Source organism: Mycobacterium saskatchewanense, assembly GCF_010729105.1.
GTDB classification, from domain to species: domain Bacteria; phylum Actinomycetota; class Actinomycetes; order Mycobacteriales; family Mycobacteriaceae; genus Mycobacterium; species Mycobacterium saskatchewanense.
This window is the reverse complement of record NZ_AP022573.1, coordinates 3,250,063-3,362,647: the sequence shown is the minus strand read 5'-3', so window position 1 is coordinate 3,362,647 and position 112,585 is coordinate 3,250,063. Positions and strand designations below refer to the sequence as shown.

The following is a 112,585-nucleotide window of genomic DNA, read 5'->3' as shown; positions in this document are numbered from 1 at the left end:
TTCCGCCACGGGCCAGGCCACGCAGCGCGGGTTCCGAGTGGGGGCCGCCGACGGGGTCGAGGATCACCCTGGCGGAGTCCCCGGTGAGCTCCCGGATCCGTGACTTGAGGTCTTCGCGTTCGTAATCGACGGCCGCCGCCGCGCCGCGTCGGCGGCACAATGCGAGCTTTTCCGGGCTCGACGCCGCCGCCAGCACCCGGGCGCCCATGGCCACCGCCAGGTCGACGGCCGCCAACCCGACCCCACCGGCCGCTCCCAGCACCACCACCCAATCGCCTTGGCGCACATCGGCCACCGATCGCAGCGCGTGGTGGGCGGTGCGATAGGTGACACCGAACGCCGCTGCGGAGGCGAAATCGACGTCGTCGGGCACGGGCGTCACCGCCCCCGCGTCCAGCAGGGCCCGTTCGGCGAACGCGCCGGTCGGCGTGGTCGCGGATACGCGCTGGCCGGGCCGGAACGGTGCGCCGTCACCGACGGCCACCACCTCTCCCGCCAGCTCGCTGCCGGGGATGAAGGGCACCGGGATCTTGATCTGGTATTTTCCCGCGATCAGCAGGACGTCGGGGAAGTTGACCCCGGCGGCGCGCACCCCAACGACCACCTGGCCGGGGCCGGGGGTGGGGTCGGGCAGGTCGTCGAGCACCAGGTCGTCCGGTGTGCCGTAGGACCGGCACACCACGGCGCGCATCAGCCGGTCCCCAGACCACGCAGGCAGAACCGCACCAGATGGTCGATGTCGTCGGGGCGCGGGCGGTCAGCCGAACCCACGTAGCGGCGCATGGTCGCGGCCGTGCAGCTGAACACCGCCTCGACGTCGCGCTCGACATCCGTGCTGCCCAGTGCGGCAACGGGTTCGACGAGAAGCTCGCGCAAGGGCCGCATCATCTCCTGGTCTGCCGCACGCCAAGTCGTGGCGGCCGACATCTGGCCGGCCGCAGCCCGGCTCATGCTGATCAGGTGCGGGTCGGCGATCTGCGCCAGCGCCCCCTCGATCCACCGCGCGACCTTGTCCCGTGGCCTGGACTCCTTGGCCATCTGGTGCTGCAGGTAGGAGGCGACGATGGCGACGCCGCGCTCCATGACGGCCAGGATGAGGTCGTCCTTGCCGGCGAAGTACCGGTAGAACGCCTTGTTGGACGAGCCCGCCTCCGCGACGATGTCGCTGACCCGCGGCGGCTCCGGGGCCACCCGCCCCATCACCCGCACGGCGGCGGCCAGAATGCGTTCCACCTCCTCGGTGGCCTCCCGCTGCCGCTCGTCGAGGGCGCGTTCGACGGCTGCGGCGACGCGGTTACCGCTCAACGAGCTCACCGTATTTGGCGCGCGCGGCCGCGCGCCGGACGTCCAGCGATTCGCTGGGCCACTCGGCGTCCTCGGCGTCGTAGCCCTTGAGCAGCATCCGCGCCAGATTGACCTTGTGCGCCTCGGTCGGCCCGTCGGCCAGGCCGAGCGCGATGCCGCCCAGCAGCACGTTGACCAGCGGCAGCTGGTCGGTGAGCCCGAGCGCGCCGTGCACCTGAATGGCCCGCAGCCCGATCGACTTGAGCACCTGTGACGCCAGGATCTTGCAGGCGGCGATCTCGGCGCGGGCGGCCTGCTCGTCGCCCTGATCGATCAGCCAGGCCGCGTGCAGGACGGTCAGCCGGAACGGTGTCAGCTCGGTATAGGAGTCGGCGACGAACTCCTGCACCAGCTGCTTGTCCGCGAGCGAGCTGCCCTGCGTGAAGCGGCTTTTCGCGCGCCGCGACATCATCTCGACGGCGCGCTGGGCCATTCCGATGGACCGCATCGCGTGGTGCAGCCGGCCCCCGGCCAGCCTGGTCTGCAGGATCATGAAGCCCTGCCCGGGCTCACCGAGCAGCGCCTCGGCGGGCACCCGGACCCCGTCGTAATGCACCAGCGAATGGCCGGGCTCGTGGGGCAGCGCCCCGACGAGGTGATGGTTGGCCTCGATGTTCAGGCCGTCGGTGCCGGCCGGCACGAGGAACGTGGAGGCGCCGCGGTGGACGGGCACATCGGGGTCGGTGATCGCGACGACGATGAAGAAGGAGGCGACGGAGGCGTTGGAGGAGAAGTACTTTCGCCCGGTGATCACCCAGTCGTCACCGTCGCGGACGGCGCGCGTGCGGAACACCCGGGGGTCGGCGCCACCCTGCGGCTCCGTCATCGAGAAGCACGAGAAGATCTCGCCGGACAACAGTCCCGACAGGTAACGGTCCTTCTGCTCCTGGGTGCCGAAGCGGGCGATGATCTCGGCGTTGCCGGTGTCGGGCGCCTGGGTTCCGAACACGATCGGCGCCCACGGGCTGCGGCCGAGAATCTCGTTGATCAGCGTCAGATTGACCGCGCCGAAGCCCTGCCCACCCAGTTCCGGCCCCAGGTGTGGCGCCCACAGGCCGTTGTCGCGCACCCGCTGCTTGAGCGGGTCGATGATCCGGCGGCGTTCGGGGTTCAGCGGCAGGAACTCGCAACCCGGGAAAAGCACCTCGAGGGGTTCGACCTCCTCGCGGACGAACTCGCGGACCCACTGCAGCTTCTTCTCGAACTCCGGTTCGGTGGAAAAGTTCCAGGGCATGCGGGTAGTCCTCTCTGCTAGGGGATTCCACCGTCGGCGCGCAGGATCGAACCGGTGGTGAAGCTCGACGCGTCGGACGCCAAAAACAAAGCGGCGCCGACGATTTCCGCGGGATCGCCGGCCCGCTTCAAGGCGAGGTGGTCGAAGTTGTTGCCGTTCCCCAGATCCCAGGCCTTGCTGACATCGGTGAGGAACGGACCCGCCATCAGGGTATTGACCCGTACGGTCGGGCCGAACGCCTGCGCCAGCCCTTCGGTCATGGCGTTGAGCCCGGCCTTGGCCGCGGCGTACGGGACGATGCCGCCGTTGGGACGGAGCGACCCCGTGGAGCTGACGTTGATGATGGATCCGCCTCCGTCGGCCACCATTCGTTCCCCAACCAGCGCCGACAATCGGAAGGGGCCCTTGAGGTTAAGGTTGACCACCGCGTCGAACAGCTTCTCGGTGACATCGGTCAGCTTGTCGTACAAGGGCGACATGCCCGCGTTGTTGATCAGCGTGTCGACCTTGCCGAACCGGTCGTAGGTCGCCTGCACCAGGCCGTCGAGCTGGTCCCAGCGGCCGACGTGCGCCTGATAGGGCATGGCCGACCGGCCGGTCTGTGCCTCGATTTCGGCGGCGGTGCTCACGCAGTTGTCCATGTCGCGGCTGGCGATCACCACGTCGGCGCCGCAGCGCGCCACGGCGAACGCCATCTCGCGGCCCAGCCCCCGGCTGCCGCCTGTGATCAGCACGACGCGGTCGGTGAGGTCGAAAAGCCGGTCAGCGTAACCCATTTCAGCGCCGCCCGGCCAGTTCGGCCGCCGTGGCGATGAGCTGCAGGATCATAGGCCCGAAGGCGTCGGTGATCTTGGGGTCGACCTTTCCGGTGCGCACCCCCGCAGCGTAGGTCTTCTCCAGCACGATGCCGAGTTTCCAGTTGGCCAGCACCAGGTAGTAGTCGATGTTGTCGGTGGACAGGCCGCTGACGCGCTCGTAGTGCTCCTGCAATTCGCCGCGCCGGGGCATGCCGCGCATGTCCAGGTAAAACCCGTCGGCGCGCGGCTCCTCGCCGTCGTAGCCCAGCAGGCACCAGGCGAGGTCCAGCAGCGGGTCGCCGACCGTCGTCATCTCCCAGTCCACGATCGCGGCCAACCGGGCGGGTGCCCCGTGGGCGAACATCACGTTGGCGAATTGGTAGTCCCCGTGCATGATTCCCGGCGTGTAGCTCGCCGGGCGGTTGTTGCGCAGCCAGTCGGCGGCCTCGTCGAGGCCGGGCAGCTCGCGCACCTGGTAGGCGCTCAGGAACGTCAGCCAGCGATCGACCTGCCGCTCGTGGAAGCCGTCGGGACGGCCGAATCCCTCGAGGCCCTGGCCACGCCAATCGACGCGGCCGAGCTTGGCGGCGCCCTCGACGAGCTCGAACGCCAGTGCCCGACGGGCCGCCAGGTCGGCGTCGAACGGCGGCTGCCACCCCCCGTCCATCGGGCTCCACCCGTCGATGGCCTGCATGACGTAGAACGGCATCCCCAGCACGGCGCCGGAATCGTCGGCGGCGATCAACCCCGCGTGCGGGACGTCGGTGCCGGAGAGCGCCCGCACCAGCCGGATCTCGCGCAGCAGGCCGTCGATGCGGGCGGCGTCGGCCCGCGGCCCGGGCATCCGCAGCACCATGCGTTCGCCGCCCCGCTCGATGAGATACAGGGTGTTTTGGGAACCGCCCGTGAGCTGTTGCACCAGCGGGTATTCGCCGCCGCCGGGCGCGTCGTTGGCGTCCAGCCATCGGGCGAGAACGCCCGGGTCCACCTGAGTATCGCCGGCAGTCGTCATCGTCTGCACACCCCGCTCTCCGAGCAGAGAATAGCATTCTCCGTTCGTCGGGCGAAGGTGGTTCGCCGCATGAAAAGGTGGGCCCATGCAAGTTCTGCTGGTCCGGCATGCGCTGCCGCTGCGCAGCGACCACGGTGAGGGCTCCGATCCGGACCTGTCGGACGAAGGGTTCGCCCAGGTCCGGCGGCTGCCCGAGGCGCTGGCCCGGTTCCCCATCTCGCGGGTGGTCAGCAGCCCGCAGCGGCGGGCCATCCAGACCGCAGAACCGGTTGCGGCGGCCCGCGAGCTTGCCGTCGAGATCGACGACCGATTCGCCGAGTACGACCGCGACCTTCCGCTGTACATCCCCGTCGAGCAGATCCGGCAGGAACGACCGGAGGAATGGGCGCGCCTGGCCCAGGGTCACCTGCCCAGCGCGGTCGACGAGGACGCGTTCCGCGGGCGCGTCCGCGCTGCCGTCGACGACCTCGTTGCCGCCACCGACCCCGACGACACGGTCGCGGTGTTCAGCCACGGCGGGGTGATCAACGTGCTGCTGCACGAGATCCTGGGCACCGCGCGGCTGCTGTCGTTTCCGGTCGACTACGCCTCGGTGACCCGGCTGTTGTTCTCCCGTTCCGGCCAGGCGACCGTGGCGGCCGTCAACACCACCGAACACGTGTGGGACCTGTTGCCGCGAAACCAGCGGTGGTGACGCTCGGCCGCAACCGGCGGTGGTAGACAAGTCCGGTGACGTCTGCTGACCAACTCGAAGGGCTCGACCTCTCCTCCCTGGACCGGTATCTGCGTTCGCTGGGGATCGGCCGCGACGGCGAGTTGCGGGCGGAGTTCATTTCCGGTGGCCGCTCGAACCTGACGTTCCGCGTGTACGACGACGCGACCAGCTGGCTGGTGCGGCGCCCCCCGCTGCACGGGCTGACGCCGTCCGCGCACGACATGTCGCGCGAGTACCGGGTCGTCGCCGCGCTGCGCGACACCCCGGTCCCGGTGGCGCGCGCGATAGCGCTGTGCGAGGACGAGTCGGTGCTGGGCGCCCCGTTCCAGATCGTCGAATTTGTGGCCGGCCAGGTGGTGCGCCGCAGGGCCCAGCTCGAAGCGCTCAGTCGCACTGTTATCGACGGCTGCGTGAACTCGCTGATCCGGGTGCTCGTGGACCTGCACGGGGTCGACCCGAACGCCGTGGGGCTGGCCGACTTCGGCAAGCCGAGCGGCTACCTGGAACGCCAGGTGCGGCGGTGGGGCTCGCAGTGGGACCTGGTGCGGCTCCCGGAGGACCGGCGTGACGCCGATGTCGAGCGGCTGCATTCCGGCCTGCGCGAGGCGATCCCGCAGCAGAGCCGCACGTCGATCGTGCATGGTGACTACCGGATCGACAACACCATCCTGGACGCCGACGATCCCACCAAGGTGCGCGCCGTCGTGGACTGGGAGCTCTCGACGCTGGGCGACCCGCTCAGCGACGCGGCCCTGATGTGCGTATACCGGGACCCGGCTCTCGACCTGATCGTCAACGCGCAGGCGGCGTGGACGTCACCGCTGCTGCCGACCGCCGACGAGCTGGCCGACCGGTATTCGCTGGTCGCCGGGGTGTCGCTGGCGCACTGGGAGTTCTACATGGCGCTGGCCTACTTCAAGCTGGCCATCATCGCCGCCGGCATCGACTTCCGCCGGCGGATGTCGGACCTGGCCCACGGCAAGGGCGACACCTCGGACGAGATGCCCGAGGTGGTCGCGCCGTTGATCTCCCGTGGGCTGGCGGAGCTCGCCAAGCTGCCCGGATGAATGAGCCGCGCCGCCTAGCGTGACGCCGCCGCGTGATGCTTCTTGGCCGCGCGGCGCAGCTGCAGGATCCGGGCGGTGCCGACGGCCACGGTGATCAGGCCGCCGACCACCGCCGCGAGCAGAATGGCCACCCCGAGCGGCAGGGCCCAGTGCCACCCCAAGAACGCAAACGCCGTCGGCGCCGTGTTCTGGGCGATGAAGATCAACAACACGATCAGGACCAGGAAGCCGACGATCAGCGACGTCCACAGCGCACCGGCGCGGGTGAACCCGACGGCCGGTTCCTTGGATTTCGCGGGCTCTGCTGGTTTCGCGCCGGTAGAGGGCGCGTGGGTGGGCTTGGGGGGCGGCGGGCCGGACGAGGCAGGGGTGTGGCTGCTCATGGCTGTCATCTTCGTCGTACGGCGCCCGGAAATGAAACCAAGGCCGCCAGAGGACCGACGGGCCGGCGGGTCTGCCGTTAGTGTCGGCGGTATGAGGTTGCTGCCCCGCGGGTGCACCGCGGCCGTGCGGGCGGTGGCCTGGTTGGCGGCGCTGTGTGTGATGGCGGCGTGCAGCAATTCCGATCCCCTCGGGGCACAGACCCGCAGCCCGAAGTCCATCGTGGTCGGGTCCGGCGACTTTCCGGAATCGGAGATCGTCGCCGAGATCTACGCGGAAGCGCTGCAGGCCAACGGGTTCGATGTCGGACGGCGGATGGGGATCGGCAGCCGAGAAACCTATATCCCCGCGTTGAAGGACCACTCCATCGACCTGGTACCGGAGTACATCGGGAACCTGCTGCTCTACTTCGCACCCGACTCGACGGCGACCATGTTGGATGCCGTGCAGCTGGAACTTTGCCACCGACTGCCCGGTGACCTGTCCATCCTGACGCCTGCGCCGGCCTCCGACACCGACACCGTGACCGTCACGAGCGCGATCGCCGCCGCCTGGCATCTGACCACCATCGCCGACCTGGCGGCGCACTCCCCGGAGGTGAGATTCGGGGCGTCGTCGTCGTTTCAAACCAGGCCCGAAGGGGTGCCCGGCCTGAAACGGAAGTATGGGCTCGACATCAGCCCGGGCAATTTCGTCTCCATCGAGGACGGCGGCGGCGCGGTGACCGTGCGCGCGCTGCTGCAGGGACAGGTGACGGCCGCCGACATCTACAGCACCTCGCCGGCGATTCCGCAGAACCACCTCGTCGTCCTCGCCGACCCCGACCACAACTTCCTGGCGGGCAACATTGTGCCTCTGGTCAATTCGCAGAAGAGGTCCGACCGGCTCAAGGACGTGCTGGACGCGGTGTCGGCGAAACTGACGTTGTCCGCCGTGGCGACGTTGAACTCGCTGGTGGCCGGCAACCACGGCATGGACCCCGCCCAAGCGGCCCGAAGGTGGGTGCGCGACAACGGCTTCAACCACCCGATCGGCGAATGATGGCAGACCGGGACGCCGCAATCGTCTTCGACAACGTCAGCAAGGTGTTCCCCGACGGGACCGCCGCCGTCGACCGGCTGAACCTGGCCGTCCCCAGGGGCAGGTTGACGGTTTTTGTCGGTTCGTCCGGCAGCGGCAAGACCACGGCGCTGCGGATGATCAACCGCATGGTGGAACCGACCTCCGGCACCATCACCGTGGACGGGGCCGACGTGTCGACCGTCAACCCGGTCACGCTGCGGCTCGGGATCGGGTACGTCATCCAGAGCGCCGGGCTGATGCCGCACCAGCGCGTGATCGACAACGTCGCAACGGTTCCGGTGCTCAAGGGGCAGTCCCGCCGAGCGGCCCGTAAGGCCGCCTACGAGGTGCTCGAACGCGTCGGGCTGGACCCCAAACTCGCCACCCGCTACCCCGCGCAACTCTCCGGCGGCGAGCAACAGCGGGTCGGCGTCGCGCGAGCGCTGGCCGCCGATCCGCCAATCTTGCTGATGGACGAGGCGTTTTCCGCGGTCGATCCGGTGGTTCGCAACGAGCTGCAGAACGAAATGCTGCGGCTGCAAAGCGAATTGCACAAAACCATCGTGTTCGTCACGCACGACATCGACGAGGCGCTCAAGCTGGCCGACGGCGTGGCGGTGTTCAAAGGCGGCATGCTGCAGCAATACGACACGCCCGCCGAGTTGCTGTCGCGGCCGGCCAACGATTTCGTCGCGCGGTTCATCGGGCTCGGGCGTGGCTATCGCTGGCTGCAGCTCCTCGACGCGACGGGGCTGCCCCTGCACGACCTGCGGCGGATCCCGGAAAATCGCCCGCCCGACGCCGGACTCACCGACGGTTGGGCGTTGATCGTCGACTCTGCGGGCGCACCGGTGGGGTGGATCGACGCCGAGGGGTTGCGGCGGTGCCGTGGGGGCGGGTCGTTGGCGGACAACATGAGCGCCGTGGGCTCCCTGTTCCCCCCGCGCGGCAACCTCAGCCAGGCGCTGGACGCGGCGCTGTCGTCGCCGTCGGGGGTGGGGGTGGCCGTCGATGACGGCGGCAGCGTGATCGGCGGCGTCCTGCCCGCCGACGTGTTCGCGGCGGCGGACGCCCGGCGGAGGGGCTGACCGTGCACTACCTGCTCACCCACCTCGGACAGGCCTGGGCCCTCACCCGGGTCCACCTGCGGCTGTCGCTGGTGCCGGTGCTGATCGGCCTGGCGATCGCGGTGCCGCTGGGTGTCCTTGTGCAGCGCGCGCCGGCCGCCCGCCGGCTGACGACGATCATCGCCGGTGTCGTGTTCACCATCCCCTCGCTGGCACTGTTCGTGGTGCTGCCCGTAATCATCGGAACAAGGATCCTCGACGAGGCCAACGTCATGGTGGCGCTGAGTGCCTACACCGCGGCGCTGCTGGTGCGCGCGGTGCCCGAGGCGCTGGATGCGGTGCCGGCGCACGTGCGCGATGCGGCCACCGCGGTCGGGTACCCGCCGATCAAGCGTGTTTTGAAAGTCGAGCTGCCGCTGTCCCTCCCGGTGCTGATCGCGGGGTTGCGTGTGGTCGTGGTGACCAACATCGCGATGGTCTCGGTCGGTTCGGTGATCGGCATCGGCGGCCTGGGCACCTGGTTCACCGAGGGATATCAGACCGACAAGAGCGACCAGATCGTCGGCGGGATCATCGCGCTGTTCGTGCTGGCGGTCGTCGTCGACTCGCTCGTCATGCTGGCCGGCCGGGCGGCGACGCCCTGGACGCGCGCCGCCGGCACCAGCCGGCGGCGCCGGGTGACGGCTCCCGTGGTCGGCGGTGCCCGGTGAACTTCGTGGGACAGGCGGTTTCCTACCTGCTGACCGCCGACAACTGGACCGGTCCCGTCGGGCTGGCGGCGCGCATCGTGGAGCACGTCGAGTACACCGCGATCGCGGTCGGCGCGTCGATACTGATCGCCGTCCCGATCGGGCTGATCATCGGGCACACCGGCCGCGGCACGCTGCTGGTGGTGGGTGCGGTCAACTCGCTGCGCTCGCTGCCGACGCTGGGCGTGCTGCTGCTGGGCGTGCTGCTGTTCGGGCTGGGGATGGGGCCGCCCCTGGTGGCGCTGACGCTGCTCGGCGTGCCACCGCTGCTGGCCGGCACCTACGCGGGCGTCGCCGGCGTCGAGCGGACCGTCGTGGACGCGGCCCGCGCGATCGGCATGACGGAGGCCCAGGTGTTGTTGCGTGTCGAGGCGCCGAATGCGCTGCCGCTGATCCTCGGTGGGCTGCGGAACGCGACCCTGCAGGTGGTCGCGACCACGACGGTGGCCGCCTACGCCAGCCTCGGCGGGCTGGGCCGCTATCTGATCGACGGGATCAAGGAGCGGGAGTTCCAGCTGGCGCTGGTCGGTGCGTTGATGGTGGCGGTGTTGGCGCTGGCTCTGGACGGCCTGCTGGCGATTGCGGTGTGGGCGTCGGTGCCGGGGACCGATCGCCTGCGCGGCCGAGCTGATCACACTAACCGACTAACGTGCCGCGGCTCGCGGCCACGTTCTACGGTAGACGGGTGAGTTCAGCCCCCTCCGATCCCCACCGGCGCGTATGGCAAGCGATGTTGACCTGGCGCGCACAGGATGTCTCACGCATGGAGTCGGTGCGAGTCCAGGTGTCCGGCAAGCGGATTCGGGCCAACGGCCGCATCGTCGCCGCGGCCACCGCGGCGAACCCGGCGTTCGGCGCCTACTACGAGCTGCAGACTGACGAGACCGGCGCCACCAAGCGCTTCGGGTTGACCGTCACGCTGGCCGAACGGGAACGTCAGCTCGCCATCGCCCGCGACGAGGAGAACATGTGGCTGGTGACCGACCACCATGGGGAGCGGCGCGCGGGCTATAACGGAGCTCTCGACGTCGACGTGGTGTTCAGCCCCTTCTTCAACGCGCTGCCGATCCGGCGCCTCGGCCTCCACGAGCGGGCCGACTCGGTGACCCTGCCGATGGTCTACGTGAACGTGCCGGAGATGACGGTCACCGCTGCGACGGTGAGCTACACCAGCGAGGGGCGTCTGGACGGCATCAAGCTGCGCTCCCCGGTCGCCGACACCGTCGTGAGCGTCGACGAAGAGGGGTTCATTCTGGACTATCCCGGCTTGGCAGAGCGGATCTGATCACCCCGCCCGCCCGTCCCGCGGCGGCCAGCTCGTCCCGCCATCTCTCAGCGCCTATCACGATGTGGAAGATTTCGCTGCGCGGGAAGCTGTCGTAGCGCGTTCGCGCCGCGTGGCCGGCCTCCACCAGCTCGGCTACCGAGTTGTGGGTCTTCAGCGACTCGCGTGCGCTGCTCAGCAGGTCGATGGCCCGGTCCGCCGCCGCCAGGAGCTCGCGGGAGTTACCCTCGCACATCGCCCGGACCAGGTCGGGGGCCGTTGCCGCCACCCGGGTCCCGTCGCGGAACGACCCGGCGGCCAGCGCGAAGGCCAGCGGCACGTCCGCGGCGATGACGGCCAGTGCCTCGGCGAGGAGGTGCGGAAGGTGCGAGATGGCGGCCGCCGCGGCGTCGTGCTCGTCGGACTTGGCGGGCAACACCATCGCGCCGCAGTCCAGCGCCAGTGTCATCACCATCGACCACACCACCGGGTCGACGTGGTCGTCCACGCTCACGACCCACGGGGTCCTGGTGAACAACCCGACGTGGCCGGCGGCCCACCCCGAGTGCGCGGTGCCCGTCATCGGGTGGCCGCCGACGAAGCGCTCCCGCAGCCCGGCCGCGGCGACCTGGTCGAGCACCGCGCATTTGACGCTGGTGACGTCGGTGAGCGGGCAGCGCGGCGCCAGCTCGCGGATGTGGGCCAGCATGCTCGGCAGCGCCGGCATCGGGACGGCCAGCACGATCAGCGCGCCGGTAGCGGCGGCCCGGGTGAGCGTGGCGGTCAAATCGGTGGTGGCGTCGAAGCCATCGGCGACCGCGCCGTGCGCGCCCTCGACCGAGCGGTTGTAGCCGAACACCTCGCGGCCGGCCGCCCCCGCGGCCCGCATGATCGAGCCGCCGATGAGCCCTAGACCCAGCACGCATACGGGCGTCTTCGAGACGGGGTGTGTAGCGATACCGGCCACAGTCCAAGGTTGGCACAGTTCGGCACGCGGTGGTGCGTGCCCTGCCGGGGCCGGGCGGCGTTCGTCGGGGCTTCGTCTGGTCAGCGGCCTGGCCAGGGACTACCGTAGGCGCCCATGGGAGCACAACGGGCCTCAGCCCAGGGCCTGTCCGCCGACACGCCCGACGGCTTCGGCGTTGCGGTAGTGCGCGAAGAGGGCAAGTGGCGCTGTTCGGCGATGGCTCCCAAGTCGCTTACGAGCCTCCAGGCCGCCGAGACGGAGCTACGCGAACTGCGCAGCGCAGGAGCCGTGTTCGGCCTCCTCGACATCGACGACGAATTCTTCGTGATCCTGCGGCCGGCGCCGTCGGGGACCCGGCTGCTGCTCTCGGACGCCACCGCGGCCCTGGACTACGACATCGCCGCCGAGGTGCTGGACAAGCTGGACGCGGACATCGACCCCGAGGATCTGGAAGACTCCGACCCGTTCGAGGAGGGTGACCTCGGGCTGCTGTCCGACATCGGGCTGCCCGAGGCGGTGCTGGGCGTGATCCTCGACGAGACCGACCTGTACGCCGACGAGCAGCTGGGCCGCATCGCCCGGGAGATGGGCTTTGCGGACGAGCTGTCGGCGGTGATCGACCGCATCGGTCGGTGACCGCAAGCGCGGCGGAGCCGGGCGCAGCGGGTCGCCGCCCTCAGGACCGGTCGGTGACCGCAAGCGCGGCGGAGCCGGGCGCAGCGGGTCGCCGCCCTCAGGACCGGTCGGTGACCGCAAGCGCGGCGGAGCCGGGCGCTGACGAAGACCTGATCCGCTCGGCATTGGCGGTCGCCGCGACGGCGGGTCCGCGCGATGTGCCCGTCGGCGCGGTGGTCATCGGCCCCGACGGAACCGAACTCGCCCGCGCGGTGAACGCCCGTGAGGCGCTGGGCGACCCGACCGCGCACGCCGAGATCCTGGCGATGCGGGCGGCGGCCCGCGCGCTCGGCGACGGCTGGCGCCTGGAGGGCACCACGCTGGCGGTCACTCTCGAACCGTGCACCATGTGCGCGGGTGCGGTGGTGCTGGCGCGCGTCGAACGGCTGGTGTTCGGCGCGTGGGAGCCGAAGACCGGGGCGGTCGGGTCGCTGTGGGACGTCGTGCGTGACCGCCGCCTCAATCACCGACCGCAGGTGCGGGGCGGGGTACTGGCCGACGAGTGCGCCGCGCCCCTGGAGGAGTTCTTCGCCAGGCAGCGATTGGGGTGAGCGGCGGTCGGTTCGGTAAGCTGCCTGGCGGTGGCGTGTCCGAGCGGCCTAAGGAGCACGCCTCGAAAGCGTGTGACGGCTAACACCGTCCGAGGGTTCAAATCCCTCCGCCACCGCCAAACGCCTACGGGCGCGCACCATCCGGTGCCCGGCCCCAAGGGGACGCGTCACCCCGTCACATCGTCCCGGGAGTCCCGGGCGGCGGGGGATTGGGCATGATCCAGTTGCACGGAACCCAGGTGCGAAACGCGATCCAGGCGCATTGCTGCTCGCGCGTCAAACCCGGGGGCGGCGCTGCCGGCGCGACGCCGGGCGGCCCGGGTGGTGGCGGGGGCGGGACGTCGGGGTCGGCGTTGGCCGGCGCGGCGGTCAACACGGCCGCTGCGACGACGCCGAAGGCTACTGATAAAAGACGCATCGTGTTGACTCCTCTCGGAGTGGGCGCTTCCCGCGAGCTGCAAGAACCAGCTCTTTCGTAGTGTGCGCCGCCACCAGCGCCGCTGTATACGGGCTTCGACGAGTTGGCCGGAAGGGCGTCGCGCTAAGCCGGTTAGCGGCTCAGGAGGGGCTGCCGGCCAGCGTCCGCGCGGTTTGCGCCTCGCTGTCCCGGAACGGCCGCCCGTCGGGCTGCAGCAGGTCGTGGAACCACACCTTCGGAACCGACGTATACGGGTGGTCCCACGAGTCCCAGGGGAAGTAGGTCTGCGTCTTCCCGGCGACCAGACCCCAGTTGAAGGCGCCGACGTTATGCCGCTTCGCCACCGGCAGGATCGATTCGACGGTGCTGCCCTGCGGCCGGGCCATGTACTCCGTGCAGATGATCGGCCGCCCCAGCGGCGCGAGCTCGGCGATCCGGGACTCGAAGCCGGCGGGCTCGGCATAGGAGTGGAACGTGATCACGTCGGCGTTGCTGAGCTGGATATCGCTGATCGGGCTGCGGCCGCCCTGCTCGCCCTGGTCGCCGCCGCGCCACACGCCGCTGGTCAGCGGCTGGCTGGGATCGACGGCGCGCGCCCAGCGGAACACCTGCGGCAGCAGCTCCGCCACGCGTTCCAACTTGTCTTTGCGCTCCACCTTGGCGTACACGCGGGCGGGGTTGTCGGGTTCGTTCCACAGGTCCCAGCCCAGGACCCGGTTGTCGTTACGGAATTGGGTCAGGACGCTGGTGACATAGTCGTGCAGGACGCGGGCGTAGTCGGGGTCGCCGAGCCGTTCCGCGCCGGGACTCTGCACCCACCCGGAGTTGTGGACGCCCGGCCGCGGCGCCCGCTGCGGCCCGATCTTGGGCAGCGGGTCCCAACAGGAGTCGAAGAAGACGAACAGTGGCCGGATGCCGTGGCTCGCCGCGATCCCGACGAACTGACCGAGGCGGCTTTGAAACCCGCGCGGGTCCTGCGCCCAGAGCTGGTCGTGCAGGAAGACCCGCACGCTATTGAAGCCGTACGACTTCGCCCACCCGAGCTCGGTATTGATGCGCCGGGGGTCGTAGGTGCCGGGCTGGAACATCTCGAGCTGGTTGATCGCGTTGGACGGGATGTAGTTCGCGCCGACCAGCCAACCCTGGGCCTGGTACCACCGATTCGCCCGGTCGGGCGACCACCGGGTGATCTCCCCGGACGAGCGGGGTGCCGGTTCCGCGCCCCCGCGGGGCGCCTGCACCATGGCCGCGCCCGCTGCCAGCAGCAGCGGCAGCTTCAGCGCGGTTCGACGGTGCACGAACCGACGATAAATTTCCCGCCGCGCTGTCCCCGGCATTTGCGCAGCGCGTCGCCCGAGCTCACAGCTACGGCAAAGATTGTTATCTTCCTGTGACCTGGCGGGATTGGGGGCTTGCCGCCCCGTCCGCATCCGCGCGAGCTCCGCTGCCGCTGCGCCACATGGGTTGAGGGCTAAAGGGTCTCGGCTCGAACTTCCATCCTCTGAATCAAATGCGTTGCGAGGGAACGCTTTCGGCTTATATTGCCGATGTCGGCGTCCATGCGGTGACGACCAGCGGCAGCGAGACGGTTTCGCCGCCGGCGGTCACCTCGACGGCCCACCGGCCATCGGTGGGCAGCGCCGCCTCGATATCGAAGAAGGCGAAACCGGGAAATTCGCCGATGGAGGCTTCCGGCACCTCGAATCGCTCGACGAGCGAATCGTCCAGCGTCGGGGGCTTGAGCTCCACGTCGACACGCCGATCCGAGTCGTTGGAGTCGGCCCGCATAAGGATCACGAGGACGAACCGGACGCGGCGGTCGGGCCCGACGGTGAACCTCGACAGGACGCCGCCGGTCACGTTGAGTTTGTTGTCTACGGTTGCGGCGGCTTCGGCTAAGAAGGCCCCGGTGACTACCACAGACAAAACCTACAACGCGGTTGCCGTCGGCGCAGGTGAACAGCCCGTGAAGGTCGCCGGCGTCCCTTGCGGCCGCAGGAGTCGGGAACGCCGCCGGTGAGCACCCTGATCGCGCGGCCGACGGGTGGATGCACAGTTGCCAAAGTGGCTTCAAAGATCGCCCCGAATGGCGCAATACTAAGTGCGTGTCCGATCGCAACGTCTTGGGCGGCCCGCTCGAACCGTGCGGCAACGAACCACTCACCGGTTACTACCGCGACGGGTGCTGCTCGACGGGACCCGAGGATCTGGGGCGACACACCATCTGTGCGGTGATGACCGCTGAATTCCTCGAGCATCAGCGATCCATCGGCAACGACCTCTTGACGCCGGTCCCCGAGTATCGCTTCCCCGGGTTGCTACCGGGCGACCGCTGGTGCGTCACCGCCGTCAACTGGCTGCGGGCCCACGAGGACGGATGCGCCGCGCCGGTGGTGCTGGCGTCCACGCACGAGCGCACGCTCGAGGTGGTGCCGCTCGAAGCGCTGCTGCAACACAAGGTCGACGTGCCCGACGATCTGGCCAACCTGTAGGCCACGATCACGCGTCGGCGAGGCGGGTCGACGACCGATTGGCGCCGCGTCTACCGTCTCTCTCACACAGATCGACACGTCGAAGAGGGGATCCGGTGGGTTCTGCGCTTGACGACATCCACTTCGACGATCTGACGTCCCCCGAGCTGACCGACATTCAACGTCAGATCCTGGACTACACGGAAAGCAAACAGATCCGGTTGGACCTTGACCGCATGCTCGCGGAGGCCATCGAGCAGGCGGGTGTGGGTGACGACCTCGGCGACACGGACGGGTTCGGCGACCGCCTCGCCGCGCACGTCGCCGCGATCGAGGCCGACGAGGGCCTGACCCAGTTGACCCGCGGCTCGCTGCGCCAGCGGGTGGTACGCCTGCTGCGCAACCGGCTGTCGCTGACCGAAGTACTCAAGCGCTATCCCGAGATCGAATCGATCCCGATCGAGCAGCCCTTCATCGTCGTGGGGATGCCGCGCTCCGGCACGACGCATCTGGTGAACCTGATCGCCGCCGACCCACGCCGGCGCGCCCTGCCGTACTGGGAGAGCCAGGAACCCCTGCCCGCACGGGGTGACGGTCCCGGCATCTCCGGCGTCGATCCGCGTTACGCGCGGGCCAAGTCCGAGCATGACGCACTCATGGCGAGCGCCCCCGTGGTCGCCGCCATGCACGACCGGTTCCCCGAGGCGATCGAGGAGGAGGTCGAGCTCCTGGACCTCGACCTGGCCGCCTACGTCTTGGAATGGCATGCGCGGGTGCCGGGTTGGCGCGACTACTACCTGGCGCTCGACCAGTGCCGGCACTACGCGTACCTGAAGAAGGTGTTGCAGGCGCTGACGTTCCTGCGCGGCCCGCGCACCTGGGTCCTCAAGAGCCCGCAGCACTGCGAGCAACTCGGCCCGCTGATGGCGACCTTTCCCGACGCCACGGTGGCCTTCACCCATCGCGACCCGGTCGCGGTCATCCAGTCGGCGGTCACCATGATGGCCTACTCGGATCGCCTGCGGCGCAGGAGCATCGACGCGCCGTGGCTGGTGGACTACTGGAGCGATCGCGTGTACCGGCTCTTGAGCGCGTGTGTCCGCGACCGCGACCTCGTGCCCGCCGACCGGAGCCTTGACGTCGGCTTTCAGCAGCTCAACGGCAATGAAATGGCAGTGCTGGATACGCTTTACGAGCGCGGGGGCGTGGCGCTGACGCCGAAGGTGCGCGAGCGGTTCGAACGGTACCTGGCCGGGAATCCGCGCGGCAAGCACGGCCGCGTCCGGTACGACCTGCAGCGGCACTTCGGGGTGTCCGCCGAGGAATTGCGCGCCCGTTTCGACTTCTATTTCGACCGGTTCGACGTCCGCCCCGAGGCATGACCGCGAAGGAACATCGGAGATGAGTACCGAAGCGCAGCAGTTCGAACCGATCTATCGCAGCCGGCCGGGCGCCGACGCCATGCGCCCGGCGGCCGCCGAGGCGGCGGAGCCGATAGCCCCTGGGCTGTGGTGCTCGCCGGGCCTGTCGAACTCGTATCTGCTGACCACGGACGACGGGCGGGTCATCGTCAACACCGGGATGGGTTTCGAGGGGCCGGTGCACCGGGCCAACTTCGACGCCGTCGACCCCTCGCCGGTGCGCTACGTGATCTTCACGCAAGGCCACGTGGACCACGTCGGCGGCCTGGACAGCGTGCGCGACCCCGACACCAAGGTTGTGGCGCAGAAGAATTGGACGTCGTGGCGCGACGACAACGAGCGCCTCATCCCGTACCGTGCCGCCCGCAGCGCGTTCGCGTTCGCCGATACGCTTGGCGAGGGCATCCGGGCGATCCAGCGGCGGCTCGGGACGACGCGGCTGCCGGGCCAGAGCGTCCCCGTCGTCGACATCGAATTCGAGGACACCCTTACCCTGGAGCCGGGCGGTCGGCGGCTGGAGCTGGTCTCGGTGCCGGGCGGGGAGACCACGGACTCACTGGTGGTGTGGCTACCCGACGAGCGGATCTGCTTGTGTGGAAACACTTTCGGCCCGGTCTTCGGCCACATTCCCAATCTGGTCACCATTCGCGGTGACCGGTATCGCGACGCGTTGACGGCCGTCGCGGCGGTGGAACGGGTGCGCGACCTGCGACCCGACCTCCTGGTGACGGGCCACTTCGAGCCGATCGCGGGTGCCGAGCGCATCCACGCCGAGCTGACCCGGCTGCGCGACGCGATCAAGTACGTGCACGACGAGACCGTCGCCGGGATGAACGCGGGCACGGACGTCAGGACGCTGATGCGGGAGATCACGCTGCCGGCGGAATGTGAAGTGGGACAGGGCTACGGCAAGGTCGCCTGGGACGTGCGGGCCATCTGGGAGAACTACTCCGGCTGGTTCCACCACACGTCGACCACCGAGCTCTATCCGGTCGGATTCGACTCCGTGGCCGCCGACCTTTTGGACCTGGCCGGCGCCGACGCCCTGCTGACACGGGCGCGGGAACACCTCGCCGCCGGCCGCCCCCTACAGGCGATTCATCTGGCCGAACTGGTTCCCCCGGACCACCCACTCGCCCGCGACGTCCTGCGGCAGGCCCACGAGAAGCTCCTGACCGAGAGCGAGAACTTCTGGGAGACCGCCTGGCTCAAGCACCAGGTGGCGAGGAACTCATGACCGCGCGGGTCAGCTTCGACTTCACCGGCACCACGGCACTGGTCACCGGCGGCACCAGTGGCATCGGGCACACCACGGCGGTGCTGTTCCGGGATGCCGGGGCCGAGGTGGCCGTCACCGGCACCAAACCCGCGGCGTCGGAATACGACTCGGATCTGTCAGGCATGGCGTATCACCAGCTGCAGATCACCGACAAGGGGTCGGTCGACGCACTGGCCGAACGCTTCGAGCGCCTTGACGTGTTGATCAACAACGCGGGCGCGAACTTTCCCGGAGGCATCGACGAATCGAAGCCGGACGGCTTCGAGGCATCGGTCGCGGTCAATCTCACAGGACCCTACCGGCTGACGGTCGGCCTCTATCGCGCGCTGAGGGCGTCCACCGCGCCCGGGGGCGCGAGCGTGGTGAACCTGGCGTCGATGTCGGCGTTGCGCGCCGTCCCACTCGTGCCCGGCTACGGTGCCGCCAAGGCCGGGGTCGTGGACGTCACGCGGAACCTCGCGGTCAAGTGGGCGGGCAAGGGAATCCGCGTGAACGCGGTGGCGCCCGGAACGATCGACACCCCGATGACCGCGCCCATGCACGCGGCGCCCGAACTGGTGGAGTCGGAGCTGGCTCACATCCCACTGCGCCGCCTAGGCTTCGCCGGTGAGATCGCACCGACGATCGCATTCCTGTGCACCGAACAGAGCAGCTACACCAGCGGGGCGCTGTTCGTGGTCGACGGCGCGTCGGACTGCGTCTGAAGGGACGATGACGTTTGAGAGGACGATGACCATGGCACCCGCACTGCGGCCCGAGGACTTCTACCACACCGGCATCGTCGTGCCCGACCTCGACGCGGCGATGGCCCGCCTGAGCGCGCTGGCCGGCTACCGCTGGATCACCCCGACGAGCTACACGCTGCCGTTCCGCACCGCGACCGAAAGCCGGGAACTCACTTCGACATTCGTGTATTCGCTACAGGCCCCGCACGTCGAGCTGATCCAGGAGGTCCCCGGCAGCCCGTGGACGGCGACCCCGGGCAATGCCATCCATCACCTCGGCTACTTCACCGACGACCTGAGCGGCACCGCGCGCTCGCTCGAGGAGCACGGTTTCGCCTTCGAAGCCACCGCCGACGTCTCGCCGCCCGGCCTCGCGCTGTTCGCCTACTACGTCGACAGCTTCGGGACCCGCATCGAAATCGTCGATAGGGCACTATTTCCCGACTTCGACGCCTTCCTCCGGTCGCTGGCGCCGGAGGGCTGACATGCTCCTGACGGTACTGCGCTTCAACTTCGCCTCCCCACACGGTGACGCACGCACCCAGAGCCGGCTACTCTCGGCCGCACTCGAACTGGCGCAGTGGGGCGAGTCGCACGGCATCACCTCGATCAGCGTCGACGAGCACCACGCGACGGGACACGGGTGGAGCTGCAACCCGATCCTGGCCGCGGCCATGTTCCTCGCCCGCACGTCCACGCTGATCGCCAGCGTGGACTGCGCGCTGGGGCCCTTGTGGAATCCGGTGCGGCTCGCCGAGGACATCGCCCTCGTCGACAACATGAGCCACGGTCGGTTGCACACCACCGTGGGGCTTGGCTACCGCACGGTCGAATACGAATCGCTAAGAGCCGATTTCGACCGGCGCGGCGAGCTGATGGACAACCTCCTCGAGCGCATGCTCTCGGTCTGGTCAGGCACCAACGGGGACGCCGGCATCTGCACCGGCACATGGACGCGGCCGCACCCGCCGCTGTACGTCGGTGGTGGCGCGCGCGTCACCGCGCGCCGCGCGGCCCGATTCCGGCTGCCGCTCAGCCTCGCCGACCACCTGCCCGAGGTCGCCGCATACTACCGCGAGCTCTGTGCGCAGGCCGGCCTGACGCCGTTCATCCTCATGCCCGGGCCGGTCAACCACGGCATGGTCTACCTGCACGAAGACCCAGAGCGCGCATGGGCGGAGCTCGGTGAGCACATCCTTTGGGAGGCAGTCACTTACGGCGGGTGGTCGACCGATCAGCGGTCCCTCATGCACCTGCCCGGTGTCCGCACCCTGGATGAGGTCAAAGCCTCGGGACGATACCGGTTCCTCACGCCCGAGGAGCTCATCGCCGAAATTCGGGACGCGGGCGACTACGGCCCGCTCGTCATGCACCCGCTCGTCGGGGGCATGCCCATCGACGAAGCGTGGAAGTCGGTGCAGCTGCTCACCGACAAGGTCCTGCCCGCCCTCGGGTGAGTCGCCGGTCAACGGGTGAGACCGGGCAGTCCAGCCCCGGGCAGCTCGCGCGACGAATGCGTTCGGGGAATAGGGCACCGTGGTCCCGAAGGCCTGGGAAGTCGGACCGGTTACGCATCCGGAGAACGGGTACCTCGCTGGCATCGGAATCAACGACGATATGGGAGGTCCGGTGAAAGCTCAGAAAGCCCAGGCCAAGCAAGCGGTTGCGCTGCTGGGCGGTGCCGCCACGATCAGCCTGGCGGTCGCCTTCGGGGGAAGTGCAGGGGCAACGACGATGGCAGACAACGCGCCCGCGGCGCCGCCCATCTCGTCGAGCCCTGCGCCCCCGCCACCGCCCGCCGTCAACGGGAACACCGGCGGCGGCAACGGCGTGAGCGGCGGTGCGGGAGGACCGGCGGGCGGTGCTGGAGGGGCCGGAGGCGGGGCCGGCGGCGGCGGTGGCGCCGGCGGCGGCGCAGGGGGTGGCGGCGGCTAAGCCCTAGCGCCATCCGCCGAAATTGCGCTGAAGGTCAGGATTTGCCCCGCGGATCGCAACCGCCTCGGCGATCTCGGCGCTGCCAAGCGTTTCAGCGCGGCTTTCGCCGCCAGTGCGGGCTCTTGACCGCTTTCAGGGCCTCGGTTACGCACAGATCGAGTGGGCGCTGGGGAGACGACTGTCGCACCCAGCGCTGAAACGCGAAATCGGCTGCCGCGAAGGCGAGTTGGACAAGGAGAGCGGGGCGGATGTCGTTGTCGGGGTCGGCGCCCATGCGGTCGCCGACGAGCTTGGCCGCGCGCTCTTTGTCGCCGGGCATATGGATCGTGGCCTTTTCGAGCAGGCCGGGCGCCCCGAGCAGCGCCTCCCGCCATTCCGCGATGTCGGCCTGGTCGAACGAACTGATCCGCGACACGATGGCGCTGATCAGCGCGACGTCCGGCGCCTCACGCGCGGGCCGCTGCTCGAGCAGGTTCACGATAGCGGCGCCGCCGTGGCGCACCGGCGCCAGCAACAGGTCCTCCTTGGCGGGCATGTGCCGAAACAGCGTGCGCGGGGAAATCCCTGCGGCGGCGGCGATTTCGTCGGTGGTCACCGCGTCATAACCGCGCTCGACGAACAGGCGGATCGCCGCGCGCCGGATGTCGGCACGGATCTGCGCGCGTTGGCGATCCCGTAGCGACCCTCCGCCGATGGTCACCTGAAACAGCCGATCCCGCCGTCGACGTGGATGGTCTGGCCGGTGATGAAGGTGGCATCGGTGCCGAGCAGGAAGGCGACCAGCGCGCCGACGTCGGAGCGCACATCGCCGATGCGCTTCATCGGAACCCGCTTGACCGCCTTCGTGTAATCGTCGGGGGCGAACTGTTTCCACAGCTTGACCCCGTCCGACTCGGCGAACGGGCAGACGACGTTGACGCGGACGTTGTCCCGTCCCCACTCCAGCGCGGCGACCTTGGACAACCCGCGGATGCCCTCCTTCGCGGCGGCATAGCCGCCCCACCTCGGTTCACCACCGGTGCCCGTCCCCGAGCCCAGGTTCACGATCGACCCGCCGCCCGCCTCGACCATCAACGGGTGCACCGCCTGCATCAGCAGAAAGGTCGCCCGTGGACCGACGTCGTGGCCGAGCGCCCAGTCCTCGAGGGTGATGTCCACAAATCGCTTCGGCTCGTTGGTGGCTATCGCGTTGTTGACCAGGCCGTGCACGGAGCCGAACGCCTCGACGGCGGCGGCCGCGATGCGCGGCGCGCTGTCCGGGTCACGCAGGTCGGCCACCAGCTCCTCGGCTCGGCCCAGCTGCCGCAACTCTGCGGTGGTCGCGCGCAGCTTGTCGCCCTGGATGTCGACCAGCAGCACCGACGCGCCGCGCTCGAGCAGCGCCACGGCGACGCCCTTGCCGACGCCCTGCGCCGCGCCGGTCACGATCGCGACGTGGCCGCGCATCGATTCGGGATGGGCGTAGGTCATCGCGCCGACGCGCCCGCAGCGAGCTTCGGCGCGGGGCGGCCCGCGAAGAGGGGCAGGTCCAGGTACGTCTTGATGCCGGGGTCGGCCGCGCAGACGTCCGGGATGGCGTTGACGCAGTGGTTGGCGGTGGCCACCACGCCCGGATTCTTCACCAGCCCCTCGGCGATCGTCTCGGGTTGTAACCCCTTGAAGGTGAGGCTCACGGTGGGCTCACCGGTGATCTCCACCTCGAAGCGTTCGCCGCGGCCGCCGAAATCCCAGGCCGGGTCCAGGTTCTCCTCGCCCATCAGCCAGTTGACCGCCGCCGTGATCACCGGTTCGCCGTCCACGAGCGCCTGCCACCGGAACCGCCGCGCGGCCACGGCTCCCGTGGTGATCGGGAACGGGGCGTAGTCGATGTCGGCGGTCGCCACCGCGACGTCCTGGATGGTCCTGACGTTCGGATCGATGCGAAAGCCCATGTGGTCGGCGATCATTCGCACCGATTGTTTGAACCCCGCCTCCAGCAGACTCGCCATGGGGCCCTGCATGGCCTCCTCGGGCGTGCCGCCGAAACCCATGATGTGGCGGACCACGTCCGGGGCGTTGTAGGTGCGGATGTCGGAGAACTCCTCGGCGCGGATGTGGGTGACTGCCGACGAGAGCCCGGACAGCATGAGCGGGAACCGCTCGGTGATCCCGCCCGGGTGGATCCCCGAACCGTGCAAGGTCACCCCGGCCTCGGCCGCGGCATCGGCGACGGCCCGGTGCCGCGGGTTGCCCGGGTCCGGGTAGACCCAGCCGACCGGGGTCACGACGTTCTTGCCGGACCGCAGGATGGCGACCACCTCGTCGTCATTGGGGATCAGCGGGCTGTACACCACGCAGTCGGCCTCCGTGGCGAGCACGTCGTCGAGGCTGTTGGTCGCGGTGACGCCCAGCTCACCGAGGCCGAGGAACTCGCCGACGTCCCGGCCGTCCTTCTCGGCGGAATGTACCCAACAGCCGACGAGTTCGAGTTGCGGGTGATTGAGGACGCATTCGATGGCGGCCCGGCCCACACCTCCCGTCGCCCACTGGATGACACGGAGCTTGGTCGGGCTACTCATCGATGAACCTCCGAAAGGAAACGGTGCGCATGGCGCCTCGCACGGCACAGTATGACCACATGGCAGTGACCGTCAACAAACGAGATGCGCGCCGAAACGGCACACGGTCGGGCCCGTTGACTGGATAATTCGAGAGCCACAGAACCGCAGACCCGTGGGAGGGACCGTGCACCGGACGCTCGTCGCCGCGATGGCGTTGGCATTCGCCTGCTGGCCCGCGCTGCCGCGGGCGGCGGCCGACAACCCCGTCTGCACGCCGACGGAGTGTTCCTTCCTGTCCCCGTCGCACAACATCAGCTGTGAAGTGAACTTCAAGCGCAATGAGATTCCCGACGAGACCTACTGCCAGACCAACTCCCCGCCTCAGTCGGTGACGATGACCACCAGCGGTTCGTTCAAGACCTGCACGGGCGACTCCTGCCTGGGCAACGCCGCTCAAGGCACCCCCACGCTCGCCTATGGCCAGAACGCCGGAGTCGGCCCGTTCAACTGTCGCTCGGAGACCGACGGGGTGACCTGCACCGTGACGTCGGGCCGCGGCTTCACCCTGTCGACCGCGGGCATAACATCCGTCGGATGACGGACACCCGCATGAGCGCCTCGTTGGGACCCACCCCCGAGCAGTTCGCGGCGTTGGCGGGCCGGCCGGCGGACGCACCAGTCGTCATGGTCAACCTGCTGAAGTTCACGTCGCCGGGCGGCGTGGAGTCCTATCAGCGTTACGGCCGCGAAGTGGCGCCGCACCTCGAACGCGTAGGCGCCACCGTGCGCTACCTCGGCACCGCGCCGGCGTTCGTCATCGGCGACGGGGAAAGGCCTTGGTGGGACGCCATTCTCATCGTCGAGTACCCGACTCCGCAGGCGTTCATCGACATGGTGACGACCCCCGAATACGCCGCGGTGCACGAACATCGCGCAGCCGGGCTCGACCGCGGCGACCTCATCGCGACGTCCGCCTGGTCCCTCGGGGACTGACCACTCCCCCCTGAAGGGCCTGGAAGGGCCTGAAGGGCCGTCAGCGCTGGGGCCTTTGGCCACTAGGAAGCGCCCGGTCGGGGCGGTTAGCGTCGTGCGGAGTAACCCAACATCGAGAGTCTTGAGTCATGCGTGAATTCAGCGTGCCGGCGGGCTTCACCGTCGGCGAGCACGACAGCATCGTCAGCAGCGTGTACTCCCACGAGCGCGACGACCCCAACCACGTGATCTTCCGACGGCTGGTCGACGGCGTCTGGACGGATGTGACGTGCGCCCAGGCCGCCGAGCAGATCCGGCAGACCGCGCTCGGGCTCATCGCCGAGGGGGTGAGCGCCGGCGACCGGGTGGCCATCTTGTCGGGCACCCGCTACGAGTGGGTGATCCTGGACTACGCGATCCTGTCGGTGGGCGCGGTCACCGTGCCGATCTACGACACGTCCTCCGCCGAGCAGGTGCGCTGGGTGCTGGAGGACTCCGGCGCCGTGCTGGTGATCGCCGAGACCCACGCGCACGCCCAGCTGGTCAAGGAACTCACCAACGAGTTGCCGAATCTGCGCAGCATCCTGCACCTCGAGTCCGGGGGCCCCGTCGCACTCGACCAGCTGGCCGAGGCCGGAAAGTCGGTCGACACCGGTCAACTCGACGAGCGCCTGGCCGCGCTGCGAGCGGCCGACGCCGCCACGCTGATTTACACGTCGGGCACGACCGGGCGCCCGAAGGGCTGCCAGCTGACGCACTCGAACCTGCTCTTCGAGACTCGGGGTGCCGCGGAGTGCTTCCCGACGCTGTTGCGCGAGGGCGAGCGGCTCCTGGTCTTCCTGCCGCTGGCCCACGTGCTGGCGCGCTCGCTGTCGATGTCCGCGTTCGCCAACAAGGTCACCACCGGTTACACCAGCGACATCAAGAACCTGGTGCCCACCCTCGCCGTCTTCAAGCCCACGGTGGTGGTGTCGGTGCCCCGCGTCTTCGAAAAGGTTTACAACACAGCCGAGTTGAGCGCTCGTGACGGCGGCCGGGGCTGGCTCTTCAACCTGGCCGCCCGCACCGCGACCGAGTGGAGCGCCGCCCAGGACACCGGGGGCGCCGGGCGGCTGTTGCAGGCGGGACACGCCGCGTTCGACCGACTGGTGTACGGGCGGCTGCGCGCCGCGCTGGGCGGCGAATGCCGCGCGGCCGTCTCGGGCGGCGCCCCGTTGGGAAAGCGGTTGTGCCACTTCTACCGCGGTATCGGGCTGACGGTCTACGAGGGCTACGGCCTGACCGAGACCAGCTCCGCGATCACGGTGAACAGGCTAGGTGACGAGCGGGTCGGCACGGTCGGAAAGCTGTTGCCCGGCAACAGCTTGGCGATCGCCAACGACGGCGAGGTGCTGGTCCGCGGCGGCGTGGTGTTCGCCGGCTATTGGCACAACGAGAAGGCCACCGACGAGGCGATCGTCAACGGGTGGTTCCACACCGGCGACCTCGGTTCGGTGGACGACGACGGTTTCCTGTCGATCGTCGGCCGCAAGAAGGAGATCATCGTCACCGCCGGCGGCAAGAACGTCGCCCCGGCCGTCCTCGAGGACCAGCTGCGGGCCCACCCGCTGATCAGCCAGGCGATGGTGGTCGGGGACAACAGGCCGTTCGTCGCCGCGCTGATCGCGATCGATCCGGAAGGCTTCGACGTGTGGAAGCAGCACCACGGCAAAGCGCCCACCGCCTCGGTCGCGGACCTGGCCGACGATCCCGACCTGGTGGGCGAGATCGATCAGGCCGTGAAGGCGGCCAACCAGACGGTGTCGAACGCCGAATCGATCCGCAGGTTCCACATCCTGCCCGTCGATTTCACCGTGCTCACCGGCGAGCTGACCCCGACCCTCAAAGTCAAGCGCAACGTGGTGGCCGCCCGGTTCGCCAACGAGGTCGACGCGCTCTACGCCAAGCGGTGACACGAAAGGAGAACCGTGATGACCGTGTTGATGACGGGGTTTCCCGGCTTTCTCGGCACCGCCCTGTTGCCGAGGATCCTCAAGCGCACGGACGACTCGGCAATCTGTCTGGTACAGCCCAAGTTCGCCACGCAGGCGGAGCGTCGCGCCAGCGAGCTGAGCTCGGCGGATCCCTTCCTGGAGGGCAGGATCCGGCTGGTCGAGGGTGACATCACCCAGCCCGGGCTGGGGCTGGCCGCCGACGTCCTCGCCGGGGTCACCGAGGCGTGGCACCTTGCCGCCGCGTACGACCTCACCGTGGCCCGGGACATCGCCGTCCGGGTCAACGTCGACGGCACCCGCAACGTGCTCGACGCGCTCGAGCGCTGCCCGAAATTGACTCGCCTGCACTACTTCAGCACCTGCTATGTCAGCGGACGCTATGCCGGCCCGTTCGGCGAGGACGACCTCGAAGTGGGCGCGCCGTTCAACAACTACTACGAGGAGACCAAGAACCTCGCCGAGGCGGACGTGCGCTGGCATATGTCCGCGGGCATGCCGGCGACCATCTACCGCCCCTCGATCGTCGTCGGCGACAGCCGCACGGGTGAGACGCAGAAATTCGACGGTCCCTACTTCGTCCTGCGGTTACTGCTCCGGCAGCCGCGGCGCGCGATCGTCCCGATGGCCGGCGACCCGACGATGACGCGGGTCAACGTGGTACCGCGCGACTTCGTCATCGACGCCGTCGAATACTTGAGCGGCCGCCCCGGTTCGGAGGGCCGGACCTACCAGCTGGCGGACCCGCGCCCGCTCACCGTCGACGAGATGGCGGATACCCTGGCCGAGGCGACCGGGCGCGAACTGGTCAAGGTTCGGATGCCGCGGAAGCTGGCGAAGGCGTCGCTGGCCCACGTTCCGGGCGTGCAGCGGTTGTTCGGAATCCCGCCCGAACTCGTCGATTACTTCACGCTCCCAACGCATTACCTCACCGACCACACCCGCGCGGATCTCGCGGGCAGCGGCATCGAGGTTCCCGCGTTCCGCAGCTATGTCGACCGGCTCGTCCGGTACGTGCGCGGCCATCCGGAGGTCGGCTCGGCGGCGATGTTCTGAGGAGAGTTGCGTGATGACTTTGCCGGGGTCTAATGGGTGGATGGAACTGATGACGCCCTCCGACGCGATCTTCCTGATGGGAGAATCCCGCGAGCACCCCATGCATGTCGGTGGGCTGCAGTTGTTCGAGCTGCCTGACGGCGCCGGCCGCGGCTTCGTTCGGGAGTTGTACGACCAGTTGATTGCGCAGCGGGACTTTCAACCCACCTTCCTCAAGCGTCCCGCGACGTTCGTCGGCGGGATCGCCAATCTCGGCTGGTCGTATGACAAGGACATCGACATCGACTACCACGTCCGGCGCTCGGCGCTGCCGTCGCCCGGGCGCGTCCGCGAGCTTCTCGAGCTGACGTCGCGGTGGCACAGCAGCCTGCTCGACCGTCACCGCCCGTTGTGGGAAACCCACATCATCGAGGGCCTCAAAGATGGCCGGTTCGCGATCTACACCAAGGTGCACCACGCGCTGATCGACGGTGTCTCGGCGCAGAAGCTGATGCAGCGCGCCCTGTCGAATGACCCGGCCGACAACGAGATTCGTGCGCCGTGGAGCCTGCCCAAGCGAAAGCGCACGCGCCGACCGTCATCCCCGCTGAACGCGCTGCTGCAGGCGGCGGGTTCCGTTGCGGCGCTTGGGCCTTCGACCGTCTCGCTGGCGCGCGCCGCGCTACTCGAACAGCGGCTGACATTGCCCTTCGGCGCCCCGCGCACCATGCTGAACGTCAAGATCGGGGGCGCCCGCCGTTGCGCCGCGCAGTCTTGGTCGCTGGAGCGGATCAAGAACGTCAAGAAGGCCTCGGGAGCGACGGTCAACGACGTCGTCCTGGCGATGTGTTCCGGTGCCCTGCGCTACTACCTGCTCGAGCACAACGCCCTGCCGGACGCGCCGCTGCTCGCCATGGTTCCGGTGAGCCTGCGCAGCGAGGACGAAGCCGACGCCGGTGGCAATCTGGTTGGGGCGATCTTGTGCAACCTCGCGACCGACACCGACGATCCGGCGCAGCGGTTGCAGACGGTCAGCGACTCGATGCGCAACAACAAGAAGGTGTTCTCGCAGCTGCCACGGTTTCAGGCCTTGGCGTTGTCCGCGATGAACATGGCATCGCTGAGCCTGGCGGCTGTGCCAGGTTGGGTGTCGTCGACGCGGCCGCCGTTCAACATCGTCATCTCGAATGTGCCCGGGCCCACCCAGCCGATGTACTACGGGGGCGCCCGGCTCAACGGCAACTACCCGTTCTCCATCGTGCTGGACGGCCAGGCGCTCAACATCACCCTGGCCAGCAACGCCGACAACCTGGACTTCGGCCTGGTCGGATGCCGGCGCAGCGTGCCGCACCTGCAGCGACTGCTCGCGCACCTGGAGTCGTCGCTGAAGGACCTGGAACGCGCGACCGGGGTGTGACGGTTGGCCAAGCTCAGCGCGGGTGTGTTGGTCTACCGGCTGTCCGAGGGCGTTGTCGAGGTGCTGATCGCGCACCCGGGCGGCCCGTTCTGGGCCCGCAAGGACGACGGGGCCTGGTCGATTCCCAAGGGCGAGTACACCGATGGCGAGGATCCCTGGGACGTCGCACAGCGTGAGTTCGCCGAGGAACTCGGTCTGGCGGTGCCCCCAGGCCCGCGCACGGACCTCGGTGTGCTGAAACAACCCAGCGGCAAGCTCATCACCGCCTTCGCCGTCCACAGCGACCTCGATGTGACCGACACACGCAGCAACACCTTCCTGATCGAGTGGCCAAGAGGCTCGGGCACCCTGCGGGAATTCCCCGAGATCGATCGCGTTGGCTGGTTCTCGGTGGCGCGGGCACGCACGAAGCTGCTCAAGGGGCAGTTGGGATTCCTCGATCGACTGATGTCGCAGCCGGATTTGGCCGGACTACCCGAAGGGACATGAGCCATGCAGACCTTGCGAACTCCCGACGAGCGCTTCGACGACGTGCCCGATTTTCCCTATGCGCCAAGGTATTCCGAGATACCCGACGCCGAGGGCGGCGAGCTGCGGGTCGCGTGGGTCGAGGACGGGCCGAGCGACGCGGACCCCGTGCTCATGCTGCACGGCGAGCCGTCATGGTCGTACCTGTACCGCAAGATGATCCCGATCCTCGTCGCCGCCGGCCACCGCGTGATCTGCCCGGACCTCGTCGGGTTCGGTCGTTCCGACAAGCCGACCCGCCGGGAAGACCACACCTATGCGCGTCACGTCGAGTGGATGCGCGCCCTCGCGTTCGACGTGCTCGACCTCCGGAACGTGACGCTGGTCGGACAGGACTGGGGCGGGCTGATCGGGTTGCGGCTGGCCGCCGAGCATCCCGAACGGTTTTCCCGGCTGGTGGTCGCGAACACCGGCCTGCCCAACGGGGAACAGTCGATGGCCGAGGTGTGGTGGCGCTTCCGCGAGGCCATCACGACGACGCCGACGCTGAACGTCGGCTGGTTCGTGCAGGGCGGGTGCCGCCAGCAGATGAGCGACGAGGTCCGCGCGGGTTACGACGCACCATTCCCCTCCGACGAATACTGCGCCGGTCCGCGCGCCATGCCGGGGCTGGTGCCGACCTCTCCCGAGGATCCGGCGGCGGCGGCCAACAAGGCGGCGTGGACGAAGCTGTCCGTCAGCCCGACGCCCATGCTCGTCGCCTTCAGCGACAGTGATCCCATCACCGGGCCGATGGGCGCGATCTTCCGGCGTGAGATGCGCGGCGCCCAGGGCATCGATCATCCCGTGATCCACGGTGCCGGCCACTTCCTGCAGGAGGACGCCGGCGAAGAGCTGGCCGGGGACATCGTGAAATTTCTGCGCCGCTGAGCCGGTCCCGGTTGCGGGCACAATGGCTGCATGACGACCGCGTCGGCGCAAGCCGAATCGAATGGGATGCTGCTGCAGCTGCTGGACCCGGCCAACCGCGCCGACCCGTACGAGGTCTACGCGCAGTTCCGTGACCGCGGGCCGGTGCAACTGCCCGAGTCCCATCTGGTCGTCTTCTCGGGCTACCGCGACTGCGACGACGTGCTGCGCCACCCGTCGTCGAGCAGCGACAACACGAATTCGACGGTCACGAAGCGCCAGATCGAGGACGGCCTGGTGGGGCCCCGCCAAATTCCGCCGGGGTTCCTGTTCCTCGATCCGCCCGACCACACCCGGTTACGCAGGCTGGTCAGCAAGGCCTTTGTGCCGAAGGTCGTCAGCGCGTTACAACCCGACATCGAGGGCCTGGTCGACGGATTGCTGGCTGGCATCGCCGAGCAGGGTCGCTTCGATGTCGTCAGCGACTTCGCCTATCCGCTGCCCGTGGCGGTGATCTGCCGGCTGCTCGGCGTCCCGCTGGAGGACGAGCCGCAGTTCGGCCAGGCGTCGGCGGTGCTGGCGCAGGCTCTCGACCCGTTCTCTACCATCACCGGCGTGCCGCGGGAAGTGGTGAACCAGCGCATGCAGGCCGGCGCGTGGCTGCGTGGTTACTTCCACAACCTGATCGACCGCCGTCGCGCGCAGCCCGGGGACGACCTGTTGTCGTTGCTGATCGCGGTCGAGGAATCCGGCGACCAGCTGACCGAGGAGGAGATCGTCTCCACCTGTAACCTGCTGCTGATCGCGGGGCACGAGACCACGGTGAACCTCATCGGCAATGCGATCCTGGCCATGCTGCGCGACCCGGCGCAGTGGAGGGCGTTTAGCGCCGACGCCGCTCGGGCGCCCGCCATCGTCGAGGAAACGTTGCGTTACGACCCACCCGTGCAGCTGGTCGGGCGCGTTGCCGGAGCCGACATGACGATCGGGAGCGTGGACGTGCCAGCGGGTGACGTGATGATGCTGCTGTTGGCCGCGGCGCACCGCGATCCGGCGGAGTTCGCTTCGCCGGATACCTTCGACCCCGATCGGGAAGTGTTGCGGCATCTCGGGTTTGGCCGCGGGGCGCACTACTGCCTGGGCGCCCCGCTGGCCCGCCTGGAAGCCGGCGTCGCGCTGTCGGCGTTGACGGCCCGCTTCCCGTCGGCGCGCCTGGCCGGCGAACCGGAGTACAAGGCCAACGTCACGCTGCGCGGCCTGTCAACGCTGGCGGTCGAGGTCTAGCTCATTTTTCTTGGCGCGAGCGACCGTGTCTGTACGGCGACACGCCGTGTTGGGTGTACAAACGCGGACGCTCGCGACGAGGCTAATCGCGCTCCCAGGGCGGGGTTTCGTCCATCTTCCTGTAGTACTTGGCCAAGTGGCTCTTCACCCGGTCGACATCCTTTTCCGGCAGGTCGACGCCGCCGCGCGCGCCATCCATGATCGCGCCGGCCGCCATGACCCCGCGCGGCACCGCCTTCAGTTCGCCGCCGATGACGTCGGCGATGAGCAGCTTGTATGCGGTGAAATTGTCCTTCTTCTCGCCGTCGTACCAGACGTGGGCGTCGCGGTACTTCTGATTCGGCGCCTCCTCGGCGTTGGCCCACTTGCGAACACGCTTCTCGGCGGAGTCGCCGTCCCATTTCCGGTCGCGGTCCGCCAAAGGCAGATCCTGAAACGCTGTGACAGACATGCCGTTCGCGTGCCCGGGCTGGGCCGGGGCTAAACCCCCGACCCAGCACTTATCCGGGCAGCAGCGCAGCGACGGGAAAGACGCCGTCAACCCACCTGGGCGGAGCCCAGACCCGGCACGATGTCCCCGAGGCTGAAGGTCAGCGGTTGCTCGAGTTGGTCATAAGTGCACGAGCGCGGGTCGCGGTCGGGGCGCCATCGGTTGAACTGGGCGGTGTGGCGGAACCGCGCACCCTCCATGTGGTCATAGCGGACCTCGACGACGCGCTCGGGCCGCAGCGGCACGAACGAGAGGTCCTTTCCGGCGTTCCAGCGTGAGAATTCGTTCTTGCGCGGCGTCCGCTCGCCGGCTTCGTGGGCGGCCCAGTTCCACGGATGGCCCTCGAAGCTCGTGACGAGGGGCTGCAGCTCGGTGAACAGCCGCCGCCGCTCGGCCATTGGGAAGGCGCCGATCACACCGACCGAGGCCAGCTGCCCGTCCCCCTGGTAGAGGCCCAGCAGCAGCGATCCGATGGCGTCGCCGCCGGACTTGTGCACGCGATACCCGGCGACCACGCAGTCGGCGGTCCGCTCGTGCTTGACCTTGAACATCACGCGCTTGTCCGGCTGATAGGTGACCGTCAGCGGCTTGGCGATGACGCCGTCGAGGCCGGCCCCCTCGAACTCCTCGAACCACCGGTGTGCGGTTTCCAGATCGGTGGTCGCCGGCGTGATGTGGATCGAGGGCCCGGCGCCCGCGAGCGCGTCGACCAGGGCGGCACGCCGTTCGGTGAACGGGCGTCGGGTGTAGTCGTCGTCGCCGACGGCAAGCAGATCGAAGGCGATGAAGGACGCCGGCGTCGCCTTCGACAGCATGCGCACCCGCGAGTCGGCCGGATGGATGCGCTGTTGCAGCGCTTCGAAATCCAGGCCGTGGTCGGTCGCAACGACGATCTCCCCGTCGATCACGCAGCGTGCCGGCAACTCGGCCCGGACGGCCTCCACCAGCTCGGGGAAATAGCGTGTCATCGGGCGCTCGTTGCGGCTGCCCAGCTCCACCTCGTCGCCGTCGCGGAAGCAAATGGACCGGAAACCGTCCCACTTGGGCTCGTACGACGCGTCCGGCGGGATCGACGCGACCGATTTCGCCAGCATGGGGGAGACCGGCGGCATCACGGGGAGGTCCATGGGTTCATTGTGGCGGGCGGCGTGCTGGAATCGGACTATGGCAGCTGCGGAAGAGTTCGACGTCGACGGCATCGCGGTGCGGCTGACCAGTCCCGACAAGGTGTATTTCCCCAAGCTGGGCTCCGGCGGCACGAAGCGCCGGCTCGTCGAGTACTACCTCGCGGTGGCCGGCGGCCCGATGCTGATCTCGCTGCGGGACCGGCCCACACACCTGCAGCGCTTCCCGGACGGCATCGACGGCGAGGAGATTTACCAGAAGCGGATACCGCAGCACCATCCCGACTACCTCGAGACATGCCGGGTGACGTTCCCGTCCGGGCGAACCGCGGACACGCTGCGGGTCACCCATCCGGCCGCGATCGTGTGGGCGGCGCAGATGGGCACCGTCACGCTGCATCCGTGGCAGGTGACCTGCCCGGACACCGACCACCCAGACGAGCTGCGCGTCGACCTGGATCCGCAGCCCGGCGTTGCGTTCAAGGAGGCACGGGCCGTCGCGCTCGACGTGCTGTACCCGCTGCTCGACGAGCTCGGCCTGGTGGGATACCCGAAGACCTCGGGCGGCCGGGGGATTCACGTGTTCCTCCGGATCGCTCCCTACTGGGACTTCGTGGAGGTGCGCCGGGCGGGGATCGCGCTGGCCCGGGAGGTGGAGCGCCGCGCCCCCGACGCCGTGACGACGTCCTGGTGGAAGGAGGAACGCGGCAAGCGCATCTTCATCGACTTCAACCAGAACGCCCGGGATCGCACCATGGCGTCGGCCTACTCGGTGCGGCCCACGCCGATCGCGACGGTGTCGACCCCGCTCACGTGGGACGAGCTCGCCGGCGCCGAGCCCGACGACTACACCATGGCGACGGTGCCCGAGCTGGTGCGACGCCGCGAGGACCCCTGGGCCCCGATGCGCGACGTCGCCCAGTCGATTGACCCGTTGCTGGAGATGGCCGCCGCCGACGAGGAGCGCGGGCTCGGCGACATGCCGTACCCCCCGAACTACCCGAAGATGCCGGGCGAGCCGAAGCGGGTGCAGCCGAGCAAGGATCGCGATCGCAAGAGCCAGTAGGCGGACTAGGCCCACCGGCCGTTGCGCCACCGGACCATCTGGTCGATCGACTGCGCGGCGAGCGCCATGACCAGGCCCGCGACCGGAGCCAGCGCCCACGACCCGGACAGCATCACGTAGCCGAACGCGGCGCCGACGAGCAGCAGCATCAGCCGCACGGGCGTCCACCGCTCGGTCGACCGCAACCGGAACGACAGCGCGAAGCCCAGCAACAGCGCCAGCACGTGACCGACGGCGGTGAAGTCTCCGACCCACGTCGCGGCCACCGCGACGCCCAGCCACCAGCCGATCCACACCGGCCGCCAGCGCACCGGTATGGAGGACGTCAGGGCGCCGAGAACGCACACCGCCCCATAGCTGATGCCCACGTCGGTGGCACGAGCTACGGAGACCGGGACCCATCCCGTCTCCACCGCCCCGACCAGACCGACGGCGACCACCAGCGTCGCACCGATGTGGCCGACCGCGAACGTGATCACCAAACCCGTGCTCCGCCAAATGATTTCACCGAGCGCCAACAGGCACACCAGCCCCGGCAGCCAGACGTAGACGTCGTCGCCGTCGTTGACGAACGCGCTGCCGACCAGGGTGGCCAGGTGGCCGTGCGCCAGGTTGTGCAGGTTGGTGCTCATCTGGCCCACGGCGACGGCCCGCGCGTGCGGGCCCATGGCCGTGAGGGTGGCCGAGACGGCGAGCAGGACGACGGCGTACGCCGTGGTGACCCGCAGCGACGCCGCGCCGGCCAAGGTCCGCGCCGCCACTTCGGTCCACCGGCCGAAGCTTTCCCGCACGGGGTGGTCAGCCAGCATGGCGTGCTTCCCGGGTGCCCGGAGACCAACCGCTATCGCGCGCCAGCAGGTCCGCGACGGTCTCGCGGCGCACCAACTCCTGGGAGCGGCCGCCGACCACGCCGATCAGCGGAGGGTGGCCGGCCAGATTGCGGCCCGACCCGGTCGAGTAGTGGTATGCACCAGTGCACGCGACCGCCAGCAGGTCGCCCGGGTGGATGTCGGCCGGCAGTTCCACGTCGCGGGCGATCTCGTCACCGGCTTGTCCGTGCCGCCCCAGTACCGTGACGGGCGCCGTGGCGGTCGGCAGATGCCGGTTTGCCAGTGCCACAGTCTGTTTGGCGCCCCGGGCCGCGCCGGGCGCATGCCGGCCGACGTCGCCGTCCACCGCGACGAGCGTCCGCCCGCCCTGCTGGCGCTTGACGGCGATGACCCGGTGCAGCGTGATCCCGGCGCGCGCCGCGATCGCCCGCCCGGGCTCGATCGCGATGCGCGGGCGGGGATACCGATGCTCGGCGCAGACGGTCTCGAGTGCGGTTTCGATCGCCGCGGCGAGCGCCCGGGGGTTGAGCTCCGGCTCGCCGGACGAGCACGGCACGGCCTGCCCGCCGCCGAGGTTCAACTCGGTGAGCACCACCTGATGGCGCTCGCGGACCTCGGCCATGAGTGCGATCATCTGCCGGACGGCTTCCCCGTAGGGCGCGGCGTCGGTGAGCTGCGAACCGAGTTGGCAGTGCAGGCCGCCCAGGTCCAGCCACTGCTGGCCCAGGATGCGCTTGATCGCGCCGGACGCCTGGCCGTCCGCGAGCGTGAAGCCGAACCTCTGGTCGTGCGGCCCGCCTCCGACGTCGGGGATCACCCGAAGGAGCACCCGCTGTCGGCGGCGCACCCGGCCGGCCAGCAGCGCGATCTCGTTCGGGGCGTCGATCACCACGCGCCCCACCCCTGCGGTAACCGCATCGTCGAGCTGGGCCGCGGTCTTCGCGTTGCCGTGCAGGACGATGCGCGCCGGCGGCACGTCGGCGGCCAGCGCGGTGGCGAGCTCGCCGGCCGAGCAGACATTGACTCCGGCGCCCTCGGCGGCCGCCCAACCGGCCACGGCGACGCTCAACAGGGCCTTGCCCGCGTAGATCACCTCGGCGTCGGGCAGCGCGGCGCGGTAGCACCGGATGCGGGCGCGGAAGTCTTCCTCGTCGACCACGTGGGCAGGGGTGCCGAACGTGTCCGCGATCTCGGTGGTGGGCACACCTCCGACGCAGAGCCGGCCCGACGCGTCGACGTAGGCGCTCAGCGGCCAGATCGCGCGGTCGAGGTGCGGGTTCAACCCGTGCCGCAACGAGGGGAGCAGCTCGAAGAGCGTCATGCTTCCAAGGTGCTGGCCGGCCGCCGATCCGGCCACGTTCTTAACGAAGCCTTCACACCCGCGCGATGAATCTTCACGGATCCCGCACCGGCCGGGCCGAATCAGCCGGTCGGTATCGCGGCGACCACCTCGTCGGCGGTCAGAATTGCGCTCGCATAGTTCGGGATATTGACCTTGAGCGCGGCATGCATTTCGGTATCGGAATAGTCGGCGGTCGCGTCCCGCACCACGGTCACGTCGTACCCGAGTTCGGCGGCGAATCGCACGGTCGCCTCCAGACAGGTATGCGCGATGAGGCCGATGGCGATGAGCCGGTGAATGCCGTGGCGCTTGAGCTGGAGATCCAGATCGGTGTTGGCGAAGCCGCTGGAACACCAGTGCTCGCCTGCGACGATGTCGCCGGGCCGCGGCTCGAAGTCGCCATGCAGTTCCCCGCCCCACGTGCCGTATTCGAACGTTCGCCGCGACCAGGCCGCCTTCTGGATCGGCGCGACGTATCGCCACGATTCGTAATCCCCCGGGCGATACCGGCGGTGCAGCGCATAAAACGCGCGGATCTCGGCGCGTCGGGCGGCATCGAGAACCCGCTTCATATGGGCCACGCAGTCGTTGGCCTCGATGACGCCTTTCAGGCGATCCCACACTTTCCCACCCGGCGAGATGAAGTCGTTGTAGGGATCGATCACCAGCAGCCCGGTCGAGTCCTTGCTGAACGCCACGGTCGCTATCTTCCGCCGCGGCCAGCCGAAGTACCAGCGAACGGGACGTCGTCAGGAGCCGCGTGCCGGGCCGCGAGCAGGGCCCGCGCGGCATCCCCGATCGGAATCCGCAGCGGCAGCTGTGGCTTTTCGGCGGCATCGACGACCTCGGTGGCGACCTGCTCAGGGGTGATGATCCCGGCGCGGGGGCCGCCCCCCTTCAGGATGGCGGCGTACGGGTCCTCCGGCAGGGTGTGCGTGGTCACGTTGTCCAGGGCGCCCGAGCTCACCGCGCCCGGCTCGAGCAGGGCGGCCTGGACGCCGAACGGCGCCACCTCCATCGCGAGCGCTTCGACAAGCGCCTCCAGCGCCCACTTGGTGGACGCGTAGGCCGCCCCGGGCGGGCGCACGACGCGCCCCATGACGCTCGACATGAACAGGAGCTTGCCGTCGCCGCGGGCGCGTAGCTGCGGCAGTACCGCCTGCGCCACGCGGATCGCGCCGACGGTGTTGAGGTTCAACAGCCGCTGTAACTCCGCGAGCGGTGTGGCCTCGACGGCGGCGTAGAAGATCCCTCCCGCGTTGTTGACGACGATGTCGAGCTCGCCGGCGGCCGCGACGGCGGCGGTGACGCTGGCGTCGTCGGTGACGTCCAGGGTCAAGCGCTCGCTGACGTCCAAGTCGTCCAGGGCGCGCGGATCGCGCGCGGTGGCGATGACGCGGTGCCCGCGGCGGGTGAACTCTGTGGCGATGGCGCGGCCGATGCCGCGGTTGGCGCCCGTGATCAGGACAGCCGACATGGGGGTGCTCCTCTCAGCTTCGCGATTGGAAGATCAACTTCGCGATTGGAAGATCAATAGCGTGCTGGTCGCGGTGGCGACGAGCCTTCCGGCCGCGTCGGCGACCGTGCCCTCGGCGAACCCGATGCGCGAGCCGGCCTTGACCACGCTGCCGACCGCCGTCAGCGGTCCGCTGTCCACGGTGACCGCCTTGAGGTAGTTGACCTTGATCTCGACGGACGTGTAGGCGACGCCTTCTGGCAGCGTCGTGTGCAGCGCGCAGGCGGTGGCCGTATCCAGCAGCGTGCACACGGCGCCGCCATGGACCATGCCCATCGGGTTGTACATGGAAGCGTCCGGCTCGCACCCGAAGGTGATGCGGCCGTGCTCGACGTTCATCACCCGCATCCGCAACAGCTCGCTGATGGGGGGCGCTGGCAGCTGTCCGTCCGCGACGGCCTTCCAGTAAGCCAGCCCGGATGTCGACGCGACCGCGGCCTGGGTGGCCAGCGGGTCGCTCCACGTCACCACGCGTGACTGCCCGGCGGCTTGTTCAACGGTCGTCATGCGCGCATCCTCGAAAACTGATCGGTTTACTTGACAGGGCTAACCTAGCGGAATCGGCCGCTTTTGTAAACCGTTCGGTGTACTGTGACGGACATGCCGACGACGAGCGTCAAAGGGCACGGGGCGCGCGAGCGCATCGAGCGCGCCGCGGCGGGGCTGTTCTACCGTCGGGGAATCCACGCGACCGGCGTCGAACTCATCGCTCAGGAGGCCAACGTCTCCAAGCGCACGCTCTATCAGCACTTCGCCAGCAAAAACGACCTCGTCGACGCCTACCTGCGCAACATCGATGCCAGCGGAGGATCGTCCGTCGAGAAACGGCTCGCCGACACCCGGCTGTCGGCGCGCGAGCGGCTGCTGGCGATCTTCGAGATGCCGCGAGCCGGCCTCGTGCGTGGGTGCCCCTTCCACAACGCGGCCGTGGAGTCGGCCGGATCGTTGACGACCACCGACGAGCTCGTGAAGGCCCACAAGCGGGAGTTCACCCGCCGCCTCGTCGCGGTGGCGGCTGAGGCGGGCGCCGCCGACCCCGACCAGTTGGGTCGGCAGCTCGCCGTGCTCTTCGAGGGCGCGGCCGCGCTGGCGACGTCGCTGAACGACGCAGCACCCGTGGCGCACGCCCGGGCGGCAGCGGCCACGCTCGTCGACGCCGCGGTGGGCTCCGGACGCTCTTGACGCGCCCCCGCCCGCCCCGTTAGACAAGGCTGCGCTTCTGAGTTGGGCGATCGCCCAAATTGCCTTCGAGCGGCCCAGGCAAGGATCGATCGATGACCGTCACACCCGACACCGACGTCTACTACGACCCCTACGACGTCGGCATCGTCGTCGACCCCTACCCCACGTACGCGCGGCTGCGTGAAGAGGCGCCGATCTACTACAACGGGCGGTACGACTTCTGGGCCATCTCGCGGCATTCCGACGTCGAGCGCGCGTTGGCGAATTGGCAGGTCTTTTCCAGCCGGCGCAGCGACATCCTCGAATTGATCCAGTCGAAGTTCGAAATGCCCAGTGGCGTCATGATGTTCCAGGACCCACCCGAGCACACGCGGTTGCGCGGGCTGATGTCGCGGGTCTTCACGCCCCGCCGGATGGCCGCGCTCGAGGACCAGATCCGGCGGTACTGCGTTCGGTGCCTGGACCCGCTGGTGGGCTCCGGCGGTTCGACATCATCGCCGAACTGGCGTCGATGATGCCGATGCGGGTCATCGGGATGCTGCTGGGAATCCCGGAATCCGAACAGGTTTCGGTGCGAGACGCCAACGACGCGAACCTGCGCACCAAGCCCGGTGCGCCGTTGAAGGTCGCCGACGCCGACTCCGTCGCCGACGGGCGGATGTACGCCGACTATGTCGAATGGCGGTCCAGAAATCCCTCCGACGACCTGATGACGACGCTGCTGAACGTCGAGATCGACGACGATCAAGGGGTGCGCCGCAAGCTGACCCGCGAGGAGGTGCTGCACTACACGCAGGTGGTCGCCGGTGCGGGCAACGAGACGACGGCCGGCTGATCGGCTGGCTGGCCAAGGTGCTCGCCGAGCATCCCGATCAGCGCCGACAGATCCATGAGGACCGTTCGTTGCTGAGCCGTGCCGTCGATGAGACGCTACGGTTCGAGCCGACCGGCCCGCACGTCGCCCGTTGGATGGCAAGGGATTTCGAGTGCCGCGGCACCACCGTTCCGGCCGGCAGCGCAGTGCTGCTACTGTTCGGCGCGGCCAACCGAGATCACCGACGTTACGCCGACCCGGACACCTTCAACATCCATCGCGACAACATCTCGCACATCACGTTCGGGAAGGGCGTGCACTACTGCCTCGGGGCGAACCTGGCGCGCCTGGAGGGGCGGGTCGCTCTCGACGAGCTCCTCAACCGCTGGCCCGAATGGGGCATCGACTATGGCACCGCGCAATTGGCCTCAACGTCCACCGTTCGCGGCTGGGAGCGGCTTCGGGTGGTGCTGCCGTAGATCAGGTCGGCGGCTCGAGCCGGTCGATGAAGCGGCTGACCAGCGCGAAGGCCTCGTCGTGCCCGCGTGCGGCGCCGAGTGCCTGTTCCATGATCAGGGTGCGGCCGATCGCGGCGACGACCACCGCCATGCCGGCGGGCGGGAATTGCTCTGCGTCTAAATCATTTTGGTGGACGATCGAGTTCAGCGCACTGATCTGCATCTCGCGCCACCGCTCCGTCCAGTTCGCAATCTCGGCCCTGATGTCCTTGCGGTGATTGGCCAGCCCCATGAACTCCTGCAGCAACCGCGCGTCCTTGGGCTCGATGAGGGTGTGCCACAGGGCGTGCAGCGGATGTTCGGATTCCAGCGCCCGCTGCTGGCGTTCAAGGTAGGCGGCGGCGCCCCGGCGGAAGACGTCCCGGTACAACTCGTCCATCGTGGGGAAGTAGTAGTGCACCAGGGCCGGTTTGACGCCGGCCTGGGCCGCCACCCGGCGCGACGTGGCAGCGGCATAGCCCTCCTCGACCATGATCAGAATCGTCGCGTCGATCAGCAGGTCGCGAGCGGTGGAGTCGCGGGCCATCAACGGACCCTAAATTGGGTGGTCGCCGACAATCAACCACCGATGATTAGAAATCTGCTGACCGGGGAATTGCCCGTCCAAATTCCTCCCAGGATCAAGGACCATTGTGGCCACCACGTTCAACGACGTCATCCGGTCGAAGTACCTGCTGCTGACGACCTTCACCAAGGACGGCCGGCCCAAGCCGACACCGATCTGGGGCGTGCCCGACGGTGACAAGCTGTTGGTGATCACCGATGACGGCTCGTGGAAAGTGAAGCGCATCAACAACACTCCCCGGGTGACGATCGCCAGGAGCGCGGCATTGGGTAAGCCCAAGAGCGAGCCGGTCGAGGCGGTCGCCCGCGTGCTGCCGAAGTCGGAGACGCAGCGGGTCTACAACGCGGTGCTGAAGCGATATTGGTATCACGCCTGGTGGTTCTACGCACACTCGATCGTCCGCGGCGGCATCCACAAGGTGCACATCGGGCTCGAGATCGAAGCCGCCGCGTAGGCCCCGGGTCAGCCGATCGCGCGAAAGGCCTCGAAAGTGTCGGACAGCGTCTCGAGCGGCGTCCGATAGGTGATGCCGAGGTCTCGTTGGCTCGGGGAATCGTCGGAGGCCGGCATCTGGGTGTAGTACTGCATCCCCGCCCACGTGATGGGCGTGTCGAAGGGCAGAAAGCGCCCGGCGCGATCCAGGATCGCCCCCGCGGCGCGCAGCGCGCTATCGGGAATCGGGACCGAGACCACCGGCGTCCCGGACACTTGGCCGAGCAGGTCGGCGAGTTCGGCCGCCGGGACCCGGTGCCCGCCCGCCATGTAGCGCCGCGGCCCGCGGCCGGGCTCCAGGAGCGCCGCGTGCAGGGCGGCCAGGTCGCGCACGTCGATGATCAACCACGCTGCGCTGCGCCCGGGGATCGCGTGCATCTGCACCGCCGCCTTGACGCCTTCCCCGGCCTCGCCGAACTGGTCGCCCACCGGCGGGCCGATCACCATGCCGGGATAGGTGATGTTCACCGGCGCGCCCGCGTCCTGCAGACCGCGGGCATAGATCTCGACCTGAGCCTTCGACGTTCCGTATCCGTCGGCCCCGCCCACCACCGGCAGGTCCGCCGAGAGCGTCTGAAGGCCCGGATGGAACAACGCACTGAAGCTGGACACGTGGATGATCGGGTCCAGCCCGAGCTCGACCGACTGGCCCAGGACGTTCTGGGCGCCCTGCATGTTGGTCGCCAGCATCTCGTTCGTCTGGCGGGGATCGGTGGCGACGAGCGCCGCGCTGTGCACGACGGCGTCGCAGCCCTGTAACGCTTCGCGCACCGAGACGCGGTCGGTGATGTCACCGACGGCGAAGTCCGACACGTCAACGCCCAGCTGGGCGACCGAGGTCTTCAGCTTCTCGGGAGTGCGGACCAGGAACCGGACCTCATGCCCCGCGTCGGCGATCGCCTTGGCGCTCCAGCCGCCGACGAACCCGGTACCCCCCGTGATCAGAACGCGCATGCTGCGATTCTGCATTGCCCCGCCGCGGGCCTCACAGGTGACTGGCGGCAAAGGTCGCGGCCTGCGCCGTCATGCCGTTCAGCGGGTAGGAAACGTGTGCGAAGGCGTCGGTGCCGCCGTTGCCGCAAACCCCGTCGCCCGGCGCGCACAACTCCAGGGTCTTCGGCTGGTACAGCGGCCCGATCGCGATCGTAGGCGCGCCGTACTTCTTGAGGAACTGGTCCGAGGGCGTCCCGAAGAGCGTGACCGCGGCGACGTGATTGGCGATCTCCGGCGGCATCGGCGGCGGCACCGCCCCAGCGGGCACGCCCGACGGCACCGACGCGGAGGTGACGAACCCGGCGACCGCCGCGCCCTGCGAGTAGCCGCCCAACACCTCCCGGGTCTTCGGGCAGTTCGCCGCCATCGATTCGACATGCGAACTCGCGTCACGGATGCCGTCGATCACCCCGAGGGGGAAGTCGCTGTTCGAAAAGTCCGTGCTCGCCGGGTAATTGACCGGATACACGCCGAGCGAACGGCCACCGATCTGCGCACGCAGCGCGTCGACGAAGGAATTGCCGACGCCGCCGACCCCGGGCGGCTCGCCGGACCCGCGCGCGAACACGACCTCGACATCGGGACACGGGTCAGCCGACGCCGAGGGCGCGTACGCGCTGGACGCCACCGACGCCGCCACCGCCGCGAGGACGGTGGCGAACGCCGGTAGGCGCCACGTGGGTTTGGTTGTCACTGAAGTGAAGTCGCCTACTTCTTGAAGGCGTCCTTCACCTTCTCGCCGGCGTCCTTGAGGCTCGACTTGGCCTGGTCCGCGCGGCCCTCGTTCTTGGTGTCGTGGTCCCCTGTCGCCTTGCCGACGGCTTCCTTCGCCCGGCCGCCGAGGTCCTCGATCTTGTTCTTCAGCTTGTCTTCGTTGCTCATTGACTGGGGCTACCCACCGGCGGGTCATATCGAAACCACCGCCCCCGGACCTGTCATCATGGAGTGCGTGAGCACCGCGATCGTGGTGGCAGTGGTACTGGTGCTGATGCTGCTGGGCATCGGCATGGTGGCCAACCAGCTGCTGCGGCTGAGACGATATTTGAACAGCACTCCGCCCGATCAGCCTCCGACCGCGGAGCCGCGCGAGCCACCGGTCTCGGGTTAGCCAGACGGGACGTGCCCACGGGGCAGCGTCAGCGGGAGATCGGTGTACGTGGCGATGCCGGGCGCCGCGGCGACGACGGCCGGGATCGCGTTGATCGTGGGCATCGCGGTCATGATGTGGCCCAGCGTCATGAACTCCGCGAGCGTCTGCGCCTGGAAGTAGGGCGGCGGCAGGAAGCCGACCTTCGTCGTGACCGTGGGCTGCCCGTCGATTTGGATGACCCAGCCGTCCTGGTCGATCTTCCAGTCCGGCTCGAGCGTCTGCCCCTTGCGCCATCGGACGTTGAGGTCGACGACGGTCCTGCCGCCCGCGGTGCCCTGCCAGCTCGCGTAGACGCCCGCGACGCAGCCCGCGCCGATCGTCCAGGAGCCGAGGTCGAGATCGGCCGTGGTCTGGGCGTGTTCGGCCACACACCGCACCGCGTCGAGTTCGACGCCAAGCGCGTCAGCCACCAGCCGGACGGCCTCGCCGAAGATGGCCGTCCCGTGCTCGGTCATCGTCTGTAGGCCGGGATGGTCGATCGGCTGACCGAATCCCACCGGCTTCTCGGTGGCCGGCGAGTCGTAGAACGTGGTGTCGGCGGCTTCGGTCACGGTGACCTTGTCGATGCGGTTGCACACCATCGCCGACACGATGGCCAACAGTTCGGCGAAGCCGGGGCTGACCCCGGAACCGAACATCGTCGACCCGCCCTGCCGGCACGCCTCGACGATGCGGTCGCGGCCCTCGCCGAGGTTCTGCCCGGTGATGAACGATGCCGTCGTCACGACGTTGACTCCGGCGGACAGGATCCGGACGAGTTCGTCGACGTCGATCCACATCGGGTTGTAGACCACGCAGTCCGGCTTGCCCGCGAGCAGCTCGTCGATGTCGTTGGTGGCGGTCACTCCGAGGGGCGGGATGCCCACCAGCTCGCCCGCGTCGCGGCCGGCCTTGTCGGGCGACCAGGCATAGCACCCGACCAGCTCCAGCGCGGGATGGCCGGCGATCGACTGCAGCGAACTCTTGCCGACGTTGCCGGTGTTCCACTGGACGACTCGATACTTGTTTGGCACCCGCTCAGCATAGGGGAATGACGCTCTCGTGAGCGAGAGTGAGATTTCCGGGCGCGGGCGGGCTGCTCAATACTCGGATTCGGCGGCCAGGATCTCGGCGAGGAAGGCGTCGTCAGCCGGCCGGTCCAGCCGCGCCCGCGCCCACCGGCGAACGCGTTCACGCGTCTCCGGGGTCTCGGACCCCCGTGGAATGGACGCGCCGACGATCACCGCGGCCCGCGACCAATCATGGTCCCAGACCGCCGATTCCGTCACCGGTCGTTGCTCGGTATCGATCAGCGGGAGGGCCGCGCGTCCGGCGGCGTCCAGCGCGCCGGCCCCGGTGATGGCGCCCGAAATCAGTCGCACCGCGACGCCGGTGGGCTCGCCGGGCCCGATGACAGCGGCACGCACGACGGCCACCACCGCCGCGTCGGCCACCTCGACGCTCCAGGCAACGGTGTTCTCGCCCGCGTCGAAGATGCCGGGCGGCACCGCGCTCCAGTCGATCGACGCGACGCCCCGGGCGATCGCCGGTGCGCCGGGCCGGCCGCCGCCCGCGCCGGCGGCCAGCGCGTAATCGTCTCGGTGCCCGCTCGGGGCTTCCGCCGTGACGCGCGAGCCGTCAAGGGCTGCGGACAGTTCGGACCAGGCCTGCCCCTCGACCCCGGCTTCGTCGGCCAGCTCGGCGCCCGCCTGCACGAGGTCGATGACGCGGGGGTCGCCGGCGCGCACGTGGGTGATCAGGGCGGTGCCGTGCGGAGCCAGCAGCGCGGACACGTCCGAGTCGAACGTGTCGTCGGCGAAGTAGCCCTGCGCGCCGGCGGTGAGCAGCGCGACCTCGAGATCGAGCAGCGCGCGGTCGAGCCCGGCGATACCATCCTGCCGGCTGGCGGGCCACCACCGCCGCAGCCAGTGGCCGACGGCCAGCTTGCGGAGCGGTTCAACCGATCCCGGCACGATGTCCACGCCGGTCAGGTCGACGCTCCCGGTGGCGTCGGCCGAGCTCACGGCGGATAGCAGCGCGACGTGCCCCGCCTCACCGACGACGCGCCAAAGCCAGTCCGCCCGAGTCGGATCCGTGAAAGCGATCTCGACCGCCGCGGCGCCGGGCTGGTCGAGAATCCACGACAGCACCGCGCCGCTGACCTCCAGCACCGCCACCAGCGGCGTGGCGGCGAGCGTCGCACCCGTGCTCCACAGGCCGGAATCGGCGACCAGTCTCATCCGGCCTCCTGCAATTCGAGCATCGCCTTGATCCGCTGCCGGTGGTCGAGGCTCACCGACCGCGCGACTCCCTCGAGCAACGACCGCACGTGGTCGACGTCGTCGCAGGGTTCCTGCCAGACGTCGCGTCCATGCAGCCGCGCCCACAGCCGGCTCAGGTACGGCTGCGCGTACGCCGCCAGGTCCGCCACCACCTGCTGTTGCCGGGGATGGATGGGACCACCCGCGGCGAGGTAGCGCCGCGCATGCAGCACGTAGGCCTCCTTGCGCAGCCGCGCCTGGATCTGGGTGGCCAACGCATAACGGCCGCAGACGGACTGGTCGAGCGGCGCCAATTCGACCGCGACCTCGACGCCGGCCACCAGGGTCGCCTGTTTGTCCTCGCCCAGCAATCCCCAAGGCGCGCAGGCTCGGTCGACTTCCTCCTCGCACAACAGCGGAATCTCTGGCAACGCGTCGCGATCCAGGGCGCGTCGCAGCGTCGCCCGCACCCGGTCGACCACGCTGCGGTCCAGCGGGCGATCGCTGTCGGAGCCACCGGCGACCGCCGGTTGCCGTTGCGGCGCCGCCGAACTCAGGCCGAGCTCGACGATCGACCACGGCAGCCCGTCGGTTTCGGTGTGGGCCAGGGCGCCCAGGTTGTACGGCGTGGTGTCGGCGATCATGGCCGACCACACCCGCTGCCGGGCCGCCGCGGCGCTGTGGCCGTGGGCGGGTCCCAACACCGTGGCCAGCTCGGTCAGGAAGGGGCCGGTCGCCGCCGCCGAGGTCGTTGTGGGGACGCGCACGTCGCGCCAGCTGCGATCGAGTTGATCGGTCAGTTTGGCGACGACATCAGCGTTCGCCACGTGTTCGTTCAAGACTTCGATGCCCGTTCGGTCCCGCCCCTGGTGGATGTCGGCGAGCACCTTGCCCGCCGTCTCGTGGTCGTTCGGGCCGGGCGGTCCCGTTGTCACCGCCAACTCGAAGCACACCGGAAAGTAGAGTTCCTGAGCGTTCCCCGTGCGGATTCGCTGCCTGCGGCGTTCCAGTTTGAGGGCATCGAACCATGCTGCGGCAGAGCGCAATTCGGCCGCCCGCCCGAGGATCAGCTGGTGCATCGCCGCGGCCGTCTCACCGGTGACGACCGGCGCGGAGTACTGCGGGTTCGATCGCAGCCGCAGCACCAACGGGTCGATGATGCGCTTGACGGTCCGGGTCAACGGACCGCCGTCGTCGCTGCTGAGCACCTCGACGCCGGCGCCGATGGACCGCCATGCCCGGTCGATGACCGACCGGCGTGGCAGGCCCACCGTGACGATCGGCGCCAGCTGCGGATCCGCGCTCATCCGCACAGAATAGGGGCATCGGCAAGAAACCGGGAGCCGGAAAGTTGGGTTCGGTAGCCGACGGAGACCGCGAGTCTGGTCGCATGAAGAAGCTCAATGTGCTGCTGGAAAGCGCCGCCCGGTTCCTGTCCGCCCGAGGTCAATCGGCGAACGGGCACGCCATCGGCGTGGGCACCGTCCGGGAAACCGCCGGTGCCCGGCAGGTTTTCGTTGAGGTGGTGGCGGTTTCGGGGGAGACGTTCATCGGCAGGTTGGCGCCCGGCGACGGTGACCGGGAACTGCCGGCCCTGCGGCCGGGGCTCGTCGTCCTGGTCGCTTTTGATCCCGCTGCGCGCGAGGAGCTTTCGCTGCCAGACGATGTGCAGGCCGTGCACGCGGCATGGCTGGCCTCGCTCTGAGGGCTACCGCGCCCCGTCAACCGCGAAGGTGATCGGGGCGCCCCAATAGAGGGGGCTGGCGGCGAGGGCGCCGCCACGCCAGCGCCGCATCTGGTCGCGTTGCCATCGATTCAGCGCGCACCCCGCGTCATCCTGTTCGTGCGCACGGTCCACCGCGATGACGAGTTCGGCCATCGGATCCTCGTCCCCGGCGGCCGGGCCCGCAAACAGGCGGTACGCCTTCGTCGTCGGTAGCGACCACAAGGTGGCCGTCACCAGCTGCGCACCGCCCAGGACCATCGCGGCCACCAGGCCGGTCGCCTCGTCGAACTGGTAGTCCCCACCCGAGCCGCACGCCAGCAGGGCGACGCGCGGTGGCATCGGCATCTGCAAGGACATCAGGTCCGACGCGGTCAGCGGGCGGTGATCGCCGATGGCGTCGGCGTCTCCGCGCATCGCCGCCGTACACGCGAGGTGCAGGGCCGCGCGGTCGGCCCGCCCCTCGGCCGAACTGGCGTGACCAACGTACATGAGCCGGTTGGGCGCTTGGACGAGCATCTTGGCCAGCCAAGCGCGATCGGCGTCCCGCCGGCGGAACAGCTCCACCGGGTCGCCGGCGTCCGGCAACACGGCGCGGCGTCGCGCCAGCTCGGCGTAATGCTGGGCCAATCGCGTCCGCGCCGAGGGGCGGCCGAGCACCGATCCCAGCGCAGAGTCGGGCAGTTGCCCGGGCACCCGCGGGTCGAGGACCAGGACCGGCGGGTTGGCGCGCCTCTCGGCCCATCCGGCCGGTGATCGCGGGGAGTGCACGATGTTCTGCGGCTCCGCCATGAGCACATCGGCCAGCTCCATCAGCCGATAACCGTCGGTGTGTTCCTCGATATCGGCGAGTTGCCACGGGATCCGGGCGGCCACCCGGCCGCTGGCGGTCATCGCCTCTTGCCGGGCACGAGCCAATTCCTCCTTGCTCGGACCCGATTTCGGCAGCGCCAGCAGGCCCCAGGGCACGCGCGCGAGCCGCGCGGTGGGCGAGACGAAGAGCACCGCACGTGGCGACGCCGCGCAGCTCCTGAGCAGTTGCCATCCGGCGGGCGCGATCAGCAGCACCCCGAGGATGTAAGCGACGACGAGTTCGGTGTCCGGCCGCGCGAAAGGGCCGCGCGTCAGCGCGCGTTCGATGGCATCGCGGGGGCTTTCGGAGCCGGCCGGCTCGGGCAGGGCCTCGGTCAGCTCCTGCAGGGCCGCCAGCAGGATCGGCTCCTCGACCACCCAGGTGACGGTGCGCGACGGCTGCCCGACGATACGCAGGCTGGCGTAGGTGGCGATGCCGACGTCGGCGTAGCGGAGCACCAGCGTCAGCCGGTCCGGCACGCTCATGGCCAGGTCGACCAGGCGGGCTCATCGGTGACGACCGCCTGCCCGTAACGTTCGAATGCCAGTGCGCGGTAGTGGCCCAAGATTGGTTCGGCGCCCGGTTCCATCCGCAGCGGGGGTAACGGGCCGAGCCGGGTGAGCGCGCCCCCGGCGCGCACTGACGGCCCCGCCGCGGCCAGCGCGTCACCGGCGTCGACGGGCGCCGTCGTGGTCGCCGTCGACGCCCATTCACCGACAGTCGCCCGTCCCGGCTCGTTGGCAAATGTGCCTCGCGCGCTGTGGTATTCGACGAGCTCGCTGATCAGCTGGGTGTTCTCCCACTCCCAGGCGACGGCGAAGGCGCCGGCCAGCATCGGCGCAGAAACGCTGGCCGCCCAGCGCGCCCGGGCGTCCGCGTCGGCGATCGAATACCGCACCGAGTCCACCGCCAGCGCCGCCGGCACCTTGAGCTCTGCGGCCTGCTCGAGCTTCGCCATCGCGCGTCGATACGCCGGGGTGCCGACCTCGCCCAGGATGACACCCAGCGATTGGGCATGCCGTTCTCCGGTTTCCTGCAGGGTCTCGTCGGGGTCACCGGACCCGTCGAAGCCCAAGTCGGCCAACGCATCCGCTCGCCACACCGTCCCCAGGTGATTGTCGAGCCGGGCGTACTGCAGCCAACTGCTGCGCGGCGAGGAATCGAGCACCTCACGGGCCTGAGCGATCAGCTCGACCGCCGCCTCGAACCGGCTCCAGAAGATCGGTATCCAGCTGCGCTGCAACAGGATACGGTGCAGGTGAAGCGGCTTGCCCAACCCCCGCCAGTGTCGCTCCGCGTGCTCCCAGCATTCGTCGGCCGCCCCCAGTGCGCCAGACCCCAGGCGGGTGAGTCCCAGGTACAGCCAGCACCGGGCCACGTCGTGGGCGCGTGCGTAGCGCGCGATGACCGGGTAGGCCTCCGAGACGATCCGCTCGGTACTCACGTGGTCACCCGCCACCCAACAACCGGCAGCACGCTCCAATTGTGCTGTGGCACTGGCCAACTCCCAGTCGTTGGCTTGCGCGCGGGCCTCGGCCCGGCGCAACCACGGCTCGGCCTCGGACAATCGCCCCGTCTCGACGCAGAACCTGCCGTACCCGGTGGCGGCGACCACCCGGAGATGGTCGGAGTCCCCGGCGCCGTCGATCATGCCGAGTGCCTGCTCCCAGAGCGGAATCGCCCGCGCGTGCAGGTCGTCGTCGCACAGCGCGCCCGCGCACAGCACCCGCGCGAAGGCGCACAGGTAGGTGTGCTCGTCGGCGAGTTCGTCGAATCCGCCGCGATTCCAGTTGTCCAGCGCGGCCAGCGCCGACGCCGCCCCCTCGTGATCGCCGACCGCCGCCGCCAGGCCCGTCTGCAGGAACTGGGCCCGTCGCGAGTAGCGGCAGATCATGCGTTCCACCTCGGCGTGCGGAATCCGCACCTGGCCCGCGGCCTCCGGCATGGCGCCGGCGGCGATCGCCGAGTAGATGGCCAAGCACTCGCGGATGCGGCGGATCGACTCCGACACGCCGTCGTGCGACCCGCGCGCCAGGTAGATCTCCCCAAGCTGGGCAAGGACTTCCAGCATCAGGTCGTCGCGATCCTCCGCCTCGATCCGGGGTATCAGGGACAGCAGGAGATCCCGGGCGGCCGCCTCGTCGGCGGCGACTGCCAGGCGCCGCGCGCGCTGAAGGTCGGCGGGGATCGACACGGCTGCATCATAAGTCCGCGCGCGATGCCGGGCCGCCAGAACGGCGAGCGGCGGACGTCGGCCGAAGCCACGTCCGCCGCCCGGGGTTGAACGGATCAACCGCAGGTCACCTTGATGTTGAAGTCCTTGGTGATCATCCCCGCCATGGGGTTCTTCAGGTCGGCGCCCTGGGCCTGGCCGTTGATGGTGTACGTCTTACCGTCCACCGCCACATCGGCCGAACCCACCTTGGCGCCCATGTTGTTGGCGACCGAGAGGGCGTTGCCGTCGACGACGAGCGCCAGCGACTCGACCTTCGGGGTGGCCTCGTCGGTCATCACGACGGCCAACGCTTGCCGTCCACCGGTGGAGCCGCTGCCGATGTTGATCCGGCCGCCCGTTTTGACGCACGTCACCGAAGCCGGGTCCAGGCCCGCCAGGTCGGTGCCGCCCACCTTGACCTGCGCACCGGCACCGGTCGCCACGCTGGGCACGGTGCTCGAGCCCGGGCCGGCCGTGTGGCCACCGCTCGAACAACCCACCAGCGCCACCGAGGCCGCAGCACAGCCAACAGTTCCAATCGCAGCCGCGAGAAGACGTTTCACCGATATTCCCTTTCCTCATGCGCCGCCCCGTTGGCGTCGACATGGCGCAAGTACAGACCGGCTCCGCGCCTACCGATCCCAAACTTCGGGCGGCCGTCTGAGTAGGCTGCGACGGAGGCGGCGCTACGAAGGGAGACGCGATGGCGAGCGTTAAATGGCTGGAAGAGCCTGAGGTCCATGACTTCCCGGCCGCGGCCGACTACCTGGCCCTGGTGGCGGAGCCGGGCATTGCCAACCAGTTGGCGGAAAAGATGAAGACCGGCGTCGTCAGCTGCAAGAAGGCCAAGGACATCCTGCGGGCGGCGCGGCTGACGCTGTTACCCGATGACAATCCGCACGTCGCCGCGGATCTGACCAAGATCAAAAAGGGCCAGCCGCTGTCGCCGATCCTGCTCGTCCGCGGCGACTTCACGACAGGTGTGCCGTTGCAGATCGCCGACGGCTACCACCGGGTCTGCGCGAGCTACCACACGGACGAGAACACCGACATTCCGGTCATCATCGTCTCGGCGTAATCGACGCCGCGACCGATTACTCGTCGGGGCCTTCGTCCACCGCGACGCCGCCGCGCGTGCGGCGCCGCCGCATCCGGTGCGAGCCCTTGCCCGTCGGGCGCCGGTTACGCAGGCCCGCGCGCGGCTCTTCCTCTTCGTCGGCGGTCTCTTCGGCCTCCGACTCGTCGGCGGCCTCGGCGGTGACTTCCGTGGGCTGGGCGTCTTCGGTCGCTTCGGATTCTTCCGACTCGTCGGCGGCCTCGGCGTCTTCGACGTCCTCGGGCTCTTCCGATTCCTCGGTGGCTTCGGCCTCGGATTCTTCGATCGCTTCGGCCTCGTCCGCCTCGTCGTCACCCTTCTTGCGGCGCAGGCGACGCCGCTTGGGTTTCTTCGCTTTGATGGGTTTCGGCGGTGGCGGCGGCAGCTCGGCCACGAACGACAGGTAGAACGCCACGTACCCGAGGACCCCGATCGCGGCGGCCGCACCGTAGATCGCGAACAGGTACCGTCCGGCGGCGTCCAGGCTGAGCCAGATCTCGCTGATCGCGGTTCCGACGATCAGGATGCCGGCCAGCACGTGGGCCACGATCGACCAGACCCGGATCGACAGCGCCAGCTGCGGCGTGCCCAGCTCCGGCTTGCGGGTGCGCAGCAGCGTGAAGACGACGGGCAACGCGGCCAGTCCGATGAGCGCGCCGGATGCGATCCGGCCGGCCATCCCCAACCCGCGTGGCATTTCCCCCATCAGCTCATACCAGCGGGGCAACACGCAGAAGAAGTAGAGGACACCGGCGGCAACGAAGAACAACGTGTGCCACGCGATGAACCACTTCCGGGCCATAAGCCTCCTCAGGCTGGTGAGCTCACGCCAGCCTGCGGCGACCAGAACTCACGTCATTGTGCTTGTCCGCGTCCGAACCAAGTGGCGGAGGATGCGGGATTTGAACCCGCGAGGGCTGTTAACCCAACCCGCGTTCCAGGCGAGCGCCATAGGCCACTAGGCGAATCCTCCGTGGCCATGGTAACCGAGGGTGGTACGGCCGCCCCCGGTAGTCGGTCGGGGCCAGGTACTACACTCGCCGATGGACCCCGCGCGGCGTCTATCCTGTGAACTCCCCCAGGGCCGGAAGGCAGCAAGGGTCAATGGGCTCTGTCGGGTGCGCGGGGTCCCCTATGTTCGACGAGCGGCGACCCGCTGCGCCCGGTCCCCCGAAAGCGGGAGGCACCTTGAACCGCGCGCCGGCGATCGCCACAAGGCAGCGGAAGGGCCCCTGGTGTCGCTGGATTCACTCAGCTCGGAAGAACTGGCCGCCGCGCACGCGCGCAACCAGCAGGATTACGCGGAGTTGCAAGCCAAGAAGCTCGCTCTGGACCTGACCCGCGGTAAACCCTCCGCGGAGCAGCTCGACCTGTCCAACCAGCTGCTGAGCCTGCCGGGAGAGTCCTACCGCGACGGCGAGGGCACCGACACCCGCAACTACGGCGGCCTGCACGGCCTGCCGGAGCTCCGGGCGATCTTCGGCGAACTCCTCGGCATTGCGGTGCCGAACCTGATCGCCGGCAACAACTCCAGCCTGGAGCTGATGCACGACCTCGTGGCCTTCTCTATGTTGTACGGCGGCGTGGACTCGCCACGGCCCTGGAAGGACGAGCCGAACGTCAAGTTCCTGTGCCCCGTCCCCGGCTACGACCGGCACTTTGCGATCACCGAGACCATGGGCGTCGAGATGATCCCCGTCCCGATGCTGCAGGACGGCCCTGACGTCGACCTGATCGAGGAGCTGGTCGCTGTCGACCCCACCATCAAGGGGATGTGGGCGGTGCCGGTCTTCGGCAACCCGACCGGCGTCACGTATTCCTGGGAGACCGTCCGCCGCCTCGTCCAGATGCGCACGGCGGCCTCGGACTTCCGGCTGTTCTGGGACAACGCGTACGCCGTGCACACACTGACGCACGACTTCATCCGGCAGGTCGACGTGCTCGGGCTCGCCGCCAAGGCCGGCAACCCGCACCGGCCCTACGTCTTCGCTTCCACCTCCAAGATCACGTTCGCCGGGGCGGGCGTCAGCTTCCTCGGCGGATCGCTGGGCAACATCGCCTGGTACCTGCAGTACGCGGGTAAGAAGTCGATCGGGCCGGACAAGGTCAACCAGCTCCGGCACCTGCGCTTCTTCGGCGACGCGGACGGGGTGCGCCTGCACATGCTGCGCCACCAGCAGATCCTGGCGCCGAAGTTCGCGCTGGCCCTCGAGATCCTGGACAAGCGGCTGAGCGACTCCAAGATCGCCTCCTGGACCGAACCCCAGGGCGGCTACTTCATCAGCCTCGACGTGTTGCCCGGGACGGCGCGCCGCACCGTCGCCCTGGCCAAGGACGCCGGCATCGCCGTCACCGAGGCCGGCGCGTCGTTCCCCTACCGCAAGGACCCCGACGACACGAACATCCGGATCGCCCCCACCTTCCCATCGCTGCCCGACCTGCGCGACGCGGTCGACGGCTTGGCGACCTGCGCCTTGCTGGCGGCGTCGGAGGCCCGGCTGGGCGCGACGGCCTCGAGTGTGAACTGACGGCCTTGCGCGTGCGCTGATGGCGGGAAACCCGGCAAAATTCCCGCCCCGCAGGCACACTCGACGCCGCCGATGCACACTCGACGCCCGCCGGGCACTCGTCACCGTGCGCCGGTAGCCTGCTGACCGTGGCCCTCTACCGCAAGTACCGACCGGCGACCTTCGCCGAAGTGGTGGGGCAGGAGCACGTCACCGAACCCCTGTCCATCGCGCTGGACGCCGGCCGGATCAACCACGCCTACCTCTTCTCCGGGCCGCGGGGCTGCGGGAAGACGTCGTCGGCGCGCATCTTGGCGAGGTCGCTGAACTGCGCGGAGGGGCCGACGTCGACGCCGTGCGGGGTCTGCGACTCCTGCACGGCGCTGGCGCCCAACGCGCCGGGCAGCATCGACGTCGTCGAGCTCGACGCCGCCAGCCACGGCGGCGTGGACGACACCCGTGAGCTGCGGGACCGCGCGTTCTACGCGCCGGCCCAGTCCCGCTACCGGGTGTTCATCATCGACGAGGCGCACATGGTGACCACGGCGGGCTTCAATGCGCTGCTCAAGATCGTGGAGGAGCCGCCCGAGCACCTGATCTTCATCTTCGCCACCACCGAGCCGGAGAAGGTGCTGCCGACCATCCGGTCGCGCACCCATCACTACCCGTTCCGGTTGCTGCCGCCGAAGGTCATGCGGTCGCTGATCGGGCGGATCTGCGAGCAGGAGGGCGTCGTCGTGGACGACGCGGTGTACCCGCTGGTGATCCGCGCCGGCGGCGGCTCGCCGCGCGACACGCTGTCGGTCCTCGACCAGCTGGTGGCCGGGGCCGAGGACAGCCACCTGAGGTACCAGCGGGCGCTGGGTCTGCTGGGTGCCACCGACGTCGCGCTGATCGACGACGCCGTCGACGCCCTGGCCGCGTCGGACGCGGCGGCGCTGTTCGGCGCCGTCGAATCGGTGATCGACGCCGGTCACGACCCGCGGCGCTTCGCCACCGACCTGCTGGAGCGGTTCCGCGACCTCCTCCTGATGCAGGCGGTTCCGGACGCCGCTAGCCGCGGCGTGGTGGACGCGCCGGAGGACGTGCTGGACCGCATGCGCGAGCAGGCGGCCCGGATCGGCCCGGCGACGCTGACCCGCTACGCCGAGGTCGTGCAGGCCGGGCTGGGGGAGATGCGGGGGGCGACGGCACCCCGGCTGCTGCTGGAGGTGGTCTGCGCGCGGCTGCTGCTGCCGTCGGCCAGTGACGCCGAGTCGGCGCTGCTGCAACGCGTCGAGCGGATCGAGAACCGCCTGGACATGTCCATCCCGCAGACCGCGGCCGCGGTGGCACCGCCCGCGCCGGTGGCACAACCGGTACCGCCGTCACGGCGGGCGACGGTGGCCGCCGCGGCCCGCCGGCTCCCAAGCCCGAACCGAAGCCCGAGCCGGCGCCGGCGCCGGCGCCGACACCCCAGCCGCAACCCACGCCTGTTACGGAACCCGTGTCGGCCCCCGGCGAACTCAACGCCGCCGCCGTGCGCACGATGTGGCCGACGGTGCGCGACAAGGTGCGCCAGCGCAGCCGCACCACCGAGGTGATGCTGGCCGGCGCCACCGTCCGCGCGGTGGAGGACAACACCCTCGTGCTGACCCATGCCTCGGCGCCGCTGGCCAAGCGGCTCTGCGAACAGCGCAACGCCGACGTCATCGCCGACGCGCTCAAAGACGCGCTGGGCGTGAACTGGCGAGTGCGGTGCGAGGCCGGCGCGGCGACGCCCGCCGAACCCGACCCCGCGCCGCCCAGGGCGGAACAGCCCGCGGTGGTCTCGGCGCAGCGCGACGAGGAGGAACACATGCTCGCCGAGGCCGGGCGCACCGACCCGTCGGCGCCGCGCCGCGACCCCGAAGAGGTTGCCCTGGAATTGCTGCAGAGCGAGCTGGGAGCGCGCCGGATCGACAACGGCTAGGCGGGCAGCTAGGGCGTCCACCAGGGGCGCAGCGGCAGGTCGTCGTCGCCGCGGTCGTCGACCTTGGCCGCCAGCACGTGGTGCAGCTGCAGGTTGTTCTGCTCGAAGGCCACCCGTGACGCGGCCATGTACAGGCCCCACACCTTGGCGGTCGCCAGGCCCACCTCGGCGACCGCGTCCTCCCAGTGCTCGACGAGGTTGCGGCACCAGTCGCGCAGCGTCATCGCGTAGTGGTGCCGAAGGTTCTCCGTGTGCAGGACCTCCAATCCGCTGTCCTGAACCTCGCAGGTGATGCGCCCGGAGCCGGTCAGCTCCCCGTCGGGAAAGACGTAGCGGTCGGTGAATCCGCCGGCGAACGAGGTCGACTTGTTGTCGTGGCGGGTGATGCAGTGATTGAGGAGCAGGCCGCCGGTGCGCAGCTTCGACTTGAGGAAGCCGAAGTAGGCGGGATAGTTCTTGACGCCGATGTGCTCGGTCAGCCCGATGGAGGACACGGCGTCGAAACTTGCCTCCCCCACGTCGCGGTAGTCGGAGTGCCGCACCTCGGCCAGCTCCTCGAGCCCCTCGTCCTGGATCGCCTTGCGGGCCCACGCCGCCTGCTCGGCCGACAGGGTCGCGCCGATCACCCGGACCCCGCGACGCGCGGCATAGCGCACCATGCCGCCCCAGCCGCAGCCGACGTCGAGCAGCCGGTCGCCCGGCCGCAGTCGCAGCTTCTCGAAGATCAGCCGGTACTTGTTTTCCTGGGCCTCTTCCAGCGTCGAGTCGGCGTCGGGGTAGACCGCACACGTGTAGGTCATCGACGGCCCGAGCACCCACTCGTAGAAGGCATTGGACACGTCGTAGTGGTGATGGATGGCCTCGGCGTCTCGGGTCTTGCTGTGCATGAGGCCGTCGGCGACGCGGCGCCACCGCGGGGGCGCCTCCTGCGGCGGCGGCGGCACCGGCAACAGGCGCTCGACGCCGATCGAACGGACGACGTTGGCGAGCACCCGTGCCGGGGGCCTCTTGAACTGGACCCGGTCGGTCAGCGTCTTGAGCAGCTGGTACGGGTCGCCGGGGTGGACTCCGCACGCCTCCAGGTCGCCGGATACGTAGGCACGGGCAAGGCCGAGCTCACCGGGAGCCGTGGCGAGGTAGGTGGCACCGCGGGGGGAACGCAGGTTCAGGCCGAGCTCGGCGTCCTGGCTCCCGGCGGTGCTGCCGTCGTACGCGGTGAACTTCAGCGGGTGGCGACCGGTGGCGGCGAAGATCTCGAGAACCTGGGCCATGCTGAACTTGCCGGTGGTATGGCCGGGATCTCTCGTGGTCGTCATCTCCGTTGCACCGCCTTTGCGTAGAGGTCGAGGAGCCGGGAGTCCGGGTCGTAGGTCTTCTTCACAGTGTTGTAGGCCTCGCCGCCGTAGAGTTCATCGAACTCCTCGCGGGTGTAGAACGAGTCCGAATACAGCGACTTGTGGCCGTCGAGCTCGCTAACCTTCGCCTCGATCATCCGGTTGGTGGCGCCTTCGGTCGCGCCGGCGGGCACCGACGACCAGAACCCGACGTTGACGAACGTGTGATCCGGCCGGATCGGGTACAGCGGCCAGCCCTCGTGGTCGCGCAGCCGCAGCGGACACAGCCAGATCGGCGTGATCGGCACGCGGTCGAGGAACCACTCCAGGAACTCGCAGGTCCGCTCGACGGGCACCTCGATGTCCTGCACCACCCGTTCCCGCGGGGGACGGCCGTTGCGTTGCTCGATCCGATCGGCGATGCCGTAGCGCTGGTCGAGGGCCACCAGCTTCCAATAGAAGCTGCTGCGCCGGTAGCGGCGCGGCCACCACCTGCGCACCCGCGGGTCCTGCATGCCGAATGCGCGTGAGCACCAGAACCAGTCGGTGTCCCAACGCCAGAAGTAGTCGTGAACGGTCAGCCGGTCGTCCTTGGTGGCCTCCACGCCCGCGCCCTCGTGGCGGATCGACTGGTAGTAGATGTCCTTCCCGGTGTAGTCGCTCAACGGTCCCGGGGTCGTGGTGCGCCGGCCGACGCACAGGTAGCTCTCGTCGGGTCCGAACACCACGCCGTCGACGTAGTCCACCGGAGTCCCGCCCTGCCCGCCGGTGTCGATGATGCGTTCCATCGCCGCCACCAGGTCCGGCAGCGAGCGGAACCGCACATGCCGCAGCGCCACGAACGGGGCAACCGGCTCCAGCTCGATCCGCAGCCTGGTCGAATAACCGAGCGTGCCATAGGAATTGGGAAAGGTGCGGAACAGATCGGTGTGCTGGCCGCGCGACGCGGTGACCAATTCGCCCGCGCCGGTGAGGATGTCCATCTCGAGCACCGATTCGTGCGGCAGGCCGTTGCGGAACGACGCCGACTCGATGCCCAGGCCGCTGACCGCGCCGCCGAGGGTGATGGTCTTGAGCTGCGGAACCACAAGGGGGGAAAGGCCGTAGGGCAGCGTCGCGGCCACCAGGTCCTCATAGGTGCACATGCCGGCCACGTCGGCGGTCCGGGCCTCGGGGTCGACGAACAGCACCCCGGTCAGCCCCGATGTGTCCAGGCCGCGCGCGTCACTTTTGGCGCGGGCGCGGAACAGGTTTGAGGTGGGCTTGGCGAGTCGGACGGCGGACGTTGCCGGGATGGATCGATAACTCGCCATCAAACGGTCGACGCCCGCTGCGTGAGCCGAGAGCGCAGATCCAGGGGGAGGCACCACATATACCCTAGTCTTCGACCACTGCCCGTGCACCCGCGCGCGGGCGGCATAGCTTCAGGAGTTGCCTTGGGACAGGTGAGCGCCGCCAGCACGATTTTGATCAACGCCGAACCCGCGGCCACCCTTGCCGCCGTCGCGGATTATCAGAAGGTGCGCCCGAAGATTCTGCCCCCGCAGTACAGCGACTACCAGGTGCTGCAGGGTGGGCAGGGGGCCGGGACCGTCGCCAAGTGGCGATTGCAGGCCACCAAGTCACGCGTGCGCGATGTGCAGGTCGACGTCGACGTCGCCGGTCACACGGTCATCGAGAAGGACGCGAACTCGTCGATGGTCATCAACTGGACGGTGGCTCCCGCCGGCCCCGGCTCCAGCGTCACCGTGAAGACCACCTGGACCGGTGCCGGTGGCGTCAAGGGATTCTTCGAAAAGACTTTTGCGCCTTTGGGTTTGAAGCGAATTCAGGGCGAGGTGCTGGCGAACCTGAAGAAGGAGCTGGAAGGCTAGCGCGGCGACGATGCGCGCCGCGCGGTGGCGTGAGGAGGAGCCGCGATCGGGCCCAGCGCGGCGACGATGCGCGCCGCGCGGTGGCGTGAGGAGGAGCCGCGCAGCCAGGCCCAGCTTCAGCGCGCCTGACCCTGGGTGGCCAGGAAGCCCGCGATGCCACGGACCATGGCGTCGGCGTACTTCTGCCGCCCCTCGGCGGACTCCATCAGCGCCGAATCCGCCGGGTTCTTCATGTTGCCGCATTCGACGAGGATCGACGGGTACTGCGCCAGGTTCAGGCCCGCCAGGTCGGAACGCCCGTACAAGCCGTCCTGGCCGATGTAATTGGCGGGCGGGATGCCGGAGGCCTGCAGCTGGTCGCGCATGATCCGGGCATACTGCACCGAGGGTCCGGCCTGCACCTGGTTGAGCGGTGGCGCCGAGTAGTTGACGTGGAATCCGCGGCCGGAGGCGGGGCCGCCGTCGCCGTGGATGCTCAGCACCGCATTCGGGTGCAGCGCATTGGCCATATTGGCCCGCGCGTCGACGCACGGGCCCAGCCCGGTGTCGTTGCCGCGCGACAGTGCGGTCCGCACCCCCAGGGCGTTCAGCGCGGCGCGCACCCGCAGCGCGGTGTCCCAGGTGAAAGTGTGCTCCTGGTAGCCGCTGTTGGTCGACGTGCCGCTGGCCTGGCAGTCCTTGGTGCCGCCGCGGCCGGTGGGCACCTGACGCGAGATGGACGCGTCGTTGGAGCCGTTGTGCCCGGGATCGATGAAGACGACCATGCCGGTCACATTCGAGGGGACGGCGCTCGCCGTCGGGGTGATGGCCGTCGACGCGGCGATCAGCACACCGACCGCCAGTTTGATTCCGACACGCTTGCTCAGTCTTAGGTCCACGGCGCCAAGGTATCGGCGGGCGGTCTACGCTGGGGGTTTCGAATCGCCCGATGGGCACAGGCGAAATCAAGTCGAGACCAAGATGCGAGGGGATTGTCATGCAACCCGGAGGCGACATGTCGGCGCTGCTCGCTCAGGCGCAGCAGATGCAGCAGAAGCTCATGGAGGCTCAGCACCAACTCGCGACCGCCGAGGTGCACGGTCAGGCCGGCGGGGGATTGGTCAAGGTCGTGGTCAAGGGCAGCGGTGAGGTGGTCGCGGTCCAGATCGACCCCAAGGTCGTCGATCCAGAGGACGTCGAGACCCTGCAGGACCTGATCGTCGGCGCCATGTCCGACGCCTCGCGGCAGGTCACCCGGATGGCGCAGGAGCGGCTGGGGGCACTGGCCGGTGGCATGGGCGGGCCGCCGGCGGCCCCACCGCCCGCGCCGCCGACCCAGGTGCCGGGGCTGTAGCCGTAGTTCCGACATGTTCGAGGGACCCGTCCAGGATCTGATCGACGAGCTGGGGAAGCTGCCGGGAATCGGACCTAAGAGCGCGCAGCGCATCGCTTTCCACCTGCTGTCGGTCGAGCCCCCGGATATCGACCGGCTGACGGCGGTGCTGTCCCGGGTCCGCGACGGCGTGCGGTTCTGCGCGGTGTGCGGCAACGTCTCCGACAACGAGCGGTGCCGCATCTGCGCGGATCCCCGCCGCGACGGCTCGCTGGTGTGCGTCGTCGAGGAGCCGAAGGACGTCCAGGCCGTCGAGCGCACCCGCGAATTCCGGGGCCGCTACCACGTGCTGGGCGGGGCGCTGGATCCGCTGTCCGGGATCGGGCCCGATCAGCTGCGGATCCGGGAGCTGCTGAGCCGCATCGGCCAGCGCGTCGACGACGTCGACATCACCGAGGTGATCATCGCCACCGACCCCAACACCGAGGGGGAGGCGACGGCCACCTACCTGGTCCGGATGTTGCGCGACATCCCCGGGCTGGCGGTCACGCGGATCGCGTCCGGACTGCCGATGGGCGGCGACCTGGAGTTCGCCGACGAGCTGACTCTGGGCCGCGCCCTCACGGGCCGACGCGCGATGGTCTGAGCGGTTAGCCGGTCACGACGGCGAAGTTGTCGCTGGTGGCCCACGCCCTTTCGAAGGTGGCGAGGGCGACCTGCTCGTCGCGGCCGGCCTCGATGCCGCTGTCGTTGAGGTGCACCACCCCGGCCTCGGTGTCGATGCCGGTGACGACGACGAAGTGGTTCTCCCGAGTGCGATTGCCGGGTTCATCCCAGATGACCTTGTCGTTCAGGCCGACGATCACCTTGCGGCCCCGATCGAGGTCTTGCGCCAGCGTGTCGGTGTCGGTGCGGTCCCCCGTGGCGCGCACACCGTAGTGCGCCAGCAGCACCACCAGGTCGCCGTTGCCGGTCCTGCCGCCGGGCCGATAAATCGGCCCGGGGTGGCTGGCGCTGGGGATGGTGCCGGCCGCGGCGGTGATCTCGTCCTCGCTGGGCTCGTGGCCGCTGATCTGGCCGATCACGTCGGCCACCGCCATCTCCCCGCAGTCCAGATCCTGCTGCTGGTAGCGCCAGTACGGCGCCGCGGCGGCCGGGTCTCCGTGCATCCCGTCGCGGGCGGCGTTGGCCGCGCCCGCGACGGCGACCGTCAGCACGCCGGTCACACCCACGATCGCTGCGAGCTTCCTGTTTGCCATGGGGCGAGGCTCGGCGATGGCCCTAAAAGGATTCTTGGCGAGGTCTTGCGTCCGGGACCGCGAGACATAATCCATTGCGACTCCGCCCGGCGCGTCGTCGCCATGGTTTATGTGTCGCGAAAACCAGGAGTCGGCGCCCAAGTCTCGGCGCCGAACGCCTCAGCGCGCGGCCAGCCGCTCCCGGCGCAGCAGATCCACCTCGGGCATCTCGAGCGGCGCCAGCTCTCCCACCACCTTGCCCAGCAGCAGGTCGGCCAGCTCCGGATTGCGGGCCAGGCACGGCCCGTGCATGTAGGTCGCGACCACGCTGCCCTGGACCGCGCCGTCGAAGCCGTCGCCCGCCCGGTTGCCGGCGCCCTTGACCACCGCGCCCAGCGGGGACGCCGCGGGGCCGAGGACCGTGCCGCCACGGTGGTTCTCGAAGCCGGTGAGGCGTTGGGTCAGGCCGGTCGGCAACGGCTTGCTGACGAGCTCGCCGATGGTGCGCTTCTCCTGCGGTGACGTGGTCGCATCCAGCATGCCCACGCCGTCGACGCGTTCGCCGGCCGACGTCTCGTACCACTGCCCGAGCACCTGCACGGCCGCGCAGATCGCCAGGACGGGCGCGCCGCGTTCCGCGGCGCGCTGCAGTCCCGGATGCCTGATCAGGTGTCTGGTCGCCAGTCGCTGCGCGTAGTCCTCCGCGCCGCCCAGGGTGTAGAGGTCCAGCGATTCCGGCACTGGCTCGGCCAGTGTGATCTCGACGATCTCGGCGGCGATGCCGCGCAGCCGCAGCCGCTGGCGCAGCACCAGCGCGTTGCCGCCGTCACCGTAGGTGCCCATCACGTCGGGCAGCACCAGGCCGATCCGCACGGTCGAATCAGCCATGGCGCGCCAACGCCCGCTGTAGCTGCAGGAATGCGGTGTAGTTGGCGACGACCTCGACCCGCCCGGGCGGGCACGACGCGATCGCGGCCACGGTGTCGTGCACGAGGGTGTGCTCGACACCCGCGTACCCCAGGCGCACCGCGAGGTCGGTGCCGCGCTCCCCGGCGGCCACCACGGAAGTGTGCTCGAAGTGTTCGAATCGCACGTCCCACAGCCACGACAGGTCCTCCCCGTCTGGCACCTGGCCGTTGACCGAGATGACCACCCCGGCGGCGTGCTTGTCGACCATCGACAGCGCCTCCTGCCAGCCGGCGGGATTCTTGGCCAGCAGGAGCCGCGCGTCATGTTGGCCGATGCGCACGCTTCGGTAGCGGCCCGCGACCTCGTCGACCCCGCCGACGGCCGCGACGGCCTTGGCCGGATCGGCTCCCAGCGCGACGGCCGCCGCCACGGCCTGGGCGGCGTTGCCGCGGTTGACCGCGCCCGGCAGCGCGAGCCGCATCGGCAGGGCCAGCCCGTCGGGCCCGTACAGCGTCTCGTCGTCGAACCACCACTGTGGGCTGGGCCGCTTGAAGTCGGCGCCGGTGGAATACCAATGGTGCGTGTCGCGGACGATCACCTCGCCGCTGCGCGGGCAGCTGACCGAGTCGTTCGCCCAGGAGCCGCCTGCGGCCACCCACACCACATTCGGGCTGTCGTAGGCCGCCGAGGTCATGAGCACGTCGTCGCAGTTGGCGACGACGACCGCCTTCGGGTGGCGCGCCAGCCCGGCCCGCAGCGTGCGTTCGATGACGTTGATCTCGCCGACGCGGTCCAGCTGGTCGCGCGACAGGTTGAGCAGCACGACGACGGCGGGGTCGACGGCGTCGGACACGTGCGGCACGTGCATCTCGTCGACTTCCAGGGCCGCCAGCGGCGCCCGGCGGTCGCCGGCCAGCGCGGCGATGAGCCCAGCGTCCATGTTGGCGCCCTCCGCGTTGGTGGCGACGTTCCCCAGCGTGCCGAGGGCCGCCGCGGTCATCCGCGTCGTCGTCGACTTGCCGTTGGTGCCGGTGACGATGACGGTGCGGCGGCCCACGCCGAGCTGGCGCAGGATCGAGCGGTCCAGCGTCATCGCGACGAGGCCGCCGATCATCGCGCCCGCCCCGCGCCCGGTGACCCGCGACGCCCACCGCGCGCTCGCTCCTGCGGCGAGGGCCAGGCGTGCGCGGGTGGTGACCACCCGGGCAGATTACCGACCGACACGGCAGCGCAGCGACCCGGCGATGTCGGCCGGACGTGCCATCCTCAAGTCATGAGTGCGGTGCCCTGGGGTCGGCCGGCCGGCGAGCCGGATGGGGGCTGGGCCGTCATCGACGTCGAGACCTCGGGCTTCCGCCCGGGGCAGGCCCGCGTCATCAGCCTGGCGGTGCTCGGCCTCGACGCCGACGGCCGTGTGGAGCAGTCCGTCGTGAGCCTGCTCAATCCCGGCGTGGACCCGGGCCCCACCCACGTGCACGGCCTCACCGCCGCGATGCTCGAAGACCAGCCGCAGTTCGCCGACGTCGTCGACGACGTGGTCAAGGTGCTCGACGGGCGCACGCTGGTGGCCCACAACGTCGCGTTCGACTACGCGTTCCTGGCCGCGGAAGCCGAGCTCGTCGAGGCCGAACTGCCCATCGACTCCGTCATGTGCACGGTCGAGCTGTCCCGGCGGCTGGACCTCCGCATCGACAACCTGCGGTTGGAGACCCTCGCCGCCTACTGGGGCGTGACCCAGGAACGGCCGCACGACGCCTTCGACGACGCGCGGGTGCTGACCGGCGTGCTGGCGCCCGCGCTGGAGCGGGCGCGTGAGCTCGACGTCTGGCTGCCGGTGCGCCCGGTGGGGCGCCGCCGCTGGCCGAACGGCAGGGTGACCCACGACGAGCTGCGACCCCTCAAGCTGATGGCATCCCGGATGCCCTGCCCCTACCTCAACCCCGGGCGCTACGTCACCGGCAGGCCCCTGGTCCAGGGCATGCGGGTGGCGCTGGCGGCCGAGGTGGCGCGAACGCACGAGGAACTGGTCGAGCGGATCCTGCACGCCGGGCTGGCCTACGCCGACGTGGTCGACGGGGAGACGTCGCTGGTGATCTGCAACGACACCACACCCGAGCAGGGCAAGGGCTACCTTGCGCGGCAGCTGGGTGTGCCACTGGTGCCCGACGCCCACTTCATGCACAGCGTCGGCTCCGTCGTCGGCGGCGCCAGCATGGAGGAATTCACCGACGCCACCGCGCTCGACACGCAGCTCGCGCTGTTCTGACGCCTAACGCGACGCGCGGTTGACCGCCGACACGACGGCCCGCAGCGACGCCGTCGTGATCGACGGCGCGATGCCGACGCCCCACACGGTTCGGCCGGCGACGGAAGCTTCGACATACGCCGCCGCCTGCGCGTCGTCGCCCGAGCTCATCGCGTGCTCGGAGTAATCCAGCACCGCCACGTCGAAGCCGACGGTCCCCAGCGCATGGACGAAGGCGGCGAGCGGGCCGTTGCCGGTGCCGCTGATCTCGGTCTCCACGCCGTCGATCTTGACGGTGGCCTCGATCGTCGTCGTGCCGCCGTCCTCGTCGGAGGCGTCGACCCGTTGCTTGATGCGCTCCAGCGGCCGCACCGGGGCCAGGTACTCCTCCGAGAACGCCTCCCACATCTCCTTCGGCGACACCTCGCCGCCCTCGCCGTCGGCGATCTTCTGGATCACCTGGGAGAACTCGATCTGCAGCCGCCGCGGCAGGGCCAGGCCGTGATCGGCCTTCATGATGTAGGCCACCCCGCCCTTGCCGGACTGCGAGTTGACCCGGATCACGGCCTCGTAGGTGCGGCCGACGTCCTTCGGGTCGATCGGCAGGTAGGGCACCTGCCACAGCAGGTCGTCGACGTCGGCCGAGGCCTCGTCGGCGGCCACCTTCATCGCGTCCAGGCCCTTGTTGATGGCGTCCTGGTGGCTACCGGAGAACGCGGTGTACACCAGGTCGCCACCGTAGGGGTGACGCTCGTGGACCGGCAGCTGGTTGCAGTACTCCACCGTGCGGCGGATCTCGTCGATGTTGGAGAAGTCGATCTGCGGGTCCACGCCGCGGGAGAACAGGTTGAGCCCGAGCGTCACCAGGCACACGTTGCCGGTGCGCTCCCCGTTGCCGAACAGGCAGCCCTCGATCCGGTCGGCCCCGGCCTGGTACCCCAATTCGGCTGCGGCGACGGCGGTTCCGCGGTCGTTGTGCGGATGCAGGCTCAGGATGACCGAGTCGCGGTTGGCCAGGTTGCGGCTCATCCACTCGATCGAGTCGGCGTAGACGTTGGGCGTGGCCATCTCTACCGTGGCGGGCAGGTTGAAGATGATCGGGTTTTCGGGCGTCGGCCGGATGATTTCGCCGACGGCGTCGCACACCTGCCTGGCGTACTCGAGCTCGGTGCCCGTGTAGGACTCCGGCGAATACTCGAACCGCCAGTGCGTGCCGGGGTACTTGGCGGCCTCCTCGACGCACTTGCGGGCGCCGTCGGTCGCGATGGCCTGGACAGCCGCTCGGTCCGCGCGGAACACCACACGGCGCTGCAGGATCGACGTCGAGTTGTAGAAGTGCACGATGACCCGCGGCGCGCCCTCACACGCGAGGAAGGTCCGTTCGATCAGTTCGGGCCGGCACTGGGTGAGCACCTGGATGGTGACGTCGTCGGGGATGGCGCCGTCGGTGATGATCTCGCGGACGAAGTCGAAGTCGGTCTGGCTGGCCGAGGGGAACCCGACCTCGATCTCCTTATAGCCCATCCGCACCAGCAGCTCGAACATGCGGCGCTTGCGGGCGGGGCTCATCGGGTCGATGAGCGCCTGGTTGCCGTCACGCAGGTCGACTGCGCACCACAGCGGCGCGCGGGTGACAACGCGGTCGGGCCAGGTGCGGTCGGCGACCCGGACGGGCTCGACCTCCTCGGCGAACGGCCGGTACCGGTTGACGGGCATCGACGAGCCGCGCTGGGGATTCCACGCGGGCTGGTCCGGGCCGGGCGGGCCCGCGGGGGTGACGATGGTGCGTGCCGACTTGTAGGCGTCGGGCGAATCGGAAATGGTCACGGTAGTTGCTCCGGGATGTCAGAAGGGACCTCAGACCGGCGCATCGCGAACACCCGCGACGGGAGGCCAGCCTGGATCAGACCCCGTCGCGGCGTCCGAGGAGGAGCACCCGCTGCACGGTTGCCAACTCTACCGCGATCCGTCCCGTGACCAAAACGCCGCGGGCGTCCGCCGAGCGTGGGGCTCATGGACGACGCCCCGCGCGGACCCTGTACGTAAGCCCCGCGCTCGGCGCCGGTGGCCAGGAAATGAAGCTGCACCCCCACGTATTCTGTTGTGGACTCAAGCTGCGGGGAAGGGAAACAGTGGCGCTCGTCGTGCAGAAGTACGGCGGATCTTCGGTGGCCGACGCCGACCGGATCCGCCGCGTCGCCGAGCGGATCGTCGCGACCAAGAAGCAGGGCAACGACGTCGTCGTGGTGGTCTCGGCGATGGGCGACACCACCGACGATCTGATGGACCTGGCCCAGCAGGTCTGCCCGGCCCCGCCGCCCCGCGAACTCGACATGCTGCTCACCGCCGGTGAGCGCATCTCCAACGCGTTGGTGGCGATGGCGATCGAGTCGCTCGGCGCGCAGGCCCGGTCGTTCACCGGTTCCCAAGCCGGCGTGATCACGACCGGCACCCACGGCAACGCGAAGATCATCGACGTCACGCCCGGACGGCTGCAGGCCGCCCTCGACGAGGGCCGCATCGTGTTGGTCGCCGGCTTCCAGGGCGTCAGCCAGGACACCCGCGACGTCACCACGCTCGGCCGCGGCGGCTCGGATACCACCGCGGTGGCCCTCGCCGCGGCGCTGCACGCCGACGTCTGCGAGATCTACACCGACGTCGACGGCATCTTCAGCGCGGACCCCAGGATCGTCCACAACGCCCGCAAGCTCGACACGGTGACGTTCGAGGAAATGCTCGAGATGGCCGCCTGCGGCGCCAAGGTCCTCATGCTGCGCTGCGTGGAATACGCCCGCCGCTACAACATTCCGGTGCACGTCCGCTCGTCGTACTCGGAACTGCCGGGCACCGTCGTCGTCGGATCGATCAAGGACAAGCCAATGGAAGACCCCATCCTGACCGGAGTAGCGCACGACCGCAGCGAGGCCAAGGTGACCATCGTCGGGATCCCCGACATCCCCGGCTATGCGGCCCGGGTGTTCCGCGCGGTCGCCGACGCCGACGTCAACATCGACATGGTGTTGCAGAACGTCTCCAAGGTCGAGGACGGCAAGACCGACATCACCTTCACCTGCTCCCGGGACAGCGGCCCCACCGCGGTGGCCAAGCTGGATGCGCTCAAGGACGAGATCGGGTTCACCCAGCTGCTCTACGACGACCACATCGGCAAGGTGTCGCTGATCGGGGCCGGCATGCGCAGCCATCCCGGCGTGACCGCCACCTTCTGTGAGGCGCTCGCGGAGGTCGGCGTCAACATCGAGCTGATCTCCACCTCCGAGATCCGGATCTCGGTGCTGTGCCGCGACACGGAATTGGACAAGGCCGTCGTCGCGTTGCACGAGGCATTCGGCCTCGGTGGTGAGGAAACGGCAACGGTGTACGCGGGAACGGGCAGGTAAATGGTTTCGATTGGCGTCGTAGGCGCCACCGGCCAGGTGGGCCAGGTGATGCGCACCCTGCTCGACGAGCGCGACTTCCCGGCGAGCACCGTGCGGTTCTTCGCGTCGGCGCGCTCGCAGGGCCTTAAGCTCGAGTACCGCGGCCAGGAGATCGAGGTCGAGGACGCCGAGACGGCGGACCCCAGCGGCCTGGACATCGCGTTGTTTTCCGCCGGCTCGAAGATGTCGCGGGTGCAGGCGCCGCGGTTCGCGGCGGCCGGGGTGACGGTCATCGACAACTCGTCGGCCTGGCGCAAGGATCCCGACGTGCCGCTGGTGGTGTCCGAGGTGAACTTCGAGAGGGATGTCGCCGGCGACGCCCGGTCCCTGAAGAAAGGCATCATCGCCAACCCGAACTGCACCACCATGGCGGCGATGCCGGTGCTCAAGGTGCTGCACGACGAGGCCGGGCTGGTGCGCCTGGTGGTTTCGAGCTACCAGGCGGTGTCCGGCAGCGGCCTGGCCGGCGTCGAGGAGCTGGCCACCCAGACCCGCGCCGTCGTCGGCGACGCCGAACAATTGGTGTACGACGGGTCCGCGCTGCAGTTCCCGCCGCCGAAGACCTACGTCGCGCCGATCGCGTTCAACGTGGTGCCGCTGGCCGGATCGCTGGTCGACGACGACTCCGGCGAGACCGACGAGGACCAGAAGCTGCGCTTCGAGAGCCGCAAGATCCTCGGCATCCCCGATCTGCTGGTCAGCGGGACTTGCGTGCGCGTTCCGGTGTTCACGGGTCACTCGCTGTCGATCAACGCCGAGTTCGCCCGGCCGCTGTCGCCGGAGCGCGCCCGCCAATTGCTCGACGGCGCACCGGGTGTCAAGGTCGTCGACGTGCCGACGCCGCTCGCCGCCGCCGGTGTCGACGAGTCATTGGTAGGCCGGATCCGGCACGACCCGGGGGTGGCCGACGGGCGCGGCCTTGCGCTGTTCGTCTCGGGCGACAACCTGCGCAAGGGCGCGGCGCTGAACACCATCCAGATCGCCGAACTGCTGGCCGCCGAATTGTGACCGGCGGGTGAGATCCGCCCCCCATATCCTGATTGTTCTCGTAACTGTGCTTGTGCCGCAATCCATCATTGCGGCCGCGCGTGCCGATCCGCCTGCGCCGTCGCCGGAGCCCGTGCTGCAGCCGCTGGCGCCGGGGGAGGTGGTGCGAATCGGCCCGACGGCCGGAACAGGCACGCCGACAAAGGATTTCAACGTCGGCGCCACGGATCTGTGTGAATTCATGGAATTCCCAAGCGAAGTGCTGCAGGTGTGTGGTGACAGCTTCCCCGGGCAGGGGGTCGGCTTCGGCCGCGACTTCGCGCCGATCGCGCTGCGCGTCGACACGTCCTCCGTCGACGACCCGGCCGGGGTGCGCTACTCCGGAGTCCTCGGCGTGCGCGATCCGCTGCTCGCCGATCCCACGCCGCCGGGGGACTCGCAGTTACCGGCCGGTGTCGTGCAGATCAACCGGCGCAACTACCTGATGGTTACGACGACGAACGACCTGCAGCCGCAGTATTCGCGGCTCGTGATGGCCGAACCGGCGCGCGCGGGCTGGCGAACCGTGCCGGGTTCGCGGCGCGACGGCTCGTTCCAGGGCGGCTCGCAGACCCAGATCAGCGGGTACTACGACCCCGTTCCCACCCCGGATTCGCCCACCGGGTGGGTCTACATCGTCGCCAACAGCTTCACCCGCAGCCACCCCGTGTTGCTCTACCGCGCCACACCGCAGAACTTCACCGACCGGTCGCGGTGGCAGGGCTGGGCGCCCGGGGCCGGCGGCGGGTGGAACAAGCCACCGACCCCGCTGTGGCCGGACATGGTGGGGGAGATGTGCTTCCGGGAGATCGACGGCAAGGCCGTGCTGTCGTACTTCAACGCCAGCACCGGCAACATGGAGGTGCGGGTGGCCAACGATCCCACGGCGCTGGGCGACGCGCCGGTGACCACGGTGGTGCAGCACGACGAATGGCCCGACCCGGCGGAGAGCCTCCCGCCGCCGAGCGACAACCGGCTCGCGCAGCCGTACGGCGGCTACATTTCGCCCGGGTCGACACTCGACGAGCTACGAATCTTCGTCAGCCAATGGGACACTCGGGCCCGGGTGGCGGCGCCGTACCGGGTCATCCAGTTCGCGGTCCGACCGTTCGAACCGGAATAGCGTCCACACTGGTGGTATGGAATTCGTAGGCGCCGACCCGGTCCTGGCAGCGCACGATCTGGCCGCAGCGCGGGGCCGGTGACCTTCCGGCTCGGTCGGTGCCCCGGTGCCCTGCCCGCGGTCCAACTCGGTGACCACAGCTATCCGAACCGATCCGGTGAGCGGTATCTCACCAGGTAGGCCGGGTCTTCAGCTCACAGCTGCTACATAAGTAGTGCATAGCCGCCACTGCTGTTATCAGCTTCATCATGAGTCTCATGAGTGAAACATCGGAAACCCCCACCGTGCGGTCTTCCACCGCAACTGCACCGGCGCCCGCGCCAGCGGAGATAGCGCCTTACCGGACCCCTCGCGTCTTCATCGCCGCGGCGTGGGTCGCGATCGTCGCCGGGATCGTGTTCATCGTCTCGGTCATCTTCTTCACCGGAATGGCGCTCGGCCACCAAGGCCACGGCCACCACGGCCACAAGCACCACGCGATGATGATGCACCCGCACCGCTTCGGTCCCGGCGGTCCGGGCGGTCCGGGCGGCCCCGGCGCCGGAGGCCCGGCGTTCGCTCCGGGCAATGGGCCGGGCGCCGGCCCGGCATCGGTGACGCCGGGCGCACCGGGGCCCGGTCAGGTCCCCTCGTCCGTCGCCCCGCCCCGGTAATTCCGGCGCCCCGGCGGGCACCAACTCAAACAAGTCCTCAACAAGTCCTAGCCCGGCGCTCGCGCGAGCGCCGGGCTACCCGGCGCTCGAAACCCCTCTCAGGGGCAATTCACAGCAAGTTGTCCCGCCGACCTGTTTATTGCCGCCGCCGCGCGGGGCAGTATTCAAGACATGACCGAAACACCCGAACCCACGACGCGACCGGCGTCCGTCGCCGCGGCCCCGCCCCCGTCACCACCGGCGCGACTCAAGCCGCCGAGGCTGTATGCGGCCGCCGCGTGGGTCGTCATCGTCGCCGGCATCGTGTTCATCGTGTCGACCGTGTTCTTCGCCGGCGCCATCATCCTCGGCCATCACCACTACTGCCATTCCTGGCATCACCACGGCATGATGTTCAAACCCGGGGGCCCCGGACCGGGCAACGGGCCGTACGGGTGGCCCGGCGGACCCGGCATGTATCCGCCGGCCCCGTACCCCGGTGGGCCCCCGCCGGCGTTCGGTCCGAGCGGCCCGGCCGGTCCGGGCGGCCCGAGCCAGACGCCGGCTGCACCGTCGCCCAGCGCGCCGGCGCCACGCCCGCAGACACCCTAGGGTTGCCTAGCTTTTCTTGAAACGTTCCAGACGGGAGGCATAGGGTGGAATGTGGCCGGGCGAGGGGAAGATTGACGGTCTCGTGCCGAATGTTGTTGGGGCCGTTGACTATTCAAGCGCCGTGAATTCGGCCAGTGAGGAGATAGCGAAATGACGGAGCGGTTCACGACCAATGACGCCGGCATCGCTGCGCCCAGCGACGACCAGTCGCTGACCGTCGGCCCCGATGGCCCGATCCTGCTGCAGGACCACTACCTGATCGAACAGATGGCGCAATTCAACCGGGAGCGCATCCCGGAGCGCCAGCCGCACGCCAAGGGCGGCGGCGCCTTCGGCCAGTTCGAGGTCACCAACGACGTCAGCCAGTACACCCGGGCCGCGGTGTTCCAGCCCGGCGCCAAGACCGAGATGCTGGCCCGGTTCTCCACCGTCGCGGGCGAGCGGGGCAGCCCAGACACGTGGCGGGACCCGCGCGGCTTCGCGCTGAAGTTCTACACGACCGAGGGCAACTTCGACCTGGTCGGCAACAACACCCCGGTGTTCTTCATGCGCGACCCGCTGAAGTTCCAGCACTTCATCAGGTCTCAAAAACGGACGCAGGCAAGGAACCTGCGCGACCACAACATGCAGTGGGACTTCTGGACGCTGTCGCCGGAGTCGGCGCACCAGGTGACCTGGCTGATGGGCGACCGCGGCATTCCGAAGAACTGGCGCCACATGAACGGCTACAGCAGCCACACCTACAGCTGGATCAATGCCGCCGGCGAGATCTTCTGGGTGAAGTACCACTTCATCAGCGACCAGGGCATCGATTTCCTGACCCAGGAGGACGCCGACCGGCTGGCCGGCGAGGACGGCGACTACCACCAGCGCGACCTGTACGAGTCGATCGAGCGCGGGGACCACCCGAGCTGGACGCTCAAGATGCAGGTCATGCCGTACGAGGAGGCCAGGACCTACCGGTTCAACCCGTTCGACCTGACGAAGGTGTGGCCGCATGGCGACTACCCCTTGATCGATGTCGGGAGGATGACGCTCAACCGCAACGTCACCGACTACCACACCGAGATAGAGCAGGCGGCGTTCGAGCCGAACAACACCGTGCCCGGCACCGGGTTGAGCCCGGACAAGATGCTGCAGGCCCGCGGCTTCTCCTACTCGGACGCGCACCGCGCGCGGCTGGGCACCAACTATCGCCAGATCCCGGTCAACGAACCCAAGGTCGAGGTGAACAGCTACTCCAAGGACGGCGCGATGCGGGTGAAGAACGTCTCCGACCCCGTCTACGCACCCAACTCCTACGGGGGCCCGCACGCCGACCCGGCGCGCGCCGCGGAGGTCCGGTGGCACGCTGACGGCGACATGGTCCGCGCCGCCTACACGCTGCACGCCGAGGACGACGACTGGGGTCAGGCCGGCACCATGGTGCGCGAGGTCCTCGATGACGCGGCCCGGGATCGGTTGGCGCACAACATCATCGGCCACGTCTCCAAGGGGGTCAAGGAGCCGGTGCTGTCGCGGGTGTTCGAGTACTGGCGCAACGTCGACCCCGACCTGGGCAAGAAGGTCGAGGAGGGCGTGCGGGGTCAATAACCAGGCGTCCAACGTCGAGTCGTCGGGCGTCTCGGGCGGTATTCGGCCCCACAACTCGACGTTCGACGCCCCTGGCATGATCGGCTCCATGTCCATCCGGATCTCCGCCGCGGTGGTGGGCGTCGCTCTGGCGGCGGGAGGCGCGGTCACGATTCCCGCGGCAACCGCACACCCGTCGGAGCCCGGGGTGGTGAACTACGCGGTCCTGGGCAAGGGGTCGGTCGGCAACATCGTGGGCGGTCCGATGGGGTGGGAGTCGGTGTTCACCCAGCCGGTGCAGGGCGACTGGGTCGACCTTCCGGCGTGCAACAACTGGGCCGACATCGGTTTGCCCGAGGTGTACGACGACCCCGACCTGGCGTCGTTCAACGGCGCCGTCACGCAGACGTCGGCCAGCGACCAGACCCATTTCGTCAAGCAAGCCGTCGGGGTGTTCGCCGGCAACGACGCCGCCGGGCGGGCGTTCCACCGGGTCACCGACCGAACCGTTGGCTGTGCTGGGCAAACGACGGCGCTGCACCTGGACAACGGTACGACGCAGGTGTGGTCGTTCGACGGCGGTCCGCCGGGCGCCGCGGACGAGAACTGGACCAAGCAAGAAGCCGGCACCGACCGGCGGTGCTTCAATCAAACCAGGCTGCGCGAAAACGTGTTGCTGCAGGCGAAAGTTTGCCAGGCTGGCAACGGCGGACCCGCGGTCAGCGTGTTGGCGGGGGCCATGCAGAACGCGCTGGGTCAGTAGGCGATCGGGGTGGTGCTTGGGAAATCGCGGGAACGGGAATATGTCGGTGCCGTCTGCTAGATGAAGTAGGGGTCGATAATCGTCCGCCCGCAGCGCAACAAACGGTCCGCACGGCATGCTCGCGCATGCCGGGGCCCGAAGGGGTCGTGATATGACGTTCGCCGCGATGACCAGCGCGGACTCACAGCTGCATCCTCGCGCGCCGGGCGCCGAGCTGGCCGACTCCTCGTCCGCGGCCGCGTACATCGCCGACGGCTGCCTGGCCGACGGCCCGCTCGAACGCGTCGGCCTCGAGGTGGAGGCCCATTGCCACGACCCGGCCGATCCGCTGCGCCGCCCGGGCTGGGAGGAGATCACCGGCGTCATCGGGTCGCTGCCCGCCCTGCCGGGCGGCAGCCGGGTCACCGTCGAGCCCGGCGGGGCCGTCGAACTGTCCGGCCCGCCCGCCGGCGGGGTCTTGTCCGCCATCCACGGCATGGCCCGCGACCAGTCCGTGCTGCGCTCGGCGTTCGCCGACGCCGGCCTCGGCCTGGTGTATCTCGGCGCGGACCCACTGCGGCCCCCCAAACGCGTCAACCCTGGCGCGCGGTACGCCGCCATGGAGGAGTTCTTCGCCACCAGCCGCTCGGGGGAGGCGGGCGCCTCGATGATGACGTCCACCGCGTCCGTCCAGGTCAATGTGGATGCCGGACCTAGGGACGGGTGGGCCGCGCGGGTCCGGCTGGCGCACGCCCTGGGGCCCACGATGATCGCGATGACGGCCAACTCGCCGATGCTGGGCGGCGAATTCACCGGGTGGGTGTCTACTCGGCAGCGGGTGTGGGGCCGGATGGACTCCGCGCGCTGCGGGCCCATCCTGGGCGCCAGCGGTGACGATCCGGGCACCGACTGGGCGCGCTACGCGCTCAAGGCCCCCGTGATGATGGTGAACGATCCGGAGCCGGCGGCGGTCACGCATTGGGTGCCGTTCGCCGACTGGGCCGACGGCCGCGTGCCGCTCGGTGGCCGCCGCCCGACCGTCGCCGACCTGGAATACCACCTGACCACGCTGTTCCCGCCGGTGCGCCCCCGGCATTGGCTGGAGATCCGGTACCTCGACAGCGCCCCGGACGCGTTCTGGCCGGCGATGGTGTTCACGCTGGTCACCCTCCTCGACGACCCGGTCGCCGCCGACATCGCGGCGGAGGCCGTCGCGCCGGTGGCCACCGCCTGGGACGTCGCGGCCCGCGCCGGCCTGCGGGACCGGCGGTTGCACGCGGCCGCCGCCCGGTGCGTGGCCGTCGCGGCCGAAAGGGCGCCCGCCGACCTCGCCGATGCCATGCAACGCCTGGCGCGCAACGTCGACCAGGGCCGATGTCCGGGCGATGACTTCTCCGACGAGGTGATCGAACACGGCATCGCGGCCACGGTCTCGCAGGCCGCGCGATGCCCGCAAGGGGGGCTGTGAACCGGGAAAGACTCGCCGACGATCTCGCGCGGGCGCGCACGCGCACGCTGCGCCTGGTCGACTTCGAGGACGCGGAACTGTACCGGCAGTACGACCCGTTGATGAGCCCGCTGGTGTGGGACCTGGCCCACATCGGCCAGCAGGAAGAGCTGTGGTTGCTGCGCGGCGGCGACCCGGCGCGGCCCGGCCTGCTGCCGGCATCGGTCGAAGGACTCTATGACGCCTTCGTGCACTCCCGGGCCAGCCGGGTCGATCTGCCGCTGCTGTCCCCGACGCAGGCGCGGTCGTACTGCGGGACGGTGCGTTCCGCCGTGCTGGACGCCCTCGACGCGCTGCCGGACGAACCCGACGGTGCCGGCGACTTCACCTTCGGCATGGTGGTGAGCCACGAGAACCAACACGGCGAGACCATGTTGCAGGCGCTGAACCTGCGCAGCGGCGCGCCGCTGCTGCGCGACACCTCCGGCCTGCCGCCCGGCAGGCCGGGCCTGGCCGGTGCCTCGGTGCTGGTGCCCGCCGGGCCGTTCGTCCTCGGGGTGGACGCCGCGACCGAGCCGTACTCGCTGGACAACGAGCGACCCGCCCACGTGGTCGACCTGCCGGCCTTCCGGATCGGCCGGGTGCCGGTCACCAACGGCGAATGGCGGCACTTCATCGACGACGGCGGCTACCGCGACTCGCGCTGGTGGTCGGAGCGGGGTTGGCAGCACCGGCAGCGGGCGGGTCTGACGGCTCCCCAGTTCTGGAGCGCCGACGGTACGACGCGCGTCCGGTTCGGCCACGTCGAAGACGTTCCGGCCGACGAGCCGGTGCAGCATGTCACCTACTTCGAGGCCGAGGCGTACGCCGCCTGGGCCGGCGCTCGACTGCCCACCGAGATCGAATGGGAGAAGGCCTGCGCGTGGGACCCGGCGGCCAACGCGCGCCGCCGCTTCCCGTGGGGATCGGGGCCGCCGTCGGAAGCTGTCGCCAACCTGGGCGGTGCGGCGCTGCGCCCGGCGCCCGTCGGCGCGTACCCGGGCGGCGCCTCGGCGTACGGGGTGGAGCAGATGCTGGGCGACGTCTGGGAGTGGACCTCCTCGCCGCTGCGGCCGTGGCCGGGTTTCGTGCCGATGATTTACGAGCGGTACTCGCGGCCGTTCTTCGACGGCGACTACAAGATCCTGCGGGGCGGGTCGTGGGCCGTGGAGCCGGGGATCGTGCGGCCCAGCTTCCGAAACTGGGACCATCCCTACCGGCGTCAGATCTTCTCCGGCGTCCGCCTGGCCTGGGACGCCGGGGACAACGGCTGATGTGCCGTCACCTTGGCTGGCTCGGGACCGACGTCGCGGTGTCCTCGCTGGTGCTGGACCCGCCGTACGGGCTGCGGGTGCAGTCGTACGCCCCGCGCCGGCAGAAGCACGGGCTGCTGAACGCCGACGGGTGGGGCGTCGGATTCTTCGATGGTTCGGTGCCCCGTCGCTGGCGCAGCCCGGCGCCGCTCTGGGGCGACGTGTCGTTCGGCTCCGTCGCGCCGGCGCTGCGCAGCCACTGCGTGGTGGCCGCGGTGCGCTCGGCCACCGTCGGCATGCCGATCGAGGCCAGCGCGACGGCGCCGTTCACCGACGGCCGATGGCTGTTGTCGCACAACGGGGTCGTGGACCGCGCGGCGTTGCCCACCACTCCGAATGCCGAATCGGCCTGTGACAGCGCGAGACTGGCGGCGGTCGTCTTCGCGCGGGGGCTGGACGCGCTGGGCGACACAGTCGCCGAGGTCGCCGCGGCCGACCCCAATGCCCGGTTGAACATATTGGCCGCCAACGGATCTCGCCTGCTCGCGACGGCCTGGGGCGACACGCTGTCCATCCTGCGCCGCGGCGACGGCACGGTGCTGGCCAGCGAGCCGTACGACGACGACGCCGGCTGGGAGGACGTGCCGGACCACCACCTCGTGGAAGTGACCGCCGACGGCGTCACGCTGACCCCGCTGCATTGACCCGAAAGGATTGTGATGACGCTGTCGTTGTCCAACCACCTCGAAGCCGACTCGGCGTACCGCGCGCTGCGCCGCGATGTATCGGACGGCCTGCGGCAGTCGCCAAAGTCGTTGCCGCCGAAGTGGTTCTACGATTCGGTGGGCAGCGAGCTGTTCGACCAGATCACCCGGTTGCCCGAGTACTACCCCACCCGCGCGGAAGCGGAGATCCTGCGCGCCAGCGCCGCCGAGGTCGCGACGGCCAGCGACGCCGACACCCTGGTCGAATTGGGCAGCGGGACATCGGAGAAGACACGGATGTTGCTCGACGCGCTGCGCGACCGCGGGCGTCTGCGCAGGTTCGTTCCGTTCGATGTGGATGCCACGGTCCTGTCGACCGCGGCGACGGCGATCCAGCGCGAGTACGCGGGGGTCGAAATCGACGCTGTGTGCGGGGATTTCGAAGAGCACCTGGCCGAGATTCCCCGCGGCGGGCGGCGGCTGTTCGTGTTCCTGGGCTCGACGATCGGGAACCTCACGCCCGGTCCCCGCGCGACATTCCTGTCGGCCCTGGCCGCGCAGATGGGGCCGGGGGACAGCCTGCTGCTGGGCACCGACCTGGTCAAGGACGTCGATCGGCTGGTGCGCGCTTATGACGACGCCGCCGGGGTGACGGCGGCCTTCAACCGCAACGTGCTCGCGGTGATCAACCGGGAACTCGACGCCGACTTCGACGTCGACGCCTACGGGCATGTCGCGCGCTGGAACGCGCGAGAGGAACGCATCGAGATGTGGCTGCGCGCCGACCGTCGGCAGCGCGTGCGTGTCGGCGCCCTGGGGCTGACCGTCGACTTCGCGGCCGGGGAGGAAATGCTGACGGAGGTGTCGTGCAAGTTCCGTCCGGGCGGGGTGAGCGCGGAACTGGCCGCAGCGGGCCTGCGCCGCACCCGGTGGTGGACCGACGTCGCCGGTGACTTCGGGCTGTCGCTGGCCGTGAAGTGACCACGATCGATGCGCTGGCCGACCGGTGGCGGGCGGCCCGGCCGCCCGTGGCGGGGCTGCACATGGACAGCGCAGCCTGTTCGCGGCAGAGCCTCGCGGTGATCGAGGCGTGCGCCCGGCACGCCCGGCACGAGTCCGAGATCGGCGGGTACATCGCGGCCGAGGCGGCCACACCGGTGCTGGACGCCGGTCGGCTCGCGTTCGCCGCGCTGTGCGGCATGCCCGACGCGGAGGTGGTGTTGACCACGGGCTCCCTGAACGCGCTCGACCTGTTGCTGGGCGCGTGGCCGGCGGACCGCCGCACGGTAGCGTGTCTGCCCGGCGAATACGGGCCCAACCTCGCAATGCTGGCGGCACACGGCTTCTCCCGCCAGCTGCTGCCGACCCTCGAGGACGGCCGGGTCGCGCTCGATGACGCGGCGCTGGCCCTCGACCAGGAGCCGCCGGACTTCGTCCACCTGACGGCGGTGGCCAGCCACAGCGGTGTGGTGCAGCCGCTCCCGATGGTGGCGCAGCTCTGCCGCGAGCTGGGCCTGCCGCTGGTCGTGGACGCCGCTCAGGCGCTGGGGCAGGTGGACTGCGAGGTCGGCGCGGACGTGACCTACGCGTCGTCGCGGAAGTGGATCGCCGGGCCGCGCGGTGTCGGGGGCCTCGCGGCGCGCCCAGATCTCCTCGAGCGCCTGCGGCCGCGGCTGGCCGCGCCGGAGTGGGCGCCGCCGGTGAGCGTGGCCCAGCAGCTGGAATTCGGCGAAGCCAATGTCGCGGCGCGCGTGGGCTTTTCGCTGGCGCTCGGCGAGCATCTCGCGTTCGGGCCGCGGGCGGTGCGGGCGCGGCTGGCCGAACTGGGCAGCGTCAGCCGGACGACGCTTGCCGACGTGGCCGGGTGGGCGGTGGTCGAAGAGGTGGACGAGCCCAGCGCGATCACCACGCTGGCCCCCGTCGACGGCGCCGATCCCCAGGCCGTCCGGGACTGGCTGCTGGCCGAGCGGCGGATCCTGACCACGTTCGTCGGCGTCCAGCGGGCGCCCCTGCAGCTCGCCGCGCCGCTCCTGCGGATTTCCCCGCACGTCGACACCACCGCCGACGACCTCGAGGCCTTCGCCGAGGCGCTGATCGCGGCGACCGCGGCGACGGGTACATAGCCCGAACAGAACACTGCCCTTCACCGCGAACAGCGTCGTGTCCGGTTTGGAGAACATCGGCCACAGCCTCGCGGGCCTCTTCCTGCAGGGCACTAGGCCCTGACTCAGGACACTAGTCCGCCTTGTGCGCCGTCAGCAGGTAGGCGGGCAGCTTCATCCGGCCCTTCTCGTCGCGGTCGTGCGGCGGCATCTCGAAGGGCGCGTCGGGGGCGTCCGGGATGTTCGCGTGGATGTGGGCCGGCCGGACCTCGTCGATCTCCCAGTACTTGCTCACCGCGTCGCGCAGCTCGGCCTCGTCGACCTCGTTGGGCTTCGTTTCCATCTCGGCCGGGAAGGCGCCCTTGGCGAACACCAGCACTATGTAGCTCGCGCCCGGGGCCGCCGCGCGGTGCACGGAGCGCAGGTAGCTGTCGCGGGCCTCGACGGGCAGCGAATGGAACAGCGTGCTGTCGACCACCGTGTTGAACCGGCCGGCCGACCCCTCCGGATAAGCGGAGAAGTCCGTGATGTCGGCCTGGACGAAGCCGGCCGTGCTCAGGCCGCGGTCGGAGGCCGCCTTGGTGGCCGCCGCGATGGCGGTCGGCGTGACGTCGATGCCGACCACGGTGTAGCCCCGGGCCGCGAGGGCCAGGGACAACTCGGCGAAACCGCAGCCGGCGTCGAGCACGTCGCTGCGGAACTTGCCGGCCGCGATCAGCGCCACCAACTCAGGCTGCGGCTCGCCGATGTTCCAGGGCGGCGGGCCCTGAAATTCGCCCTCGCCGCGGTAGACACTGTCCCAGTCCATTACTTCGGATGACATGATTCCCCCGTCCGATCGCGTGTCAGTGATCCCAGGTGTGCACGGGTTCGTTGGCGTGCATGTGCTCGCAGTAGCGCCGAAGCATCTCGGCCAACGCGGCGGGCCGGGTCATCCCGCCGTCTTCCAGCGTACGCACGGTCGAGACCTGCCAGCCGGCTCCGTTGCGGCCCGACTTGGCGCGGCCCTCGATCACACCGAGGAACCGGTCGCGCACCTCGGCGTCGACACCCCAGCGGCGCAGCCCCTCGTGGGCGATCGGCAGCAGCGTGTCGAGCACCAGTTCCCGCGCCGGCACGTCGCCCAGCCCCGGCCAGCGTAGCCGCGCCGTTATGCCGTGGCGCGCCGCCTCGAAGAAATTCTCCTGAGCCACGGCGAATTCCGTTGTACTCCAAAGAGGTTCATCCGACTCCGACAGGCCGCGCAGCATGCCGTAGTAGAACGCCGAATTCGCAAGCATGTCGACCACGGTCGGGCCGGCCGGAAGCACCCGGTTCTCCAGCCGAAGGTGCGGGCGCCCCACGCCGTCGACCTGGACGACGTCGTAGACCGGCCGGTTCCACCGGTACACGGTGCCGTTGTGCAGGCGCAGTTCGGACAGGTGCGGGGTGCGGCCGGCGGCCAGCTCGGCGCTCGGGTCCTCGTCGGACACCTCGGGCAGCAGCGACGGGAAGTAGCGGATGTTCTCCTTGTACAGGTCGAGCACCGAGTCGATCCATCGTTCGCCGAACCACACCCGCGGCCGCACACCCTGCGTCTTGAGCTCCTCGGGCCGCGTGTCGGTGCTCTGGGCGAAGAGCTCGATGCGGGTTTCCGACCACAGCTGGTGGCCGAAGAAGTACGGCGAATTCGCGCCGAGCGCCAGCTGCGCGCCCGCCACCATTTGGGCCGCATTCCAGTTGGCGGCGAAGTCCTCCGGCGCCAGCTGCAGATGTAATTGCATGCTCGTGCAAGCGGATTCGGGTGCGATCGACACCGCCTGCCAGCTCAGCGGCTCGGGGCCGGAGATGTTGATCGGAATGTCCTCGCCGCGGGCGGTGAAGATCGAGTCGTTGAGCGCCGCGTAACGCTTGGATTCGCTCATCCAGCCCGTGTCCAGATGCTCGGGCATCAGCGTGGGCAGGATGCCGATCATCACGATGTGGGCGCCGCGCGCGCTCGCCTTGTTCTCGGCGTCGTTGAGACTGGCCCGCACGTCGGACTCCAGGTCCAGCCCGGTGTGTCCGGGCAGCGGCCGCGGTGGCACATTGAATTCGATGTTGTAGGCGCCCAATTCGGACTGGTACGCCGGATCGCCGATGGCCTCCAGCACGTACCGGTTCGACATGGCCGGCTGGTAGTCGGCATCTACCAGGTTGCACTCGATCTCCATGCCGGTGAGCGGCCGGTCGGAATCGAAGCGCGACTGCGCCAGCATCGTCTCGAAGACGTCCAGACACTGCTGCACCTTGCGCCGATATTCCCGCCGATGCGAGCGGTTGTAGGTGGTGCGCTTGACCTCTTCGCCCACACCGCCGATGCAACAGGTTTACCGGCGGTAACGCAAGCCGGCCGGGTAGACCATCATGGACAGTGACGTTCACCGCTCGGGGAGGACAGCAGTTGGCTGAATTCGTAGCCGCCATCGACCAGGGCACCACCAGCACCCGCTGCATGATCTTCGATCACACCGGTTCCGAAGTGGCCCGTCACCAACTCGAGCACGAGCAGATCCTGCCCCGCGCCGGCTGGGTCGAGCACGACCCGGTCGAAATCTGGGAGCGCACCTCCTCGGTGCTCATGTCGGTGCTGAACCGGTCCAACCTGGCCGCCGATGACCTTGCCGCGCTGGGGATTACGAACCAGCGCGAGACGACCCTGGTCTGGAACCGGCACACCGGGCGGCCTTACTACAACGCGATCGTCTGGCAGGACACCCGCACCGACAGGATCGCGTCGGCGCTGCAACGCGACGGCCGCGGCGACGTGATCCACCGCAAGGCGGGCCTGCCGCCGGCGACGTACTTCTCCGGCGGGAAGCTGCAGTGGATCCTGGAGAACGTCGACGGGGTGCGGGCGGCCGCCGAAAACGGTGATGCCCTGTTCGGCACCGCCGACACCTGGGTGCTGTGGAATCTGACCGGGGGCCCGCGCGGCGGCGTGCACGTCACCGACGTCACCAACGCGAGCCGGACCATGCTGATGAACCTCGAGACCCTGGACTGGGACGACGAGCTGCTGTCGTTCTTCGGGGTGCCGCGCGCGATGTTGCCGGCGATCGCGCCGTCGGCGCCGCGCCAACCGTACGGCGTCACCCTCGAGGCCGGTCCCGTCGGCGGGGAGGTGCATATCGCCGGGATGCTCGGTGACCAGCACGCGGCCATGGTGGGCCAGGTGTGCCTGTCCGAGGGTGAGGCGAAGAACACCTACGGCACGGGTAATTTCCTGCTGCTCAACACCGGCGAGAAGATCGTGCGGTCCGGTAACGGGTTGTTGACCACGGTCTGTTATCAGTTCGGCGACGCCAAACCGGTGTACGCCCTCGAGGGTTCGATCGCCGTGACCGGCGCGGCGGTGCAGTGGCTGCGCGACCAGCTGGGCGTCATCAGCGGTGCCGCCCAGAGCGAGGCGCTGGCGCGTCAGGTCCCCGACAACGGCGGCGTGTACTTCGTCCCGGCGTTCTCCGGGTTGTTTGCGCCGTATTGGCGGTCCGATGCCCGCGGCGCGATCGTAGGGCTGTCCCGGTTCAACACCAACGCGCACCTGGCCCGCGCGACGCTGGAGGCGATCTGCTACCAGAGCCGCGACGTGGTGGACGCGATGGCGGCAGACTCGGGCGTCCGCCTCGAGGAGCTGAGGGTCGACGGCGGGGTCACCGGCAACGACCTGTGCATGCAGATCCAGGCCGACGTGCTGGGCGTGGACGTGGTGCGCCCGGTGGTGGCCGAGACCACCGCGCTGGGCGCCGCCTACGCGGCCGGCCTGGCGGTCGGGTTCTGGGCCGATCCGTCCGAGCTGCGGGACAACTGGCAGGAGGACAAGCGGTGGACGCCGGTGTGGACCGACGACCAGCGGGCTGAGGGTTACGCGGGTTGGCGCAAGGCCGTGGAGCGGACCCTGAACTGGGTGTCGGTAACCTGACTCAGCCTTCCGCCGCGAGCGTGCGTGTCGGCACGGCGACACGCCGGTGCGGCCGTACATCTGCGCACGCTCGCGGCGGTAGGGGTCTCGCGGCGGTAGGGGTGGGTCAGTCCTCGCCGAGGATGCCGTAGACCTCGCGTCGCGCATTGTTGAGGATCTCGACGATGCGCTGCTGCTGGTCGGCGTTCGCGGTGTGCGCGGACTGCGCCACCGCGCCGAACAGCTGGCCGATGGCAGCCCGGAGGTTCACCTGACCGGGGTCGGCGCCCGAGGCGATTTCGTCCCACGGTGGGGTGTCGAGCTTCTCGGCCTCCGCGCGGCCGTTGTCGGTCAGTTCGAACAGCTTCTTGCTGCCGTCGCTTTCGCTCGCGGTGATCAGGCCTTCGTCGTCCAGCAGCTGCAGGGTCGGGTACACCGATCCGGGGCTGGGCCGCCAGATGCCGTTGCTGCGTTCGGCGATCTGCTGGATCATCTCGTAACCGTGCATCGGCCGTTCGGCCAGCAGGGCCAGGATCGCGGCGCGCACGTCACCGCGGCGCCCGCGGCCGGGGCCGCCGCGACGGCCTCCACCGCGCCGGCCGCCCGGGCCGAAACCGAAGCCGGGTCCGAAACCCGGGCCGAAGCCCGGCCCGAAACCGGGGCCGAACCCCAGTGGCCCGTCGTGGCCGACGTGGTCGCGGAGGTGTTCGAGGAATTCCTGGCGAGCGTGCCGCCGGGCGCCATGCAGGGCGCGCCGTCCCCCACGCAAGGGGGGTACGCCCACCTCAGGGCCTGGGCCGAAGCCGAATCCGGCGCCCGGGTGGCCGCCGAACGGCGTGCCGGGCGGTGTGAATGGGTTGTTCATGTCGTGTCCTCACGTTTTCAGATGTGGCGCCAGGTTCGGCGCCTTCGGAATATCACGATATATCGAAAACTATCGCGATGCAACGTCCGGGCCATTGTTGACCAGGGACTGCGGCTGAGCTGGGGTGATGCGCGTTCGGGTTTCTCCCGGACTCTCAGGCCCGGCCCGGTTTGCATCCGCCGGGTGCCGGGTAGGAACTCTGTGATGAACGCAAATGACTCCAACCTCGCCGTAGGCAGCGGAGCCCCCGATGCGGCGGAACCGGCCGCCGGCGCCGGGAACCGCAGGCGCAACGTGTGGCCGTGGGTCAACTGGGGGCTGGCGCTGACGACGGTGCCCGCCGCCGCCATCGTCATGCTGTTCGCGCTCGGGGCCGTGATGAGCACCGACGGGTGCAGCGCCCGCAACTGTCCCAACCTGGGTCGCGGGGGGATCGATTTCGGCGTCGCGTTCTACGGTGCGCCCGTGGTGGCGTTCGTGGTGCTGGTCGTCTCGTTCTTCACCGCGAAGCGCCGCGGCGGAATAGTCGTGCCCCTGTGCGGCTGGGTGTTGTTGATCGCCGACGTCGTCTGGATGGCGGCGACCGTATCCGGCTAGACATCCCAGGTGCGTAAGTTGTCAAGCGGCGTTGGTGGTGGGGGTTGTTGTGGCGGTGCGACCACGCTGTTTGTTCGTTGTATGTGGTGTGGTGGCTTAGGCAGCCGTGAATGATGCCGACGAGGCGGTTGCCGACGGCTCGCAGGGCTTGGTGGTGCAGGTCGCCCGCGCACCCGGGCGCCGAGCACAAGTTCGGTCTCCAGATCGCTGATCTGGTGGTTGATCGCCGATCAACTCCCATTAGGCCCGCTAGGCGGGCGGCGAGAATCCGCCGGCGTGTTCCTGCTGCGCCGGCCGGGCCGCCGGCGGCGGCCACGGCGTCATCGGCGGGGGCGGTGGCGCGGAGGGCCGAAGCCGCGCGAGCTCGCGGCGATGGCGTTCGGCCAGGACGGCGGCGAGCACCAGTTCGGGCGGCGCGCCCGGTGGCGGGGGTGGCGCGATCCGCGACGCGACGTCGCCCGCGATGCGATACGCCATCTGCTGCCGTAGTTGCCAGTCCAATTGTGATGCCCGGGAAAGGAATTGGCGCGCGACCTCGGCCCTGCCCGGGTCGAGCCCGGAAAGCTGCAGCGACGACGCCCACCATGCCAGCGACGGCGGCATCACCGGCGGCGGAGTCAGCCGGGGTCCGCGTTCACTGACCACCACGGTGCCGGCGAAGATGTCGCCGATGCGTTTGGCCTTGGGGGACAACAGGCTGCAGATGACGGCGGGGCTCCCGAACAGCATCCAGATCTCCACGACCGACGCCAACGCGCGAAACAGCGCCTGCCGGAAGCGTTCCGGGCCGCCGTCATCGGAAACCACCCGCAGGCCCATCGCGATCTTGCCCACCGATCGGCCGCGGGTGGCGGTTTCCAGCACCAGCGGATACCCGAGGATCACCAGGACTGTGAAGATCAGCAAGACGGCGGTGCTCAGCGCGGTGTCGAACTGGGTCAAGGTGGCCGCCCACAGCATCAGCCCGAGCACGTAGCAGACCAGGATGACCGTGATGTCGATCAGCGCGCTGACGGCCCGCACCGGCAACTGCGCGATCTGCACGTCGAGCACCACGGCATCGCCCGTGACCACCTCCGACATAACACCGAACGGTACCCTGCGCAGGGTGGACGTCGACGCATTCGTGCTGACCCATCGCGGCACCTGGGACCGGCTCAACGAGCTGATCGGCAGGCGCCGGTCGCTGACCGGGGCGGAGGTCGACGAACTGGTCGAGCTCTACCAGCGTGTGTCCACCCATCTGTCGATCCTGCGCTCGGCCAGCACGAACCTGCCGGACTCTTTGCTGATCGGCCGGCTCTCGAGCCTGGTGGCGCGCGCCCGCTCGGTGGTGACCGGGGCTCACGCGCCGCTCAGCAGCTCGTTCACCCGGTTCTGGACGGTGTCGTTCCCGGTGGTGGCGTACCGGTCGTGGCGGTGGTGGGCGGGCACGGCGGCGGCGTTCTTCGCCGTCGTGCTGATCATTGCGTTCTGGGTGGCCAACAATCCCGAGGTGCAGTCGGCGGTCGGGACCCCAAGCGACATCGAGCAATTGGTGAACCACGACGTCGCGTCGTACTACAGCGAGCACCCGGCGGCGGCGTTCGCGCTGCAGGTCTGGGTGAACAACTCGTGGGTCTCCGCGCAGTGCATCGCGCTTGCCGTGGTTCTGGGGCTGCCGATTCCGCTCATCCTCTTCCAGAACGCCGCCAACCTCGGCCTCATCGCCGGGTTGATGTTCCAGGCCGGCAAGGGCGGCCTGCTGGTGGGTCTGCTGGCACCCCACGGCCTGCTGGAGCTGACGGCCGTATTCCTCGCCGGCGCAACGGGAATGCGGCTGGGATGGTCGGTGATATCACCGGGTGACCGGCCGCGGGGGCAGGTGCTTGCCGAACAGGGCCGGGCCGTCGTGTCGGTCGCCGTCGGCCTGGTCGGCGTGCTTTTGGTCTCCGGGCTGATCGAGGCGCTGGTGACGCCGTCGCCGATGCCGACGTTCCTGCGCGTCGGCATCGGGATCGTCGCGGAGGCGGCGTTCCTGGCGTACATCGGATACTTCGGCCGGCGAGCGCTGAAGGCAGGCGAGACGGGCGACATTGAGGACGCCCCGGACGTGGTGCCCACGGGCTGAGCCCTCAGAGCCGGCCGGTCGCTTTCATGGCCAGGTAGCGGTCGGCGAGCGCGGGGGCCAGCTCGGTGGGCGGGGCGTCGACGACCTCCACGCCGCCGCGGCGCAGTCGCGTCGCGATGGCGCCGCGATCGTTGCGGGATTTCTCGGCGGCCGCCGCGTCGTAGACTGCGGCCGCGTCGGATCGGCCGGCCGCCATCTGGTCGACCCGGGGGTCGGCGACCGCGGCGACGAGCAGGTGGTGTCTGGCCGACAGCTGCGACAGCACCGGCAGCAGGCCCTCGTCGAGCGCCGTCGCGTTGAGGTCGGTCAGCAGCACCACCAGGGACCGGCGCCGGGTGCGCCGCAAGATCGTGGCGACGGTTGCGCGCCAATCGGATTCGATGAGGGCGGGCTGCAGCGGGGACATCGCGTCCACCAGCTGCGCGAGGAGTTCGGTGCGCGACGCGCCGAACACGGCGGCCCGGCTCACCCGGTCATGGGCGAGGAAGTCGACATGGTCGCCGGCCCGCGACGCGAGCGCGGCCAGCAACAGGGCCGCGTCCATCGCCCAGTCCAGCCGGGGCCACCCCGCCGGGTCGGCCGCGATGGGGTCCACTCCGACGCGGCCCGCGGCCGTGCGTCCGGTGTCGAGCACGATCACCACGCGCCGGTCGCGTTCGGGTCGCCAGGTGCGCACCACGACGTCGGCGCGTCGCGCGGTGGCGCGCCAGTCGATGGAGCGCACGTCGTCCCCGACGACATATTCGCGCAGCGAGTCGAATTCCGTCCCCTGCCCGCGGATCAGCGTCGGAAGCAGGCCGTCGATCTCCCGCAGCTTGGCCAGCCGCGACGGCAGATGCTTGCGCGACAGGAAAGGCGGCAGCACCCGCACCTGGCCGGGGATCTGCCGTGAACGCTGCCGCCCGGCCAGCCCGAGCGGGCCGATCGACCGGGCGGTCACCGCGGCCGCCCGCTGGTCGCCGCGGCGGACCGGCCGCAACTGAGTCTGGATGCGCTGGCCCTGCCCGGCGGGGATCGTCACCGACTGGCTGCGCGGCTCGGCGCGCGCGCTCGGGGGCCACGCGTCGCGGACCTGACCGCGAAACGCGCGGCGGCCGTCGTTGTGGATCAGCAGCTCGACGTCCACCGGCTGGGCGAGCCGGGCGGAACGGTCGGGCGAGCGCGTGTAGCGCAGGGTGCGGGTGCCGGCCGCCAGCGCCACGTCGACGGCGACGAGGGCCACTAGCGCGACGAGCAGCACCGCGAATGTGTTCGTCGGCGACGGCGACAGCGCGATGGGCACGACGCAGACCAGCGCCAGCAGGCCGGCGCGCCCGGTCAGGATCATTGGCGCCGCTCCTCATCGCTTCGTCCCCCGCAAGCGGGCGGTACCCGCACCGCATCGTCGCGGACGCGAATCACTAGCGGGGCACCGGTACCGAGGCCAGGATCCCGTCGAGCACGCCGTCTGGCGTCGCGCCCTCGAGCTCGGCCTCGGGACGCAGCATGACCCGGTGCCGCAGCGTGGGGCGGGCCATGGCCTTGACGTCGTCGGGCGTGACGTAGTTCCGGCCGGACAGCCACGACCACGACCGGGCCGTGGCCAGCAGGGCGGTCGCCCCGCGCGGCGAGACGCCCAGCTGCAGGGCGGGGGAGCTGCGGGTGGCGCCCACGATGTCGACGATGTAGCCCAGCACCTCGTCGGCGACCAGCACGTGCTGCACGGCCTCCCGCCCGGCCGCCAGCTCGGCGGGCCCGGCGACCGGCTGGATGGCGGACAGGTCGCGGGGATCGAAGCCGTGCGCGTGCCGGCCGAGGATGGCGATCTCGGCGTCCCGCGGCGGCAGCGTGACGTTGAGCTTGAGCAGGAAGCGGTCGAGCTGCGCCTCGGGCAGCTGGTAGGTGCCCTCGTATTCGATCGGGTTCTGCGTCGCGGCGACGATGAAGGGATCGGGCAGCGGGCGGGGTTCGCCGTCGACGCTGACCTGACGCTCCTCCATCGCCTCCAGCAGCGCGGCCTGCGTTTTGGGCGGGGTGCGGTTGATCTCGTCGGCCAGCAGCAGGTTGGTGAACACCGGGCCCGGCCGGAAGACGAACGCTGCGGTGCGGGCGTCGTAGACCAGCGAGCCCGTGACGTCGCCGGGCATCAGGTCGGGGGTGAACTGCACCCGCTTGAACTCCAGGCGCAGCGCGGCGGCCAGCGCCCGGACCAGTAGCGTCTTCGCCACGCCCGGAACGCCTTCCAGCAGCACGTGGCCGCGACACAGCAACGCGATCACCAGGCCGCTGACGACGCCCTCCTGTCCGACCACAGCCTTGGCGAGTTCGGTGCGCAGCGCCAGCAGCGCGTCGCGCGCCGAGTCAGCGGCGGGAGTCTGGGTGGCGGGAGGTGGGGCGGATTGTGTCACGTCTGGGTGACCTGCCTTTCGATGTCGTCGAGCGCACGGGCAAGTTGTAGCAGGTCGTGGTCGGTGGCCGGGGGTGGGCCGAAGAGGTGGTACGAGACGAACCCGGCGTCGGCGCCGATGCGCCGGGCCACGGTCGTGACGACCGCGGGTGGGTGAGCGTCCGGCCCCAGGCCGAGCCGGGGCAGCAGCCGCTGCAGGGTGGCGGTGCGCAAGGCCGCCGCCGCCCGATCGCGGGCCCGGCGGGACCGGTACAGCCGGCCGCGGCCCTCGACTGTCTCCGAGGCGCGCACCACGACCGGCAGCTCCTCGGCGACCAGCGGGCCCAGCCGGCGGCCCTTCCACAGCGCCGCCAGCAGCACGACCAGCCAGAGCTGAACAACGACCCACGTCACGTTCTGCGGGACGAGGTCGAGCACCGAGGCCGACGTCGACGATTCGCCCTCGACGCGGTGCGGCGCGTACCAGACCAGGCGGGGCCGGTCGCCGGCGAGGTTCATCGCGAGCGCCGCGTTGCCCGCCTGCAGCAGGTTCCCGTTGGTCATGAAGTCGCTGTTGCCGACCGCGGTGACGGTGCGGCCGTGGTCCCGGAAGCGGATCAGCACCCCGTCGTAGCAACTGGTCAGGGGCCGGGAATCCTTCGCCCGGTAGGCCTCGCTCGGGCCGAACCGGACCGGGCCGGCCCGAGTCGCTTCTCGCAGCGCGCATTCGGGCTTGCTGTCGAAGCCGGTGCCGGTGCCCGACATCCGGAAACCGGGCAGCAGGGCCTCGCGGGTGCGTGTGGTCGGTTCCACCAACAAGAGGTCACCGGGGACTTTCGCCAGGCGGTCGAGGGTGGCGTCGGCCAGGTACTGGCTCTGCGCCACGAGGATGAGCGTGTCGGGTCGCGCCTCCCGTTCGACGTCGGCGATCCCGTCGGCAACGACAACGTCGACGCCGCCGTCGCGCAGCAACGCCACCAGTGCGTGGGCCCCGTCGGGGCCGGTCGCGGCCGGGTCCATCCGCGCGCCGGGCCGCGGGGCGGTCAGGTAGGCGTCGGTTCCGGCGATCAGGGCGAGCGCCAACAGCGTCAGGATCACCCAGCGCCAGGACCGCCGGCGACGCGTACCGGTGTCGGCGATCGCGGTGGTCGCCGTCACCGGACCTGCGCCCAGGATTCGGGCGACGCGGGCGGCCCCGGTGCCGAGGGCGCGGCCTGCGGTCTAGACCGCAGGTGGTCGTCGAGGTCGGCGATCATCCGATACGCGTCCGGGGTCCCGGGCTGCTCGCCGTAGGTGACGTCATTGAAAGCCGTTGCCGCGCGCGACAACTCGTCGTTCAAGTGCGGCAGCGCGGCACCGGCGTCGCGGGCCAATTCGTTGGCGGTGCGGCCGGGTGCGGGCTCCACTATGCCCGTCTCCTCCAGCTGGCGGGCGACGGCGCGCAGCCGGTGGCGGATCGCGGCCGCCCAATTGCCCTCCGCGGCATAGCTTTCGGCCGTGGCGCGGTGCTGCGCCGCGGTGAGCTGGGCCGCCCCGAACAACTGATAGTCACCGCCGCGGTCGGTGCGCATGGTGCGCCGCGCGACATGGACGGCGGCCACCACCGCGACCGCCAGCAGGACGAAGAGCACCGTGGTGGTGATCCAGCCGCCGGGCACCGTGGCGGCCTTCTGCAGGAGCCGGTAGATCATTTCGTTGAGCCACTCGGTGAACCGCTGGCCGGCGGACTCCTTGCCGTAGATCGGTTTGCCGAGTTCGATCTGAGCGGCCTGGTGCGCGGCGTCTCGATCGATGTCGATGGAAGGCACTGTGTATTGGTCCTCAGCGGGGGCGGGTCAGCCAGAGATTGTCGGTGGACGCGACCGCGTAGGGCCCGCCGACCGCGCCGGTCTGCAGCACCAGGTCGAACGCCTCGGCGCGCATCCGGCGGTCGGTGTACAGCAGCACGATGACCCCGGCGCTGAACGGCGCGGTGATGATCTGGCCGATCGCCGACCCGAACGAGGCCATGGCGGTGCTCGCCAGGAAAGCCACGCCGGACGAGGAGACCAGGAAGAACTGGCTGGCGATGCTGAACGGCGCTCCGACGGCGCCGGCGACGATGGTGACAACGAGGAAGGTGAGTGCCCGGATCCCCAGCACCCGCCAAAAGCCGTTGCGGACCAGCGCGAAGGATCGGGTGATCGCATCGAAGACCGGCAGGCGCTCCAGCACGATGAGCACCGGCGCGAACAGCACCACCGTGTACAGGTACGTCATCAGGGCGAGAACGCCGAGTGCCAGCGGGAAGCCCAACAGGACCGCGGCGGTCACGTTGCCGAAGGCGACCAGCGCCGCCACCAGCACGACGACGAACCCGATGAGGGCCGCCGACACCACGCCCTCCAGCAGCGCCAGCCCCAGCAAGGGCCACAGCCGGCCGCGGATCTTCGCCCACGTCTCGCCCATCGTGATCGGTGACCCGAACACGGCCCGGCCGACGATGACCGTGAGCATGCCGGACAGCAGCATGCCGCCCAGCCAGCTGACGAGGACGCCACCGCTCATGGAGGCCAGGCCGGCGCCGACGACGCCCGCCGGAACCTCGTCGGTGCGTTCCGTGTCGAACCGGCCGTAGGCGGCCAGCGGCGTCAGCGTGGCGATCAGCGTGACCGCGTGGATGATCACCACCACGATCGCGGTCAGTCCCAGGGTCGCCTTCGGGTTGCTCCGGACGTATCCGACTGCGCCGTTGAAGATTTCGCTCAGGGTGAGCGGCCGCAGCGGAATGATCCCGGGCTTGGCCGGCTGAACGTATGGCGGCGGCCCGTACCCGGGCGGGGGGCCATATGCCGGCGGCGGCCCGTACCCGGGAGGGGGACCGTATCCCGGTGGCGGCCCGTATCCCGGCGGCGGGCCGTATGCGGGCGGTGGACCGTACGCCGGGGGCGGGCCGACCGGATAACCAGGCGGCCCGTCGATTGTCATGGGGTCCATCCTGTCGGCGGTCCGGGCATTTCTCAATCCTGACCGACCGCGTGGCGCGTAGCGTCTCGGGCATGGCGGAACTCAAATCCCGGCTGCGGGCCGACCTGACCCAGGCGATGAAGAACCAGGACAAGCTGCGGACCGCGACCCTGCGCATGGTGCTGGCCGCGATCCAGACGGAGGAGGTCTCCGGCAAGCAGGCCAGGGAACTCTCCGACGACGAAGTGATCAAGGTGCTGGCCCGCGAGTCCCGCAAACGTGGCGAGTCCGCCGAGATCTACACCCAGAACGGCCGCGGCGATTTGGCCGCCAACGAGCACGCCGAGGCGCGGATCATCGACGAGTACCTGCCCACCCCGCTCACCGAGGCCGAACTGGCGGACGTCGCCGACACCGCCATCGCCCAGGTGGCCGAGGAGATCGGGCAGCGGCCCGGCATGAAGCAGATGGGCATGGTTATGAAGGCGGCCACGGCGATCGCGGCGGGCAAGGCCGACGGCTCGCGCCTGTCCGCGGCCGTCAAAGAGCGGCTGTAGCGGGCCGCGACGGCGGCACCGCCGCGGGCGGTGGATTTATCATCCACTCATGCTGATCCGGATCCCCTCGATCCGGCAGACGTGGCAGCTGTTGCGGACCAAGGATCCGGAGGGTGATGCGCTGCGCCGCGCGATCCGCGCGGCGATCGCGGTGCCGGTCACGACCGGGTTCGCCTTCTTGGTGGTGGGCGGCAAGGCGGTGCCCCTCTACGCGCTGCTCGGCGCGTTCTGGCTGCTGGTGGTAACCGACTTTCCCGGGAACCGACAGCAGCGCGTAGTGGCCTACCTCGGGCTGGCCGCCAACGGGTTCGCGCTGATCAGCCTCGGCACGCTGGTCGCCCCCAACGCCTGGCTGGCGGTGACGTTGACGCTCGTCCTCGGTGTGGTCGCCAGCCTGGCGGGCATGCTGAGCTCGACGATGTCGGCCGGCCAGCGCGCGACCCTGTTGTTCTACATCTGGCCGGTCTGTACGCCTGCGGGCCCGCTCGGGGACCGGCTGCTGGGTTGGGTCATCGCGCTGGTGATCTGCGTGCCGGCGGCGCTGTTCGTCCTCCCACCCCGGCACTACGACGAGCTGCGTCGCCGCGCCGCACGCGTGTGTGCGGCGCTCGCCGACCGGATGGAGGGCGCCGGCTCGGCCCAAGACGTGACCGAGGCGATGGACGCGTTGCGGGCCAACTTCCTGGCCGCCAGCTCCCGCCCGGTCGGCCTCAGCGCGGGCAGCCGGGCGCTGGTTCGCCTCGTCGACTTCCTGGAACTGATCGCCGACGTGGTCGACGACCGGACGGCGTCGGTCCTGGGAGCGGTCAACACGCCGGCCGTCGACGTCCTGCGCTGCTGCGCCCGCATGCTGGACGCATCGTTGACGGCGGAACTGCCGGCCAACCGTGCGGCGCTCGACGAGGCGCTGCCCCGGTTGCGGTCGCGGGCGCGTCACGAGTACCGCGACAACGTCGCGCTGGTGCTCGCCGCGCCGGACGACGTGGCCGCGGTCGCCGTCGGACGGCGGCTGCTGGAGTGCCGGGTGATCGCGACGACGGTCGCCCTGGCGGGCAGGGTGATCGTCGCGGCGGTGGCGGCCGACGCCCGGCCCGTGTGGGCGCGGGCCCTCGGCCTGAGACTGCCGCCCACCGGCTTCGCCGACCGGTTGTCCCCGGAGACCGTCGCCGGCACCATGACCCTCAGCGCCTTCCTGGCCGCCCGGTCCGTGGCGGCCCACAACGGCCTGCGCATGGGCGTCGGGTTGGCGCTGGCGGTGGCGGTCGCGCACCTGCATCTTGTCGACCGCGGCTTCTGGGTCGTGGTCGGAACGATGCTGGTGCTCAGCAGCAGCGCGCTGGCCACCCGAACCAAGGTCGTGCAGGCGGTGACGGGCACCGCGGTCGGCATTGTCTTCGGCGGATTGCTCGTCGCCGCCGTGGGCGTCACACCGGGGGTGCAATGGCTGCTGGTGCCGATCACCGTGTTCGCCTCCACCTATCTGCCGCGCTTCGTTTCGTTCGCCGCCGCGCAGGCCGTGGGCACGTTGAACCTGTTGACCATCCTGAGCCTCACGCTCCCCACCGGTTGGCGTATCGGCCTGCTGCGCATCGAGGACATCGCGGTGGGCGCGGCCGTCGGCATGGGCGTATCGCTGCTGTTGTGGCCGCGCGGCGCCACGGCCGCGGTGTCCGCCCTCATCGACGCCGCCCGCGACGTCAACGTGCGCTACCTGCGGGCGGCCGTGCTGCGGGTCACCCGGCATCGGCCGGGGGACGACGCCGATCTCGCCGTTCTGAGCCACGATGCCCTGGTGGGCAGCCGGCGCGTCGACGACGCTGTGCGCCATTATCTTTCGGAGACCGGCAGCGGTGCCGACCTGCGCACCCCGGTCGTGCGGGCGGCCAACCGCGCCACCTGGGTACGCCTGACGGCGGACATGATCGCCGACATCAGGACGCTGCCGCCGGCCGGGGCGTGCCCGGCTACCCGGTCGCTGTTGGAAGCCCACCTCGACTTCGCCGTCGAGCAGATCGCCGGGCGGGTCGACACCGGCGACACGGTGGGGCGTCCGATGGCTGGCGAATTCGTCCGGGCGTTGCGCGCCGAGTCACCCGCGGGCCCCGAGGCGGTCGAGGCCGCTCAGCCGCTCGTCACCGTGGCGGCCAACCTCGCGCAACTCGAGTTGATCGCGGCCAGGTCGCGCGAAACCGTGGCCCAACCGCTCTGACGGGTCAGGCGATCGTCCGCGTGCCGTCGGCGGCCCGCCGCGTGACGCGGCGGGCGTCCAACTGATCGAGCAGGGGCACGGCGACCCGGCGGGTGGTGCCGAGCGCGCGGCGCGCCTCGCTGACGGTGAACGGCTGCGGCAGCGTCGCGAGAATCCCCGCCGCCCGATCGACAGCGTCCGGCCCCAACACGACCCCGTCGGCGATCCGGCTCAGCCGCCCGGCGCGCACCGCCGCGGCGAGCTCGCGCGGACCCAGCTTCAGCTCGGCCAGCTCATCGGCCTCCGGCGCCCGGAACGGCTCGTCGGCCAGCCACTCCTCGATCGTGCGCACCGCCTTGTCGACCCGAGCCGGCAGAGCCGCCCCGGGCGCGCGCACCAGCCCGTTGACGACCTCCAGGCCCGTGCCGTCGAGCAGCTTGGACACCAGCTCCGTCGCGGGCAAGCCGGCCTGTTGCCGCACCGCTTCCAGCGGCATCCCGGCCGCAACCTCGTGCGCGTCCGCCCAGCGCCGCACCGCGGCGGTCGCGCGCTCGCGCCGGTCGGCCCACCACCGCGGGGCGACCACCCAGTCACCGACCCGCAGCCCCGAAAGCGCCACGCCCATGGCGTGCAGCTCGGTCGCCCGGGCGCAGTCGGGCGGCCGGACGCGGCCGGTCGCCAGCTCGGCGGCCCGGTCGCGGGCCGCGCCGCGGCGGCGCAGCGCGGGCGGGCGGACGTCGAGCACCGTCACCCCCGCCGCGATCCGGTGTTCCCCGGGATCGCGCAGCAACCCGACGTCACCGACCCGCAACGGCAGGGGGGCGGACAGCCGCAGCCGCGCGGCCGCCGGCCCCAGCGGGCGCACGTGTACGGGCACCGCGGCGGACCCGATGTGCAGGACGAGCTGACGGTGCAGGGCGCCCGCCGAACGGAGCGTGACGTCGATCTCCGCGGTGTCCAGCCACGCGCCGGGCGTCCGGAGGGCGTTCCCGCGGCCGATGTCGTGACGGTCCACGCCCCGCAGGTTGAGCGCGACACGGGCCACCGGACCGACCGCCGAATGGCCACGGCCCAGCGACTGCAGCCCGCGCACGGTGACGCGCCGCCCGGCGTGTTCCAGCTCGTCGCCCACCCGGACGGTGCCGGCGGCCAGCGTGCCCGTCACCACGGTGCCCGCGCCCCGGACCGAGAAGCTGCGGTCCACCCACAGCCGCAGGTCGGCGTCGGGGTCGGGGGCCGGCAGCCGGTCGGTCAGCGCCAGGAGCTCCGCGCGCACCCGGTCGAGGTCGGCGCCGATCGCGACGGGAGCGCCGGCGAGCGAGGTGGCGGCGAGCCGCTCGGACACCTGCGCAACGGCCGGGGCGGGGTCGGCAAGGTCGGCCTTCGTGATCACCACGAGGACGTGGCGCACCCCGAGGGCGTCCAGCGCCGCGAGATGCTCCTCCGACTGGGGCATCCAGCCCTCGGTGGCGGCCACCACGAACAGGATCGCCGGGACGGCGCCCACCCCGGCCAGCATGTTGGCGACGAACCGCTCGTGGCCGGGCACGTCGACGAACGCCAGCTCGCGGCCCTCGATCTCGGTCCAGGCGAAGCCGAGGTCGATGGTCAGGCCGCGGCGCTGTTCCTCGGCCAGCCGGTCCGGCCACATGCCGGTCAGCCGGTGCAACAGGGTGGACTTGCCGTGGTCGACGTGCCCGGCCGTCGCTATGACGAACATGCCAGCACCGCCTCCGCCAGCAGCTCGTCGTCCTCGGGCGGCACCGTGCGCAGGTCGAGCAGGCACCGGCCGGCCTCGAGGCGACCCACCACGGGCGGGTTGCCGGCGCGCAGCGCGACGGCGTAGGGCGCGGGCAGGCTGACGGCGGCGCTGGGCAGCCGCACGCCCGGTGCCCCGCCCCCGCCGACCGCGGCGACGCAGTCGACCGCCGCCGCGTCGGGCAGTCGGGCGGCGAGCGATTCGGCGCGGACGCGCAGCTCCGCCACGTCGGCGCCCAGCGCCCGGGCGACGGGCGGCGGCGGGCCCGTCAGGGTGGCCTCCAGCGCGGCGAGGGTGAGCTTGTCGACGCGCAGGGCGCGGGCCGCGGGGTGGCGCCGGAGCCGCTCGATCAGCTCCTGGCGGCCGAGCAGCAGGCCGGCCTGGGGGCCGCCGAGGAGTTTGTCGCCGCTCGCGGTGACCAGGTCCGCGCCGTCGCGCAGGGTCGACGTGGCGTCGGGCTCGTCGGGCAGCAGCGGGTGCGGCGCGAGCAGCCCCGAGCCGATGTCGACCACCAGGGGGACGTCCAGCTGTGCCAGCTCCGGGACGCCGACAGCGGACGTGAACCCGGTGACGTGGAAGTTGGACGGGTGCACCTTGAGGACGAACCCGGTGTCCGGCCCGATCGCCCCGGCGTAATCGCGCAGGCTGGTGCGGTTGGTGGTCCCCACCTCGCGCAGCCGCGATCCCGTCGACTCCAGCAGCTCGGGAATCCGGAAGCCGTCGCCGATCTCGACGAGCTCACCCCGGCTGAGGACGATCTCCCGGCCGGGGGCCAGCGTGAGCGCGGTCAGCAGCAGCGCGGCGGCGTTGTTGTTGACGACGTGCACGCCCCCGGCGGTCGGAACCGCGCGGGCCAGCGCGGCCAGGGTGCCCCGGCCCCGGCGCGCGCGCCGGCCCGTGGCCAGGTCGAACTCGACGTCGGTGGTCCCGGACGCGGCGACCACGGCGTCGACGGCGGCCCGCGACAGCGGGGCGCGGCCCAGGTTGGTGTGCACCACCACGCCCGTGGCGTTGACGACGGGCCGCAGGCTGGACGCGGTGGCGGGGAGCGCGGCGACGGCGTGCTCGGCGACCCGCTCGGGCTCGATCTCACCCGCTCGCGCACGCCGCTGGGTGTCGGCGATCACCGACTTCACCAGCGCGCGGCCCAGCACGCGCTGCGCCTCGACCAGGCGCGGGTCGGCAAGCAGGACGTCGGTGCGCGGCACGAGCCGTCGCTTGTCACTTGGCTCGGTCATCCCGGGTCCGAGGGAGGATGGCGGAGGCGGACGGGAATCGAACCCGCCAGCGGCAGCGACTGCCGTTCGACGGTTTTGAAGACCGCGCCGGTCACCAGACCGGACACGCCTCCCTGGACCATGTGGACAATTATGGACGCGTGACCTATCGACTGACTCAGTACGCTCACGGCGGCGGCTGCGCGTGCAAGATCCCGCCCGGTGAACTGGAGGACATCGTCCGCGGGCTCGCGGCGAGCGCGCCCCGCGATCCGGTCGGCGAGCTGCTGGTCGGGCTGGACAGCGGCGACGACGCCGCCGTCGTGCGCATCGAGGGCGGCAAGGCGCTGATAGCCACGACGGACTTCTTCACCCCCGTCGTCGACGACCCCTACGACTGGGGCCGCATCGCCGCCACCAACGCGTTGTCCGACGTTTACGCGATGGGTGGCCGCCCGGTGGTCGCGGTGAATTTGCTCGGTTGGCCGCGGGACGTGCTGCCGTTCGAGCTGGCGGCCGAGACGTTGCGCGGCGGGCTGGACGTCTGCGGCCTCGCCGGCTGCCATCTCGCGGGCGGCCACAGCGTCGACGACCCGGAGCCCAAGTACGGCCTGGCCGTGACCGGGATCGCGGATCCGAACCGGTTGTTGCGCAACGATTCCGGCAAACCGGGAACCCCGCTGTCGCTGACCAAGCCACTCGGCGTCGGCGTGCTGAACAGCAGGCACAAGGCGACGGGCGAGCGCTTCGCGGAAGCCATCGCGGTGATGACCACCCTCAACGCCGGGGCGGCCGCGGCGGCGCTGGCAGCGGGCGTCGAATGCGCCACCGACGTAACGGGTTTCGGTTTGCTCGGGCACCTGCACAAGCTGGCGCGGGCGAGCGGCGTCACCGCGGTGATCGACCCGGCCGCGGTGCCCTACATCGATGGCGCGCGCGACGCGCTGGCCGCCGGCTACGTCAGCGGGGGCACGCGGCGCAACCTCGAGTGGGTGGCACCGCACGTCGACCTGTCTGCGGTCGGCGAGGACGAGGCCCTGCTGCTCGCCGACGCCCAGACCTCGGGTGGGCTGCTGATCGCCGGGGAGATCCCGGGCGCGCCCGTCATCGGGGAGCTGGTGCCCCGCGGCGAGCACACGATCATGGCGCGCTGAGAGGCGAAGCTTCGGCGTCACGCACCGATCGCTTGAGTCACACAACGGCGATCGCTGTCTCGGTGCGAAAAGGCACCGGCGGCGAGGATATCGGTCATCGCGCCGTGATAGCCGGCCGCGCCGGCTCGGACGGGGTTTTCGATTTCGGCGTCGAGTTCCGCGCCCGCTGCTCGCCCCGGAGAAGGTGTTCCGCATGGTGGGGCCGCGCACCCGGCGAGAGCCGTCCTCCGTCGCCTAGCTGTCGTGACCCGGGAGGTTGTTAACGGCGTGCCTGCTTGAAAGTGGGAGGACCTCCTGACGGAGTGGATGTGTCTGGCATTCACCCGTAGGAGGTCCTTGTGTCTCACGCTAACGCCCGTACCAATGTGTTCGCTCGTCGGTTGATCGTTGAGCGTGTCGCCGCTGGGTGGCCGGCCGCGCGTGTGGCTGAGCAACTGGGGATTTCGCGGGCAACGGTGTACAAGTGGCTGCGCCGATATGCCCAGGGCGGCAATCCTGCGTTGGCCGACCGTTCGTCACGGCCGATCCGGATGCCCAACCGCACGAGCTATCAGGTCGAGCAGAAGGTGCTCGCCGCCCGCCGACGCCGTAAGCGCGGCGCTGTGGTGCTGGCCGCCGAACTCGGTCTGACTCCTTCGACGGTTGGGCGGATCCTGGCGCGCCACCAGATGCCGCATCTGAGTGCGATCGACCCGATCACCGGCGAGGCGGTGCGCTGCTCTCGACGCAGCCCCAACCGCTACGAACACCCCACGCCGGGGGCCATGGTTCATGTCGACGTCAAAAAGCTCGGCCGCATCCCCCCCGGTGGTGGGTGGCGGCTGCACGGCCGCCACGCCGCGGTCTCAGTAGCCCACCGGCACAAGAAGACCAAGATCGGCTACGACTACGTCCACACTGCCATCGATGACTACACCCGGCTGGCCTACAGCGAAGTGCTCCCCGATGAGAAGGACCCGACGTGCGCTGGGTTTCTCCACCGGGCACTGGCCTGGTTCACCGCCCACGGCGTGCGCGTGCGTCGGCTACTGACCGACAACGCATTGGTCTACCGACGCGGCACCGACTGGGGCTGGGTTTGTTCGGCCTGGCAACTCAAACGCCGATTCACCCAACCCGGCTGTCCCTGGACCAACGGCAAAGCAGAACGTTTCAACCGCACCCTGCTCAACGAATGGGCCTACGCCCGCCCCTGGACCAACAACACCCTGCGCAGACGCGGCCTTGACCAATTCCTTCGCCACTACAACACTCGACGAGGCCACTCCGCCCTCGGCGGACAACCACCGATCAGCCGACTCGCTGCCTGACAACAACGTGTTAGGTCACGACACCTAGCGAAACAGGCGGCTAAATGGGCGCCGCCCCGCGAAGACGCTCGAAGATGAGTGACGTCTGCGTTCCCGAGACGTCGGCGTCGGCGTTCAGGTTTTCTACCACGAAAGCGCGCAGGTCTTCGGTGTCACGGGCAGCCACGTGCAGGAGAAAATCGTCCGCACCGGCAAGGAAATACACGTCCAGCACCCTCCTGCTGCTGCGGATCCGTTGGATGAATCTGCGGATCTTGCCGCGCGCATTGGACTTCAGGCTGACCGAAATCATCGCCTGGAGCGGCAATCCCACCGCGACCGGGTCGATGTCGGTGTAAAACCCCCGGATCACGCCGAGATCCACCATTCGCCGAACGCGGCCGTGGCACGTCGAAGGCGCAATCCGTGCCGCCCCTGCCAGCGCACTGTTGGTGATGCGCGCATCGTTGTGCAGCAGGCTCAGGATTCTGCGGTCCACCTCGTCGAGATCAACGTGCCGAAGATCCTTCGGCACGTCACCGGAAGGAACCATCGATCCCGTTGGCTTATCTGTCACAACGCGATTTTACCGAATTATCGTCAGTAGCTTTGCATTTCCTCTGATCTTTCTTCAAGATTTGAGCCATAGAATCAACGGCAAGGGGAGCGATCATGCGTGTCGGGATCCCGACCGAGACGAAGAACAATGAGTTCAGGGTGGCCATCACGCCAGCCGGTGTTGCCGAGTTGAGTCGTCGCGGCCACGAGGTGCTGGTGCAGGCCGGTGCGGGCGACGGGTCGGCGATCACGGACTCGGAGTTCAAAGGCGCTGGCGCCCAAGTGGCCGGTACGGCCGAGCAGGTGTGGGACGAGGCCGATCTGGTGCTCAAGGTCAAAGAGCCGACGCCGGGTGAATATGGGCTTTTGCGTCGTGGTCAGGTCTTGTTCACCTATTTGCATCTGGCAGCCTCGCGTGCCTGCACCGACGCGTTATTGGCCTCGGGGACAACGTCGATCGCCTATGAGACCGTGCAGGCCGCTGACGGCACTCTTCCGCTGCTGGCTCCGATGAGTGAGGTGGCTGGTCGCCTTTCGGCGCAGGTCGGCGCCTACCACCTGATGCGCACCCATGGGGGGCGCGGTGTTCTGATGGGCGGTGTTCCCGGGGTCAAACCCGCCGATGTCATGGTGGTGGGTGCTGGCACGGCGGGCTACAACGCTGCTCGGGTGGCGGGTGGGATGGGGGCCGCGGTAACGGTTTTCGACGTCAATATCAACAAATTGCGGTTGTTGGATGCGGAGTTCGGTGGCCACGTCCGCACGCGGTATTCGTCGTCATACGAGCTGGAGGGCGCCGTCAGGCGCGCCGACCTGGTGATCGGAGCCGTCTTGGTGCCTGGTGCCAAAGCTCCCCGGCTGATCTCGAATTCTCTCGTCGCTCAGATGAAGCCGGGTGCGGTGTTGGTGGACATCTCCATTGATCAAGGTGGCTGCTTTGAGGACTCGAGGCCGACCACCCATGACCAGCCCACCTTCGCCGTGCACGACACGGTGTTCTACTGCGTGGCGAACATGCCCGGCGCGGCGCCCAAGACGTCGACGGTGGCGCTGACCAATGCCACAATGCCCTATGCTCTCAACCTCGCCGACCACGGCTGGCAGGCGGCGTGCCGGTCCGATCCCGCTCTGGCCAAGGGGCTTTCAACACACGATGGCGCACTACTGTCGGCGCAAGTGGCGGGCGACCTGGGTCTGCCGTTCACCGATCCGGCCGCCGTATTGGTTTGACGCCGGGCACCGCCCCGGGTCCCGGACGACGGGGTATCGACGCGATTGCCTTGCGGCGGAACGTGTCAGCCTCCCACCGAGTGGGAATCAGCGACGTTCAGTGCCCGGTCCAGGATATCCAGTCCTTCGCGCGCCTCGGACGCGCTGATGATGCACGGCGGGACCACATGGATGCGGTTGAAATTCGCGAAGGGCAGTAGCCCGGCGGCCTTGCAGGCCGCGACGGTTGCATCCATCGCGACGCTGCTGGAGCCGTACGGGGCCAGTGGGGTGCGTGTCTCTCGGTCGGTGACCAATTCGATTGCCCAGAAGACGCCTGTGCCGCGCACCTCGGCGACGCTGGGATGCCTGCGGGCGATGTCTCGCAGGCCGGGGCCGATGACCTCCTCGCCGATGCGGGCGGCATTGGCGATGATGTGTTCGGCTTCCATCACGTTGATCGTGGCGACGGCGGCCGCGGTGGCCAGCGGATGCCCCGAATATGTCAAGCCGCCGGGGTAGGCGCGGTGCGCGAAGGTTTCGGCGATCGCGGGGCTGATGGCGACACCGCCCAGCGGCACATAGCCGGAGTTGACCCCCTTCGCGAAGGTGATGAGATCCGGAACAACGCCGAAGTGCTCCACGGAGAACCACTTTCCGCTGCGTCCGAAGCCGGCCATCACCTCGTCCGCGATGAACACGATGCCATGGCGGTCGCACAGTTCACGCACGCCGGCCAGATACCCCGGCGGCGGCACCATGATTCCGGCCGTGCCCGGAATGGTTTCGAGCAGGATCGCCGCGATCGTGCAAGGCCCTTCCAGTCGGATGACTTCGTCGAGGTGGTCCAGCGCACGCTCGCATTCCTCGGTGTCGGTGCTGGCATGGAACCGCGAGCGGTAAAGGTATGGTCCGAAGAAATGCACGACGCCGCTACTGCCATAGTCGTTGGGCCACCGTCGCGGGTCTCCGGTGAGGTTGACGGCGGTGTCGGTGCCGCCGTGGTAGGACCGGTACCGGGTCAGCACCTTGTGGCGGCCAGTGTGTAGCCGGGCCATCCGCACCGCGTGCTCGTTGGCATCGGCGCCCCCGTTGGTAAAGAAGATCTTGTCCAGCTCGCCGGGGGTGCGCTCGGCGATCAGGCGCGCAGCTTCAGAACGCGCCTCGTTGGCATACTGGGGCGCAACGGTGCAAAGCTTGTGAGCCTGTTCGGCAATGGCGGCAACGACCTTGGGATGCTGATGGCCGATGTTGGTATTGACGAGCTGGGAAGAAAAGTCCAGCAGTCGATTTCCGCGACCATCCCACACGTAGCACCCCTGCGCCGCCGTGATCGTCATGGGGGTGATCTCGGCTTGGGCCGACCAGGAATGGAAGACGTGGGCCCGATCGAGCTCGTAGGCGCGCTCTGCTCGGTGGCGGACGACGTCGGGGCTCTGGCCGTCGGGTAATGCTGCGGTGCAGGTGACGTCGCCTACTAGGGGCATGGCGTGCTCTTTCATCTGTTCTGGGGGAAACCGAGATTGATGCCGCCGTGGGATGGGTCGAGCCAGCGCTGGGTGACGGCTTTGCCACGCGTAAAAAATTGCACCCCTTCGATCCCGTGGGCGTGGGCGTCGCCGAAGAGCGAGGCTTTCCAGCCGCCGAAACTGTAGTAAGCCATGGGAACCGGAATGGGCAGGTTGATGCCGACCATGCCGACCTCGACTTCGTTCTGGAATCGACGTGCGGCGCCGCCGTCGTTGGTGAAGATCGCCGTGCCGTTGCCGTACGGGTTGGAGTTCACCAACGCCATTGCCTCGTCGTAGGTTTCGACGCGAACCACCGAGAGGACCGGTCCGAAGATCTCGTCGGTGTAGGCGCTCATATCGGTGTTGACGTGGTCGATCAGCGTCGGGCCCAACCAGAACCCATCCGGCGCGCCGTCGGGGCGCACGGCACGGCCGTCGACGACGACTTTGGCCCCGGCGGCTTCACTGGCATCGATATAGGAGGCGACCTTCTCGCGGTGGGCCTTGGTGACCAGCGGACCCATGTCGGTATGACGTGTGCCGTCACCCGTTTTGAGGTTGTTGGCTCGCTCGGCGACCTTGGCCACCAGCTCGTCAGCGATTGACCCGACAGTCACGCACACCGAGATTGCCATGCAGCGCTCACCGGCCGAGCCGAAGCCCGCGTTGACCATCGAGTCGGCCGCCAGGTCGAGGTCGGCGTCGGGCAGAATCACCGCGTGGTTTTTCGCGCCGCCCAGTGCTTGTACGCGCTTTCCGGTGGCAGTGGCGGTCGCGTACACGTGCTGTGCGATCGGGGTGGAACCGACGAAACTCACGGACTTGATTGCAGGATTGGTGATCAACTCGTCAACGGCGGCCTTGTCACCCTGCAATACGTTGAAAACACCCGGCGCCAGACCGGCTTCGGCCCACAGGCGGGCCAGCCATAGCGACGCCGAAGGGTCCTTCTCGGAGGGTTTGAGCACCACTGTGTTACCGGCGGCGATGGCAATCGGGAAAAACCACATCGGCACCATCGCCGGGAAGTTGAACGGGGAGATGACGGCGACCGGGCCCAGTGGTTGGCGGATCGAGTACACATCGACCTTCGTCGATGCGTTCTCGGTGAAGCCGCCCCTAAGCAAATAGGGTATGCCACAGGCGAACTCGACGACTTCCAGGCCGCGCTCAATCTCGCCCAGCGCGTCGGGCACGGTTTTGCCGTGTTCGCTGGTGATGATCCGTGCCAGCTCTTTCTTGCGGGAGTTCAACAACTCGCGAAACGCGAACAGGACCTGGGTGCGCTTGGCGAGGGAGGTGTCCCGCCACTGCGGATACGCTGCGGCGGCGGCGGCGATCACCGTGCGGGCGTCGTCGACATTGGCCAGTGCCACCTGCGCCGTCACCTGACCGGTCGCCGGATTGGTGATCGGCGCACGGGCACCGGAAGTGCCCGCGTAGACCTTACCGTCGGACCAGTGCTGCACGAGCTCTGTCATGGGGTCTCTTTCGTAGTGCTGGCCGGTGCTGGCCGGTGCTGGCCGGGTAAGGAGAAATCGGCGGCAGTCTCTTCGAGTCTGTCCGAGCCGAAGGGTGGAGTAGGGATTCATAGTGTTAGCGTTTGCGCGGCCCCAATTACACTGTGTAAATGTCGTTAACGGTTCGTGAGGTGATCGAGCTCCCGGTGCTGCGGCAGGGAATGCCGCAGGTCTTGAGTTCCTGCCGGTTCGAGGACCCGATCCGGTGGGTGCATATTGGCGATATCCCCGACCTGTCGGCCCTGTTGCAGGGCGGCGAGCTTGTCTTGACCACCGGCGTCGCGCTCGACAGTGCGCCGCGACGCTACTTACAGGGCCTGGCCGACGCCGGCGCCGTCGGCGTGGTCGTCGAACTCGGAACGGCGGTCTCCGCCGTGCCCGATTCGGTGGTTGCGCTGGCGCAGCGTTTGGATCTCGTGCTGGTGGCGCTGCACCGTCAGATCAGGTTCGTCGACGTGACCGAGGCTGTGCATCGGCGGATTGTCGCCGCGCAGTACGACGAGGTCGCCTTTGCTCGGCGCGTGCACGAGACTTTCACCGAGTTGAGCATGCTCCGCGCCTCGGCGGGCGCGATTGTCGATGCTGCCGGGCGCATCCTCGACGAACCGGTTGTGCTGGAGGACCTTGCACACCAGGCACTCGCAGTCGCCGCCGATGGTGGGTCGGCAGTGTCCTTGCTTGCCGACTGGGAGCAGCGGTCGCGTAGGAGCCCGACCCACAGCGGCGGGAGCGAAGGCTGGACGGTCACCTCCGTGGGTCCCCGCGGAGAGGAGTGGGGGCGACTGATCGTTCCAAGAAAGTCGGATGACCGGGCTCGGGCCACGATGGTTCTCGAGCGCGCAAGCGCAGCGCTGGCATTGCACCGGATGATCGAACGCGACCGGAGCGGGCTGCACCAGCAGGCGCAAAGCGGGCTGATCGATGACGTCCTGCTGAGTCGGATGACCGACGAGCACGAGGTCGCCGCCCGGGCGCACGCGCTGGGCCTGCGCAAGGCGGCGCGCTACTTCTCGGTGGCGGTACGCGCCCAGCCACCGACTGGTCATACGGATCCTGTTGCAGCCCAAAGGCGCAACACACGGTTGCTTGATACTGTCACGCATACGGCGAACGCGGCCGGCCATAGCGGCTTGTTCTCAATCCGCCGGGACGGCGAGATCGGCGCGGTGTTGGCGCTTAACGCCGCCCGCGGCGGGGCCGAAAAGATACTGCACGCGCTGGGGTTGCGTCTGCGCACCGACCTGCAGCGACTGGACGGCACCCAGCGATCGGTGTTTGCGGTCGGCGAGCCGGTCACCACCATCACCGACGCGATTCGCGGTTTGCGGCAGGCGGCACACATCGGCGAGGTCGCGATCGCGATGCCCGCGACGACACAAGCACTCTTTCGCGCGACCGATGTGCGGTTGCGCGGCCTGATTGCGCTATTGCGCGACGACCCGCGCGTGCAGCAATTCGCCGAAACCGAACTCAAGGCACTCCTGGCCGGCGAACCGGGCAACGAACCATCGCACCTGGAAGTCCTCCGCCATTACCTGCAACTCGCCGGCAATAAGGCGGCTTTGGCGCAACGTTTGCACATCAGCCGCCCCGCGCTCTACAAGCGGTTGACCACGCTCGGCCGCATCCTCGGGGTCGACCTCGATGACGCCGAGTCCATGACGTCGCTGCACGTCGCCGTCCTTATTCTCGACCACCGGCGACAGGTAGACCTCACCGCGCAAACCGGCACCCGCTAGCGGCGGGAGCAATGCCCACAGCTCCGGCGCGGCGGGCGATTTCACCCTGAAGCCTTAACTACAGCAGGTTGCCCGCCTCGGTGAGCACGCTGCGCAGGATGTCATAGATGGCGTCGAAGTCTTTCTGGCCACAAATCAGCGGTGGAGCCAGCTGGACCACTGGGTCACCACGGTCGTCCGCTCGGCAGTACAGGCCCGCCTCCCACAATGCCGGCGTCAAAAAGCCGCGCAGCAGCCGCTCGCTTTCCTCGTCGTTGAACGTTCCTTTGGCGGCTTTGTCCGTGACAAGTTCGATGCCGTAGAAGTAACCCTCGCCGCGCACGTCTCCGACGATCGGTAAGTCGAGTAGTTGCTCGAGCGTCGCGCGGAACGCCGGAGCATTCGCCTTCACATGGTCGTTGAGCGCTTCCCGCTCAAAGATGTCGAGGTTGGCCAGCGCCACCGCCGACGACACCGGGTGCCCGCCGAAGGTATAGCCGTGCCCGAAGACGGTACGCCCGTCGCTGAACGGCTCGAACAACCGGTCGCTGGCTATCATCGCGCCGATCGGGGAGTACCCCGACGATAGGCCCTTGGCGCAGGTGATCATGTCCGGCGTGTAGCCAAAGTCATTGCACGCGAACATCGATCCGATCCGGCCAAACGCGCATATCACCTCGTCCGAAACCAGCAACACGTCGTATTGATCGCAGATTTCCCGAACCCTTTCGAAGTAACCGGGAGGTGGGGGGAAGCAACCCCCGGCGTTCTGTACAGGTTCGAGGAACACCGCGGCCACCGTCTCGGGTCCCTCGAACTCGATGGCCTCGGCGATGCGGTCGGCACAGTAGGTCCCAAACTCATTGATGTCGGTGTCGTACGGGGCAGGCGCACGATAGAAGTTCGTGTTCGGTACCCGCAGACCCCCGGGAGTCACCGGCTCGAATGGCGCCTTGAACGCGGGGATGCCGGTGATGGCAAGCGCGCCCTGGGTGGTGCCATGGTATGCCACTGATCGGGAGATGACTTTATGCTTGCCGGGTTTGCCGATCAGCTTGAAGTACTGCTTGGCTAGTTTCCAGGCGCTTTCAACGGCTTCGCCCCCTCCGCTGGTGAAGAACACCCGGTTCAAGTCGCCCGGGGTATATCCGGCGAGTCGCTCGGCGAGCTCGATCGCCGCCGGTGTCGCATACGACCATAGCGGGAAAAACGCCAGTCGTTCGGCTTGCTTTGCCGCCACTTCGGCGAGTTCCCTTCGGCCATGGCCGACCTGAACCACGAACAGGCCGGACAAGCCGTCAATGTAACTCTTGCCGTTGCTGTCCCAGATCTGCGCGCCGTCCCCGCGGACGACAATCGGCGGTGTGATTCCGGCTCCGTGTCGCGCGAAGTGACCCCATAGATACCGATCCGCTCTATCGGACAGACTCGCGGAAATGCCGTCTATTTCTTGGGTAGTCGTCATCCTATATCCCAATCACGTTGTTGCCCAACAAGTCACGCATAAACCCAAGTTAGGGTGGATATCACTCCCGGTCACGGCTCTGATTTGGATGTGGATTGCTGCAAAAGCGGGCTCCCGGCGAATTCGATCCGGTCGTCGCGGTGGCGAATCGGGGTTATCGCGGCGGTCGTACGGCCGGTTTGACCGCGGTGGCTCTCATCCCTCTGAACGCGACGAGCGGATGCGGCAACCGAATCAAGCGAGGCGGCTCGATTCCATACATGACGCGACTATAGTTCAAAAGCGTTGTTAACAGCAACTTTTGATCGAGCAAATGCGACCTCCAAGTCAATTCTTCTCGAGGGATTTCGTATCGTCGCCGGGATGCGTTGCGGTACGGTAAATGCCATGAACGTCGTCGCGTCCGGCCGGACCGCAACAATCGCCTCCTGCTGGATCGACGGTGCGCCCGTCGTTACCGGAGGGCCGCTGCACCGGGTGGTCAATCCAGCGAATAACGCCACCGTGGTCGAACTGGCGTTGGCGACACCAGAAGACGTCGATACCGCCGTCGCCTCGGCTCGCTCGGCACTCAGGGGTTGGGCGACCGCGACACCGGTAGATCGGGCCACGGTGCTGACGAAGCTGGCCGAGCTCGCAGACTCGCACGCCGAGACGTTGATCGCCGAAGAAGTGAGCCAGACCGGTAAGCCGGTCCGGCTGGCCACCGAGTTCGACATTCCGGGCAGCATCGACAACATCGCCTTCTTCGCCTCCGCGGCACGGCATCTCGAGGGCAAGGCGACCGCGGAATATTCGGGTGACCACACGTCGAGCATCCGTCGCGAGGCCGTTGGCGTGGTCGCAACCATCACCCCGTGGAACTATCCGTTGCAGATGGCGGTGTGGAAGGTGATTCCGGCGTTGGCCGCGGGGTGCAGCGTGGTGATCAAGCCTGCCGAGCTCACCCCACTGACCACCCTGACACTGGCCCGGATCGCCAGGGAGGCAGGGCTGCCCGACGGAGTGCTCAATGTTGTGACCGGCGCCGGGGAGGACGTGGGTGCGGCGCTCGCCGGCCACCCGGATGTTGACGTGGTGACGTTTACGGGTTCGACGCAGGTCGGCCGCAAGGTGATGGCCGCCGCCGCCGTGCACGGTCACCGCACCCAACTCGAACTCGGGGGGAAGGCGCCGTTCGTGGTCTTCGACGACGCCGATCTCGATGCGGCAATCCAGGGGGCGGTTGCCGGCTCGCTGATCAACACCGGCCAGGACTGCACCGCCGCCACTCGGGCCATCGTCGCCCGGGATCTGTACGCCGACTTCGTCGCCGGCGTCGGCGAGGTGATGGGCAAGATAGTGGTCGGGGATCCGGAAGACCCCGATACGGATTTGGGTCCATTGATCTCCGCAGCCCACCGAGTGAAGGTTGCCGGCATGGTCGAGCGGGCGGCCGGGCAGGGTGGCCGGATTGTCACGGGTGGTGTGGCGCCGGATCTGCCGGGAGCCTTCTACCGGCCGACCTTGGTCGCCGACGTCGACGAGAGCTCGGAGATTTACCGGGCCGAGGTGTTCGGGCCGGTGCTGGCAGTGCGCGAGTTCACCGATGACGATGACGCGATCCGGCAGGCCAATGACACGGATTATGGTCTGGCCGCCTCTGCCTGGACGCGCGATGTGTACCGCGCGCAGCGGGCATCGCGTGAGATCAATGCCGGGTGCGTGTGGATCAACGACCACATTCCGATCATCAGTGAGATGCCACACGGCGGCTTCGGCGCCTCGGGCTTCGGCAAGGACATGAGCGCCTACTCCTTCGAGGAATATCTGGCCATCAAGCACGTGATGAGTGACATCACGACGGTCTCCGAGAAGCCGTGGCACCGAACGGTTTTCAACAAGCGCTGAGAGAACCCGTCGCGACGGCTCACGGACCGTGGCGACCGACAGTTTCGTTCGCAACGTTTGGAAGCGGGGTGACCGCCGGGCGGAAGGTGCTGTACCAGAACCAACCGCCGGAGGCAGATCAGATGTCGAGGACAAGGCGGCCGCCGCCTTTGGCGCGAGACACGCAGATCAACATGCTGGCGCCGCTGGTTCGCTCCTGCTCGGTCAACAGGCTGTCACGGTGGTCTACCTCCCCGGCCAGCACGGACGTTTCGCAGGTACCGCAGATCCCCATCTCACACGATGACGGACACTCGACACCTGCCGCGCGGACGGCTTCGAGCACCGACTGATCGGGTGGGACCGAAACCACCAAACCGCTGCGGGCCAATTCGATTTCCGAGTTCCCCGGGGTATCGGACCGAGTGGGCGCGGGGCCGAAACGTTCGAGATGCAGATCGCGGCCGCGACCGACGCGGTTCATCGAGTCGATGAGGGCATCCGTCAAGGCCGGGGGGCCACAGCAGTAGACGGCCGCTCCGGACGCGTTGTCGACGACGTCGCCGATGTCGATCAAGCCGTCCGTGTCCTGCGCCACGAAGCGCACCGCATCACTGGGAAGTTCGCCTTTGAACGCGAAATGGGCCGCCGACCTTGCGCCGTAGACAAGCTCCCACTTGATGCCACGCGAGTCGACCTCGCGGATCATCGGCAAGATCGGGGTGATGCCAATGCCGCCCGCCACGAACACGTACCGGTCGGCGTCAACCAGCTTGAAATTCGAACGTGGCAAACCGATGTCGATAATCCGTCCGCACCGCAGCTCACGGTGCGCCTCGACCGAGCCCCCGCGGCCACCTCGCAGTTCGAGTACCGCAATGCGATAGCGGGTGCGATCGGCCGGGTCGCCGCACAGAGAGTACTGGCGTACCGCCCCGGAGGGCAGGTACACATCGATGTGGGCGCCAGGCTCCCAGATCGGCAGGTCTTGGCCCGTGGGGGAGACGAACTCGAACGACGTAACCGACTCTGCCTCCCAACGGGCCGCCTCGACGCGCACGGTCAGGGCGTCAGACCCTGGCATCGCTGTCTTTCACCCGACTCATCAACTCGTTGAACGAACGCCGATAGTTCAACGTGAACAAGTCCGCGGGCACCGAAAACTCCTGAGCCTCGGCATCCCAGGGGATTTCACGCGGCTCGACGTGCTCCACGATCGGGATATCCTCCAGGTAGACCATCTCCTCGATCCGCAGGCACTCCTCGAGATCGGCTCCCTTGTAGCCGACTTCGTTGGCGACTCCCCAGAAGATCTTGACTTGTTCATAGGAAACGGGTGACGGAAAGCCCACGACGACTCGCCTGCCGAGTTTCTCGTAGTGGTATGTGATCGACGCGAAGCCGGGGGCCGAGCACAGGTAACGCATCATGCAGTCACCGTCTTCCGCCCATTCGCCGTTGCCGGCGTTGAGCGGGCGATCCATCCAGACGTTCAGACCGTCCCGGTATACGTTCAACGGTTCCACCACCTCGGGGGTCGGTCCCATAGACACCTTATGGACGAACGGAAAGTGGGCAACGTCGCGGAAGTTCTCCATCGAGATACCCACGCCGACAGCGGAATCAATCGGGTCGGCGGCTAACCATTCAAAATCGATTCCGCCCCAGTCCTCCACCTCGTACATCTCGCGGATCGGATCCTCGAGAACCGTCCATACGTGGCCGAAGCGCTCGACGGCAGAATAGGTGGC

Annotated in this window: 114 protein-coding genes, 3 tRNA genes, 1 other RNA gene and 2 pseudogenes (2 of these 120 running past the window's edge); 62 read left to right on the top strand and 58 right to left on the bottom strand. The window is 69.3% G+C overall.

Translation table 11 applies throughout. The features are described 5' to 3' along the window. The 5 genes in view from G6N56_RS15875 to G6N56_RS15855 are tightly spaced (at most 17 nt apart) and all read right to left on the bottom strand, a layout consistent with a single transcriptional unit that may run on beyond the window. Positions 1 to 691, bottom strand: the 5' portion of a protein-coding gene (locus tag G6N56_RS15875; RefSeq protein WP_085258323.1) for an NADPH:quinone oxidoreductase family protein. The gene continues 281 nt to the left of window position 1, outside the view; the window shows 691 of its 972 coding nt (coding positions 1-691); it begins with the start codon at positions 689 to 691; its stop codon lies beyond the left edge, outside the window. Then, entirely contained in the window at positions 691 to 1,314 is a 624-nt protein-coding gene (locus G6N56_RS15870) for a TetR/AcrR family transcriptional regulator (RefSeq protein WP_085258322.1), read from the bottom strand. The genes G6N56_RS15875 and G6N56_RS15870 overlap by 1 nt, the downstream gene beginning before the upstream one ends. Next, positions 1,295 to 2,578 (bottom strand): acyl-CoA dehydrogenase family protein, encoded by a 1,284-nt coding sequence (locus tag G6N56_RS15865; protein ID WP_085258321.1) that lies wholly within the window; start codon positions 2,576 to 2,578, stop codon positions 1,295 to 1,297. Before G6N56_RS15865 ends, G6N56_RS15870 begins: the two co-directional genes overlap by 20 nt. A 17-nt stretch (positions 2,579 to 2,595) precedes the next feature. Then, positions 2,596 to 3,354 (bottom strand): SDR family NAD(P)-dependent oxidoreductase, encoded by a 759-nt coding sequence (locus tag G6N56_RS15860; protein WP_085258320.1) that lies wholly within the window; start codon positions 3,352 to 3,354, stop codon positions 2,596 to 2,598. A gap of 1 nt (position 3,355) precedes the next feature. Beyond that, the gene (locus G6N56_RS15855; protein WP_085258415.1) at positions 3,356 to 4,387 is read right to left on the bottom strand and encodes a phosphotransferase family protein; all 1,032 of its coding nucleotides are present in this window, start codon (positions 4,385 to 4,387) and stop codon (positions 3,356 to 3,358) included. Between the two features lie 85 nt (positions 4,388 to 4,472). On the opposite strand from G6N56_RS15855, the gene G6N56_RS15850 reads away from it, so the two are divergent. Then, positions 4,473 to 5,081, top strand: coding sequence for a histidine phosphatase family protein (locus G6N56_RS15850; RefSeq protein ID WP_085258319.1), 609 nt, complete (start codon positions 4,473 to 4,475; stop codon positions 5,079 to 5,081). Positions 5,082 to 5,116: 35 nt separating this feature from the next. Next, the gene (locus G6N56_RS15845; protein WP_085258318.1) at positions 5,117 to 6,169 is read left to right on the top strand and encodes a phosphotransferase family protein; all 1,053 of its coding nucleotides are present in this window, start codon (positions 5,117 to 5,119) and stop codon (positions 6,167 to 6,169) included. A gap of 14 nt (positions 6,170 to 6,183) precedes the next feature. On the opposite strand, the gene G6N56_RS15840 is transcribed toward G6N56_RS15845, so the two are convergent. Further along, entirely contained in the window at positions 6,184 to 6,552 is a 369-nt protein-coding gene (locus tag G6N56_RS15840) for a LapA family protein (protein ID WP_085258317.1), read from the bottom strand. A 91-nt stretch (positions 6,553 to 6,643) separates the two neighbouring features. On the opposite strand from G6N56_RS15840, the gene G6N56_RS15835 reads away from it, so the two are divergent. From G6N56_RS15835 to G6N56_RS15815, 5 genes are read left to right on the top strand one after another with little or no spacing between them, the layout of a single operon-like run. Further along, a complete protein-coding gene (locus tag G6N56_RS15835; protein WP_085258316.1) occupies positions 6,644 to 7,591 on the top strand; it encodes an ABC transporter substrate-binding protein in 948 nt (315 codons plus the stop codon). Beyond that, complete coding sequence (locus G6N56_RS15830; protein WP_085258414.1) at positions 7,591 to 8,700, top strand: ABC transporter ATP-binding protein; 1,110 nt, start codon at positions 7,591 to 7,593, stop codon at positions 8,698 to 8,700. The genes G6N56_RS15835 and G6N56_RS15830 overlap by 1 nt, the downstream gene beginning before the upstream one ends. Positions 8,701 to 8,702: 2 nt before the next feature. Then, the gene (locus G6N56_RS15825; RefSeq protein ID WP_085258315.1) at positions 8,703 to 9,389 is read left to right on the top strand and encodes an ABC transporter permease; all 687 of its coding nucleotides are present in this window, start codon (positions 8,703 to 8,705) and stop codon (positions 9,387 to 9,389) included. Then, a complete protein-coding gene (locus G6N56_RS15820; RefSeq protein ID WP_085258314.1) occupies positions 9,386 to 10,117 on the top strand; it encodes an ABC transporter permease in 732 nt (243 codons plus the stop codon). Before G6N56_RS15825 ends, G6N56_RS15820 begins: the two co-directional genes overlap by 4 nt. Further along, entirely contained in the window at positions 10,114 to 10,713 is a 600-nt protein-coding gene (locus G6N56_RS15815) for a putative glycolipid-binding domain-containing protein (RefSeq protein WP_142280839.1), read from the top strand. The genes G6N56_RS15820 and G6N56_RS15815 overlap by 4 nt, the downstream gene beginning before the upstream one ends. Here the strand turns inward: G6N56_RS15815 and G6N56_RS15810 are convergent. Continuing rightward, positions 10,676 to 11,614: a prephenate dehydrogenase gene (locus G6N56_RS15810; RefSeq protein WP_264020804.1), complete on the bottom strand. Its 939-nt coding sequence runs from the start codon at positions 11,612 to 11,614 to the stop codon at positions 10,676 to 10,678. The two genes, G6N56_RS15815 and G6N56_RS15810, sit on opposite strands and share 38 nt — an antisense overlap. Before the next feature lie 159 nt (positions 11,615 to 11,773). Between G6N56_RS15810 and G6N56_RS15805 the strand changes: the two genes are divergently transcribed. From G6N56_RS15805 to G6N56_RS15790, 3 genes are all read left to right on the top strand, one after another. Beyond that, positions 11,774 to 12,295 (top strand): tRNA adenosine deaminase-associated protein, encoded by a 522-nt coding sequence (locus G6N56_RS15805; protein ID WP_085258311.1) that lies wholly within the window; start codon positions 11,774 to 11,776, stop codon positions 12,293 to 12,295. Between the two features lie 110 nt (positions 12,296 to 12,405). After that, complete coding sequence (locus tag G6N56_RS15795) at positions 12,406 to 12,885, top strand: nucleoside deaminase (protein WP_085258413.1); 480 nt, start codon at positions 12,406 to 12,408, stop codon at positions 12,883 to 12,885. Between the two features lie 29 nt (positions 12,886 to 12,914). Further along, positions 12,915 to 13,004 (top strand) — tRNA-Ser (locus G6N56_RS15790). Between the two features lie 56 nt (positions 13,005 to 13,060). Here G6N56_RS15790 and G6N56_RS15785 read toward each other — a convergent pair. The 3 genes from G6N56_RS15785 to G6N56_RS15775 form a co-directional block, all read right to left on the bottom strand. Further along, positions 13,061 to 13,303: a hypothetical protein gene (locus G6N56_RS15785; protein ID WP_142280837.1), complete on the bottom strand. Its 243-nt coding sequence runs from the start codon at positions 13,301 to 13,303 to the stop codon at positions 13,061 to 13,063. A 140-nt stretch (positions 13,304 to 13,443) separates the two neighbouring features. Beyond that, the gene (locus G6N56_RS15780) at positions 13,444 to 14,601 is read right to left on the bottom strand and encodes a cellulase family glycosylhydrolase (protein ID WP_085258310.1); all 1,158 of its coding nucleotides are present in this window, start codon (positions 14,599 to 14,601) and stop codon (positions 13,444 to 13,446) included. A gap of 238 nt (positions 14,602 to 14,839) precedes the next feature. Continuing rightward, positions 14,840 to 15,223 (bottom strand): hypothetical protein, encoded by a 384-nt coding sequence (locus G6N56_RS15775; RefSeq protein ID WP_085258309.1) that lies wholly within the window; start codon positions 15,221 to 15,223, stop codon positions 14,840 to 14,842. Between the two features lie 185 nt (positions 15,224 to 15,408). Between G6N56_RS15775 and G6N56_RS15770 the strand changes: the two genes are divergently transcribed. From G6N56_RS15770 to G6N56_RS29480, 7 genes are all read left to right on the top strand, one after another. After that, entirely contained in the window at positions 15,409 to 15,795 is a 387-nt protein-coding gene (locus G6N56_RS15770; protein WP_085258308.1) for a DUF2237 family protein, read from the top strand. A gap of 95 nt (positions 15,796 to 15,890) precedes the next feature. Further along, complete coding sequence (locus G6N56_RS15765) at positions 15,891 to 17,156, top strand: sulfotransferase family protein (RefSeq protein WP_085258307.1); 1,266 nt, start codon at positions 15,891 to 15,893, stop codon at positions 17,154 to 17,156. A 19-nt stretch (positions 17,157 to 17,175) separates the two neighbouring features. Beyond that, complete coding sequence (locus tag G6N56_RS15760) at positions 17,176 to 18,432, top strand: MBL fold metallo-hydrolase (RefSeq protein ID WP_232069072.1); 1,257 nt, start codon at positions 17,176 to 17,178, stop codon at positions 18,430 to 18,432. Further along, positions 18,429 to 19,178, top strand: coding sequence for an SDR family NAD(P)-dependent oxidoreductase (locus G6N56_RS15755; RefSeq protein WP_085258306.1), 750 nt, complete (start codon positions 18,429 to 18,431; stop codon positions 19,176 to 19,178). Before G6N56_RS15760 ends, G6N56_RS15755 begins: the two co-directional genes overlap by 4 nt. Positions 19,179 to 19,209: 31 nt before the next feature. Continuing rightward, a complete protein-coding gene (locus tag G6N56_RS15750) occupies positions 19,210 to 19,683 on the top strand; it encodes a VOC family protein (RefSeq protein WP_408632621.1) in 474 nt (157 codons plus the stop codon). Position 19,684: 1 nt separating this feature from the next. Then, entirely contained in the window at positions 19,685 to 20,656 is a 972-nt protein-coding gene (locus tag G6N56_RS15745) for an LLM class flavin-dependent oxidoreductase (RefSeq protein WP_085258305.1), read from the top strand. Between the two features lie 172 nt (positions 20,657 to 20,828). Next, on the top strand, positions 20,829 to 21,134 hold the full coding sequence (locus G6N56_RS29480) for a hypothetical protein (RefSeq protein ID WP_180150324.1): 306 nt from the start codon (positions 20,829 to 20,831) through the stop codon (positions 21,132 to 21,134). Between the two features lie 91 nt (positions 21,135 to 21,225). Here the strand turns inward: G6N56_RS29480 and G6N56_RS15735 are convergent, their stop codons facing one another. From G6N56_RS15735 to G6N56_RS15725, 3 genes are read right to left on the bottom strand one after another with little or no spacing between them, the layout of a single operon-like run. After that, entirely contained in the window at positions 21,226 to 21,828 is a 603-nt protein-coding gene (locus G6N56_RS15735) for a TetR/AcrR family transcriptional regulator (protein WP_085258410.1), read from the bottom strand. 2 nt (positions 21,829 to 21,830) lie between these two features. Beyond that, positions 21,831 to 22,604, bottom strand: a complete 774-nt coding sequence (locus G6N56_RS15730) for an SDR family NAD(P)-dependent oxidoreductase (protein WP_085258303.1) — start codon at positions 22,602 to 22,604, stop codon at positions 21,831 to 21,833. After that, on the bottom strand, positions 22,601 to 23,692 hold the full coding sequence (locus G6N56_RS15725; RefSeq protein ID WP_085258302.1) for an NAD(P)H-dependent amine dehydrogenase family protein: 1,092 nt from the start codon (positions 23,690 to 23,692) through the stop codon (positions 22,601 to 22,603). The genes G6N56_RS15730 and G6N56_RS15725 overlap by 4 nt, the downstream gene beginning before the upstream one ends. 166 nt (positions 23,693 to 23,858) lie before the next feature. Here G6N56_RS15725 and G6N56_RS15720 point away from each other — a divergent pair, with 166 nt between their 5' ends. The 8 genes from G6N56_RS15720 to G6N56_RS15685 all read left to right on the top strand — a co-directional run bounded on the left by G6N56_RS15720 (position 23,859) and on the right by G6N56_RS15685 (position 31,750). After that, on the top strand, positions 23,859 to 24,272 hold the full coding sequence (locus G6N56_RS15720; RefSeq protein WP_085258301.1) for a hypothetical protein: 414 nt from the start codon (positions 23,859 to 23,861) through the stop codon (positions 24,270 to 24,272). Then, positions 24,269 to 24,667, top strand: coding sequence for a DUF1330 domain-containing protein (locus G6N56_RS15715; RefSeq protein WP_232069071.1), 399 nt, complete (start codon positions 24,269 to 24,271; stop codon positions 24,665 to 24,667). The genes G6N56_RS15720 and G6N56_RS15715 overlap by 4 nt, the downstream gene beginning before the upstream one ends. Positions 24,668 to 24,795: 128 nt before the next feature. Next, positions 24,796 to 26,598 carry an AMP-dependent synthetase/ligase gene (locus G6N56_RS15710; RefSeq protein WP_085258300.1) on the top strand — a complete coding sequence of 601 codons (1,803 nt, stop codon included), beginning with the start codon at positions 24,796 to 24,798 and terminating at the stop codon, positions 26,596 to 26,598. Positions 26,599 to 26,616: 18 nt separating this feature from the next. After that, positions 26,617 to 27,693, top strand: a complete 1,077-nt coding sequence (locus G6N56_RS15705) for an SDR family oxidoreductase (protein WP_085258299.1) — start codon at positions 26,617 to 26,619, stop codon at positions 27,691 to 27,693. Between the two features lie 40 nt (positions 27,694 to 27,733). After that, positions 27,734 to 29,089 carry a WS/DGAT/MGAT family O-acyltransferase gene (locus tag G6N56_RS15700; protein ID WP_085258298.1) on the top strand — a complete coding sequence of 452 codons (1,356 nt, stop codon included), beginning with the start codon at positions 27,734 to 27,736 and terminating at the stop codon, positions 29,087 to 29,089. Between the two features lie 3 nt (positions 29,090 to 29,092). Next, positions 29,093 to 29,578 (top strand): NUDIX hydrolase, encoded by a 486-nt coding sequence (locus G6N56_RS15695; protein ID WP_085258297.1) that lies wholly within the window; start codon positions 29,093 to 29,095, stop codon positions 29,576 to 29,578. Positions 29,579 to 29,581: 3 nt separating this feature from the next. Further along, positions 29,582 to 30,487, top strand: a complete 906-nt coding sequence (locus G6N56_RS15690; RefSeq protein ID WP_085258296.1) for a haloalkane dehalogenase — start codon at positions 29,582 to 29,584, stop codon at positions 30,485 to 30,487. 30 nt (positions 30,488 to 30,517) lie between these two features. Further along, positions 30,518 to 31,750 (top strand): cytochrome P450, encoded by a 1,233-nt coding sequence (locus tag G6N56_RS15685; RefSeq protein ID WP_085258295.1) that lies wholly within the window; start codon positions 30,518 to 30,520, stop codon positions 31,748 to 31,750. An 82-nt stretch (positions 31,751 to 31,832) separates the two neighbouring features. Here G6N56_RS15685 and G6N56_RS15680 read toward each other — a convergent pair whose 3' ends face one another. Then, positions 31,833 to 32,201 carry a hypothetical protein gene (locus G6N56_RS15680; protein WP_085258294.1) on the bottom strand — a complete coding sequence of 123 codons (369 nt, stop codon included), beginning with the start codon at positions 32,199 to 32,201 and terminating at the stop codon, positions 31,833 to 31,835. An 86-nt stretch (positions 32,202 to 32,287) separates the two neighbouring features. Continuing rightward, positions 32,288 to 33,367, bottom strand: coding sequence for an ATP-dependent DNA ligase (locus G6N56_RS15675; protein ID WP_085258293.1), 1,080 nt, complete (start codon positions 33,365 to 33,367; stop codon positions 32,288 to 32,290). A 37-nt stretch (positions 33,368 to 33,404) separates the two neighbouring features. On the opposite strand from G6N56_RS15675, the gene ligD reads away from it, so the two are divergent. Beyond that, complete coding sequence (gene ligD, locus G6N56_RS15670) at positions 33,405 to 34,430, top strand: non-homologous end-joining DNA ligase (protein WP_085258292.1); 1,026 nt, start codon at positions 33,405 to 33,407, stop codon at positions 34,428 to 34,430. Positions 34,431 to 34,435: 5 nt separating this feature from the next. Here the strand turns inward: ligD and G6N56_RS15665 are convergent, their stop codons facing one another. The 5 genes from G6N56_RS15665 to G6N56_RS15645 form a co-directional block, all read right to left on the bottom strand. Beyond that, on the bottom strand, positions 34,436 to 35,239 hold the full coding sequence (locus tag G6N56_RS15665; RefSeq protein ID WP_085258291.1) for a rhomboid-like protein: 804 nt from the start codon (positions 35,237 to 35,239) through the stop codon (positions 34,436 to 34,438). Further along, positions 35,229 to 36,581, bottom strand: coding sequence for a diaminopimelate decarboxylase family protein (locus G6N56_RS15660; protein WP_085258290.1), 1,353 nt, complete (start codon positions 36,579 to 36,581; stop codon positions 35,229 to 35,231). Before G6N56_RS15660 ends, G6N56_RS15665 begins: the two co-directional genes overlap by 11 nt. Positions 36,582 to 36,682: 101 nt before the next feature. Beyond that, entirely contained in the window at positions 36,683 to 37,300 is a 618-nt protein-coding gene (locus G6N56_RS15655; RefSeq protein ID WP_085258289.1) for a cysteine hydrolase family protein, read from the bottom strand. A 5-nt stretch (positions 37,301 to 37,305) separates the two neighbouring features. Further along, positions 37,306 to 38,079 (bottom strand): SDR family NAD(P)-dependent oxidoreductase, encoded by a 774-nt coding sequence (locus tag G6N56_RS15650; RefSeq protein WP_085258288.1) that lies wholly within the window; start codon positions 38,077 to 38,079, stop codon positions 37,306 to 37,308. Positions 38,080 to 38,112: 33 nt separating this feature from the next. Next, entirely contained in the window at positions 38,113 to 38,625 is a 513-nt protein-coding gene (locus tag G6N56_RS15645; RefSeq protein ID WP_085258287.1) for a PaaI family thioesterase, read from the bottom strand. A gap of 93 nt (positions 38,626 to 38,718) precedes the next feature. On the opposite strand from G6N56_RS15645, the gene G6N56_RS15640 reads away from it, so the two are divergent. Both G6N56_RS15640 and G6N56_RS15635 read left to right on the top strand, forming a co-directional pair. Next, positions 38,719 to 39,300 carry a TetR/AcrR family transcriptional regulator gene (locus G6N56_RS15640; protein WP_085258408.1) on the top strand — a complete coding sequence of 194 codons (582 nt, stop codon included), beginning with the start codon at positions 38,719 to 38,721 and terminating at the stop codon, positions 39,298 to 39,300. Between the two features lie 92 nt (positions 39,301 to 39,392). After that, a pseudogene (locus G6N56_RS15635) lies at positions 39,393 to 40,593 on the top strand (cytochrome P450). 1 nt (position 40,594) lies between these two features. Here G6N56_RS15635 and G6N56_RS15630 read toward each other — a convergent pair. Continuing rightward, positions 40,595 to 41,158 (bottom strand): TetR/AcrR family transcriptional regulator, encoded by a 564-nt coding sequence (locus G6N56_RS15630; protein WP_085258286.1) that lies wholly within the window; start codon positions 41,156 to 41,158, stop codon positions 40,595 to 40,597. A 106-nt stretch (positions 41,159 to 41,264) separates the two neighbouring features. Here G6N56_RS15630 and G6N56_RS15625 point away from each other — a divergent pair, with 106 nt between their 5' ends. Beyond that, positions 41,265 to 41,651: a PPOX class F420-dependent oxidoreductase gene (locus G6N56_RS15625; RefSeq protein WP_085258285.1), complete on the top strand. Its 387-nt coding sequence runs from the start codon at positions 41,265 to 41,267 to the stop codon at positions 41,649 to 41,651. Between the two features lie 8 nt (positions 41,652 to 41,659). On the opposite strand, the gene G6N56_RS15620 is transcribed toward G6N56_RS15625, so the two are convergent. From G6N56_RS15620 to G6N56_RS15610, 3 genes are read right to left on the bottom strand one after another with little or no spacing between them, the layout of a single operon-like run. Further along, positions 41,660 to 42,643 (bottom strand): SDR family NAD(P)-dependent oxidoreductase, encoded by a 984-nt coding sequence (locus G6N56_RS15620; RefSeq protein WP_085258407.1) that lies wholly within the window; start codon positions 42,641 to 42,643, stop codon positions 41,660 to 41,662. A gap of 31 nt (positions 42,644 to 42,674) precedes the next feature. Then, positions 42,675 to 43,376 carry a cutinase family protein gene (locus G6N56_RS15615; RefSeq protein ID WP_085258284.1) on the bottom strand — a complete coding sequence of 234 codons (702 nt, stop codon included), beginning with the start codon at positions 43,374 to 43,376 and terminating at the stop codon, positions 42,675 to 42,677. 14 nt (positions 43,377 to 43,390) lie between these two features. Then, a complete protein-coding gene (locus G6N56_RS15610) occupies positions 43,391 to 43,564 on the bottom strand; it encodes a CsbD family protein (protein WP_066868284.1) in 174 nt (57 codons plus the stop codon). Between the two features lie 67 nt (positions 43,565 to 43,631). Between G6N56_RS15610 and G6N56_RS15605 the strand changes: the two genes are divergently transcribed. Further along, complete coding sequence (locus G6N56_RS15605) at positions 43,632 to 43,790, top strand: hypothetical protein (protein ID WP_163645068.1); 159 nt, start codon at positions 43,632 to 43,634, stop codon at positions 43,788 to 43,790. Here G6N56_RS15605 and G6N56_RS15600 read toward each other — a convergent pair. The 3 genes from G6N56_RS15600 to G6N56_RS15590 form a co-directional block, all read right to left on the bottom strand. Further along, a complete protein-coding gene (locus G6N56_RS15600) occupies positions 43,787 to 44,845 on the bottom strand; it encodes an NAD(P)H-dependent amine dehydrogenase family protein (protein WP_085258283.1) in 1,059 nt (352 codons plus the stop codon). The genes G6N56_RS15605 and G6N56_RS15600 overlap by 4 nt on opposite strands. 66 nt (positions 44,846 to 44,911) lie before the next feature. Further along, positions 44,912 to 46,051, bottom strand: a complete 1,140-nt coding sequence (locus tag G6N56_RS15595) for a hypothetical protein (RefSeq protein ID WP_085258282.1) — start codon at positions 46,049 to 46,051, stop codon at positions 44,912 to 44,914. After that, positions 46,048 to 47,379 carry a hypothetical protein gene (locus tag G6N56_RS15590; protein WP_085258281.1) on the bottom strand — a complete coding sequence of 444 codons (1,332 nt, stop codon included), beginning with the start codon at positions 47,377 to 47,379 and terminating at the stop codon, positions 46,048 to 46,050. Before G6N56_RS15590 ends, G6N56_RS15595 begins: the two co-directional genes overlap by 4 nt. A gap of 44 nt (positions 47,380 to 47,423) precedes the next feature. On the opposite strand from G6N56_RS15590, the gene G6N56_RS15585 reads away from it, so the two are divergent. After that, entirely contained in the window at positions 47,424 to 47,777 is a 354-nt protein-coding gene (locus G6N56_RS15585; RefSeq protein ID WP_085258280.1) for a hypothetical protein, read from the top strand. A 3-nt stretch (positions 47,778 to 47,780) separates the two neighbouring features. Here G6N56_RS15585 and G6N56_RS15580 read toward each other — a convergent pair whose 3' ends face one another. The 3 genes from G6N56_RS15580 to G6N56_RS15570 all read right to left on the bottom strand — a co-directional run bounded on the left by G6N56_RS15580 (position 47,781) and on the right by G6N56_RS15570 (position 51,426). Continuing rightward, complete coding sequence (locus tag G6N56_RS15580; RefSeq protein ID WP_085258279.1) at positions 47,781 to 49,133, bottom strand: CHAT domain-containing protein; 1,353 nt, start codon at positions 49,131 to 49,133, stop codon at positions 47,781 to 47,783. Beyond that, complete coding sequence (locus G6N56_RS15575; RefSeq protein WP_085258278.1) at positions 49,130 to 50,842, bottom strand: hypothetical protein; 1,713 nt, start codon at positions 50,840 to 50,842, stop codon at positions 49,130 to 49,132. The genes G6N56_RS15580 and G6N56_RS15575 overlap by 4 nt, the downstream gene beginning before the upstream one ends. Before the next feature lie 95 nt (positions 50,843 to 50,937). Next, positions 50,938 to 51,426, bottom strand: a complete 489-nt coding sequence (locus tag G6N56_RS15570; protein WP_085258277.1) for a lipoprotein LpqH — start codon at positions 51,424 to 51,426, stop codon at positions 50,938 to 50,940. 140 nt (positions 51,427 to 51,566) lie between these two features. Between G6N56_RS15570 and G6N56_RS15565 the strand changes: the two genes are divergently transcribed. Then, on the top strand, positions 51,567 to 51,941 hold the full coding sequence (locus tag G6N56_RS15565; protein WP_085258276.1) for a hypothetical protein: 375 nt from the start codon (positions 51,567 to 51,569) through the stop codon (positions 51,939 to 51,941). 16 nt (positions 51,942 to 51,957) lie between these two features. On the opposite strand, the gene G6N56_RS15560 is transcribed toward G6N56_RS15565, so the two are convergent. Further along, positions 51,958 to 52,761 (bottom strand): lipid uptake coordinator LucA, encoded by an 804-nt coding sequence (locus tag G6N56_RS15560; protein WP_085258275.1) that lies wholly within the window; start codon positions 52,759 to 52,761, stop codon positions 51,958 to 51,960. A gap of 82 nt (positions 52,762 to 52,843) precedes the next feature. Then, positions 52,844 to 52,932: transfer RNA gene (locus G6N56_RS15555), tRNA-Ser, on the bottom strand. A gap of 68 nt (positions 52,933 to 53,000) precedes the next feature. On the opposite strand from G6N56_RS15555, the gene ffs reads away from it, so the two are divergent. The 4 genes from ffs to G6N56_RS29130 all read left to right on the top strand — a co-directional run bounded on the left by ffs (position 53,001) and on the right by G6N56_RS29130 (position 56,417). Beyond that, an RNA gene (ffs, locus tag G6N56_RS15550) (signal recognition particle sRNA small type) lies at positions 53,001 to 53,097 on the top strand. A gap of 97 nt (positions 53,098 to 53,194) precedes the next feature. Continuing rightward, a complete protein-coding gene (locus G6N56_RS15545; RefSeq protein WP_142280832.1) occupies positions 53,195 to 54,487 on the top strand; it encodes an aspartate aminotransferase type Ic in 1,293 nt (430 codons plus the stop codon). 128 nt (positions 54,488 to 54,615) lie between these two features. Next, entirely contained in the window at positions 54,616 to 56,049 is a 1,434-nt protein-coding gene (locus G6N56_RS15540) for a DNA polymerase III subunits gamma/tau (RefSeq protein ID WP_232069070.1), read from the top strand. Beyond that, the gene (locus tag G6N56_RS29130) at positions 56,007 to 56,417 is read left to right on the top strand and encodes a hypothetical protein (protein WP_232069069.1); all 411 of its coding nucleotides are present in this window, start codon (positions 56,007 to 56,009) and stop codon (positions 56,415 to 56,417) included. The genes G6N56_RS15540 and G6N56_RS29130 overlap by 43 nt, the downstream gene beginning before the upstream one ends. Positions 56,418 to 56,425: 8 nt before the next feature. Here G6N56_RS29130 and G6N56_RS15535 read toward each other — a convergent pair whose 3' ends face one another. Next, on the bottom strand, positions 56,426 to 57,733 hold the full coding sequence (locus tag G6N56_RS15535; protein ID WP_197746630.1) for a class I SAM-dependent methyltransferase: 1,308 nt from the start codon (positions 57,731 to 57,733) through the stop codon (positions 56,426 to 56,428). Next, positions 57,730 to 59,064, bottom strand: coding sequence for an FAD-binding oxidoreductase (locus G6N56_RS15530; RefSeq protein WP_180150340.1), 1,335 nt, complete (start codon positions 59,062 to 59,064; stop codon positions 57,730 to 57,732). The genes G6N56_RS15535 and G6N56_RS15530 overlap by 4 nt, the downstream gene beginning before the upstream one ends. A gap of 123 nt (positions 59,065 to 59,187) precedes the next feature. Between G6N56_RS15530 and G6N56_RS15525 the strand changes: the two genes are divergently transcribed. Further along, positions 59,188 to 59,625, top strand: coding sequence for an SRPBCC family protein (locus tag G6N56_RS15525; RefSeq protein ID WP_085258272.1), 438 nt, complete (start codon positions 59,188 to 59,190; stop codon positions 59,623 to 59,625). A 116-nt stretch (positions 59,626 to 59,741) separates the two neighbouring features. On the opposite strand, the gene G6N56_RS15520 is transcribed toward G6N56_RS15525, so the two are convergent. Then, positions 59,742 to 60,503, bottom strand: a complete 762-nt coding sequence (locus G6N56_RS15520; protein ID WP_085258271.1) for an Rv3717 family N-acetylmuramoyl-L-alanine amidase — start codon at positions 60,501 to 60,503, stop codon at positions 59,742 to 59,744. A 98-nt stretch (positions 60,504 to 60,601) separates the two neighbouring features. Here G6N56_RS15520 and G6N56_RS15515 point away from each other — a divergent pair, with 98 nt between their 5' ends. Together G6N56_RS15515 and recR are read left to right on the top strand one after the other, a co-directional pair. Continuing rightward, a complete protein-coding gene (locus tag G6N56_RS15515; RefSeq protein WP_085258270.1) occupies positions 60,602 to 60,958 on the top strand; it encodes a YbaB/EbfC family nucleoid-associated protein in 357 nt (118 codons plus the stop codon). A 13-nt stretch (positions 60,959 to 60,971) separates the two neighbouring features. Further along, positions 60,972 to 61,583 (top strand): recombination mediator RecR, encoded by a 612-nt coding sequence (gene recR / locus G6N56_RS15510; protein WP_085258269.1) that lies wholly within the window; start codon positions 60,972 to 60,974, stop codon positions 61,581 to 61,583. A 4-nt stretch (positions 61,584 to 61,587) separates the two neighbouring features. On the opposite strand, the gene G6N56_RS15505 is transcribed toward recR, so the two are convergent. The 3 genes from G6N56_RS15505 to G6N56_RS15495 all read right to left on the bottom strand — a co-directional run bounded on the left by G6N56_RS15505 (position 61,588) and on the right by G6N56_RS15495 (position 64,285). Continuing rightward, positions 61,588 to 62,196: a C39 family peptidase gene (locus G6N56_RS15505; protein ID WP_085258268.1), complete on the bottom strand. Its 609-nt coding sequence runs from the start codon at positions 62,194 to 62,196 to the stop codon at positions 61,588 to 61,590. A gap of 159 nt (positions 62,197 to 62,355) precedes the next feature. Beyond that, a complete protein-coding gene (locus tag G6N56_RS15500; RefSeq protein WP_085258267.1) occupies positions 62,356 to 63,063 on the bottom strand; it encodes a type 1 glutamine amidotransferase in 708 nt (235 codons plus the stop codon). Next, a complete protein-coding gene (locus tag G6N56_RS15495) occupies positions 63,056 to 64,285 on the bottom strand; it encodes a Mur ligase family protein (RefSeq protein ID WP_085258266.1) in 1,230 nt (409 codons plus the stop codon). Before G6N56_RS15495 ends, G6N56_RS15500 begins: the two co-directional genes overlap by 8 nt. 72 nt (positions 64,286 to 64,357) lie before the next feature. Between G6N56_RS15495 and G6N56_RS15490 the strand changes: the two genes are divergently transcribed. Next, entirely contained in the window at positions 64,358 to 65,350 is a 993-nt protein-coding gene (locus tag G6N56_RS15490) for a DEDDh family exonuclease (RefSeq protein ID WP_085258265.1), read from the top strand. Positions 65,351 to 65,353: 3 nt separating this feature from the next. Here the strand turns inward: G6N56_RS15490 and leuA are convergent, their stop codons facing one another. Continuing rightward, entirely contained in the window at positions 65,354 to 67,156 is a 1,803-nt protein-coding gene (gene leuA, locus G6N56_RS15485; protein WP_163645126.1) for a 2-isopropylmalate synthase, read from the bottom strand. 305 nt (positions 67,157 to 67,461) lie between these two features. Between leuA and G6N56_RS15480 the strand changes: the two genes are divergently transcribed. The 12 genes from G6N56_RS15480 to egtE all read left to right on the top strand — a co-directional run bounded on the left by G6N56_RS15480 (position 67,462) and on the right by egtE (position 80,039). Continuing rightward, the gene (locus tag G6N56_RS15480) at positions 67,462 to 68,727 is read left to right on the top strand and encodes an aspartate kinase (protein WP_085258264.1); all 1,266 of its coding nucleotides are present in this window, start codon (positions 67,462 to 67,464) and stop codon (positions 68,725 to 68,727) included. After that, on the top strand, positions 68,728 to 69,774 hold the full coding sequence (locus tag G6N56_RS15475) for an aspartate-semialdehyde dehydrogenase (protein WP_085258263.1): 1,047 nt from the start codon (positions 68,728 to 68,730) through the stop codon (positions 69,772 to 69,774). A 25-nt stretch (positions 69,775 to 69,799) separates the two neighbouring features. Continuing rightward, entirely contained in the window at positions 69,800 to 70,915 is a 1,116-nt protein-coding gene (locus G6N56_RS15470) for a DUF4185 domain-containing protein (RefSeq protein WP_408632705.1), read from the top strand. Positions 70,916 to 71,163: 248 nt separating this feature from the next. Beyond that, the gene (locus G6N56_RS15465) at positions 71,164 to 71,568 is read left to right on the top strand and encodes a hypothetical protein (RefSeq protein ID WP_324616603.1); all 405 of its coding nucleotides are present in this window, start codon (positions 71,164 to 71,166) and stop codon (positions 71,566 to 71,568) included. A 171-nt stretch (positions 71,569 to 71,739) separates the two neighbouring features. Then, a complete protein-coding gene (locus tag G6N56_RS15460) occupies positions 71,740 to 72,159 on the top strand; it encodes a hypothetical protein (RefSeq protein ID WP_085258260.1) in 420 nt (139 codons plus the stop codon). A 150-nt stretch (positions 72,160 to 72,309) separates the two neighbouring features. Next, positions 72,310 to 73,752: a catalase gene (locus G6N56_RS15455; RefSeq protein ID WP_085258259.1), complete on the top strand. Its 1,443-nt coding sequence runs from the start codon at positions 72,310 to 72,312 to the stop codon at positions 73,750 to 73,752. A 94-nt stretch (positions 73,753 to 73,846) separates the two neighbouring features. Next, entirely contained in the window at positions 73,847 to 74,494 is a 648-nt protein-coding gene (locus G6N56_RS15450; protein ID WP_142280844.1) for a sensor domain-containing protein, read from the top strand. Between the two features lie 151 nt (positions 74,495 to 74,645). Then, entirely contained in the window at positions 74,646 to 75,941 is a 1,296-nt protein-coding gene (egtA, locus tag G6N56_RS15445) for an ergothioneine biosynthesis glutamate--cysteine ligase EgtA (RefSeq protein ID WP_085258258.1), read from the top strand. Then, positions 75,920 to 77,233, top strand: coding sequence for an ergothioneine biosynthesis protein EgtB (gene egtB, locus G6N56_RS15440; RefSeq protein WP_085258257.1), 1,314 nt, complete (start codon positions 75,920 to 75,922; stop codon positions 77,231 to 77,233). Before egtA ends, egtB begins: the two co-directional genes overlap by 22 nt. After that, on the top strand, positions 77,233 to 77,916 hold the full coding sequence (gene egtC, locus G6N56_RS15435; protein WP_085258256.1) for an ergothioneine biosynthesis protein EgtC: 684 nt from the start codon (positions 77,233 to 77,235) through the stop codon (positions 77,914 to 77,916). Before egtB ends, egtC begins: the two co-directional genes overlap by 1 nt. A gap of 15 nt (positions 77,917 to 77,931) precedes the next feature. Further along, on the top strand, positions 77,932 to 78,897 hold the full coding sequence (gene egtD, locus G6N56_RS15430) for an L-histidine N(alpha)-methyltransferase (protein ID WP_085258255.1): 966 nt from the start codon (positions 77,932 to 77,934) through the stop codon (positions 78,895 to 78,897). Beyond that, the gene (gene egtE, locus G6N56_RS15425) at positions 78,894 to 80,039 is read left to right on the top strand and encodes an ergothioneine biosynthesis PLP-dependent enzyme EgtE (RefSeq protein ID WP_085258254.1); all 1,146 of its coding nucleotides are present in this window, start codon (positions 78,894 to 78,896) and stop codon (positions 80,037 to 80,039) included. The genes egtD and egtE overlap by 4 nt, the downstream gene beginning before the upstream one ends. A 112-nt stretch (positions 80,040 to 80,151) precedes the next feature. Here egtE and G6N56_RS15420 read toward each other — a convergent pair whose 3' ends face one another. Further along, positions 80,152 to 80,841 (bottom strand): class I SAM-dependent methyltransferase, encoded by a 690-nt coding sequence (locus tag G6N56_RS15420; RefSeq protein WP_085258253.1) that lies wholly within the window; start codon positions 80,839 to 80,841, stop codon positions 80,152 to 80,154. 22 nt (positions 80,842 to 80,863) lie between these two features. Then, positions 80,864 to 82,348, bottom strand: a complete 1,485-nt coding sequence (locus G6N56_RS15415) for a glutamate-cysteine ligase family protein (protein WP_085258252.1) — start codon at positions 82,346 to 82,348, stop codon at positions 80,864 to 80,866. Between the two features lie 62 nt (positions 82,349 to 82,410). On the opposite strand from G6N56_RS15415, the gene glpK reads away from it, so the two are divergent. Beyond that, entirely contained in the window at positions 82,411 to 83,958 is a 1,548-nt protein-coding gene (gene glpK, locus G6N56_RS15410; protein WP_085258251.1) for a glycerol kinase GlpK, read from the top strand. A 106-nt stretch (positions 83,959 to 84,064) separates the two neighbouring features. On the opposite strand, the gene G6N56_RS15405 is transcribed toward glpK, so the two are convergent. Beyond that, complete coding sequence (locus G6N56_RS15405; RefSeq protein WP_085258250.1) at positions 84,065 to 84,802, bottom strand: PadR family transcriptional regulator; 738 nt, start codon at positions 84,800 to 84,802, stop codon at positions 84,065 to 84,067. Positions 84,803 to 85,006: 204 nt separating this feature from the next. Here G6N56_RS15405 and G6N56_RS15400 point away from each other — a divergent pair, with 204 nt between their 5' ends. Next, on the top strand, positions 85,007 to 85,399 hold the full coding sequence (locus tag G6N56_RS15400; RefSeq protein ID WP_085258249.1) for a hypothetical protein: 393 nt from the start codon (positions 85,007 to 85,009) through the stop codon (positions 85,397 to 85,399). Between the two features lie 31 nt (positions 85,400 to 85,430). On the opposite strand, the pseudogene G6N56_RS15395 reads toward G6N56_RS15400, so the two are convergent. Then, positions 85,431 to 85,568: pseudogene (locus G6N56_RS15395) on the bottom strand (IS110 family transposase); the annotation flags it as partial. 80 nt (positions 85,569 to 85,648) lie between these two features. After that, positions 85,649 to 86,482: an RDD family protein gene (locus G6N56_RS15390; protein ID WP_085258247.1), complete on the bottom strand. Its 834-nt coding sequence runs from the start codon at positions 86,480 to 86,482 to the stop codon at positions 85,649 to 85,651. A gap of 25 nt (positions 86,483 to 86,507) precedes the next feature. Here G6N56_RS15390 and G6N56_RS15385 point away from each other — a divergent pair, with 25 nt between their 5' ends. Next, positions 86,508 to 87,509, top strand: coding sequence for a stage II sporulation protein M (locus G6N56_RS15385; protein ID WP_085258246.1), 1,002 nt, complete (start codon positions 86,508 to 86,510; stop codon positions 87,507 to 87,509). A 4-nt stretch (positions 87,510 to 87,513) separates the two neighbouring features. Here the strand turns inward: G6N56_RS15385 and G6N56_RS15380 are convergent, their stop codons facing one another. The 5 genes from G6N56_RS15380 to G6N56_RS15360 all read right to left on the bottom strand — a co-directional run bounded on the left by G6N56_RS15380 (position 87,514) and on the right by G6N56_RS15360 (position 92,841). Then, positions 87,514 to 88,836 (bottom strand): DUF58 domain-containing protein, encoded by a 1,323-nt coding sequence (locus G6N56_RS15380; protein ID WP_085258245.1) that lies wholly within the window; start codon positions 88,834 to 88,836, stop codon positions 87,514 to 87,516. A 73-nt stretch (positions 88,837 to 88,909) separates the two neighbouring features. Then, the gene (locus G6N56_RS15375; protein ID WP_085258244.1) at positions 88,910 to 89,896 is read right to left on the bottom strand and encodes an AAA family ATPase; all 987 of its coding nucleotides are present in this window, start codon (positions 89,894 to 89,896) and stop codon (positions 88,910 to 88,912) included. Next, complete coding sequence (locus G6N56_RS15370) at positions 89,893 to 91,047, bottom strand: DUF4350 domain-containing protein (protein ID WP_085258243.1); 1,155 nt, start codon at positions 91,045 to 91,047, stop codon at positions 89,893 to 89,895. Before G6N56_RS15370 ends, G6N56_RS15375 begins: the two co-directional genes overlap by 4 nt. Next, complete coding sequence (locus G6N56_RS15365; protein ID WP_085258242.1) at positions 91,029 to 91,682, bottom strand: DUF4129 domain-containing protein; 654 nt, start codon at positions 91,680 to 91,682, stop codon at positions 91,029 to 91,031. The genes G6N56_RS15370 and G6N56_RS15365 overlap by 19 nt, the downstream gene beginning before the upstream one ends. A 13-nt stretch (positions 91,683 to 91,695) precedes the next feature. Beyond that, positions 91,696 to 92,841, bottom strand: a complete 1,146-nt coding sequence (locus G6N56_RS15360; RefSeq protein ID WP_085258402.1) for a hypothetical protein — start codon at positions 92,839 to 92,841, stop codon at positions 91,696 to 91,698. A 71-nt stretch (positions 92,842 to 92,912) separates the two neighbouring features. Between G6N56_RS15360 and G6N56_RS15355 the strand changes: the two genes are divergently transcribed. Further along, positions 92,913 to 93,377: a GatB/YqeY domain-containing protein gene (locus G6N56_RS15355; RefSeq protein ID WP_085258241.1), complete on the top strand. Its 465-nt coding sequence runs from the start codon at positions 92,913 to 92,915 to the stop codon at positions 93,375 to 93,377. A gap of 49 nt (positions 93,378 to 93,426) precedes the next feature. Beyond that, the gene (locus tag G6N56_RS15350) at positions 93,427 to 95,586 is read left to right on the top strand and encodes an FUSC family protein (protein ID WP_085258240.1); all 2,160 of its coding nucleotides are present in this window, start codon (positions 93,427 to 93,429) and stop codon (positions 95,584 to 95,586) included. 4 nt (positions 95,587 to 95,590) lie between these two features. Here the strand turns inward: G6N56_RS15350 and G6N56_RS15345 are convergent, their stop codons facing one another. From G6N56_RS15345 to G6N56_RS15335, 3 genes are all read right to left on the bottom strand, one after another. Then, positions 95,591 to 97,285: a selenocysteine-specific translation elongation factor gene (locus G6N56_RS15345; RefSeq protein WP_085258239.1), complete on the bottom strand. Its 1,695-nt coding sequence runs from the start codon at positions 97,283 to 97,285 to the stop codon at positions 95,591 to 95,593. Continuing rightward, positions 97,273 to 98,562: an L-seryl-tRNA(Sec) selenium transferase gene (selA, locus tag G6N56_RS15340; RefSeq protein ID WP_085258238.1), complete on the bottom strand. Its 1,290-nt coding sequence runs from the start codon at positions 98,560 to 98,562 to the stop codon at positions 97,273 to 97,275. Before selA ends, G6N56_RS15345 begins: the two co-directional genes overlap by 13 nt. 18 nt (positions 98,563 to 98,580) lie before the next feature. Then, positions 98,581 to 98,675 (bottom strand) — tRNA-Sec (locus G6N56_RS15335). Between the two features lie 27 nt (positions 98,676 to 98,702). Here G6N56_RS15335 and selD point away from each other — a divergent pair. After that, positions 98,703 to 99,695 carry a selenide, water dikinase SelD gene (gene selD, locus G6N56_RS15330; RefSeq protein WP_085258401.1) on the top strand — a complete coding sequence of 331 codons (993 nt, stop codon included), beginning with the start codon at positions 98,703 to 98,705 and terminating at the stop codon, positions 99,693 to 99,695. 338 nt (positions 99,696 to 100,033) lie between these two features. Next, positions 100,034 to 101,005 (top strand): IS481 family transposase, encoded by a 972-nt coding sequence (locus G6N56_RS15325; RefSeq protein ID WP_085255190.1) that lies wholly within the window; start codon positions 100,034 to 100,036, stop codon positions 101,003 to 101,005. 40 nt (positions 101,006 to 101,045) lie between these two features. On the opposite strand, the gene G6N56_RS15320 is transcribed toward G6N56_RS15325, so the two are convergent. Further along, entirely contained in the window at positions 101,046 to 101,537 is a 492-nt protein-coding gene (locus G6N56_RS15320) for an HTH-type transcriptional regulator AldR (protein ID WP_085255191.1), read from the bottom strand. A 119-nt stretch (positions 101,538 to 101,656) separates the two neighbouring features. Between G6N56_RS15320 and ald the strand changes: the two genes are divergently transcribed. After that, positions 101,657 to 102,772, top strand: coding sequence for an alanine dehydrogenase (gene ald / locus G6N56_RS15315; protein WP_085255192.1), 1,116 nt, complete (start codon positions 101,657 to 101,659; stop codon positions 102,770 to 102,772). A gap of 65 nt (positions 102,773 to 102,837) precedes the next feature. Here the strand turns inward: ald and G6N56_RS15310 are convergent, their stop codons facing one another. Then, positions 102,838 to 104,238 (bottom strand): aspartate aminotransferase family protein, encoded by a 1,401-nt coding sequence (locus tag G6N56_RS15310; RefSeq protein ID WP_085255380.1) that lies wholly within the window; start codon positions 104,236 to 104,238, stop codon positions 102,838 to 102,840. A gap of 11 nt (positions 104,239 to 104,249) precedes the next feature. Next, the gene (locus tag G6N56_RS15305; protein WP_085255193.1) at positions 104,250 to 105,743 is read right to left on the bottom strand and encodes a CoA-acylating methylmalonate-semialdehyde dehydrogenase; all 1,494 of its coding nucleotides are present in this window, start codon (positions 105,741 to 105,743) and stop codon (positions 104,250 to 104,252) included. 149 nt (positions 105,744 to 105,892) lie between these two features. Between G6N56_RS15305 and G6N56_RS15300 the strand changes: the two genes are divergently transcribed. After that, entirely contained in the window at positions 105,893 to 107,521 is a 1,629-nt protein-coding gene (locus tag G6N56_RS15300; RefSeq protein WP_085255194.1) for a PucR family transcriptional regulator, read from the top strand. Between the two features lie 58 nt (positions 107,522 to 107,579). On the opposite strand, the gene G6N56_RS15295 is transcribed toward G6N56_RS15300, so the two are convergent. Next, positions 107,580 to 108,965, bottom strand: a complete 1,386-nt coding sequence (locus G6N56_RS15295) for an aspartate aminotransferase family protein (protein WP_085255195.1) — start codon at positions 108,963 to 108,965, stop codon at positions 107,580 to 107,582. Positions 108,966 to 109,352: 387 nt separating this feature from the next. Here G6N56_RS15295 and G6N56_RS15290 point away from each other — a divergent pair, with 387 nt between their 5' ends. Next, positions 109,353 to 110,855, top strand: coding sequence for a gamma-aminobutyraldehyde dehydrogenase (locus G6N56_RS15290; RefSeq protein ID WP_085255196.1), 1,503 nt, complete (start codon positions 109,353 to 109,355; stop codon positions 110,853 to 110,855). A 118-nt stretch (positions 110,856 to 110,973) separates the two neighbouring features. Here the strand turns inward: G6N56_RS15290 and G6N56_RS15285 are convergent, their stop codons facing one another. Continuing rightward, positions 110,974 to 111,918, bottom strand: a complete 945-nt coding sequence (locus G6N56_RS15285) for a PDR/VanB family oxidoreductase (RefSeq protein ID WP_085255197.1) — start codon at positions 111,916 to 111,918, stop codon at positions 110,974 to 110,976. Then, a protein-coding gene (locus G6N56_RS15280; protein WP_232069067.1) for a Rieske 2Fe-2S domain-containing protein crosses the window boundary here: on the bottom strand, positions 111,905 to 112,585 show its 3' portion. 372 nt of this gene lie beyond the right edge of the window; 681 of the gene's 1,053 nt are visible here — the last part of the coding sequence; its start codon lies off the right edge, out of view; it ends in the stop codon at positions 111,905 to 111,907. The genes G6N56_RS15285 and G6N56_RS15280 overlap by 14 nt, the downstream gene beginning before the upstream one ends.

Coding starts and splice junctions, on each gene's coding strand:
- G6N56_RS15865 (WP_085258321.1), bottom strand. CDS start 2,578: ATGCCCTGGAACTTTTCCACCGAACCGGAGTTCGAGAAGAAGCTGCAG.
- G6N56_RS15860 (WP_085258320.1), bottom strand. CDS start 3,354: ATGGGTTACGCTGACCGGCTTTTCGACCTCACCGACCGCGTCGTGCTG.
- G6N56_RS15855 (WP_085258415.1), bottom strand. CDS start 4,387: ATGACGACTGCCGGCGATACTCAGGTGGACCCGGGCGTTCTCGCCCGA.
- G6N56_RS15850 (WP_085258319.1), top strand. CDS start 4,473: ATGCAAGTTCTGCTGGTCCGGCATGCGCTGCCGCTGCGCAGCGACCAC.
- G6N56_RS15840 (WP_085258317.1), bottom strand. CDS start 6,552: ATGAGCAGCCACACCCCTGCCTCGTCCGGCCCGCCGCCCCCCAAGCCC.
- G6N56_RS15835 (WP_085258316.1), top strand. CDS start 6,644: ATGAGGTTGCTGCCCCGCGGGTGCACCGCGGCCGTGCGGGCGGTGGCC.
- G6N56_RS15830 (WP_085258414.1), top strand. CDS start 7,591: ATGGCAGACCGGGACGCCGCAATCGTCTTCGACAACGTCAGCAAGGTG.
- G6N56_RS15805 (WP_085258311.1), top strand. CDS start 11,774: ATGGGAGCACAACGGGCCTCAGCCCAGGGCCTGTCCGCCGACACGCCC.
- G6N56_RS15785 (WP_142280837.1), bottom strand. CDS start 13,303: ATGCGTCTTTTATCAGTAGCCTTCGGCGTCGTCGCAGCGGCCGTGTTG.
- G6N56_RS15760 (WP_232069072.1), top strand. CDS start 17,176: ATGAGTACCGAAGCGCAGCAGTTCGAACCGATCTATCGCAGCCGGCCG.
- G6N56_RS15755 (WP_085258306.1), top strand. CDS start 18,429: ATGACCGCGCGGGTCAGCTTCGACTTCACCGGCACCACGGCACTGGTC.
- G6N56_RS15750 (WP_408632621.1), top strand. CDS start 19,210: ATGGCACCCGCACTGCGGCCCGAGGACTTCTACCACACCGGCATCGTC.
- G6N56_RS15745 (WP_085258305.1), top strand. CDS start 19,685: ATGCTCCTGACGGTACTGCGCTTCAACTTCGCCTCCCCACACGGTGAC.
- G6N56_RS15730 (WP_085258303.1), bottom strand. CDS start 22,604: ATGACCTACGCCCATCCCGAATCGATGCGCGGCCACGTCGCGATCGTG.
- G6N56_RS15725 (WP_085258302.1), bottom strand. CDS start 23,692: ATGAGTAGCCCGACCAAGCTCCGTGTCATCCAGTGGGCGACGGGAGGT.
- G6N56_RS15715 (WP_232069071.1), top strand. CDS start 24,269: ATGACGGACACCCGCATGAGCGCCTCGTTGGGACCCACCCCCGAGCAG.
- G6N56_RS15710 (WP_085258300.1), top strand. CDS start 24,796: ATGCGTGAATTCAGCGTGCCGGCGGGCTTCACCGTCGGCGAGCACGAC.
- G6N56_RS15705 (WP_085258299.1), top strand. CDS start 26,617: ATGACCGTGTTGATGACGGGGTTTCCCGGCTTTCTCGGCACCGCCCTG.
- G6N56_RS15700 (WP_085258298.1), top strand. CDS start 27,734: ATGGAACTGATGACGCCCTCCGACGCGATCTTCCTGATGGGAGAATCC.
- G6N56_RS15690 (WP_085258296.1), top strand. CDS start 29,582: ATGCAGACCTTGCGAACTCCCGACGAGCGCTTCGACGACGTGCCCGAT.
- G6N56_RS15685 (WP_085258295.1), top strand. CDS start 30,518: ATGACGACCGCGTCGGCGCAAGCCGAATCGAATGGGATGCTGCTGCAG.
- G6N56_RS15680 (WP_085258294.1), bottom strand. CDS start 32,201: ATGTCTGTCACAGCGTTTCAGGATCTGCCTTTGGCGGACCGCGACCGG.
- G6N56_RS15675 (WP_085258293.1), bottom strand. CDS start 33,367: ATGGACCTCCCCGTGATGCCGCCGGTCTCCCCCATGCTGGCGAAATCG.
- ligD (WP_085258292.1), top strand. CDS start 33,405: ATGGCAGCTGCGGAAGAGTTCGACGTCGACGGCATCGCGGTGCGGCTG.
- G6N56_RS15665 (WP_085258291.1), bottom strand. CDS start 35,239: ATGCTGGCTGACCACCCCGTGCGGGAAAGCTTCGGCCGGTGGACCGAA.
- G6N56_RS15660 (WP_085258290.1), bottom strand. CDS start 36,581: ATGACGCTCTTCGAGCTGCTCCCCTCGTTGCGGCACGGGTTGAACCCG.
- G6N56_RS15650 (WP_085258288.1), bottom strand. CDS start 38,079: ATGTCGGCTGTCCTGATCACGGGCGCCAACCGCGGCATCGGCCGCGCC.
- G6N56_RS15645 (WP_085258287.1), bottom strand. CDS start 38,625: ATGACGACCGTTGAACAAGCCGCCGGGCAGTCACGCGTGGTGACGTGG.
- G6N56_RS15640 (WP_085258408.1), top strand. CDS start 38,719: ATGCCGACGACGAGCGTCAAAGGGCACGGGGCGCGCGAGCGCATCGAG.
- G6N56_RS15630 (WP_085258286.1), bottom strand. CDS start 41,158: ATGGCCCGCGACTCCACCGCTCGCGACCTGCTGATCGACGCGACGATT.
- G6N56_RS15620 (WP_085258407.1), bottom strand. CDS start 42,643: ATGCGCGTTCTGATCACGGGGGGTACCGGGTTCGTCGGCGGCTGGAGC.
- G6N56_RS15610 (WP_066868284.1), bottom strand. CDS start 43,564: ATGAGCAACGAAGACAAGCTGAAGAACAAGATCGAGGACCTCGGCGGC.
- G6N56_RS15595 (WP_085258282.1), bottom strand. CDS start 46,051: ATGAGACTGGTCGCCGATTCCGGCCTGTGGAGCACGGGTGCGACGCTC.
- G6N56_RS15590 (WP_085258281.1), bottom strand. CDS start 47,379: ATGAGCGCGGATCCGCAGCTGGCGCCGATCGTCACGGTGGGCCTGCCA.
- G6N56_RS15580 (WP_085258279.1), bottom strand. CDS start 49,133: ATGAGCGTGCCGGACCGGCTGACGCTGGTGCTCCGCTACGCCGACGTC.
- G6N56_RS15565 (WP_085258276.1), top strand. CDS start 51,567: ATGGCGAGCGTTAAATGGCTGGAAGAGCCTGAGGTCCATGACTTCCCG.
- G6N56_RS15560 (WP_085258275.1), bottom strand. CDS start 52,761: ATGGCCCGGAAGTGGTTCATCGCGTGGCACACGTTGTTCTTCGTTGCC.
- G6N56_RS15535 (WP_197746630.1), bottom strand. CDS start 57,733: ATGACGACCACGAGAGATCCCGGCCATACCACCGGCAAGTTCAGCATG.
- G6N56_RS15530 (WP_180150340.1), bottom strand. CDS start 59,064: ATGGCGAGTTATCGATCCATCCCGGCAACGTCCGCCGTCCGACTCGCC.
- G6N56_RS15515 (WP_085258270.1), top strand. CDS start 60,602: ATGCAACCCGGAGGCGACATGTCGGCGCTGCTCGCTCAGGCGCAGCAG.
- recR (WP_085258269.1), top strand. CDS start 60,972: ATGTTCGAGGGACCCGTCCAGGATCTGATCGACGAGCTGGGGAAGCTG.
- G6N56_RS15505 (WP_085258268.1), bottom strand. CDS start 62,196: ATGGCAAACAGGAAGCTCGCAGCGATCGTGGGTGTGACCGGCGTGCTG.
- G6N56_RS15500 (WP_085258267.1), bottom strand. CDS start 63,063: ATGGCTGATTCGACCGTGCGGATCGGCCTGGTGCTGCCCGACGTGATG.
- G6N56_RS15490 (WP_085258265.1), top strand. CDS start 64,358: ATGAGTGCGGTGCCCTGGGGTCGGCCGGCCGGCGAGCCGGATGGGGGC.
- G6N56_RS15475 (WP_085258263.1), top strand. CDS start 68,728: ATGGTTTCGATTGGCGTCGTAGGCGCCACCGGCCAGGTGGGCCAGGTG.
- G6N56_RS15465 (WP_324616603.1), top strand. CDS start 71,164: ATGAGTCTCATGAGTGAAACATCGGAAACCCCCACCGTGCGGTCTTCC.
- G6N56_RS15460 (WP_085258260.1), top strand. CDS start 71,740: ATGACCGAAACACCCGAACCCACGACGCGACCGGCGTCCGTCGCCGCG.
- G6N56_RS15455 (WP_085258259.1), top strand. CDS start 72,310: ATGACGGAGCGGTTCACGACCAATGACGCCGGCATCGCTGCGCCCAGC.
- egtA (WP_085258258.1), top strand. CDS start 74,646: ATGACGTTCGCCGCGATGACCAGCGCGGACTCACAGCTGCATCCTCGC.
- egtB (WP_085258257.1), top strand. CDS start 75,920: ATGCCCGCAAGGGGGGCTGTGAACCGGGAAAGACTCGCCGACGATCTC.
- egtC (WP_085258256.1), top strand. CDS start 77,233: ATGTGCCGTCACCTTGGCTGGCTCGGGACCGACGTCGCGGTGTCCTCG.
- egtD (WP_085258255.1), top strand. CDS start 77,932: ATGACGCTGTCGTTGTCCAACCACCTCGAAGCCGACTCGGCGTACCGC.
- G6N56_RS15420 (WP_085258253.1), bottom strand. CDS start 80,841: ATGTCATCCGAAGTAATGGACTGGGACAGTGTCTACCGCGGCGAGGGC.
- G6N56_RS15405 (WP_085258250.1), bottom strand. CDS start 84,802: ATGAACAACCCATTCACACCGCCCGGCACGCCGTTCGGCGGCCACCCG.
- G6N56_RS15400 (WP_085258249.1), top strand. CDS start 85,007: ATGAACGCAAATGACTCCAACCTCGCCGTAGGCAGCGGAGCCCCCGAT.
- G6N56_RS15390 (WP_085258247.1), bottom strand. CDS start 86,482: ATGTCGGAGGTGGTCACGGGCGATGCCGTGGTGCTCGACGTGCAGATC.
- G6N56_RS15380 (WP_085258245.1), bottom strand. CDS start 88,836: ATGATCCTGACCGGGCGCGCCGGCCTGCTGGCGCTGGTCTGCGTCGTG.
- G6N56_RS15360 (WP_085258402.1), bottom strand. CDS start 92,841: ATGACAATCGACGGGCCGCCTGGTTATCCGGTCGGCCCGCCCCCGGCG.
- G6N56_RS15355 (WP_085258241.1), top strand. CDS start 92,913: ATGGCGGAACTCAAATCCCGGCTGCGGGCCGACCTGACCCAGGCGATG.
- G6N56_RS15350 (WP_085258240.1), top strand. CDS start 93,427: ATGCTGATCCGGATCCCCTCGATCCGGCAGACGTGGCAGCTGTTGCGG.
- G6N56_RS15345 (WP_085258239.1), bottom strand. CDS start 97,285: ATGTTCGTCATAGCGACGGCCGGGCACGTCGACCACGGCAAGTCCACC.
- selA (WP_085258238.1), bottom strand. CDS start 98,562: ATGACCGAGCCAAGTGACAAGCGACGGCTCGTGCCGCGCACCGACGTC.
- G6N56_RS15320 (WP_085255191.1), bottom strand. CDS start 101,537: ATGGTTCCTTCCGGTGACGTGCCGAAGGATCTTCGGCACGTTGATCTC.
- ald (WP_085255192.1), top strand. CDS start 101,657: ATGCGTGTCGGGATCCCGACCGAGACGAAGAACAATGAGTTCAGGGTG.
- G6N56_RS15310 (WP_085255380.1), bottom strand. CDS start 104,238: ATGCCCCTAGTAGGCGACGTCACCTGCACCGCAGCATTACCCGACGGC.
- G6N56_RS15305 (WP_085255193.1), bottom strand. CDS start 105,743: ATGACAGAGCTCGTGCAGCACTGGTCCGACGGTAAGGTCTACGCGGGC.
- G6N56_RS15300 (WP_085255194.1), top strand. CDS start 105,893: ATGTCGTTAACGGTTCGTGAGGTGATCGAGCTCCCGGTGCTGCGGCAG.
- G6N56_RS15295 (WP_085255195.1), bottom strand. CDS start 108,965: ATGACGACTACCCAAGAAATAGACGGCATTTCCGCGAGTCTGTCCGAT.
- G6N56_RS15290 (WP_085255196.1), top strand. CDS start 109,353: ATGAACGTCGTCGCGTCCGGCCGGACCGCAACAATCGCCTCCTGCTGG.
- G6N56_RS15285 (WP_085255197.1), bottom strand. CDS start 111,918: ATGCCAGGGTCTGACGCCCTGACCGTGCGCGTCGAGGCGGCCCGTTGG.